The organism is Pseudomonas sp. NFPP24 (assembly GCF_900112095.1).
GTDB lineage: Bacteria > Pseudomonadota > Gammaproteobacteria > Pseudomonadales > Pseudomonadaceae > Aquipseudomonas > Aquipseudomonas extremorientalis.
Window position 1 is genome coordinate 165,626 of sequence record NZ_FOKD01000008.1, and the last position, 115,343, is coordinate 280,968.

A 115,343-nucleotide genomic window follows, 5' to 3' on the forward strand; every position below is an offset into this window, starting at 1 on the left:
AAAGTCTGCTTGCTCATCGTTGGCCGGCGGCGCCTGACGTGTCTGCGTACTCACCGAGGGTGCCTGTTCCATCTGGCCGGTCAGTTGGCCGAGGATCTGCAACGGGTCCTGGCCGGTCAACCAGCCGATGCCGACAATCAGCACGATGGCCGTGAGGCTCAGGCCCTTGCCGCCCCCAAAGCGCATACCGCCCCCACCACCGCCGCTGTCATCGCGGGCGTCGACCACGTTGTCGCTGCGTCGGCCTTTTTTCCATAGCATGGGGCAATCCTCTTGGTGAACGGTCCTACATTAATTGGGGAAGAGTATGGCCGTTAATCGCGGCAATAGCCTTCGCCGGTATCGACAATCAGGCAATCCTTTTTATCCGCCAACCATTTCAAACCGGTGGCTTCGCCGTCGCCGGCGCTCAATTGCTGGGGGCCGTCCGGGCGGGTAAAGGCGATGCCGTCTTCGTTGGCTTCACCTTTGAAGGTGCCGGAGTCGTCGTCATCAAGGCCATATTTCATGGTCAGAATGTAGTGACCACGGCCAATACTGTCGTCCTTGGCGATGGTGAGGTAGAGGCCTTCTACGCCGATCCACTTGCCGAGCCATTTGTCGGTGGGCGGCGTTGCCGGCACCAGGGTGGCCTGCACGGACGCCGGTGCCGGCTTGGGGGCTGGCTGCTCTTGCTGGTTGCACGCGGTGAGCAGGGCAAGGGCAGACAGGACAAAGAGGATTTTTTTCATAGCAGCAAGGCCTTGATTAAAAAGTGTGCAACACGGCGGTCAACGTGCAGCGTTGGACTCGAATCCCGTGATTTAGTGCGCTGTTCGCACGGTGTTTGGTTATGCTCTAGGGGCAGACGCAGGCCCGGCTGCTAGATTACCGGGTTGAGTGCCACGCGTTCAGCTCGCCACGCAAGAGAATTCCATGACTGTCAGCACCCCCCTTTCCGGCGTCAACCACCCCTTCAAAGGCATTTTGCTGATTGTACTGGCGACGTTCCTGTTCTCCAGCCATGACGCCTTGTCCAAATACCTGGCCGGGTTCTACCCGATCGTGATGGTGGTGTGGGCGCGTTACCTGGTGCACACCCTCTTGATGGCCGGCATCTTCCTGCCGCAATCGGGCTTGCGCGTGCTGCGCAGCAAGCGGCCGGGGATGCAGGTGGTGCGGGCGCTGTGCCTGTTGGGCACCAGCCTGTTTTTCACCTCGGCGCTGCACTTCATCCCCCTGGCGGAAGCCACGGCGGTGAACTTCCTTGCACCGATCCTGGTAACGGCGCTCTCGGTGCCGCTGCTCGGCGAACATGTGACGCGTGGCCAGTGGCTGGCGGTGATCTGCGGGTTTGTCGGGGTGCTGGTCATCATCCACCCGGGCGGCGAACTGTTCACCCCGGCGGTCTTGTTGCCCCTGTGTTCGGCGCTGTTCTTCTGCTTCTACCAACTGCTCACGCGCATTCTCAGCCAATACGACACGCCCACCACCAGCAACTTCTTCGCCGGTCTGTGCAATACCTTGGTGATGAGTGCGATGGTGCCGTTTTTCTGGCAAGTGCCGACGCTGTGGCACGGCGTGTTGATGCTGGCCCTGGGCACCTGCGGGATGACCGCGCATTTGATGCTGACCCAGGCGTTCCGCTTCGCGGCACCGGCCTTGCTGGCGCCGTTTGGCTATTGCCAGATCGTGTTCGCGGGGTTGTTGGGCTGGCTGGTGTTCAACCACACCCCGGACCTGACCACGGTGGTCGGTATCGGGGTGATCTGCATGAGCGGGCTGGCCGCTGCCTGGCAGCAGCGGCGCCGGTAGCTGAGACGGTAGATCAAACGTCCACGGTAGGGATCTTGCGCGGCGCCATGAAGTACATCCAGGTCAGCGCAATGAAGTACATCGCCGGGATCAGGGTGAACAACACCGTGTAGTTGTTGTTCGTGACCGTGAGGATATGGCCGACGATCTGGGTCATGAACATGCCGCCGATGGCCGCGCACATGCCACCAAAACCGAACACCGTGCTCATCATGTGCTTGGGTGTGTAGTCCATCACCAGGCTCCAGATGTTGGCGGTCCAGGCCTGGTGTGCGCCAATCGCCAGGGAGATGGCGAACACCGCGACCCACAGCTGGCTGGAACCGGCGGCCATGATCACGCCGACGATGCAGCAGGCAAACAGCAGCATCGACAGCAGCCGCGCCTTGATCGAGTTCATGCCTCGGCCGATCAGGAACGACGACAGAATCCCACCCCCCACGCTGCCGAAGTCGGCGGTCAGGTAGATGATGATCAGCGGGATACCCATCTGGGTCACGTTGATGCCCAGGTTGTATTGCTGGTTCAGGAACGGCGGCAGCCAGTACAGGTAGAACCAGAACACCGGCGCGGTCATCGAGTAGGCGAGGGCGAAGGCCCAGGTGCCACGCATGCGCAGGATGCGGCTGAAGGGCACGCGGGGTTGTTCCGGTTCGACTTCCTGTTGCACGTAGTCCAGTTCGGATTGTTTGACGGTGGGGTGGTCTTCCGGGTTGAAGTACTTCAAGCCCCAGAACAGCAGCCAGATCCCGCCGAGCGCCGACATGCACAGGAACGCCGCCTGCCAGCCCCACACGTGCAGGATCAACGGCAGCAGCATCGGCGTCATCATCGCACCCACGTTGGTGCCGGCGTTGAAGATACCGGTGGCCACTGCCCGTTCACCGGCCGGGAACCACAGGCGCGTGGTCTTGACGCAGGCCGGGTAGTTGGCGGCTTCGGTCAGCCCGAGAATGAAACGACAGACCATGAAGCCCACCGCCGAGGTGGCCAGGCCGTGGGCGCCGGTGGCCAGGCTCCACAACAGGACCGCGCAGAAGAACACGCGCTTCACGCCGACCCGGTCGATCAAGCGGCCCTGCAGCACAAAGCCGATGGCATAGCCGACCTGGAACCAGAAGTTGATGTTGGCGTAGTCCATCGCCGTCCAGCTCATCTCCTTGGCGAGGATAGGCTGCATCACGCCCAATGCGGCGCGGTCGATGTAGTTGAGGGTGGTGGCGAAGAACACCAGGGCCAACATGCCCCAGCGCGTTTTACCCACGGCCAGGGCGCCGCGGATCTTGTCGCCGATGCCGGCGTGCGGTGTGCCCGGGCGGTCGGCCAGGACGGAGTTTTGCAGAGGCATGAGGTCGTACCCGTTTTTTGAAATTTTTATGGTGTGTTCTGGGTCTTGTTACTGAATCGATGGTGCGCAGCGGCTAAAAAATCGTCAATTCGCCAAACGGCTTTGTGTTCGATAATCGCACCAAAAACTAACCGGTTCGTACATTTTAATTGCTGTGAACAGTTTAGCGGCCAATAATTTGCCGTAAATAAGACGCGCCTTAAATGCCGGGAGTCGCCCATGCAACGCTCTATTGCCACCGTTTCCTTGAGCGGAACCCTGCCGGAGAAACTCGAAGCCATCGCGGCCGCCGGGTTCGATGGCGTAGAAATCTTCGAAAACGATCTGTTGTATTACGATGGCAGCCCCCGTGAAGTGAGGCAAATGTGTGCCGACCTGGGCATTGCCATCACCTTGTTCCAGCCGTTTCGCGATTTTGAAGGCTGCCGTCGAGACCGCCTTGCACGTAACCTGGAGCGCGCCGAGCGCAAATTCGACTTGATGCAGGAACTGGGCACCGACCTGGTGCTGGTGTGCAGCAATGCCTCCGCCGATTGCGTGGGCGACGAGCGCATTCTGCTCGATGACCTCGGCCTGCTCGCCGAACACGCCGGCCGTCGTGGCTTGCGCATTGGCTATGAAGCGCTGGCCTGGGGCAAGCATGTAAATACCTGGCAACAGGTGTGGAACCTGGTGCGTCAGGTCGATCACCCGAGCCTTGGTGTATTGCTCGACAGCTTTCATACCCTGTCCCTCAAGGGCGACCCGAGCGCCATCGCCGAGATCCCCGGCGACAAGATCTTCTTCGTACAAATGGCCGACGCGCCGATCCTGGCCATGGACGTGCTGGAGTGGAGTCGGCACTTCCGTTGCTTCCCCGGCCAAGGCGAATTCGACCTGGCTGGGTTCCTCGGGCCGATCATCAAGAGCGGCTACACCGGGCCGCTGTCCCTGGAAATTTTCAACGACGGCTTCCGCGCCGCGCCCACCCGTGCGAATGCGGCGGATGGCCTGCGCTCCCTGCTGTACCTCGAAGAGAAAACCCGCGAACGCCTGAAGCAGGAAGCGCCGACGCAACCGGTCGAGATTCTGTTTGATACCCCGCCTGCCAGCGAATACGACGGCATCGAGTTCCTTGAATTTGCCGTGGACGAGAGCCTTGGCGCCAAGCTCACCCACTGGCTGGAACGCCTGGGGTTCGTCAAGGCCGGGCAGCATCGCTCCAAGAGCGTGAGCCTGTTGCGCCAGGGCGATATCAACCTGATCCTCAACTGCGAACCCTATTCGTTTGCCCACAACTTTTTCGAGGCCCACGGGCCGTCGCTGTGTGCCACCGCGATTCGGGTCAAGGACAGCGCCAAGGCCCTGGAGCGGGCGGTGGCGTACAAAGGCCAGCCGTATCGCGGCCTGGTCGGGCCGAATGAGCTGGAGCTGGCGGCGGTACGTGCGCCGGATGGCAGCCTGATTTACCTGGTGGATGAGAGTGAAGGCGGGCTGTACGACACCGACTTCAACCTGCAGCCCGGCGTGTCATCCAGCGGCGGCTTGCTGCGTATCGACCATATGGCCATGGCCCTGCCAGCCGACAGCCTCGACAGCTGGGTGCTGTTCTACAAGAGCCTGCTGGATTTCGAAGCCGATGACGAAGTGGTACTGCCCGACCCTTACGGCCTGGTGAAAAGCCGCGCGCTGCGCAGCCGTTGCAGCTCGATCCGTCTGCCGCTGAACATCTCCGAGAACCGCAACACGGCGATTTCCCACGCGCTGTCGAGCTATCGCGGCTCGGGTGTGCACCATATCGCCTTCGACTGCGCGGATATCTTTGCCGAAGTGCGCCGCGCCAAGGAGGCCGGTGTGCCGCTGCTGGATATCCCGCTCAACTACTACGACGACCTGGCGGCGCGTTTCGATTTCGACGATGAGTTCCTCAGTGAGCTGGCGTACTACAACGTGCTGTACGACCGCGATACCCAGGGCGGCGAGTTGTTTCACGTCTACACCGAACCCTTCGAAGGGCGGTTTTTCTTCGAGATCATCCAGCGCAAGAACGGTTATGCCGGCTACGGTGCGGCCAACGTGGCGGTGCGCCTGGCCGCCATGGCCAAATCGCGCAGCGGTGCGGTGCGCCAGGCACGTTTATAACGACGGTTGCGGTGCTTTCTTTCGGGGAGCGTCGCGGCCCATAATCACGGCCTGCATAACACTGGCCGTGAGCGCACCATGACCACCGAGGCACCTCGCAAGAGTCGTAAGAACAATCCGGAAAAGACCCGCGAAAACATACTCCAGGAAGCCATCGTCGAGTTTGTCCAGCAGGGCCTTTCCGGCGCTCGCGTGGACGCGATCGCCGAGCGTATCCACACCTCCAAGCGCATGATCTATTACTACTTCGGCAGCAAGGAGCAGTTGTACGTCGAGGTGCTGGAGAAACTCTACGGCGACATCCGCAACACCGAGACCCGCATGAACCTCACGGCCCTGGAGCCGCGTGAAGCGATCCGGCGGCTGGTGGAGTTCACCTTTGATCACCATGACCAGAATGTGGATTTTGTGCGCATTGTCAGCATCGAAAATATCCACAATGCCGAGTACGTGAAGCGCACAGACACCATCAAGGCGATGAACAGCAAGATCCTTGAAGGGTTGGGGGAGACCTTGCGCCGTGGCGCCGAGCTGGGCTTGTTCCGGGAAGGGCTGGAACCGTTGGACGTGCACCTGCTGATCAACTCGTTCAGCTTTTACCGGGTGTCCAACCGCCATACCTTCAGTGAGATTTTTCAGATCGACCTGTCGGATGAGGCGGTTAAACAGCGGCATCGGGACATGATTTGTGATTCGGTGATGCGTTACCTCCAGGCCTGAAGTCTCAGGTTGGAATGCATTCAAAATGTGGGAGGGGGCTTGCCCCCGATGACAGTGGGTCAGCTACAGATAAGCTGGCTGATCCACCGCTATCGGGGGCAAGCCCCCTCCCACATTTGGATTTTTATTCCAACTCAGTCAGGTATTCATGCTCTTGAAGTGCGCCAGCATGCGCTGCGCATCCGGCACTTCCCCACAGAACAGCTCAAACGCCTTCACCGCCTGAAACACCGCCATGTTGCCGCCATCCAGGGTGCGACAGCCCAATGCGCGGGCATCGCGCAGCAGTTCGGTTTCCAGCGGGAAATACACGATTTCCGCCACCCACAGGTCTGCCCTTAGCAAAGCGGCGGGCACCGGTGTGCCGGGCAGCTTGGCCATGCCCATCGGCGTGGTGTTCACCAGCCCATCGGCCTCGGCCACGGCGTTTTCTACGTGGTTGCCCACTTGGGCGCGCCCTGGGCCGAAACGTAGCGTGAGGTTCTCCACCAGGTCGCGGGCACGGGCGGGGTCCACATCGAAAATACTCAACTGTTGCACTCCCTCGGCCAGCAGCGCATGGGCCACTGCGGCACCTGCACCGCCGGCGCCCATCTGCACCACGCGTTGGCGGGCGACATCACTCAAGTTGCGCCGGAACCCTTCGGCAAATCCCAGGCAATCGGTGTTGTGGCCGATGCGCTTGCCGTCCTTGAACACCACTGTGTTGACCGCGCCAATGCCATGGGCCTCGTCGGAGAGTTCATCGAGCAGCGGTAGGATAGCCTGCTTGCACGGGTAGGTAATGTTCAGCCCGGTAAAGCCCATGAGCTCGGCGGCGCGCAGCAGATCGGGCAAGGCGTCGATGCCCAACTGCCGGGGCTCAAGGTCGATCAGGCGGTACAAGTAGCGCAAACCTTGGGCATCGCCTTCCTGTTCATGCAGCGCGGGCGTGCGGGAAGCCTGGATGCCAGCGCCGATCAGGCCGGCGAGGATGCGTGTTTTCATCGGGCCGATCCTTTGAGCAACTGGCTGAAGTGTTCCAGCGCCAAGTGGTAGCCGTGGCTGCCGAACCCTGCGAGCACGGCCTTCGCGATGGGTGACACAAAGGAGTGATGACGGAACGCTTCGCGGGCATGCACGTTGGAGAGATGCACTTCGATCACCGGCACTTCACTGGCCACCAGCGCATCACGGATCGCCACCGAGGTGTGGGTCCAGGCCGCCGGGTTGATCACGATCCCGGCGCAGCGGGCGCGGGCGCCGTGGATCCAGTCGAGCAGTTCGCCTTCATGATTGGTCTGGCGGAATTCGATTTTCAGGCCCAGCTGTTCAGCGCTGCGGCCGCACAAGGCCGCGACATCGGCCAGGGTTTCATGGCCGTAGGTAGCGGGCTCGCGGGTGCCGAGCAGGTTGAGATTGGGACCGTTGAGCACCAGCACGATAGGCGGCATGGGGTGTTCTCCACAATTCTTGTTAGTTGTGCAGATAAAATGTACTGAATGGTTAATTTGGTCAATTGATGGCGGCGTATGTGTTCGATTATCGAACCGTTAATCAGGCCGTTCATAAAGGCGGATCAGATTAGATATCAATTGAAAATCATTCTCGACAACGCTTAAGATGCCCGCCTGTTTCCTTAACATTCCAGGGAGTCGGTTTGTCGGACGTGGATCTCAAAGGCCTGTTTCTCAAGCATGCCGATGCCTTGCGCGGGTATCTGGCGCGCAAGGTACGGGACCCGCAGTTGGCCGCAGACCTGGTGCAGGAGAGCTTCCTGCGCCTGGCGGAAAAGCCGGCGGGCGAGCGCATCGACAACTCCCAGGGCTATCTCTATCGAACGGCAAGCAATCTGCTGATCGACCATATTCGCCAGGAAGCGCGGCGCAAGACTGACTCCGTGCCCCATGAGGCGCTGGCCGAGATTGAAGATGACGTGGCTGGGTTGGAGGTTCAGGCAATGGCGCAGCAACAGCGACAGGCATTGAAGCAGGCACTGGCGGAGTTGCCGGAGCGCACCCAGCAGATTTTCCGCCTCAACCGCATCGAAGGCATGACCCACGCCCAGGTCGCCCGGCACCTGGACATCTCTGACAGCTGCGTCCAAAAGCACCTGGCCAAAGCGTTGGCCTACGTGATGCAACGCTTGCAGGAAGGCGAGAGGGCACCATCCGACGAATGAATTACCGAAAAACGCCCGTTCACTCGTCACAGCGTTATATAACGAAAAATTCGAGATTCACACGTGAATAGCCAGGGTCCGCAGCAGCACAGCATTACCGAGGCGGCCGCCGAGTGGGCGGTGCGCCTGCACGCCGGTGCCCTGACCGAACAGGAGCAGGCCGAATTGCGGCATTGGATCGCCTGCGACAGCCGCCACGAAGCGGCATTGCGTTTTGCCGAACAGACCTGGGCGGCACTGGGCGAGGTGTACAAGGAACCGCCGGTGAACCGCCAGCGCCCGTCGACGGCGACGCAGCCTGCGCGCGGGACCAGGCGGCGCCGGCCATGGCAACGTGCGGCGGCCGTCGCGCTGGTCGTGGTGGTAGCCGGTGTCGGCTGGGTGCGTGGTCCGGACTTGTTGCTGCACATGCAGGCCGACTACATCACCGAGAAAGGCGAAGTGCGCACCGTGCACCTGGCCGATGGCAGCAAGGTCGAGCTGGATTCCGCCAGTGCCATCCGCCTGGATTACGACAGTGTGCAACGCCGCATCAGCCTGCTGCAGGGCTCGGCGATCTTTGATGTGGCACCGAAGGTGGGCGAGGAAACCCGACCGTTCGTGGTGCAGAGCGCCGGCGGGCAGACCCGGGCGCTGGGCACGAAGTTTGTGGTGGAGCGCGAGGGCGACAGCCAGGCGTGGACCGGGGTGTTGGAACACAGTGTCGAGGTCACGCTGCAAGCCATCCCGAAAAAAGGCCCGGCCGACAAAGTGGTCAAACAAGGCCAGGCCGTACGCTACAGCACTCAGGAAGGCATCGTGCCTTTGGATCAACTCGACGTCGCGCGCGCCACCAGTTGGCGACGCGGTGTGTTGATCTTTGATCGCCAGCCGTTGGCCAATGTCATCGAACAACTCAACCGCTACCGTCCCGGGCGCGTGGTGTTGACTGACTCGGCCCTCGGCGAGCGTGAAGTCAGCGGCGTGTTCCGCCTCGACATGCTCGACACCGCCCTTGCCACGCTGACCCAGGAACTGCAGGTGCAACGCCTGGACCTGGCTGGCCTCAGCCTGATCTATTGATGACCCGGTGGGAGCCTGCTCCCACCGCCTGAAATCCCCCTTCCTGAAAAACTTTCAAAAAACCTTACTGACTTCCTGCGCGTCGCACGTCTTGCTAGGTGAGAAGCATTCGCATAAACAAGAAAACGCTCAGCGCAGGGAACAACAGAAATGTCAGCACTCAACAAGGGGCGTATCACCGCAAGCCGGTTAGCCCTGGCCATCCACTTGGGCCTGTTCGCCGCTGTGGCTCCGGTATTCGCTGCTCAGTCTCAGGCGAATGCTGCACGCCCTGCGGTGCTGATGCTGGATATCCCCGCGCAGTCCCTGGGCAGTGCTGTGCTGGCATTCGCCGACCAGGCCGGCCTGCAAGTGCTGTTCGACAGCCAGCGCCTGGCCGGTTTGCAGAGCACGGCCGTGAGAGGGCAATACAGCGTGCAGGAAGGTTTGGCGCGTCTGTTGGGGAATGCGCCGGTGGAGTATCGCTTCAATGGCGAACGCCAAGTCACCCTGACCCGCGTCGAGCAGAGCGGCGCCGCGTTGGCACTGGCGACCACCACGATCACCGGCCTGCACCCCAACGACTGGGTGTATTCATCGCCACGGTCGGTGAGTGTGGTCGGGCGTGAGCAACTGGATCGCAACCCACCACGGCATGCCGCCGAGATGCTCGAAGAGGCGCCGGGCGTCTACTCGGCGGTCAGCCAGCAAGACCCCGGTTTGTCGGTGAATATTCGCGGCATCCAGGACTACGGCCGGGTCAACATGTCGGTGGACGGCATGCGCCAGAACTACCAGCAAAGTGGCCACCAGCAACGCAATGGCACGCTGTATGTCGACCCGGAATTGCTGTCGGAGGTGGTGATCGAAAAGGGCGCCACGTCCACGATGGGCGGCGCCGGGGTGATCGGTGGTGTGGCCAATTTTCGCACCGTGGAAGCCGCCGACCTGCTCAAGGGCGGCAAGGAAATCGGTGGGCGCATCCGCTTGACCACCGGGCTGGGTGGGCGCAGCAACGGCACGCATTTTATCGGCAGTTCGGCGTTTGCCGTGGGCACCGATGTGTGGGACATGTTGGTGGCTGCCAGTGAACGTCATCTCGGCGACTACAAACCCGGCACCCGGGGCAGCATCGGCGAGTTGCGCACCGGCAGTTCTTTCCTGCCGGCCAGTGGAGACCGGATCAAAAACTCCACCGTCGAGTACACCGGCTCGGTGATGCGTTCGCGCCTGCTCAAGCTGGGTCTGAACCTGCCGGTGGATCAGCGTCTGCAATTGAGCTACCTGACCACCGAGGTCGACTACGACGACGTCAACATGATGACCGCCGAAAAGGCCCAGCTCTGGGAGAAGCTCGGCAGCAGCAATGTCACGGCGCAGAACTTCGCACTGGACTACAGCTACACGCCGGACAACCCGCTGATCGATTTCAAGGCCAAGCTCTACTACGTCGACACCCGCAATGACCAGACCACACTGACCCGTGGCAGCAGCAAGGGCTACGACGTTACCTACCAGACCAACACCTATGGTTTGCAGGCGCAGAACATTTCGACCTTCGCCTTGAGCGAGCTGTCGGTAATCAAGGCCAACTACGGCCTGGAGTTTTTCTACGACAAGGTCCGGCCGGATTCCAATCAAATGGTGGCCGCCGATTCGGCGGTGACGGCCTCGGCGGCGGAAAGCATCACGCCCAGAGGTGACCGGGCGATGGGCAGCCTGTTCGCGCGCCTGGACTACGACTACGACAACTGGCTGAACCTCAATGCCGGGTTGCGTTACGACCGCTATCGGCTGCGCGGCGAAACCGGCCTGAACACCCGTACCTTCATCATCGGCACCACGCGACAAATCGGCTTGCCCATGACTTATGACGTGGATCGGGAAGAGGGGCACTTCTCGCCGACCTTCGGCCTGTCAGTCAAGCCCGGCGTGGATTGGCTGCAACTGTTCGCCACGTACGGCAAGGGCTGGCGCCCTCCGGCCGTCACCGAAACACTGGTCAGCGGCCGGCCCCACGGCGGCGGTTCGGAGTCGATTTTCCCCAACCCGTACTTGAAGCCCGAGACGTCCACGGCCTGGGAGGTCGGCTTCAACGTGCTCAAGGAAGACCTGCTGTTCGCCGAGGACCGCGTGGGCATGAAGGTGTCCTACTTCAACACCCGCGTGGATGACTTTTCCTATATGGCCCTGGGGGTGCAGCCGCCCGGTTATGGCATCGCCAATATCGGCAATGCGGCGTATGTGAACAACCTTGAAACCACCCGTTTTCGCGGCCTCGAGTACCAGCTGGATTACGACGCCGGGTTCGCCTACGGCCAGTTCAACTACACGCGGATGCTCGGCAGTAATACGTTCTGCAGCAAGACCGCGTGGCTGGGTGGTGTCACCAAGATCCAGAAGGGGCCGGGCAGCCGAGCGCCGGTAGACGCGATGGTGCCGGACGACGTGGCCAATGCGGGTCAGAGCTGCAGCGCGATCCTGGGTTCCTCCGAACACATGCCGATGGACCGCGGCACCGCGACGCTGGGCGCACGCTTGTTCGAGCGCAAGTTGGATGTGGGGGTTCGTGCGCGCTACAGCGGCGGTTACTACGTCAAAGGTGGCGCCGGCGTGACCACCTCGCAAACCGGCGTCTACCCGGCCGACTGGAAGCCCTACACCGTCTATGACCTCTACAGCAGCTACCGCGCCACCGAGCAGTTGACCCTGCGCCTGGCCATGGAAAACGTCACCGACCGCGCCTACCTGGTGCCGCTGGGCGACGTACTGGCCTTCACCCTCGGGCGTGGGCGCACCTTGCAGGGCACCGTTGAATATCAGTTCTGACCGATTTTGCCCAGTGACGGGCAAAACCACAGCAGGCACTGGCTTGCTGCGGAGATACCACCCCATGACTTGGAGTTTTGCATGAGCATTTCTATTTCATACAGCACCGCCTTCGCCGCGAACACCGTTGCCGAGTACCTGAGCGACTGGTCGGCTTACTTTGGTGACCTGAACCACCGTGAAGGGTCGGTCAAAGAGGGTTCGAACACCGGTGGTTTCAATCCTGGCCCGTTCGACGGCACCCAATATGGCGTGTCGAGCACCGTCAGCGATGCCGCGGTGGTGGCCAACGGCGACCTGCATTACACCTTGTTCAACCCGCCGTCGCACACCTTGTGGGGTTCGATCGACTCGCTGGACCTGGGCACCATTCTGACGGGCGGCGCTGCCGGCGGTAGCTACGCCCTCGCCGAGCAGGAAGTCAGCTTCGCCAACCTGGGCCTTTCGAGCCTGCAGTCCGAAGGCCGCGACGGCCAGGTGCACAAAATCGTCTACGGCCTGATGAGCGGCGACAGCTCGGCACTGGCGACGGCGATCGACTCCCTGCTCAAGGACATCGACCCAAGTCTGTCGATCAACTCGACGTTCGACCAACTGGCCGCTGCCGGTGTGGCGCATGTGGACTCGGCTGCTGTCGCCGCCTCCGACGTGGCGCTGGTGGGCGTACAAGACGTGCCTCAAGACTTCGCGCTGGCCGCTTAAGCAAAAAAGCGAATGGAAGATCGCTCTCCCATTCGCCGCATGACACACCGCCGTCGCCCAAGCCTTCTATCTCTTCAGCGACGGCGGTGCCGAATTCTGCGCAGCGTCGTACAGCCTGTCAACGCAACGGCGCTGCCCGCTCAACCCTTTGAGAATCCCCAGATGCGCCACGCCGGCAACGAAACCCTGGCTGCCCTCACGGCCTATAAAAGTGGCTTCTTCAACATCGGCCTGTTCTCGGCGGTGATCAACCTGCTGATGCTCGCCCCGGCGCTGTACATGCTGCAGGTGTACGACCGGGTGCTGGCTTCGGGCAACCAGATGACCCTGCTCATGCTGACGCTGATGATCCTTGGCCTGTTCGGCCTGATGGGCGCGTTGGAGTGGGTGCGCAGCCAGGTGGTGATCCGTCTCGGCACGCAGATGGACATGCGCTTGAACCAGCGGGTGTACGACGCCGCGTATGAAGCGCAACTCAAGGGCGGCACCCAGGCGGCCGGCCAGGCGTTGCATGACCTGACCACGCTGCGTCAGTTCGCCACCGGCCAGGCGTTGTTCGCGTTTTTCGATGCGCCGTGGTTTCCGGTGTACCTGTTGGTGATCTTTCTGTTCCACCCCTGGCTCGGGCTGTTGGCGCTGGTCGGCGCAGTGCTGTTGATCGTGCTGGCGTGGGTCAACCACCACGTCAGCCAGGCCCCGATGGCCCTGGCCAGCCAACTGTCGATCAGCGCCAGCCAGCAGGCCACGGCTAACCTGCGCAATGCCGACACCATCGAAGCCATGGGCATGCTCGCCACCTTGCGCGCGCGTTGGTTCGGCCAGCACCAGGCGTTCCTGGCGCAGCAGAACCTGGCCAGTGAAAAGACCGCGACGGTCACCGCCTGGTCCAAGGGCGTGCGCCTGGCATTGCAGTCGCTGGTGCTGGGCCTGGGCGCGTTGCTCGCGGTGCAGGGTGACATCACGCCGGGGATGATGATCGCCGGTTCGATCCTCATGGGCCGCGTGCTCAGCCCCATCGACCAGTTGATCGGCGTGTGGAAGCAGTGGGGCTCGGCGCGCCTGGCGTTTGATCGCCTGTCACAGATGCTGGAGGCCAACCCGGCCCGGCCCGAACGCATGAGCCTGCCGGTGCCCAAGGGCCAACTGAGCGTCGAGCAAATCAGCGCCTGCGCCCCCGGCAGCCGCCGACCGGCGCTGGCCAACCTGGGTTTCAGCCTGGCGGCGGGCGAGGTACTGGGGGTGATCGGGCCGTCAGGCTGCGGCAAATCCACCCTGGCCCGGATCCTGGTGGGCGCCTGGGCGCCCTTGGCCGGCAAGGTGCGGCTGGACGGTGCCGACCTGGCCCTGTGGGACAAGCAGCAACTGGGCCCGCACATTGGCTACCTGCCGCAGGACATCCAGCTGTTCGCTGGCAGCATCGCGCAAAACATCGCGCGGTTTGCCGAGGTCGACGCGGACAAGGTCCTCGCCGCCGCACAAATGGCCGGCGTGCATGAGCTGATCCTGCAACTGCCGCAAGGCTACGACACGCCGTTGGGCGAAGGCGGCGCCGGGCTGTCCGGTGGCCAGAAACAGCGGGTCGGCCTGGCGCGTGCGCTGTACGGCCTGCCTGCGCTGATCGTGCTGGACGAGCCCAACGCCAACCTCGACGAAGTGGGCGAACAGGCCCTGCTCCAGGCCATCGCCCAGCTCAAGCAACAGCGCCGCACGGTGATCCTGATCACCCACAAGCCCAACGTACTGACCCTGACGGACCAGTTGCTGATTCTCAAGGACGGCCAGTTGCAGGCCTTCGGGCCGACGGCCCGCGTGTTGGAGGCACGGCAGAAACCGGCAGCGAGCAAGCCAGTGTCGACCCTGAACATGAGTTACCGCCTTGGTGAAGGGAAACAGGCATGAGCCAGAGCAAACCCGTGTTGATCAGTGACGCGCCGAACAATGTGCTGGCGCTGGATGATAAAAAATATTCGCGCCTGGGTTGGCTGCTGGTGCTTGGCGGTTTTGCCGGGTTCCTTGGCTGGGCGGCGTTGGCGCCGTTGGACAAGGGTGTTGCGGTGCCGGGCAAGGTCATGGTCTCGGGCCATCGCAAGACGGTGCAGCACCCGGCCGGGGGGATCGTGGAGCGCATCGAGGTGCGCGACGGTGATGTGGTCAGCGCCGGCCAGGTCCTGCTGCGCTTGAAAGAAACGCCTTTGCGCGGGCAGATGCAGTCCCTGCGCAGCCAGTACCTGGCATCCCTGGCCAGTGAGGCGCGCTTGAGTGCCGAAAGCGAAGGGCTGGCGGCGATCCGCTTCGGCCCCGAGCTGCTCAACGATCCCGAGGCGACGGGCACGCTGAACCTGCAACGGCAACTGTTCCAGAGCCGGGCCCAGGCACTGGCCACCGAGCAACAAGGCCTGCGCGAAACCATCGCCGGCGCCGAGGCGCAGTTGCGTGGCACGCGGGATTCGCAAGCGAGCAAAGTCCGGCAGCGGGCGGCGTTGAATGAGCAACTGCAAGGCCTGCGCGAGTTGGCGCGTGACGGTTACATACCGCGCAACCGCCTGCTCGACAGCGAGCGGCTGTACTCACAGATTGACGGCGCCATCGCCGAAGACGACGGGCGCATCGGCCAATTGCAGCGCCAGGTGATGGAACTGCGCCTGCGCATCCGCCAGCTTGGCGAAGACTTCCAGAAAGACCTGCGCGGCCAGTTGGCCGAGACCCGCACCCGCAGCGACGACCTGCGCAATCGCCTGGCCTCGGCCGAGTTCGAACTGGCCAACAGCCTGGTGCGAGCGCCGGCGTCGGGCGTGGTGGTGGGGTTGGACGTGTACACCGAAGGTGGCGTGATCAAGCCCGGCCAGGCGTTGATGGACATCGTGCCCCAGGGCGAGCCCTTGCTGGTGGAGGCGCGGGTGCCGGTGCAGATGGTCGACAAAGTGCATCCGGGCTTGCCGGTGGAGTTGATGTTCTCGGCGTTCAACCAATCCACCACGCCACGGGTGGCCGGTGAGGTGACGCTGGTTTCGGCGGACCGCCAGGTCGATGAGCGCACCGACGAGCCGTATTACACGCTGCGTGCCCAGGTCAGCGCGGCGGGCATGCAGCAACTGGACGGCGTGCAGATCCGTCCGGGCATGCCGGTGGAAACCTTCGTCAAGACCGGGGAGCGCTCGATGCTCAACTACCTGTTCAAACCGTTGATGGATCGCACCCACATGGCGCTGGTGGAAGAATGAAGGCGCTGCTGTTTACCTTGTGTTTGGGGTGTACCTCGGCGCACGCCTTGGGTTTGCTGGATGCCTACGACCTGGCCCTGCGCAATGACCCGACCTTTCAGGCCGCGATCCAGGCGCGTGAAGCCGGTGAAGAAAACCGCGTGATCGGCCGCGCGGCGCTGTTGCCGAACCTATCGTGGAGCTACAACAACTCGCGCAACGAATCCGAAGTGACGGCGGGTGATGTCACCAGTGACCGTGACTACCGCAGTTACGCGTCGACCCTGACCTTGCAACAACCGCTGCTGGATTACGAGGCCTACGCGCGCTTTCGCCAGGGCACCGCCCAGGCGTTGATGGCCGATGAACGCTTTCGCGGCAAGAGCCAGGAGCTGGCGGTGCGGGTGTTCAACGCCTACAGCCAGGCTTTATTGGCCCAGGAGCGAATCGAGCTGAGCCGCGCACAGAAACGTGCGTATGCCGAGCGCCTGCAACTCAATGACCGCCTGCTCAAAGGTGGCGAAGGCACGCGTACCGATATGCTGGAAACCCAGGCGCGCCTGAGCCTGGCCCAGGCCGAAGAGATCGAATCCCAGGATGCCCAGGACAGCGCCCTGCGCGAGTTGGAAGCCATCGTCGGCCAACCGTTGCAGATCGAAGAACTGGCGCCACTGACGCGCCAATTCGAGATCCCGCCGCTGGAACCCAACCGTTTCGAAACCTGGCGCGAACTGGCCATGGCCAACAACCCGGAACTCCAATCCCAGCACCACGCCCTGGACGTGGCCGCCTATGAAGTGGAACGCAAACGCGCCGGGCACCTGCCCAAGGTCAGCCTGTACGCCACCAGCCGCCAGACCCGCTCCGACTCGGAGAGCAGCTACAACCAGAAGTACGACACCAACACGGTCGGCATCCAGGTCAGCCTGCCGCTGTTTGCCGGTGGCGGCGTATCGGCCTCCACGCGGCAGGCGGCGAACCAGCTGTCTCAAGCCCAGTACGAGCTGGACGCGCAAACCTCGGCCACGCTGGTGGAGTTGCGCAAACAGTTCAACCTCAACACCAGCGGCGCGGCCAAAGTGCGTGCTTATGAAATGGCCGTCAGCTCTGCGACGGCTTTAGTCGCTGCGACGAAAAAGAGTGTGGCCGGCGGTGAGCGGGTCAACCTCGACGTGCTCGACGCAGAACAACAACTCTTCACCGCCCGCCGCGATTTGGCGAATGCGCGACATGCCTATCTGCTGGCGAGGATTCAGCTGAAGTATTACGCGGGGTTGCTGAGCGAGCAGGACTTGCGGGCCTTGGCGGGGTATTTCCAGCCTTCGGCCTGACAACGATAGTTGCTCCGATGTGGGAGGGGGCAAGCCCCTCCCACCTTTGGATCTTCGGTGTCCTGCAGTATTACCGGCGGGTCAACAACACCCCGGATTCCATGTGGTGCGTCCACGGAAACTGGTCAAACATCGCGCATTTCGTAATCTTATGCGTGTCATGCAGTTGCGCGATGTTCGCCGCCAACGTCTCCGGGTTGCAGGAGATGTACAGGATGTTGTCGAAACGTCGGGTCAGTTCGCAGGTGTCCGGGTCCATGCCGGCGCGTGGTGGGTCGACGAACACGCTGCCGAATTCGTAGCTTTTCAGGTCGATGCCGTGCAGGCGGCGGAACGGGCGCACTTCGTTGAGGGCTTCGGTGAGTTCTTCGGCAGAGAGACGCACCAGCGTGACGTTACCCACCGCGTTTTCATCGAGGTTGCTCAGGGCCGCATTCACCGAGGTCTTGCTGATTTCGGTAGCCAGCACGTTGCGCACGCGCGTCGCCAGGGGCAGGGTGAAGTTGCCGTTGCCGCAGTACAACTCCAGCAGATCATCCGGGCGATCGCCCAGGGCGTCGTAGGCCCAGTTGAGCATCTTCTGGTTCACCGTGCCGTTGGGCTGGGTGAAGGCACCTTCGGGCTGGCGATAGCTGAAGGTGCGCCCGCCGACTTCGAGCTTTTCCACCACGTAGTCATGGCCGATCACATCGCGCTTGCCCTTGGAGCGGCCGATGATGCTGACATTCAAGTCGGCAGCCAGCTGGTTGGCGGCGGTGTGCCAGTGCTCGTCCAGCGGGCGGTGATAGCACAGGGTGATCATCGCGTCGCCGGCCAGGGTGGTGAGGAACTCCACCTGGAACAGCTTGTGGCTCAGGGCGGCACTGGCTTGCCAGGCGGCCTTGAGCTGCGGCATCAATTGGTTGATGCGCTGGCTGGCGATGGGGAACTCTTCGATCAGGATCGGCGTGCGCTTGTCGTCCTGGGAGAACATCGCGTAGTGGCGTTCACCGCCTTCGCGCCACAGGCGGAACTCCGCGCGCAGGCGGAAGTGCTGCAGCGGCGAGTCGAAGACCTGCGGCTCGGGCGCGTCGAACGGTGCCAACAGGTCACGCAAGCGCGTGACCTTGTCTTGCAGTTGAGCGGTGTAGCGTGCGGCGTCAAAAGTCATGCGTTGAACCAGCCCAGCTTGATCACGAACAGAATCGACAGAATCACCAGCGCCGGGTTCAGCTCACGGTAGCGGCCCGAAAGCAGCTTGATGGCGGTCCAGGCGATGAAACCGAAGGCGATGCCGTTGGCGATGGAGTAGGTGAAAGGCATTGCCAGGGCGGTGATCACCACCGGCGCTGCTACGGTAATGTCGTCCCAGTCGATTTCGGCCAGGCCCTGGGTCATCAGCACTGCCACGAACAGCAGGGCCGGCGCGGTGGCGAAGGCTGGGACGCTGGCGGCCAGTGGCGAGAAGAACAACGCCAGCAGGAACAGGATCGCGACCACGATGGCGGTCAAGCCGGTGCGGCCGCCGGCGCTCACGCCCGCCGCCGACTCGATGTAGCTGGTGGTGGTCGAGGTGCCGAGCAGGGAGCCGGCCATGGCGGCGGTGCTGTCGGCGATCAGCGCACGGCCCATTTTTGGCATGTGGCCATCCTTGCCCATCAGGCCGGCACGCTTGGCCACGCCGATCAGGGTGCCGGAGTTATCGAACAGGTCGACGAACAGGAAGGCGAAGATCACGCTGACCAGGCCGATATCCAGCGCGCCCTTGATATCCAGCTGCAGGAAGGTCGGGGCCAGGGACGGTGGCATCGACGTGACGCCGCCAAAAGGCGTGACGCCCAGCAGGATGGACACGAGGGTCACCGCCAGGATGCCGATCAGCACCGCGCCGCGCACGGCCAGGGCTTCCAGGGCCACGATCAGCACGAAACCGAGGGTGGCGAGAATTGGTGCCGGTTGTTTCAAGTCGCCCAGGCCCACCATGGTGGCCGGGTTGCTGACCACGATGCCGGCGTTGTGCAGGGCGATCAAAGCCAGGAACAGGCCGATACCGGCGGCAATCGCCGAGCGCAGGGGCAGGGGGATGGCGTTGATGATCCACTCACGGATACGGAAGATCGACAACAGGAAGAACAACACCGCCGAAATGAACACCGCACCCAGCGCCACCTGCCAGGTGTGGCCCATGTGCAGCACCACGGTGTAGGTAAAGAAGGCGTTGAGGCCCATGCCCGGCGCGAGGGCGATCGGGTAGTTGGCGATCAGGCCCATCACGGTCGAGCCGATGGCGGCCGCCAGGCAGGTCGCGACGAACACCGCGCCCTTGTCCATGCCGGTCTCGCCGAGAATGCTCGGGTTAACGAACAGGATGTAGGCCATGGCCAGGAATGTCGTGATGCCCGCGAGGATCTCGGTGCGCACGTTGGTGTTGTGTGCCTTGAGTTGAAACAGCTTTTCCAGCATGCCTGCTCCCTGTGACGCTCTGTGGCGTCGTGATTTGTTGACCTCTAAGTCAAAGCACAAACTGCGCCAAGCGCCTTTGGTTTCAGAGAGGATCGGAAAAAGCGGCGCATCATACCAGCAGCCGAGGCCTTGAGGCATACTGCGCCGACGTTTAAACCAAGGTCATCTGCAACATGAAAAACGCCAGCCCGTGGAGTCTAGCCCTGATCCCCTGTATCAGCCTGTTGCTCGACGCAGCACCGGCCTGGGGCGCGACTGCACCGCCGTTGAGCGAAGTGCGCGTGTTCAAGGTTGAATCGGCGGCGTGCACGGAAACCATCCCCGAGCGCGCACAAAGCACGCAGATGTGCACGCACCGTGGGCCCACCAAGGTGTCAGTCATGGAAGTCGGCCTGGGCAACAACCCCATGGGCCGCTTTGATGGCGCAGAGCTCAATGGGCAGCGCACGGCGGTCTGCCAGGTCGGCAACATCAGCGAGGCCTGCAACGGGGCCGGCACACTGATGGGCTACATCTATGTATTTGACCTGAACGTGCAGGCCCAGGGCTGGTTCCAATACAGCAATTCCTCGATCAACCCCCCGCAGAACACCCTGACGACGCTGCTCAATATCCGCTGATCAATCACCTTGAACGCTCATTACCCCGGGAAGTCGTACCCCTGAGACGGCGATTTCCCTGAACGCCGCGGATGTCCACCAACCCGTGAGGTGTTTATGAGCGCAACCCCCAATGGCGCGGCGGCCCAACCGTTCGTCAGCCACTCGATACGCCTGAGCCTCAACGGCCAGGACCGCCAACTGGATGTATTGCCGTGGACCACACTGCTCGACCTCCTGCGCGAGCAACTTGACCTTGTCGGTAGCAAAAAAGGCTGCGACCACGGCCAATGCGGCGCCTGCACGGTATTGCGCGACGGCAAGCGGATCAATGCCTGCCTGACCCTGGCGGTGATGTGCGACGGCGCCGAGCTGACCACTATCGAAGGCCTGGCCGACGGCGACCAACTGCACCCGATGCAGCAGGCGTTTATCAAGCACGACGCCTTCCAGTGCGGCTACTGCACCCCCGGCCAGATCTGTTCCGCCGTGGGCCTGGCCAATGAAGGCCGTGCCCACGACACCGCGCAGATCCAGGAGCTGATGAGCGGCAACCTGTGCCGCTGCGGCGCCTACAGCAATATCCGCGATGCCATCGAGGAAGTCCTGGAGGGCAAACCATGAACCCCTTCCATTACAGCAGGCCGACCGGCGTACAGGAGGCCGTGCACCTCAGCAGCGCCGCATCGCGCTTTATCGCCGGCGGCACCAACCTGCTGGACCTGATGAAAGAGAACATCAGCCGCCCCGAACACCTCATCGACATCACCGGCCTGCCGCTGCATGACATTCAGCAAACGTCCAGTGGCGGACTGTTGATCGGCGCCCTGGTGAGCAATGCCGACCTGGCCTGGCACCCGTTGATCGAACAGCGTTACCCGTTGCTCTCCCAAGCCATCCTCGCCGGTGCCTCGCCGCAGCTGCGCAATATGGCCAGTACCGGCGGCAACCTGTTGCAGCGCACCCGTTGCTACTACTTCTATGACGCCACGGTACCGTGCAACAAGCGCGAGCCCGGCAGTGGCTGCCCGGCGCGCACCGGCTTGAACCGCATCCATGCGATCCTCGGTGCCAGTGAGCAGTGTGTCGCTACCCATCCTTCGGACATGTGTGTCGCCCTGGCGGCATTGGCGGCGCGGGTGCATGTCGAGGGCCGTGGCGGTGCGCGGATCATCGAGTTCGCCGACTTCCACCGCCTGCCCGGTGATACGCCGCAACGGGACAACCTGCTGGCCGACGATGAACTGATCACCGCCATCGAACTGCCTGCCGACAACCTGGCAAGCCATAGCAACTACCTGAAGATTCGCGACCGCGCCTCTTACGCCTTCGCCTTGGTGTCTGTCGCTGCAGCCCTTGAGCTGGACGGCGACCGCATCATTGATGCGCGCCTGGCGCTCGGCGGCGTGGCCCACAAACCCTGGCGCGACCGCGCGGTGGAAGCCGGGCTGATCGGCCAGGTTGTCAGCCGCGAAACCTTCAGCCAAGCCGCCGACGCCCTGTTGCAAGACGCAGAACCCTTGGAACACAACGGCTTCAAGATCAAGTTGGCGCGCCGGGGCATCATTCGTGCCCTGAGTGACGCCGCTGTTGCAGGAGAACGCCCATGACTGCCATCGGCAAACCCTTGGACCGGGTCGACGGTCTGCTCAAGGTTACCGGCCAGGCGCGTTACGCCGGTGAGTTTCCCGAGGAGGGCCTGCTGCATGGCAGCGTGGTGTCCAGTACCGTCGCCAAGGGCCGCGTGCTGCGTATCGACGCTTCCAGGGCGTTGGCGCTGCCGGGGGTGGTGGCGGTAATTGATCACCTCAACCGGCCAAGAATCGCCAGCTACGACGACGCTTTCCAGGACGACGATGCGGCCGACGGCTCGCCGTTCCGCCCGCTGTACAACGACCGTGTGCTGTACAGCGGCCAACCCCTGGCCTTGGTGATCGCCGACAACCTCGAATTGGCGCGGCATGCCGGCTCCCTGGTGGAGATCGAGTACGCAACCGAAGCCTTCGAAACCGACCTGCTGGCCATGCAGGAACAGGCCTATGCCTCGCCGCAAACCCCGCCCAAGCCGCGCGGCAACTTCCAGGCCGAGTGGAGCGGCGCCGCCGTCAGCCTGGACCTGCACTACAGCACGCCCGTCGAACACCACAACCCCATGGAGCCCCACGCCAGCACCGTGCTGTATCAGCCGGACGGCACCCTGCATATCCATGACAAGACCCAGGGCCCGCAGAACTGCCAGGCCTATGTGCAAAAAGTCTTCGGCCTGGATAAAAACCAGGTGCGCATCTTTGCCGCGTTCGTCGGCGGCGCGTTTGGCTCAGGTTTGCGCCCGCAGTACCAATTGCCGCTGGCGGTGATGGCGTCCCTGGCGCTCAAACGCTCGGTGCGCGTTACCCTGACTCGCCAACAGATGTTCACCTTCGGCTACCGCCCGCGCACCTTGCAGCGTTTGCAGATGGGCGCGGCCGCCGACGGTCGTTTGCTCGCGCTGGGCCACACCGCTATCGGCCAGACCTCGCGCTTCGAGGATTTCAGCGAACATGTGGTGGAGTGGAGCGGCATGCTCTATCACTGCGACAACGTGCAACTGACCTACAACCTGGTGCCCCTGGACGTGTTCACGCCCCTGGACATGCGCGCACCTGGCGCAGCGCTCGGGGTGATCGGCCTGGAGTGCGCCATGGATGAACTGGCCTGCGCCTTGGGAATCGACCCGGTGCAACTGCGCCTGATCAACTACGCCGAGCGCAACCAGAACGAAGACAAACCCTGGTCAAGCAAGGCCCTGCGCGAATGCTACAGCGAAGGTGCCGAGCGTTTCGGCTGGAGCCAGCGCAATCCGGAACCGCGCAGCATGCGCGACGGTCGCCAGTTGATCGGCTGGGGCATGGCCGGCGGGGTGTGGGAAGCCATGCAGATGAAGGCCAGCGCCAAGGCGCGGATCGACGCGCAGGGCAAGCTGACGGTCAGCAGCGCCACCACCGATATCGGCACTGGCACTTACACGGTGATGACCCAGATTGCGGCGCAGGCCAGTGGCGTGGCGGTCGAGGACGTGGTCTTTGTGTTGGGCGATTCCTCATTGCCTACCGCACCGCTGCAGGGCGGCTCGTTTACCGTGTCTTCGGTGGGCACGGCGGTGCAGCAGGCCTGCGAAGCGTTGACCGGCAAACTGCTGGTCATTGCTCGGCAGACTTACCCGGTCTTCACGCAGGCCGAATCCGTACGCTTTGAAGACGGCCAGTTGCATACCGGTGACGTGAGTGTGTCGTTGGCGCAGTTGGTCAAGGACAGTGGCGAAGACGCGCTGGAGGTGCAGGTCGACAGCGAGCCCGACAAAAAACGCGAGGGCTATAGCACCGCGACCCATTCGGCGGTGTTTGTGGAAGTCCGGGTCGACGAAGACCTGGGCACCATCAAGGTCAGCCGCGTGGTCAGTGCGATTGCCGCCGGGCGCGTGGTCAACCCCAAGATGGCCCGCAGCCAGATTCTCGGCGGGGTGGTGTGGGGCATCGGCATGGCCCTGCATGAGGAAACCCAGACGGATCATCAGTTGGGGCGCTTCATGAATCACAGCCTGGCCGAGTACCACATCCCGGTGAACGCGGACATCGGCGAGATCGACGTGGTGTTTGTCGAGGAGCATGACGAGATCGTCAACGCCCTCGGGTCCAAGGGCGTGGGGGAGATCGGCATCGTCGGTGTTGCGGCGGCGGTGGCGAATGCGATTTATCACGCCACCGGCAAACGGGTGCGGGAATTTCCCATCACCCTCGATAAGGTGCTCTGACACGCTCTAGCCAGCACTGGTTATCAAGTGTGGGAGGGGGCTTGCCCCCGATGGGGGGGGTCAGTCAACGATGCTGTGACTGACATGGCGCTATCGGGGGCAAGCCCCCTCCCACATGGGTTATACGCTGGTTTTTTGAATAGGCTCTTCCACCGGCACGTGCATGCGGTCACGGTTGGCCAGGGTCGGGAACAGCTTGATCCACACGCCTGTTATCACCAGCGTACCGATCCCGCCCATGACCACGGCCGGCACGGTGCCGAACCAGTGGGCCGTGATCCCGGATTCGAATTCGCCCAACTGGTTCGACGCACCGATAAACAGGCCGTTGACCGCACTGACCCGACCGCGCATTTCATCCGGGGTTTCCAGCTGCACGAAGGACGCACGGATGACCATGCTGATCATGTCCGCCGCCCCCAGCACCACCAGCACCGCGAGGGAAAACCAGAAGGAGGTGGACAGGCCGAAGGCGATGGTCGCCACGCCGAACACACCGACAGCGGTGAACATCACGCGGCCCACATGGCGGTCCACCGAGAACCGCGCCAGCCACAGCGACATCAGCAACGCCCCCACCGCCGGCGCCGAGCGCAGCAGGCCCAGGCCCCAGGCGCCGGTCAGCAGGATGTCCTTGGCGAACACCGGCAACAGCGCGGTCGCACCGCCCAGCAGCACCGCGAACAGGTCGAGGGAAATGGCGCCGAGAATGTCCGGGCGGCTGCGGATAAACCGGATGCCGGCCAGCAGCGAATCCAGGGTGGCCTTGCCTTTATTCAATGGGGTCTGGCGGGCGGGCAGGTTGAGGGTCAGCACGCAGGCAATGAGGTACAGCACCACGGTAGGGCCATACACCCACACGCTGCCGAACGCGTAGAGCAAACCGCCGAGCGCCGGCGCGACAATGGTCGCCAGTTGCTGGGCCGACTGCGACGAGGCCACGGCGCGTGGGAACAGCGCGCTGGGCACGATGCTTGGCAGCAGTGCCTGGGTGGTGGGCATTTCGAACGAGCGCGCGGCACCCAGCAGGAAGGCGAGGATAAAGATCATCTCGCGGGTCACGTTGCCGGTCAGGCCGCCGATGGCCAGGCTCAGGGCAATCAGCGCCTGCACGGTCTGGCAGATGGCGGCCACCTTGCGTCGCTCATAGCGATCGGCCACATGCCCGGTGTGCAGCATGAACAGTACGCGCGGTACGAACTCCACCAGGCCGACCAGCCCCAGGTCCAGCACATTGCCGGTCAGTTGGTAGAGGTTCCAGCCGATGGCCACGGTGAGCATCTGGAAGCCGCTGGCGGTGAAGATGCGCGCCAGCCAGAACGCGATGAAAGGGCGGTGGTGACGCAACAGCAACGCGGGTTCACTAGGCATCGGGGAATTCAGATCAGAGCCAAAGGAAGCGCCGAGATTATCATTAAGTTGTAACAGATAGTTGCAACAACTGAGCTGAGGCAGTCTGTCACGCGGCAAAAGACCACACAGTTCATTCCTGAAAATGGGACTACTCTTTCAGCAATGCTTGATCCAGATCAATGCCCGCCCGGGCATCGGCCTGGTGGCCTGCGGGCCAGATTCCCTACGCGGTTGGCTAAAAAAAGAAACGAATCGAAATTCGCCAGACTCCATATCCGTGGGGGCAGTGGGTGCAGGCTCCCGCCAGCAGCCGGTATTACCTGACAGAGGAAGACTTATGTTCGGTTTGGAGGCGCTCGATCTCGCCCGAATTCAATTTGCGTTCACCATCTCGTTCCACATCCTGTTCCCGGCGATCACCATCGGCCTGGCCAGTTACCTCGCGGTGCTGGAAGGCTTGTGGCTCAAGACCCACAACGACACCTACCGCGATCTCTACCACTTCTGGTCGAAGATCTTTGCCGTCAACTTCGGCATGGGCGTGGTGTCCGGCCTGGTCATGGCCTACCAGTTCGGCACCAACTGGAGCCGCTTCTCGGACTTTGCCGGCGCCGTCACCGGCCCGCTGCTTACGTACGAAGTGCTCACGGCGTTCTTCCTCGAGGCCGGTTTCCTCGGCGTGATGCTGTTCGGCTGGAACAAGGTCGGGCGCAACCTGCACTTCTTCTCCACCGTGATGGTGGCCGTGGGGACGTTGATTTCCACGTTCTGGATCCTTTCGTCCAACAGCTGGATGCAGACGCCCCAGGGTTTTGAAATCATCGATGGCCGTGTGATCCCGACCGACTGGTTCGCCGTGGTCTTCAACCCGTCGTTCCCCTATCGCCTGGCGCACATGGCCACGGCGGCCTTTGTGGCCACCGCGTTCTTCGTCGGCTCCTCGGCAGCCTGGCACTTGCTGCGCGGCAAGGACAACCCGGCGATCCGCAAGATGCTCTCCATGGCGATGTGGATGGCCCTGATCGTTGCGCCCATCCAGGCGGTGATCGGTGATTTCCATGGCCTCAACACCCTGAAGCACCAACCGGCGAAAATCGCCGCGATTGAAGGCCACTGGGAAAACATCGGCAACGAACCGACTCCGCTGATCCTGTTTGGCTGGCCCGACATGAAGGCCGAGAAAACCAAGTACGCGGTGGAGATCCCGTACCTGGGCAGCCTGATCCTCACTCACTCCCTGGATAAGCAAGTGCCGGCCCTCAAGGAGTTTCCACCGGAAGACCGCCCCAACTCGACCATCGTGTTCTGGTCGTTCCGGGTCATGGTCGGCCTGGGCTTCCTGATGATCTTCACCGGCCTGTTCAGCCTCTGGCTACGCCGGGGCGACAAGATGTACACGTCCAAACCGTTCCTGTACCTGGCGTTGTGGATGGGGCCGTCCGGCCTGATCGCCATACTTGCGGGTTGGTTCACCACCGAGATCGGCCGCCAGCCGTGGGTGGTCTACGGGCTGATGCGCACGGCGGACGCGTCCTCCGGGCATAGCCTGGCGCAGATGACCATCACCCTGGTGTTGTTCGTGGTGGTGTACTTCGCGCTGTTCGGCGCAGGCCTGGGCTACATGATGCGCCTGGTGCGCAAAGGGCCTCAGACCCACGAAGGCAGCGAGCCCACCCATGGTGGCCCGGGCCAGAAACGTACACCGGCCCGTCCGTTGTCCGCCGCCGATGATGGCAGCGACGACGATCACGCGCACATCCAGCACAAGGGGCATTGAGATGGGTATTGATCTTCCGCTGATCTGGGCCGTGATCATTATCTTCGGCATCATGATGTACGTGGTCATGGACGGCTTCGACCTGGGTATCGGCATCCTGTTTCCGTTTATCCCGGGCAAGACCGACCGTGACGTGATGATGAACACCGTGGCCCCGGTGTGGGACGGTAACGAAACCTGGCTGGTACTGGGCGGCGCAGCGTTGTTCGGTGCGTTCCCGCTGGCCTATTCGGTGGTGTTGTCGGCGCTGTACCTGCCGCTGATCCTGATGCTGATCGGGCTGATCTTCCGCGGTGTGGCCTTCGAGTTCCGCTTCAAGGCCAAGGACCACAAGCGTCATCTATGGGACAAGGCCTTTATCGGCGGTTCACTGGCCGCCACGTTCTTCCAGGGCGTGGCGCTGGGCGCGTTCATCGATGGCATCCCTGTAGTGAACCGCCAGTTTGCCGGCGGTTCGCTGGACTGGCTCACGCCGTTCACGATGTTCTGCGGCGTGGCGCTGATCGTGGCCTACGCGTTGCTCGGCTGCACCTGGTTGATCATGAAGACCGAAGGCCCGCTTCAGGAAAAAATGCACAACCTGGCGCGACCGTTGGCCTTCGTTTTGCTGGCGGTGATCGGCATTGTGAGTATCTGGACGCCGCTGACGCACCCGGAAATCGCCTCGCGCTGGTTCACCCTGCCGAACCTGTTCTGGTTCCTGCCGGTGCCGATCCTGGTGCTGGTGACCCTGTACGGGTTGTTCCGTGCCGTGGCGCGTAATGCGCACTACACGCCGTTCCTGCTGACGCTGGTGCTGATCTTCCTGGGCTACAGCGGCTTGGGTATCAGCCTGTGGCCCAACATCATTCCGCCATCGGTGTCGATCTGGGACGCTGCCGCGCCGCCCCAGAGCCAGGGCTTCATGCTGGTGGGTACGCTATTCATTATCCCGTTCATCCTGGGCTATACCTTCTGGAGCTACTACGTGTTCCGCGGCAAGGTCACCCACGAAGACGGTTACCACTAGGAGGGGCGTTCCATGTCCGGCAAACCTTCGTTGCACGAGATTGAACAGGCCGAGAAGCAGCCGTTGTGGCGGCGCCTGGGGTGGCTGGCGATGATCTGGACGGGCAGTGTGCTGGCCCTGTTCGTCGTGGCCAGCCTGATGCGCATGTTTATGAGTGCGGCTGGCCTGACCACCCACTGACATCCCGATCCGGGCTTTGCGGCCCGGCTTTCCAGCCCTGCTTTTCGCCAGAGAAGCAGGGTTTTTTTATTTGCGCGCCTTGAGGATCACGAATTTTGGCGTGGTGGCGACTTGCTCGACACCCCGGAACAGGCGCGCCAGCTTGGTGTGATAACCGAGGTGGCGGTTGCCGACGATATAAAGGGCGCCGCCCACCACCAGGGCTTCCCGTGCCTGTTGGAACATGCGCCAGGCGAGGAAATCGCCGACCACCTGCTGCTGGTGGAACGGTGGATTGCACAGCACCACGTCCAGGGATTGCGGCTCTTGCCCCGCCAGGCCGTCGGCGGCACGCACGACCACATCGCGATCACCTAGGGCGGCTTGCCAGTTTTCGGCCGCCGATTGCACCGCCATGTAGGACTCGTCCACCAAGGTGTAGTGCGCTTCGGGGTTTTGCAGGGCGCTGGCAATCGCCAGTACGCCGTTGCCGCAACCCAGGTCTGCCACGCGGGCGCTGCCCAGGTTTTTCGGCAGGTGGGGCAGGAAGGCGCGAGTGCCGATGTCCAGGCCTTCGCGGCAGAACACGTTGGCGTGGTTCAGCAGTTCGATAGCCGGTGCGTCCAGGGTGTAGCGGGTGGGGTAGGGCGACACGGCAGCAGGGCGATCTTCAACGGTGGCGATCAGCAATCGCGCCTTTTTTACCGCGAGCGATGCGTGCATCGGGCCAATGTAACGCTCCAGCAACTCGCCCGCCGCCCGTGGCAAATGCTTGATCATCGCCCCGGCGATCACTTCGGCGCCTGGGGCCAGCTGGCCTTGCAAGCGAATCAGTTGTTCTTCCAGCAATGCCAGGGTTTTGGGTACGCGGATCAGCACCCGGTCGAACGGCCCGGTGGGGATATGGCTGGCCGGGATGAACGCAACGGCGTCAAACGCCTTGCCGTTGCGCACCAGGTTTTTTTCCAGGCCTTGCGCCGCCAGGAACGAATCGCCACTGGAGGTCAGTTGCACGTTGCCTTGAAGGCTGGCCGCAAGGGCGCCGAAGCTGTCATTGAGCACCAGCACCCGGGTTTGTGCGGTCGGCTGCTGTTCCGCCAAGTGGCTGAGCAGGTACTCGTCGGCGGCATCGAAGGCTTGCAGCGGATCGTTGTGTTGCTCTGGCTGGCGGATCAGATCGAGCTGGGCAAAGGGGCTTTCGAGCAGGGGCATGGCGGGGGAGACTCTGGGTAAACGATGGGTGTTCGACAGCGGTTGCCGAACCGTCTGAGTGAACCACGGGCGACACCCCGGAGGGGTCGCTCAGCACTCAGAGTGGGTGGTAAATGTTACGTTTTTTTCAGCGCGATTACATGCGGTGTTTCTTGGCCGGTTAAATAATCCCGGCCTGCGCGGCGCGAAGCACGGCGGCGATTTTGTTGTTGACGCCCAGTTTCTTGAGGATACTGCTGACATGAAAGCCTACCGTACGCTCGGACAAACAAAGTATGGCGGCGATATCTGCTGCGGTCTTGCCCATGCCAGACCACATAAGGACTTCCGTTTCCCTAGGGGTCAATTTGCTTGCAGGGTTGACGCTGGGTTTTTCGGCAAACTTCTGCGCCAGCACGGCATGCATGGCGTGGCAAAGCCATAGCGCCATTCCTGCTTTTTCATACAATTCTTCCGGGCTGATGTCACCTTTGCCACGGCTCAACGTCAGCATGCTGAAGACCCCCCGGAAATCATGCACGCTGATGGTCAACGCCTTGTGTACCTCCAAGGTAGCGGCCAAAGACCAAAGACTGGGCACGTCTTTGAATGTTTCCTCCTTCCAGACAAGGGGTAACACGCCCTCCCTACAATGTTTCACTACGGGGTCTACATCGAAGTAGTGCGCTTGGTGGTATAGATTTTTCCATTCAATTGGATAGTTCGTCAGTTCCACCGGTTTGTTTTCACCGTTGGTGAGTTGAGAACTCATCTTGAAGGAACAGTATTGGAAACCGAGTTCGTAGGCCTTGTTGATGGTCATTTCAAATACGCTGGTGACCTCGTCCTCACCTTCGAGCGAGTGGAGTCGTGTATTTCGCCAGTTAAGCATGGGTAAATCTCCATGGGGTCTCCGTGACTTGGGGTACGTCCTTTATCCCCAACGTTGCACGAAAATCAGTGTAGGACACGTACTACATGGCGAGAGGAAAATTTCGTTCTTGCGCTGTAAGGTTTAAGAATTTTTCCACAGGAAGGTAGTTAGCCAAGCAATTGGCAAGTTTGAAACTCGCGATTTATTAGGGGGTTGAAGCCCCTGTAACAACCCACTAACAGCGGCTATATGAGGCAGTTTTTAAAGCTAATAGCGAATTGATCGAAGGTGAAATTAATTTGCCATCATTGCGTACTGGTGTGATGCCACTCCCTATCGTAGGTGTTTCCGCGCACGACTTTGAGCGACACTAGGGCACCTGTAGAACGGAGCCCCCCATGACGGCCAGTGCTGAGAAATTTACCCGCCAGATCTTGCTCGACGTGCAATCGCTGACCCCCAGCCTGTTTACCCTGCGCACCACCCGCGATCCGGGCTTTCGTTTTACCGCGGGCCAGTTTGTACGTCTGGGTGTCACCAAGGCGGATGGCAGCACGGTATGGCGTGCGTATTCCTTGGTGTCCTCGCCGTTTGATGAGCACCTGGATTTCTTCTCGATTGTCGTCCCGGACGGTGAGTTCACCAGCGAGCTGAGCCGTCTGCGAGTCGGCGATACCTTGATGGTGGAGCGCCAGGCCACGGGGTTCCTGACCTTGAACCGCTTCGTCGACGGTCGGGATTTGTGGATGCTTGGCACCGGCACCGGGGTGGCGCCGTTTTTGTCGATCCTGCAAGACTTCGAGGTCTGGGAGAAATTCGAGCGCATCATCCTGGTGTACAGCGCACGGGAAGCCAGAGAGCTGGCTTACCAAGAGCTGATCAACGAGTTGGGCGAGCGCGAATACCTGACCGAATACGCGCACAAACTGACCTACATCCCCATTGTTACCCGCGAACAACACCCCGGCGCATTGAATGGGCGCATCACCACGCTGATCGAAAATGGCGAACTGGAGCGCGCGGCCGGCGTCGAACTGACCCCGGAGCATTCCCGCGTGCTGATTTGCGGCAACCCGCAGATGGTCGATGACACGCGCCAACTGCTCAAGCTGCGCGATATGAACCTCAGCTTGAGCCGGCGACCTGGCCAGGTGGCGGTGGAGAACTACTGGTAATAAAAAAGGCGCCTCAAACAGGCGCCTTTTCGTGCCGGCTCGATTAGAGCGGCTTGTCGTTCTGTGCCTTGAGCAGATCGCGGATCTCACCCAGCAGCACTTCTTCCTTGGTCGGCGTCGGCGGCAGGCTTGGCGCCACGGCCTCTTCACGTTTGAGGCGATTGATCGCCTTCACGCCCATGAAGATCGCAAACGCGATGATCACAAAGTCGATGACGCTCTGGATGAACTTGCCGTATGCCAGGACCACCGCAGGCACATCGCCTTGGGCAGCCTTTAGCGTTATCGCCAGGTCACCGAAGTCCACGCCACCGATCAACAGACCAATGGGCGGCATCACCACGTCGCCTACAAACGAGGAAACAATTTTGCCGAAGGCTGCGCCGATGATAATACCGACCGCCATGTCGACCACATTACCTTTGACCGCGAAGGCCTTGAACTCACTGATCACGCCCATAGGTTATTCCTTGTTACAGATGAGAAGGGTGGTACCCAGTGTAAGTCAGTCGTAGAGGGCTTGCCTGAAACAACCGCTCACACTGTTAGCTTTTATCGACACATTAAAACGCAATTAGTTTGCAAAGTGCCATCAATCGCGCGCGAAATACCCGCCAAATCAGCGACTTACCAGATTATTTTATCAATCGGGTTGTTATGGCTTTTCTATTTATCTTCTGACTCGCGGGTCACTAGCCTCTGGCAAGCACAACTGAATGTGCACTAAAAAAACCAGAGGAAACCTCGATGAAGAATCCAATGAGCCGCGGGCCTGTTACCGCGCGATCCGCGCTGGTACTGGTGACCGCCAGCCTGCTTTCCCTGTCTGTACACGCCGCCAACCTGACCCGCGACAACGGTGCCGCCGTCGGTGACAACCAGAACTCGCAAACCGCCGGCGCCAATGGCCCGGTGCTACTCCAGGACGTGCAGCTTATTCAGAAATTGCAGCGCTTCGACCGCGAACGTATCCCCGAGCGCGTTGTACACGCCCGTGGTACCGGTGCCCACGGCACCTTTACCGTCACTGATAGCCTCAGCGACCTGACCAAGGCCAAGGTGTTTGCCGCCGGCGAGGCCACCCCGGTGTTCGTGCGCTTCTCCGCCGTGGTCCACGGCAACCACTCCCCGGAAACCCTGCGTGACCCACGCGGTTTCGCCACCAAGTTCTATACCGCCGAAGGCAATTGGGATTTGGTGGGCAACAACTTCCCGACGTTCTTCATCCGTGATGCCATCAAGTTCCCTGACATGGTCCACGCGTTCAAGCCAGACCCACGTACCAACCTGGATGACGATTCGCGGCGCTTCGACTTCTTCTCCCACGTGCCCGAAGCCACCCGTACGCTGACCGAGTTGTACTCCGACTCCGGCACCCCGGCCAGTTATCGGGAGATGGACGGCAACGGTGTGCACGCCTACAAGCTGATCAACGCCAAGGGTGAAGTGCACTACGTCAAGTTCCACTGGAAAAGCCTGCAAGGCATCAAGAACCTCGATCCCAAGCAGGTCACCGAAGTGCAGGGCCGCGACTACAGCCACATGACCAATGACCTGGTCACCCACATCAACAAGGGCGACTTCCCCAAGTGGGACCTGTACGTGCAGGTGCTCAAGCCTGAAGACCTGGCCAAGTTCGATTTCGACCCGCTGGACGCCACCAAGATCTGGCCGAACGTGCCTGAGCGCAAAGTCGGGCAAATGGTGTTGAACCGCAACCCGGCCAACGTGTTCCAGGAAACCGAGCAGGTAGCCATGGCCCCGGCCAACCTGGTGCCGGGCATCGAGCCGTCGGAAGATCGCCTGCTGCAAGGCCGGGTGTTCTCCTACGCCGACACCCAGATGTACCGCCTGGGCGCCAATGCCCTGCAACTGCCGATCAACGCGCCACGGGTGACCGTCAACAACGGCAACCAGGACGGCGCGATGAACTTCGGCAAGACCACCACCGGTGTGAACTACCAGCCAAGTCGCCTGTTGCCACGGGAAGAACCGCAAACCGCGCGCTACAGCCAGTCGGCGCTGTCAGGCAGCACCCAGCAGGCGAAGATCCAGCGTGAGCAGAACTTCAAGCAGGCGGGTGACTTGTACCGCTCCTACAGCAAGAAAGAGCGTCAGGACTTGATCGAAAACTTCGGCGGCTCGCTGGCCACCACCGATGACGAGAGCAAACACATCATCCTGTCGTTCCTCTACAAAGCCGACCCGGAGTACGGCACCGGTGTAGCCAAGGTGGCCAAAGGTGACCTGGCGCGCGTGAAGGCGCTGGCGGAAAAACTGACTGACTGATCCGTTGGTTACGGTCGACGCCCCGATACGGGCGTCGACCCCTGGCAGGAGAACAACCATGCGAATTTCTATCGGCTTGCTGATGGCCATGCTGGCCTTTGTCGCCCAGGCCGAGACTCCCGACCCGGTGGCGCTCAAGGCCCAATTGCAGGACTACTATTTCGACGCCGCCCGCCGTGGCGACCTCGACATGCTCAATACCTTTATCGACTCCGGCTACAGCCTCAACACCCAGGACGACAAGGGCTACACCGCGCTGATCCTCGCTGCCTACCACGGCCAGGGGCCTTTCGTGGAGCGCCTGCTCAACGCCGGTGCCGACGCCTGCGTGCAGGACAAACGCGGCAACACCGCGCTGATGGGCGCGATCTTCAAGGGCGAGTTGAAAATCGCCCAGCGCCTGCTGGCCACCGACTGCAACCCCGACCAGCGCAACGGTGCCGGACAGACCGCGGCCATGTACGCCGGGCTGTTCAAGCGTGTCGAGCTGCTGGATGAACTCAAGGCCAAGGGGGCCGATCTCAATGCCGAAGACCCGGTCGGTAACACCGCTTCACGCTTGGCCAGTGGTGAAATCCGGACCCCGGCGTCGCGCTGAGCTATCATCGCGGTTTTTCGGTTGGAGGTTCTCAAATGGCAAAGGCCAAGCGCATGTACGGCTGCACGGAGTGCGGCGCGACCTTTCCCAAGTGGGCCGGCCAGTGCTCCGAGTGCGGTGCGTGGAACACCCTGACTGAAACCATGATTGAGAGTGGCGGTGCGGCGGCCCCCACCGGCCGGGCCGGCTGGACCGGGCAGCAGGCGCAGATCAAGACCCTGGCTGAAGTCAGCGTCGAAGAGATCCCGCGTTTTTCCACGGCATCCGGCGAATTGGACCGCGTGCTGGGCGGCGGCCTGGTGGACGGCTCGGTGGTGCTGATCGGCGGCGACCCGGGCATCGGCAAGTCGACGATTTTGCTGCAAACCCTGTGCAGCATCGCCAGCCGCATGCCGGCGCTGTACGTCACCGGCGAAGAATCCCAGCAACAAGTGGCCATGCGCGCCCGCCGCCTGGGGTTGCCCCAGGATCAGCTGCGGGTCATGACCGAGACCTGCATCGAAAGCATCATTGCCACGGCCCGTATCGAAAAGCCCAAGGTCATGGTGATCGACTCGATCCAGACCATTTTCACCGAGCAGTTGCAATCGGCGCCGGGTGGCGTGTCCCAGGTGCGCGAGAGTGCGGCGCTGCTGGTGCGGTATGCCAAGCAGAGCGGCACGGCGATCTTCCTGGTCGGCCACGTCACCAAGGAAGGCGCGCTGGCCGGGCCTCGGGTGCTCGAGCATATGGTCGACACGGTGCTGTATTTCGAGGGCGAGTCCGATGGTCGCCTGCGCTTGCTGCGGGCGGTGAAGAACCGTTTCGGGGCGGTGAACGAGTTGGGTGTATTCGCCATGACCGACCGGGGGCTGAAAGAAGTCTCCAACCCATCAGCGATTTTCCTGACGCGTGCCCAGGAAGAAGTCCCTGGCAGTGTGGTGATGGCAACGTGGGAAGGCACCCGGCCGATGCTGGTGGAAGTGCAGGCGTTGGTGGATGACAGCCACCTGGCCAACCCGCGCCGCGTGACCCTGGGCCTGGACCAGAACCGCCTGGCGATGCTGTTGGCGGTCCTGCACCGCCACGGTGGCATCCCGACCCATGACCAGGACGTGTTCCTCAACGTGGTCGGCGGGGTCAAGGTGCTGGAGACCGCCTCCGACCTGGCGTTGATGGCGGCAGTCATGTCCAGCCTGCGTAACCGGCCATTGCCCCATGACTTGCTGGTGTTTGGTGAAGTCGGTTTGTCCGGTGAAGTTCGCCCGGTGCCCAGCGGCCAGGAGCGCTTGAAGGAAGCGGCCAAGCATGGCTTCAAGCGTGCCATCGTGCCCAAGGGCAACGCGCCGAAGGAATCGCCGCCCGGGATACAGATTATTGGGGTGACCCGCCTGGAGCAGGCACTGGATGCACTTTTCGAGTAAACAGGGAGGGGCGCAATGCAACGAACGAATCGCTGGGGCGTGCTCGCCCTGTTCATGACCTTGGCCGGTCTGCCTGTCCTGGCGTGGGCCGACTTGCCGGCGGGATATCGCCTGGCGCAAAAGCTGGTCACGGAAGAAGGCAGCGTGCTGCAGGTGCTGGAAGACCAGCGCATCAGCGCTCAATTGCACAAGGACAGTTGGGGCAACGGGTTGGACGAAGACTCGTTCGACGAGCCCGGTGACCTGGTTGAAAACCCGTTGCTCGACGCCCAGCTGCGTCTGGTATCGGCCGCCGGCGAGGTGATCGCGCGCAAGAACCTCGGCTACCCGCTGGCCAAGGTCAAGAAAGCCCCGCTCAAGGGACAGCCCGCGCCTGTGTATTTTTTGATCGTTGATCAGACCGCGCCCATGGGCAGCTACAGTGGCCCGGCCACGCAACTGTTACTGCCTGCCAAGCAGGAACTGGAACCGGTGAGCTACCAGGACACCGACGGCAAACTCAAACCACTGACCCTGGCCAGCACCGGCAAGGCGGCCTGGAAGGTTTCGACGCCCGTCGACGGTAGTGCGGATGAGCTGTTGCAAATCTCGTGCTTTATGGACGGCGACGGTGACGATGATTTTGCCACGCGTTACCAGACCTACCGTTGGGTGGATGGCCAGTGGCAGGCGGCATCGACGCAGAAAGCCGGTTACTGGGACACGGAAAGCGACTTCCCGGCGCGTACGGCATTTCCCTGAGCCGTCATACTTCCAGCAAGGCGGCCAACTCCCGGTGCAGCTCGTCCTCGTCACCCAGGTTCAACTCGATCAGCCGCCGCAAGTGGCTGATCGAATCCAGGTCGATGTGCTGACACACAAACCCCAGTTGCCCAGGATCCTCATGGGTCAGTCGCACTTGCATCTTTATATGCGCCTTCGGATCGAGGCGTATATCGACGTCGAACGGCAGCGCCTTGTTGCCCTTCCAGTCTTCCGGCCGTTGCACCAGCAGGCCTTTTAGCGACAGGTCCACCAATTGCACTGGCCATTCGCGGCCGTTTTGCCGAATTTCGGTCTTGGCATCAAAGGCGATGCGGCGGAAACGACGGCGGTCAGACGGTTGCTCGGTCATGGTGAAGCCCTCCGGGGATAGGGGGATTGTAGCCGTGCGCCACTATTGGCTCGGTTTTTCTGCTTTTTTTGTCCGCAGAAGGCTCTAGACCAACGTAGGGGGGTGGCCTTTAAGTCCAGTAGCGCTAAACTCCGGATGGCTGTCCTTTCTGTCCACCCTGGCTGGAATATAAAAATGAAAAATAATAATAGCCTGCTACGCCACCTACCCTGGCTGGTGCTGGCAATCGTAGGAGCGTGCGCCCTGGGCGTAGTGGCCTTGCGCCGCGGCGAGGCGATCAACGCCTTGTGGATTGTGGTCGCTGCTGTGGCCATCTACCTGGTTGCGTACCGTTACTACAGTCTGTTCATCGCTAACAATGTGATGCAACTCGACCCACGGCGGGCCACCCCCGCAGTGCTCAACAACGACGGTCTGGACTATGTGCCGACCAACAAACACATCCTTTTTGGTCACCACTTTGCGGCCATTGCCGGTGCAGGCCCGCTGGTCGGCCCGGTATTGGCGGCGCAAATGGGTTACCTGCCCGGCACGCTCTGGCTGATTGCCGGCGTGGTGCTGGCCGGTGCGGTGCAGGACTTCATGGTCCTGTTCCTGTCCACCCGTCGCAACGGCCGTTCCCTGGGCGATATGGTTCGCGAAGAGATGGGCCGCATCCCGGGGACCATCGCGCTGTTCGGTTGCTTCCTGATCATGATCATCATCCTCGCGGTGCTGGCGCTGATCGTGGTCAAGGCGCTGGCCGAGAGCCCATGGGGCATTTTCACGGTGATGGCGACCATCCCGATCGCGATGTTCATGGGCATCTACATGCGCTACATCCGCCCGGGCCGCATCGGTGAAATCTCGATCATCGGCGTGCTGTTGCTGCTGGGTTCGATCTGGCTGGGCGGGCAGATTGCCGCTGATCCGGTCTGGGCCAAGGCGTTCACCTTCACCGGTATCCAGATCACCTGGATGCTGATCGGCTACGGTTTCGTCGCCGCCGTTCTGCCGGTGTGGCTGATCCTGGCACCGCGTGACTACCTCTCCACCTTCCTCAAGATCGGCACCATCATCGCCCTGGCGATCGGCATCCTGGTCACCATGCCAGAGCTGAAAATGCCGGCCTTGACCCAGTTCATCGACGGTACCGGCCCGGTGTGGAAGGGCGGCCTGTTTCCGTTCCTGTTCATCACCATCGCCTGTGGCGCGGTCTCGGGTTTCCACGCGCTGATCTCCTCGGGCACCACGCCCAAGCTCCTGGATAACGAAACCAACGCCCGCTACATCGGTTACGGCGGCATGCTGATGGAGTCGTTCGTGGCCATCATGGCGATGGTCGCCGCTTCGGTGATCGAACCTGGCGTGTACTTCGCCATGAACAGCCCGGCCGCTGTGGTCGGTGGTGATGTGGTGGCCGTGGCGCAAACCGTCAGCAGTTGGGGCTTTGCGATCACGCCTGAGGCGCTGCAAGCCGTGGCCCATGATATCGGCGAAACCACCATTCTGGCCCGTGCCGGTGGCGCGCCGACATTGGCGGTGGGTATCGCACAGATCCTGCACAGCGTACTGCCGGGTGAAAACACCATGGCATTCTGGTACCACTTTGCGATCCTGTTCGAAGCCCTGTTCATCCTCACGGCGGTGGATGCGGGCACCCGTGCCGGCCGCTTCATGCTGCAGGACCTGCTGGGTTCCTTCGTGCCGGCGCTGAAACGCACCGAGTCGTGGACCGCCAACCTCATTGCAACCGCCGGTTGCGTGGCGATGTGGGGTTACCTGCTGTACCAGGGCGTGATCGACCCACTGGGCGGTATCAACACCTTGTGGCCACTGTTCGGTATCTCCAACCAGATGCTGGCAGGTATCGCGCTGATGCTGGCAACCGTTGTGCTGATCAAAATGAAACGCCAACGCTACATCTGGGTGACCATGCTGCCGGCCGTCTGGCTGCTGATCTGCACCACCACGGCGGGCTTCATCAAGCTGTTCGACGCGAACCCGGCGATTGGCTTCCTGTCGCTGGCCAAGAAGTACAGCGATGCATTGGCCAACGGCCAGATCCTCGCCCCGGCCAAGAGCATCGACCAGATGCAGCACGTGATCTACAACGCCTACACCAATGCAACGCTGACGGCGCTGTTCCTGTTCGTGGTGTTCAGCATCCTGTTCTATGCGCTCAAGGTCGGCGTCGCCGCCTGGGGCAACAAAGAACGTACGGATAAAGAAGCCCCGTTCCAGGCTGTACCGGACGCGTAATCGAGGGTTGCAACCATGTTCAATGACATCAGTCGCCTCGGTAAATACCTCGGTCAGGCCGCGCGCCTGATGGTCGGCATGCCCGACTACGACACCTACGTCGAGCATATGCAAACCAAACACCCGGACAAGCCGGTGATGGACTACAAGGCGTTCTTCCGGGAACGCCAGGAAGCCCGTTACGGCGGCAAGGGTGGGCCCAAGTGCTGTTGAGTTAACGCAATATCCCTGTGGGAGGGGGCTTGCCCCCGATAGCGGTGTGTCAGTGACAGGTAAGTGCCTGACACGCTGCTATCGGGGGCGAGCCCCCTCCCACATTTGTTTCTGTGTTCCTTCAAGGAGAATTTCTTTTGTCCTCTCCCATTCCAGTCACGGTCCTCAGCGGCTTCCTGGGTGCCGGCAAGACCACCTTGCTGCGCCACCTGCTCAAAGCCGAGCACGGCCTGAAAATCGCCGTGATCGAAAACGAATTCAGTGACGCCGGTATCGACACCCAGCTGTTGGGCGCAGAACCGGTGCAAGTCATGACCCTGTCCAACGGCTGCGTGTGCTGCACCATCCACACCGACCTGACCAAGGCCCTGTACCTGCTGCTCGAGCGCCTGGACAGCGGCGAGATCGCCTTCGACCGCCTGGTGATCGAGTGCACCGGCCTGGCCGACCCGGCACCTGTGGCCCAGACCTTTTTCATCGACGAAGAACTGCGCGAGCGCTACATCCTCGACGGCATCATCACCCTGGTGGACGCGGCTCACGCCGAGCACCACCTGACCCAGACCATTGCCCAGGCCCAGATCGGCTTTGCCGACCGCCTGTTGGTGAGCAAACGCGACCTGGTGGATGACGCCACCTTCGATGCGCTCAGTGAACGCCTGACCCGCATCAATCGTCGTGCGCCGATCCGGGTGGTGGATCATGGCAAGATCGACCTGGCCGAGTTGCTCGATGTGCGCGGCTTCAACCTCAATGCCGGCATGAGCTTGCGTCCGGTGAGCAAGGCGCCGTCCATCGATCGTATCTCCAGCCTGGTATTGCGCACCGACCAGCCGCTGGATATCGACCGACTCAGTGAGTTCATGAACGAACTGCTGGAAGACCACGGCAAGCAACTGCTGCGCTACAAAGGCGTGCTGAACATTGCCGGGGAAGACCGGCGCATGGTGTTCCAGGGCGTGCTCAAGCTCTACGGTTTCGATTGGGATACCGAATGGGCCGAAGGCGAGGTGCGAGAGAGTGTGATCGTGTTCATTGCCGATGAGTTGCCCGAAGACAAGATTCGCGAAGGCTTTGCCAAGGTCTACCAACCCTGACTTGAAACACAATCCAATGTGGGAGGGGGCTTGCCCCCGATGAGGGTGTGTCAGTAGATAACTCTGTGACTGACACACTGCTATCGGGGGCAAGCCCCCTCCCACAATTAACTGTATTTCAAATTGGAATTTGGAATAAAAAAGCCCGGCTCAAGAGCCGGGCTTTTTAGTCAAGCAACTGCAATCAAGCGCCGTACACCGGCAGCTTCTTGCAGATGGCCTTGACCTTCTCACGTACCGCGTCGATCACGGCTTCGTTGTTCAGGTCGGCCAGGATGTCGCAGATCCAGCCGGCCAGTTCCTTGCACTCTGCTTCCTTGAAGCCGCGAGTGGTCACAGCCGGGGTGCCGAAGCGCAGGCCGGAGGTGACGAACGGCGAACGTGGGTCGTTCGGCACGGAGTTCTTGTTCACGGTGATGAAGGCTTTGCCCAGGGCCGCGTCAGCATCCTTACCGGAGATGTCCTGCTTGATCAGCGACAGCAGGAACAGGTGGTTTTCAGTACCGCCAGACACTACGTCAAAGCCGCGCTCGATGAACACGCTGGCCATGGCCTGGGCGTTCTTTACCACTTGTTGCTGGTAGGTCTTGAACTCAGGCTGCAGCGCTTCCTTGAAGCAGATCGCTTTAGCGGCGATCACGTGCTCCAGCGGGCCACCCTGGGCGCCTGGGAATACGGCGGAGTTCAGCTTCTTCTCGATGTCGGCGTTGGCGCGAGCCAGGATCAGGCCGCCACGTGGACCGCGCAGGGTCTTGTGGGTAGTGGTGGTCACGACGTCAGCGAAAGGTACCGGGTTCGGGTAGACGCCAGCGGCGACCAGACCGGCCACGTGGGCCATGTCGACGAACAGGTACGCACCGACCTTGTCAGCGATGGCGCGGAAGCGTGGGAAGTCCAGGATCTGCGAGTAGGCAGAGAAACCGGCCACGATCATTTTTGGCTTGTGTTCAACCGCCAGGCGCTCGACTTCGTCGTAGTCGATCAGGCCGTTGGCATCGATACCGTATTGAACGGCGTTGTACAGCTTGCCGGAGGAGGAAACGCTGGCGCCGTGGGTCAGGTGACCGCCGTGGGCCAGGCTCATGCCCAGGATGGTGTCGCCGCCTTGCAGCAGGGCCAGGTACACGGCGCTGTTGGCTTGGGAACCGGCGTGCGGCTGGACGTTGGCGTAGTCGGCGCCGAACAGTTCCTTGGCACGGTCAATAGCCAGTTGCTCAACCACGTCGACGTACTCGCAACCACCGTAGTAGCGCTTGCCCGGGTAGCCTTCGGCGTACTTGTTGGTCAGAACCGAACCTTGAGCCTCCATCACCGCAGGGCTGGTGTAGTTTTCCGAAGCGATCAGCTCAATGTGCTCTTCCTGGCGCACGGCTTCTTGCTCCATGGCGGCGAAGAGATCGGCGTCGTACTTGGCAATAGTCAAATCACGGCTGAACATGGCGGTCCTCAAGGATCGGGGGCAGAAAAGGAGGGCATTCTAACCCAATGGGTTTTAGATGGCATATGAAAGGACATCATGTCGCGGACAAGTGGGGCTCATCTGGGGATAGGCGGTGGCTGTGAGTGCCTTATCGGGGGCAAGCCCCTCCCACAGTTGAATGTGTTCGCAGATCAGAATGTGGGAGGGGGCTTGCCCCCGATGAGGCCAGTGGCCTCACCGCAGAATTTCAGTCGAACATGAACAGCGCATCATTGCTGAACTGCGCTTCGAACCGATTCGCCGGCATCGGCCGCCCGAACAGGTAGCCCTGCACCTCATCGCAGCCATGCTCACGCAGGAAATCCAGCTGTTCATGGGTTTCCACCCCCTCGGCGATCACCGCCAGGTTCAGGCTGTGGGCCATCGCGATAATGGCGCGGGCGATCTGGGCGTCCTGTTCGCCGGAGGGCAGGCCGTCGACGAAGGTGCGGTCGATCTTCAACACGTCGATGGGGAACTGCTTGAGGTAGTTGAGCGACGAGTAACCGGTGCCAAAGTCGTCGACCGCAATGCTCAGGCCCAGGTTCTTCAGGCTGTCGAGGATCTGCATGGCCTCGTTGACCTCACGCATCAGGATGCTTTCGGTCAGCTCCAGCTCCAGGCACGCCGGCGGCAGGCCGGTGTCCTTGAGGATGGTGGCGATGCGCGTACCCAACTGGCCGTCGGAGAATTGTCGCGCCGAGATATTCACCGAGACTTTCGGCACCCGCACCTTGTTCTGGTGCCAGGTCTTGAGCTGGCGACAGGCTTCGCTGATCACCCAGTCGCCCACGTCCACCACCAGGCCCAACTCTTCCAGCACCGGGATGAAGTCTCCCGGCGGCACCAGCCCGCGTCGAGGGTGGCGCCAGCGCAGCAGGGCTTCGGCGCCGGTCAGGCGTTTGCCGTCGCCGCTGAACTGCGGCTGGTAATAGAGCACGAATTCGTTCTGGTCCAGGGCGTGGCGCAGGTCGCTTTCCAGCTCCAGGCGTTCCAGGGCGCTGGCGTTCATGTCGGCCTGGTAGAACTGGAAGTTGTTCTTGCCGCGTTCCTTGGCGTGATACATCGCCGTGTCGGCGTTTTTCATCAACTGGCTCAGTTCGTTACCGTCCTGCGGGCTCAGGGCGATACCGATACTGGCGGTCACGAAGAACTCACGACCTTCCAGTACGAAAGGTTTCACCAGGCTGGCGAGGATCTGCTCGGCCACATGAATCGCACGGTTGAGTGCCATGTCACGGTTGACCCGTGGCTGCAGGAGCAAGGTGAACTCATCACCGCCCATGCGCGCCACAGTGTCGTCTTCGGCGACGCAGCCCAGCAGGCGGGTGGCCATTTCCTTGAGCATGCGGTCGCCGGCGGCGTGGCCCAGGGAGTCGTTGATCGGCTTGAAGCGGTCGAGGTCGAGGAACATCAGCACCACCCACGACTTCTGCCGTTCGGCGGACTGCAGCGCGGTGTGCAGGCGGTCCTGGAACAGTGTGCGGTTGGGCAGGTGGGTCAGGGCGTCGTAATAGGCCAGGCGGTGGATGCGCTGCTCGCTGGCCTTGCGCTCGCTGATATCACTGAAGAAGCATACATAGCTGGCCAGGTCGCCTTCGTCGTCGAACACCGCAGTAATGCCGACCCACGCCGGGTAATGCTCGCCATTGCGGCGCTTGAGCCACACTTCGCCTTCCCAGGTACTGTGCTGGTGCAATTGCTTGAGCACATAGCGCAGGTGGGCTTCCTGCTGTTCATCGACGGTGAGCATGTTCGGCAACTGGTCGAGTACATCGCTGACCGCATAGCCGCTGACCCGGCTGAACGCCTCGTTGGCCTGCACGATATAGCCGGCGGGGTCAGTGATCAGGATCGCCGAAGTGGAGTGCTCGAATACCGTGGCCGCCATGCGCAGGTCTTTCTCGGCGCGGCGTTGCTGGCTGATGTCGCGGCCCACCCCAAGGATGCCCTCGAAAGCGCCGTGTTCGTCCCACACCAGCACCAGGCGCAGTTCGATCGGCACCTTGCGACCGTCGGCGCGCAGGCAGTCGAACAGGAACAGCTGGGTCTGGATCTCATCACGCAGCCTGTTCAGCGCATCAGGATCGCCCAGCGCACGGCTGACCTGTTCCATCAGGCTGTAAATGCCGGTCAGTTGCTGCGGGTTGGCGATGATCGACTGCCAGCCGTTCTTGAACACCCAGTCCACGTCATAGCCGAGCACGGCGTTGACCGACGGGCTGACGTAGTTGAGGGCCAACTGACTGTCGGTGGAACAGATCACGTCGCTGATACTTTCGGCCAGCATGCGGTAGCGTTGTTCGCTGTCACGCAGGGATTCGCTGGCTTCGATCTGGTCGGTGATGTCCTTGGCCACGCCGATGATGCGGGTGATCTGCGCGGTCTTGTCCCGCGCCAGGGCTTGTTCGCGGATATCGAAGCGCCGCCATTCATTATTGCGGTGACGGAAGCGCAACTGGCATTGCAGTTGGGTGGTGTAGCCGACCTGGCGCTGTTGCTGGCGCAAGTCGTGGTAATGCTCGGCGTCTTCGGGGTGCAGCAGGATTTCCCAGAAGTACTCGCCCATCTGCTGCAATTCGGCCTTGTTATAGCCGAGGGTGTGGCCCAGATGGTGGTTGCTGAAAATCATGCGCTGGCTGATTACGTCCTGCACATACAGGTGGTCGGGCACGGTGCGCACCACGTCCGACCAGAAACTCTCGCGTTCCACCAGCGACAGTTCGATCAACTTGCGGCTGGTGATATCGCTGATGCTGAGGATCACCGCCTTGAAATCGTCCTGCTGCTCGGGCAGGCGCATCACCAGCCACAGGTATTGCTCGTTGCCGGCCACGTCCTTGAGCTGGATTTCCAGCTCCAACTGGCTTTGTCGGGTCAGCACGGCTTCGAGTATCTGGTAACCAATGGACGTGGCGTTGCGTGGGCAGTCATCGATCAGGCGTTCCCAGGCCTGCTCGCAGGAACCTACGTTCAACAGGCTGACCGCCACCTGGTTGACCTCGGTGACGCGCAGCTCCTTGAGCAGTTGCTGGCGCTCGCTGGGGTTGTGCTGCAGCCAGGCGTGCAGCTGCTCGCGGGTCTCCAGCCGAGTCTTGTCGAAGAACGCGTTCAGCCCCGACAGGTCCAGCACGCACAGGGCCACGCCGGTGCCTTCGAAAATATCCTGGTAGCGCCGCCGCCCCTCATGCACCTGGCGCTGACGGCGGCGCATGTTCAGCAGCACGATCACCGGGATCAACGAGAACGCCAGGCCCAGCAGGCATTTGCCGATGAAGGCCGGCAGCAGTTGCTCCAGCACCGCGCTGCGGTCGAACAGCCCGCGCAGTTGCCAGTCGCTTTTGCTCAACGGTGTGATCAGTACGCTTTTATTCAGTTCGTCGGGGGTCAATGCAGACGCCCACTGCGCCGGCATGCCGCTGTCGCGGCTGACCACGCGATGGTTGAGGCGGTTCTCGATGGCCCACATCGGGCGCTGGCCCTGGCCGTCCTGGCGGGTGAGGTTGGTCAGGTAGTTGGGGGCCAGGCGCAGCGCCCAATACATCCGTGAGCCGCCACTGGGCTGATGCAACAGTAGATAGATGAGGGTGCCGTCGTTGCTGTTGCTCAGGTAATAAGACTGGCCGTGGCTGCGTTGCACCAGTTCTTCGAGCCAGGCGCTGTCCTGGCTGTCGCTGGCACTGTCGCTGATCATCGCGCCGCTGGGGGCAAGCAGGGCGATGCTGCGCAATTCCGGCAGCGAACGTTGCAAGGTCCGCATCAAGGCCTGTTGCTGTTCGCTGTCACGCGGTGGCTCGACCATCGGCAGCAGGTTCAGGGCGATCTTTGCGCTGAGGGCCATGTTCAGGCTGATCTGTTCAGCCAGGTCGGCGCTGTAGTCGATGGTGTATTGCTGCTGGTTCTTCTGGTTTTGCTGCAACTGGTCCAGCAGTTGCCAGAACAATAACGCGAGCAGCATAAGGACAAGCGTCGCCAATGCGCCTTTGAGGGTGCCGTGCAGGGGCGCTCCCGGCGCTATATGAGCGGCGCGCAGGGGAGTTGGCGGCGTGACTTTGGACAAGCTGTGATCCTGCGGTTTGGCTGGACTGGCGCGCGACGTGCACTATAAGCCGGACGCCCGGAGGGCGGCTAGCATGCCTTGACTTGTGGCAAAGTGCCAGCCCTTGCCTGGCTGGACTGACCAAGCGCATTCAGGTAGCTTTGCCGGTTACGCGGGGGCGTTCCAGCCCCAGATATTCAGGCTTTATACCGCACGCTGGCATTGATGATAGTCAACGGCCCGCGCCGCGCATGGCCTGGCACGGGCTTCGCCCGCTTAATTCATCAGTCACTGACGCTAGGTTCACCATGGCTCAATACGTCTTCACCATGCATCGGCTGGGCAAAGTTGTCCCCCCGAAGCGGGAAATCCTGAAAAACATTTCGCTGTCCTTTTTCCCTGGCGCCAAGATCGGCGTACTCGGCCTCAACGGTTCGGGTAAATCCACGCTGCTGAAAATCATGGCCGGCGTCGACACCGAGTTCGAAGGCGAAGCCCGCCCGATGCCAGACCTGAACATCGGCTACCTGCCGCAAGAGCCGATCCTGGATCCGACCAAGACCGTGCGTGAAGTGGTCGAAGAAGCCGTCAGCGTGATCAAGGACGCCCAGGCGCGCCTGGACGAGGTCTACGCTGCCTACGCCGAACCGGACGCCGACTTCGACAAGCTCGCCGCCGAACAGGCCAAGCTCGAAGCCATCCTGCAGGCCGGCGACGGTCATAACCTGGAGCGCCAGCTGGAAGTCGCCGCCGACGCGCTGCGCCTGCCGGCATGGGACGCCAAGGTCGAACACCTGTCCGGTGGCGAGAAGCGCCGCGTGGCCCTGTGCCGCCTGCTGCTGTCGGCCCCCGACATGCTGCTGCTCGACGAACCGACCAACCACCTGGACGCCGATTCCGTCGCCTGGCTGGAACACTTCCTCCACGATTTCCCAGGCACCGTGGTTGCGATCACGCACGACCGCTACTTCCTGGACAACGTCGCCGGCTGGATCCTCGAGCTCGACCGTGGCGCCGGTATCCCTTACGAGGGCAACTACTCCGGTTGGCTGGAAGCCAAGTCCGACCGCCTGGCCGCCGAATCCAAGCAGCAATCGGCCCATGAAAAAGCCATGAAGGAAGAACTGGAGTGGGTGCGCAAAGGCGCCAAGGCCCGCCAGTCCAAGTCCAAGGCGCGTCTGCAACGCTTTGAAGAAATGCAATCGCAGGAATTCCAGAAGCGCTCGGAAACCAACGAGATCTACATCCCGGCCGGTCCGCGCCTGGGTGACAAGGTCATCGAGTTCAAGAACGTTACCAAAGGCTATGGCGACCGCGTACTGATCGACAACCTGTCGTTCTCCATGCCAAAAGGCGCGATCGTCGGCGTAATCGGCGGTAACGGTGCGGGTAAATCCACGCTGTTCCGCATGCTGATGGGCAAGGAAACCCCGGACTCGGGCACCATCGAAGTCGGCGAAACCGTGCAACTGGCCTGCGTGGACCAGAGCCGTGAAGACCTCGACGGCAGCAAGACCGTGTTCCAGCAGATTTCCGACGGCTCCGACCAGATCCGCATCGGCAACTATGAAATCCCGTCGCGTACCTATGTAGGCCGTTTCAACTTCAAGGGCGGCGACCAACAGAAGTTCGTCAAGGACCTGTCCGGTGGTGAGCGCGGTCGCTTGCACCTGGCCCTGACCCTGAAGGAGGGCGGCAACGTCCTGCTGCTCGACGAACCGTCCAACGACCTCGACGTTGAAACCCTGCGTTCCCTGGAAGAAGCCCTGCTGGACTTCCCGGGTGCTGCCATTGTGATCTCTCACGATCGGTGGTTCCTTGACCGCGTCGCGACGCACATCCTGGCGTACGAAGACGACTCGCAAGCGGTGTTCTTCGAAGGTAACTACACCGAGTACGAAGCGGACCGTAAAAAACGCTTGGGCGAAGCTGCTGCCCAGCCGCACCGTGTGCGTCACAAAAAACTGGCCTGATCCGGGCTGGTGATTTGAAAGAGCGGAGCCTTCGGGCTCCGTTTTTTTGCCTGGAATTTGATGGTGCGTGCGGTTTGATTTGAATCCCTGAAAGGGTGCATAAAAGCCCCTGAAACTGGATACATTTATATAAAACGCACCATTTAAATTCACAAAGGCGACATTTTGCCCTGTTGCAGTGCGGAATGAATTGATAAAGTCCGGCTCAATCTCCGTTAACAACTAAAAATTTGCCGAGACTTTTCATGATCGAATCCGTCGAATCCTTCCTTGCCCGCCTCAAGAAACGCGACCCTGACCAACCGGAATTCCACCAGGCCGTAGAAGAAGTCCTACGCAGCCTGTGGCCGTTTCTTGAAGCCAACCCCCACTACCTGACCTCAGGCATCCTGGAGCGCATCTGCGAGCCGGAACGCGCGATTACCTTCCGGGTGTCGTGGGTGGATGATCATGGCAAGGTCCAGGTCAATCGCGGTTTCCGTATCCAGATGAACAGCGCCATCGGCCCTTACAAAGGCGGCTTGCGCTTCCACCCGTCGGTCAACCTGGGCGTGCTGAAATTCCTCGCCTTCGAGCAGACCTTCAAGAATTCCCTGACGTCGCTGCCCATGGGCGGCGGCAAAGGCGGCTCGGACTTTGATCCAAAAGGTAAGAGCGACGCCGAAGTCATGCGCTTCTGCCAGGCCTTCATGAGCGAGTTGTATCGCCATATCGGCGCGGATGTGGACGTGCCGGCCGGTGACATCGGCGTAGGTGCCCGTGAGATCGGCTTCCTGTTCGGCCAGTACAAGCGCCTGAGCAACCAGTTCACCTCGGTGCTGACCGGCAAGGGCATGACCTACGGCGGCAGCCTGATTCGCCCGGAAGCCACCGGTTTTGGCTGCGTGTACTTCGCCGAAGAAATGCTCAAGCGCAACAACCAGCGGGTTGAAGGCAAGCGCGTGGCGGTGTCCGGTTCCGGCAACGTGGCGCAATACGCGGCGCGCAAGGTCATGGACCTGGGTGGCAAAGTGATTTCCCTGTCCGACTCCGAAGGCACCCTGTACGCGGAAAGCGGTTTGACCGAGGAGCAATGGTCGGCCCTGCTGGAGCTGAAAAACGTGCAGCGCGGGCGCATCAGCGAACTGGCTTCGCGTTATGGCTTGGAATTCCGCGCCGGTAAAACCCCTTGGGAACTGGCCTGCGATATTGCACTGCCCTGCGCTACGCAGAACGAACTCGACGCCGAGGCCGCCCGCACTCTACTGCGCAACGGCTGCATCTGCGTGGCCGAAGGCGCCAACATGCCGACCACCCTGGAGGCTGTGGATATCTTTATCGAGGCCGGCATTCTGTTCGCCCCGGGCAAGGCGTCCAATGCCGGTGGCGTGGCGGTGAGTGGCCTGGAAATGTCACAGAACGCCATGCGCCTGCTGTGGACCGCCGGTGAGGTGGACAGCAAGCTGCACAACATCATGCAGTCGATCCACCATGCCTGCGTGCACTACGGCGAAGAAAACGGCCGCATCAACTACGTCAAAGGCGCGAACATCGCAGGTTTTGTCAAAGTTGCCGACGCGATGCTGGCCCAAGGCATCGTCTAGGCCTCGGGCTCGACCCGCAGCACTTCGATCAACTGATCGCCGACGGGGCGTTGCCACAACACCTCGTCGCCGACCTGGGCGCCCAGCAAGGCGCGGCCCAGGGGCGAGCCCCAGTTGATCAAGCCTGCGCCGGCATCGGCCTGGTCTTCACCGACCAACTGAATGCGTTGCTGTTCGTCCAGCTCATTGGCGAAGGTCACCCAACTGCCGATCTGCACCTTGTCGGTGGACGTCGCCGGTGCCACCACTTGGGCGCTTTGCACCCGTTGGTTGAAGTAACGCAAATCCCGCTCAAGATCCGCCTGGCGCTGTTTATCGCCTTTGGCGGATTCCAGGCCATATTCGTGCTGCAACTGCGCAACCTTGGCCTGCAACTGCGCCAGCCCTTGCGCGGTGAGGCGGTTGGGTTGCTCGCTGACCTGGCGCTCCACCGGCTGGTCGGCCTGGGCAGCGGCGTTGTCCTCGTTTACAAAAGCTCGGCTCATCACGTTCTCCCTCAATGGAGTTTGGGCCATGATCGCCGCGCATTAGTTTCGATGGATGTCTGAAAGCGACCTACTGCGAACGATAGGCCCGGGCGGCGTCGCGGTCCTTCTCGTGCTGCCAAACGCGTTCGCGGTCATCCCAGTGATTGTCCTTGTAGTCGCGCAGCTCTTCGTTCTCGCGCATGGCCTTGCACTGGCGAAAGCCATCTTCCCAGCCCTCGGCGTATTCACGGACCTTGAGATAACGCGGCACGTTCTTGCGGAACTCCCCGCTGATCACCCCGGCCGCCTGGCGACCGCTGCTGCAACCGTCATCAAAACCATCGGCAAACGCCGGTGGGTAACCCTTGGCCAACAACTCTTGATGGGTCGACTGGCAACCCGCCAACACCACCAATGCACACAGCATTACCGCACACCGCCACATGGCGTACTCCCTGGCCGTTTCACGGCTGATAGGGGAAGTCTAGTCAGGGGTTTGTTGGGGCGGTGTGAAAGGATGGTGAGAAAGGTGTTGGGCTAAAGGGCCATCGCCGTAACCCTCGGCGAAAACGAAAAATTGCTTCTGTGGCGAGCGGGCTTGCCCCGCGTTGGGCTGCGCAGCAGCCCCAATAAAGAGCTGCGCGGTATGCCCGGTACTCCTTAGTTGACTGTTTGGGGGCTGCTGCGCAGCCCAACGCGGGGCAAGCCCGCTCGCCACAAAGTGATCTCGGTGCGACCTTTTAGTCGTGATAAACCACTGTTTTTTTCAGTTGAATGGACTCAGTGACATCAGGGCAGAGCAGTGTATTTGAGTCTATGAGAAACAAATGTGGGAGGAGGCAAGCCCCCTCCCACATATTGATCTCGGCCAGGCTTTAGTCAGTAGTGATACCACTTCACTTCAAGCATCACTTCATTCACTGGGGTCGATAGGTGGCTGTACTCGCGCTGGGCGCTCAAACGCAGGCCGAGGTTGCGCGACAATTCCCACTGTTGATTCAGGCTGATACTGCGGCGCACTTCGCCATTGGTGAAAAAGTCACCCTTGGCTTCCAGGCTCAGGTTGCCCAGTGGGTTCTTCCACAGCACGCCGGTGTTGAACCCGGCCGCCGGGGAGATGGCTTCGCTGAAGTCGTTGTTGTGCTCCACGCGCACGGTGCCGAGGGCGAAGCCGAGCATGTCGTCACTCAACTGCCAGGTGCCGCCGGCGCCGCCGTTGACGTGGGCGACCAGGGTTTCGTCGTCGTGTTTGCCGGGCACGCGTTCAAGACCGCCAGTGACTTGCCAGGACCACGGCTGCAACAGGGCGTTGCGTGGGGTCAGGGAGCGGATGGTGGCCAGGTCCAGTTGCTGCAGCTGCCAGTGGTTGCCTTCGTACTGGCGCAGTTTCATTTGCAGGATTTCGATCTGTGCGCCGAGGGGGAAACCTTCAGCGTTGTCGTTGAGGTCGTGGTAGGCCATGCGCAGGCCGTATTCGCCGAAGGCCTTGTCGCCCCGGGTGCCGATGCCGGCTTGCCAGGTGCGCGATTCGTGGCCGTTTTCCGGCAGGCCGGGCGGTGTGATCTTGAGGTCGGGCGCCGGGTTCTGGTTGATCGCGCGCAGCAGTTCGAAGCTGCGTTGGGAGCGGACGGTGTCGCGTTCCAGGCCGTTGGCGCGGTAGCGGCCGAGGCGGTAGGCGGCGTCGATGATCAGGGCCTGGCGGTCGCGGGGCAGGGCTTTGAAGGCCGGTTCCTGCAATTGCTGCTGGTCATCGCTGACCTTCAACACCCATTGCTGTTCGTCGCTGTCCAGCGGCTTGGCGCGTTCCAACAGCTCGCGCTCACGGGACGGGCGGTAGTCGATCCTTTCCACCAGGCCCGCATCTTTCACGGCCTTGACCGTATCGGTCGGGATGGCGGTCAGTGGAAACTGTTCGGTCAGGCGCAGGCCGGGGCGGGCCACTTGCAGCAGTTCGAGCAGGCGATAGGAGCAGTTTTCGTCGAAAAAGAAGTAATCGAACTGGATCTGCTTGAGCTCCCACACGTGCTCGACCATGCGCTCGGTCTCGACCTGGGTGAGGTTGAGGCGGTATTCCCACAGGTCGCGGTTCTCAAGGCTACGGTATTCGGAGAGTTTTTCCTGGTAGGGCACCAGGGCGAACAGGCCGGGATAACCACCCATCAGGCCTTTCCAGGCATAGAGGATGCTGTTGTCGGAGCCTTCGATATAGGCACCGAAGTTGATCGCGTAGCTGAGCAGGGCGGTGTTGTTGCTTTGCACGTCGGCCTGGTCGATGCGCAGCAGGGTGTGGCCGAACATCGACGACGGGCTGTTGAGGTAAGCCGCCGGGAAGATCATCACCGCGCTGTGAGGGGCGACGTCCTTGAACCATTGCTTGAATTCCGTGCAGTCCACGGCGGGCAGGTCAGTGAGGTGCAACTGATCCTTGAGCCAGCGGGTACGTGCGGGGTAAACGCATTGGGCGTGTTTTTCACCCAGGCTGGCCGGCGCGTAGAGCGCGTCAACGGTGGCCTTGAGTTCGGCGTCCGGGTGGTGGGCGCCATCGGCTGCGAGGAAGAATTTCTTGTCGCTGACATAACTGCGCCAGCCACTGATTTTGCCGGCTTCATAATGGCCGAGGGACAGCCAGAACGGATCGTTGGCCAATTGCTGCAAACGTTGATCATCAAGATGCGGTGCCGCGTACAGCGGGGCGCAGGCGAAGAGTGCCGTCCAGGCAAAGCGTTTGAGCATAGGGGCAACTTAAGTCGGAATTAAGAGAGACCCAAAGGGGAGGCGGGCCCAAAAATAAAACCCGCGCCTTAAGCAGGCGCGGGCTGGACGAGCTTAAGCCTGGGTAGCGTATTTCGCCAGACGGGCATCGCTTTTCAGTACAGCAATGGTGTTGTTGTGCACGTCGTCAGCGGTCACGTCAGCCTTGCTGAAGATCTGCTGGAAGTGCTCGTGGGTCACGGCCGCGAAGTGTTCGCGATCTTCCGGGGCCACGCCCAGTACCACGGCGTAGGTGGTCAGCGCTTCGCCATTACCCTTGGCCATGTCTTCGGACAGCTCGTTCATCATGCCATTCATGGCAATCCACGATTTGCCGCCGTAAGTCAGGGCGCTGTTGGTGCTGCAACCGTTGGTGCCCGAGGTCATGCCGAACGTGGCGTTACCCGAAGTACCGTTAGTGGTGGAAGCCAGGAAGTGAGCTGGAGTGCCGCGCTGGCCTTCGAACAACATGTTGCCCCAACCGCAGTTCGGGCCACCTGGTGCTTCTGCCATTGCATTGAGGGAGACGACGGTGAAGAGAGTACCGAGAAGGATCCGTTTCATAGCTTTGTTCTCTTTGTGTGCAAACCAATGGACAAGGGTTCAGGCGCATCGCGGCGCCCTAGGGGCCAGTTATTAGTCCAACCCGCGCAGTTTGGAGTTTAGGCACGTTCCAAGGGTTCCGTGCATTTTTCTAAAACATTCGATGATGACCCGATATTTTTACAGGGCGCGTCCCGTGTCTATGCTTTCCCACAGGCGCGCCTTGCCAGAGCGCGTAACCGGGAGCCAGAATGCCGTCATCTGCCCCGCCTGATGTAAGGAAGCCCGATGCCTGATCCTGTTGCTGCCAGCTTGCGTCTAGCGCCCGAAGCGCTGACTCGCCCTTTCTCCGCTGAACAGTTCAGCTTCTCGACCACCAATGATTTGGAGCCCTTTCGCGGTGTGCTTGGCCAGGAACGTGCGGTTGAAGCGTTGCAGTTCGGTGTGGCCATGCCACGCCCCGGTTACAACGTGTTTGTCATGGGCGAGCCCGGGACCGGTCGCTTTTCGTTCGTCAAACGCTACCTTAAGGCCGAAGGCAAGCGCCTGCAGACCCCGTCGGACTGGGTCTATGTGAATAATTTCGATGAGCCTCGCGAGCCGCGTGCCCTTGAATTACCGGGCGGCGGTGCGGCGGCGTTCATCAACGACATCAACGGTCTGGTCGACAACCTTGTCGCCACCTTCCCGGCAGTCTTCGAGCACCCGACTTATCAACAGCGCAAGAGCGCGATCGACCGCGCCTTCAACCAGCGCTACGACAAGGCCCTGGACGTGATCGAACGCCTGGCCCTGGAAAAGGACGTGGCGTTGTACCGCGACAGCTCCAACATTGCCTTCACGCCGATGCTCGACGGCAAGGCGCTGGACGAGGCCGAGTTCTCGCAGCTGCCGGAAGCTGATCGCGAGCGCTTCCACACGGATATTTCCGAGCTGGAAGAGCGCCTCAACGAAGAGCTGGCCAGCCTGCCGCAGTGGAAGCGTGAGTCGAACAACCAACTGCGCCAGTTCAACGAAGAAACCATCACCCTGGCCCTGCAGCCTCTGCTTGCGCCATTGTCGGAAAAGTACGCGGAAAACGCAGGCGTCTGCGGCTACCTGCAAGCCATGCAGGTGTACTTGCTCAAGACCGTGGTCGAGCAATTGGTGGACGATGCCAAGACCGACGCCCAGGCGCGCAAGCTGCTCGAAGAGCAGTACTGCCCAAGCCTGGTGGTGGGCCATCCGGTCAACGGTGGCGCGCCGGTGGTGTTTGAGCCGCACCCGACCTACGACAACCTGTTCGGCCGCATCGAGTACAGCACCGACCAGGGCGCGCTCTACACCACCTATCGCCAGCTGCGCCCGGGCGCCTTGCACCGTGCCAACGGCGGCTTCCTGATTCTCGAAGCCGAAAAAATGCTCGGCGAGCCGTTCGTCTGGGACGCCCTCAAGCGCTCCCTGCAATCGCGCAAGCTGAAGATGGAATCGCCGCTGGGCGAACTGGGCCGCCTGGCCACCGTGACCCTCAACCCGCAGATGATCCCGTTGCAGGTCAAGGTGATCATCATTGGTTCGCGCCAGTTGTACTACGCGTTGCAGGACGCCGATCCGGACTTCCAGGAGATGTTCCGCGTACTGGTGGACTTCGACGAAGACATCCCGATGGTCGACGAAAGCCTGGAGCAGTTCGCCCAATTGCTGAAAACCCGCACGTCGGAAGAAGGCATGGCACCGCTGACCTCGGATGCGGTGGCGCGGTTGGCCACCTACAGCGCCAGGCTGGCGGAGCACCAGGGGCGCTTGTCGGCGCGTATCGGGGATTTGTTCCAGCTGGTCAGCGAGGCGGATTTCATTCGCCATCTGGCAGGCGACGAGATGACCGATGCCGGGCATATCGAACGCGCACTCAAGGCCAAGGCCACGCGTACCGGGCGGGTGTCCGCGCGGATTCTCGACGACATGCTCGCCGGGGTGATCCTGATCGACACCGCCGGTGCGGCGGTGGGCAAGTGCAACGGGCTGACGGTGCTGGAGGTGGGCGATTCGGCATTCGGTGTGCCGGCGCGGATTTCCGCCACGGTGTACCCGGGCGGCAGCGGTATTGTCGACATCGAGCGTGAGGTCAACCTCGGCCAGCCGATCCACTCCAAGGGCGTGATGATCCTCACCGGTTACCTGGGCAGCCGTTACGCTCAGGAATTCCCGCTGGCGATCTCGGCGAGTATCGCGCTGGAGCAGTCCTACGGTTATGTGGACGGCGACAGTGCCTCCCTGGGTGAGGCGTGCACCTTGATCTCGGCCTTGTCGAAAACCCCGCTCAAGCAGTGCTTCGCCATCACCGGCTCCATCAACCAGTTTGGTGAAGTGCAGGCGGTGGGCGGGGTCAACGAGAAGATCGAAGGGTTCTTCCGCCTCTGCGAAGCGCGTGGCCTGACCGGTGAACAGGGCGCGATCATTCCCCAGGCCAACGTCGCTACGCTGATGCTGGATGAGAAGGTGCTGCAGGCCGTGCGTGCCGGGCAGTTCCATATCTATGCGGTGCGCCAGGCGGACGAGGCGTTGAGCCTGTTGGTGGGCGAGGATGCCGGTGAGCCGGATGCCGAAGGGCAGTTTCCGGAAGGCACGGTGAATGCGCGTGTGGTAGAGCGGTTGCGCGCGATTGCCGAGATGATCAGCGAGGAAGACCTGAAGGAAGCGGAGAAGGAGTTGGCGCAGGAAGCGTTGGCGGAAGCCAAGCCCATCTGATGGCGACGTGAATTGTGGCGAGCGGGCTCGCCACAACTAGCACCATAGCCACAACAATCCCCTCACCACATGACGGGTAAAACCGTCATGAATTTGGCGCGACTGTAGGACCAACGCCCGTTGGTCCCTACAACCTTGGTTTGTCGTGGTTTTCTTCTATTCTGTGCTCAAGGGATATCCACAGGAGTCGCGGGATAGAAACAGCCTCGCGCCCAGGCGCAGGTTGAACACCGATCTACCGAGGGTCGCCGCCATGCCGCGCAACCTTTGCCTTACCCGCCAGTGCTTTGGCCTGGTCACCCGTATCGAATGTTCCATTCGCCCTCTTGCGGGGGATAACGGGATGTGGACCTTGTTGTTTGCCGCCGGAATGACCGGTGAACAGCCGTCCACCATCAAGTCTCAAGGCCCGTTCCCCGGGCCCTTCGTCGCGGAAAACATGCTTGAGTCCATCGTCGACAGCCTGACCCAGCACGGCTACGAGAAGGCGGGTGACCCGCAGATCTGGTGCCTGCACATGCAGGCCCATCTGCGACAGCTCAATGGTGACACCCAGCACTGACCGCTATTTGCTCTCGGGTTTGTCCAACTTGACCTCGAAGCCATATTGCACGGTGCTCAGGTCGGTGCGCTGGTAGCTTTCCAGGGTGGTCGGCCGGCCGTAGAAGTAATGCACGTCAAACAGTGCCGTGCCGTACTCCTCGGCGCGGTGGCTGACGCCGAGGATTTCCTTGAGGTAGTTGCCGCTGGCGTCCTTGGCGTAGAAGCGCCAGCTGTCGGCGGGGAAGGCCTTCTGGTCGACGATCAGCGCGTTGTCCTTGAGCGACAGCCCCTTGGGCAGCTTGGCCACGTCGATCTCGGCTTTGTCGATGGTCGCCAGGAACAGCGGAATCGAGCCCACCACATACGCCGGGTTTTCCGGGAACAGGTTCAGGTCGTAGGTGAGGGTGCCGCGTGCCGGGTTCAGTTCAAACGCCTCGGCCGGCAGTTCGATCGGCTCGCCACGTTCGCCTTTTTCGTCGGCGGTGAAGAAGGTCACCGGTGATTCGCTGCTGTTGCGCTCGCTGCCCACCAGGTCGTCATTGAAGGTGAACGGGTGGTCGAACACGATGTGCGCGGCGCTGGCGTCTTCAACCGACTGGCTGATGGTGACGCTGTTTTTCAGCTGGTCCTCGGTCATGCCCGCGTCTTTGAGCCAGCTGGCGGCGCCGTCGTCATACACGGTGACCGGCATCGGCAGGGCCTGGACGGTGTTCTGCAGGCTGTTCTTGTCGAAGCGCATCACGGGCAGGTCGAGGTCTTTGCGCGTGCGCGTGGCGGTGGAAAAATCCAGTACGTTGACCTGCAGGTTGTCGATCACGCCATTGAAATACACCTTGGCGTAATGGCTGCTCTGTTTGTGTTCGAAAGCTTTTTGTTCCTCGGTGAGCTGTTTTTCGAACGCCTCCGACCAGGCTTTCTGCTTTTGCATCTCGGCCAGTTGTTTTTCGTAGAACGCCACCTGGGCGCTGCTTTCGTTGATCGAGCCCGACCGGGTGAGGAACTGCCCGGTGCTGTCCCGCGCCTGCACCAGCAGCGGGTTGGGCGATTCGTCACCGACTTCAGGCGCCAGCGGTTGGCTGTTGGTCAGCTCGATCTCGGCGTAGTTTTTTTCCAGGAGCAACAGGTTGAGGGTGATGTTGCCCTCGGTGCGCTTGTGGCCTACATCTTTTTTCGACAGATCAAAGGTCAACACCTTGCCCGGCGCGACCACTTCCACTGTGCCCTTGAGGCTGACGGGCTGTGGCTGGCTCTTGTTTTCCGTCTCGATGCCGTCGATGAACGGGTAGGTCACCGTCAGGTCGTCGGGGTTGGTCAGGTTGGAGCTGCTGGGGCTCAGCTGGATGCCCGGATCGGTTTCCGACCATTCCGGCTGGAAGGGGATGACCTTGTTGTTGCTCAGGGTCACCGACTGCCATTCCAGGCCGTGGGGGAAGGGGAACTGGTCAGGCATGTTGAAGTTGAACGGGAACACCGGCTGCAAGTCGGTCAGGTAGTCGGAATGGGAGCTCTTGCGCAGCACAAACAGGCCATTGATGTAGGTGTTCACCAACGCCTGGGGCGTGGGGTAGTGCTTGAGCAGGGCCAGGGAGTCCTCGCCGTACTCGGCTTCGATGGGCTTGCTGGCGAGTTTGACCCGCGCCCGCTCCAGTAACAGCAGCGAACCGCCCAGGTCGGCGACGGCGTCACGCAGCTTGGGGTCCTGGATGCTGTCCAGGGAGTGTTCGAACTTTGCGGTTTTCTCTTCGAGGGTGGTCTGCTTCTGCTCGTCACTGGGGGAGCAGCCGCCAGCCAGCAGCAATGCCGCGCACAGGCCGATACTGGCCAAAGGGGATCGCACATCCATCATCTGAGTTTTTCCTGTCCGACGTCATCGAGCCGAGTTGTTATTGGGCTCGACACTAGCAGAAAAATTCTCTTACAGATGCCGCACAGGTCAGTTTTCTCGTGGTTACAGCTGTCTTGTAGCGGCTGGTATACTCGCCGCCATTTCTAGCCAAGCTGTGTGAGATCCAATGGAACGCTTTATCGAAAATACTATGTACGCCTCACGCTGGCTGCTGGCGCCTATCTATCTGGGGCTTTCCCTGGGCCTGCTGATCCTGGCGCTGAAGTTCTTCCAGGAAATCATCCACGTCCTGCCCAATGTGTTTTCCATGCTGGAAGCTGATGTGATCCTGCTGCTGCTGTCGTTGATCGACATGGCCCTGGTCGGCGGCTTGCTGGTGATGGTGATGATTTCCGGCTACGAGAACTTCGTCTCGCAGCTGGATATCGATGACAACAAAGAGAAACTCAACTGGCTGGGCACCATGGACTCTTCGTCGCTGAAGATGAAAGTGGCGGCGTCCATCGTGGCGATTTCGTCCATCCACTTGCTGCGCATCTTCATGGACGCCAAGAACGTCGATCCGCAGCACCTGATGTGGTACGTGATCATCCACATGACCTTCGTGGTCTCGGCGTTTGCCATGGGTTACCTGGACAAGGTCACCAAACACTGATGCCCCGCGCCGGCCTTACTGCTCCACGAAGTAGTAAGGCTGGCGGTTGATCGACATCTGCTTGATCACCTTCACCGGGGTGGCCAGGTCGTTGGTATGGTCCAGCAACGCAATGTTGCCGGGCTTGGCGCCGAGGTAGTTGTGCAGCTCGGCCTCGGTCTTCAGGATCGGCAAGTAGGCCTGCAGATAGAACACGCTGGCCCCGGCGATGCGTTCGTTGGGCTGGAACAGCACCACCTCCCTGCTTTCATCTTTAAACGCCTGAACCTGGCTGATCACCGGGACGAACGACTGGCGCACATCGGCCTTGGGCGCAAACCAGAACGCTGCAATCAGATAGCAGCCCACGGCCAGGGTGAACACGCCGCCCACGAGGGTTCTGTGATGTGTGTAGAGCGCAGGTTTGCGGGTTTTCAGCCACGCCAGCAGCACCCGTGCATATTCCGCGGCCAGTACGGCGGCGGCCGGGGCCAGTGCCATCAGGTACACCGTGCGTTTGCTCGAGGCCAGGGTCAACAGGGTGAACTGCGCTACCAGCCAGACGCTGAAGAACAGGTGGTAGCGGTTGCGCACCAGGCTTTTGCGGAAATGCCACAGGCCCAGGTACACCAGGATATTCCACGGCAGGAACGCCTCGGGCAGCTTGGCGATGTAGTAGTAGAACGGCTCGTAATGGCCTGCCTCGACAAACGAACCGCTGAAACGGCCGACGCTGTTGGTCAGCAGCACTTCGGCCACCGCTTGCATGCCGCCACGCTGGAACAGGAAGCCCAGCCAGATCACCAATGGCACCAGCGCCAGCAAGGTGAACAGCGCGGGCTTGAGCCAGTCGCCAAGGCGCAGGCGCTTGTCCATGAGGCTGGTGCTGACCAGATATACAAAAATCACAATGCCCGGCATCGCCAGGCCCAGCACGCCTTTGCTGAGGGTGGCAATCACCATCCCTGCGGTAAACAGTGCCCATGCGCCTGTGCTTGACCCTTCACGATCGGGCCGCACGGCCTGGTAAAACCCCAGCAGTGCGGCGGTCACGCCGAGGGTGAGCAGCGAATCCTCACCCACACCGCGCGCATTGCTCCAGTAACTGGCCATGGTCGCCAGGATCAGCGCGGCGCTGAAGGCCAGCGTCTGCGGCCGGCCGAACTTGCGCAGCATGGTGTAAAGCAGCATTACGCTGAACAACCCAGCAAACGCCGAAGCCAGGCGCACTGCCCAGGTGGTGCCGCCAAACAGGCGAATCGCCCCGGCATCGATCCACAGGCTCAAGGGTGGTTTTTCCAGGAACGGTTCACGAAACAACTGGGGCACCACCCAGTTATTGTCCAGGTGCATCGCCATGGCGATCCCGGCCACGCGGGCTTCGGTGGAGCCTTGAAGCTCGTGGTTACCCAGGGCAAAGAAGAACAACAGACCAGCAAGCAGGAACAGCAGGGGAGCGGGACGCGTCATGGAGTGTGGCTACCAGGGCAGGAGGACCGTCCGGGGGAACGGTCATTGCAATGGGCTAGTATCCGTCGGCGTTTCTGAATATTTCGTGAACGAATGTGGGTTTTTTGTAAGGTCGGTCACGGCGCCATCAGGCTGGGCAGTGCGGCTCTACCTGCCGGGCTCAGCACCGGCTCCAGTTGCTCCCAGGTAAAACTCAGTTCGTTATCACAGCCATCACCCTGGGCGGGCGTCGACAGTTGCAGGCCCTGGGTGTTGAAGCTCAAGTCGAACGAGGAATAACTGGTCACGGCCGGGCAGCCTTCGTCGGTGGTGGTCTGCTTGGCCAGCCAACTGCTGAAAGCGGCCGGCAACTTGACCTGGCCCGAGTAGGGCGTGTCCCATTGCTCATGGCCGCCCAACCACGTCCAGGGGTCGATCTTTTCACCGGTTTGCAGGTTCCAACTGTGCAGGCCCCAACTGATGCCCCCGCGTCCGTAGCCCGCCGACCAGCGATAGAACCGCACGGTGATCCAGTGCGATGACCAGTAGAACGGTTCCACCGCGATCTCACTGGTGGTGGTACCGCCGCTTTGGTCCAGTGAGTTGCGCCGCTCCCTGTAGAAATCGGCCTGCCCGTCCGGGTTGATGGCCATGCGCGCGAGCTCTCGGTTGATCTTGTCGATGGCCGCACCGTCGCCTTCAAGTTTCAGGATGACCTGGCCTCCTTGGGTCTTCACTTGATAGGCGTGTTCGGCGAAGGTTTTCCGTTCGACCTTTACCGCGGGTGGCACGGCTTCAAGCGCATTGTTATAGGCATCGCTGGCGCAACCGTCCGTGTCCCTGCGTTTCAGCACCAACGCCAGGCTTTTACCCTCGAGGGATTTGCTCCAGGTACCCGTCAACGTATCGCCTTGGGGATCATCCAACTGCCAGAACCCGGTTTGCCCTTCTTCAACCCACGGCTCACTGGCGTTGACCTGAGTGAGCTGAATGGGCGTCAGGATGCGTTGGTAGTAGTAACTGCCATTGGCGCCGTGGGCACCGTTGAAACACACGGTGATCGCGGATTTACCCAAGGTGCCTGTCCAGACACCGGCCAGGTCGGCGGCGGTGGCAAGCAGAGGAGCGCAGGCAAGGATGAGAACGGCGAGAGGCTTGAACACGGGTATCGGACTTCCGGATGTCTGATAGAGGAGAGCAGGGTAATCGCAAGTGTGGCGGGATTCCAGACGCACAACAAAAGGCCGAGTCGCTGAACGCGTCTCGGCCTTTTGGTTACTGGAATGTTTGTGTGTCTTGGGTGAGCACCAGCACGCGCTCGACCAACAACTCGCCCAGCACGATCAGTTGCTGGGTGGCCAGCAGCTTGTGACGGTGGACGCCTTCGAGTTCGAAAGCCAGGTCGGTGGTCATGGCGTTGAGAGAGGCGAGGGTTTCGCTGGCTTGGATCAGCAGGGTTTCGGGGGAGATGTCTGGGGCGAGGGTGAAGAGGGTTGTGGAGGGGGGATTGGGGGTGATCTTTTTCATGGCTGAAACTCCTTGATTGATGGAGTCGCCAGACATCGCTGCTAAACGAAACGGGTGGCGACTGTGCGCGGGTTAGCAGACCAGGAATCAAGGAACCCGGCGCACCCGAAAGTGCCCCACGCACAGCCGCCATAATACGCACCAGCGGATGCTGACAGCATCGCTGGAACGGATGGTGGCTTTGCAGGCCTTGATAGTAAACGAGCTGCTAAACCCGGTCGCTGATTTTGCAGCGACTGGGGGAGGCTATCTGCGTGGTAGGCGTTGCACCAGTTCATCAATGGCTCGATATCTTGAAGGAAAATTCTGAGGGTTCATTTTGTCGAGCTTTCCAAACCCCAGAAACGACAAAACCCGCACTGGGCGGGTTCGGTTGATTCTGACGTGGTGGGCCGGGGTAATCTGAACTGGTTTCTCAACTTATTGAATTATAAAGAAATTTACGATTTGATTTTTCTCTTGGAATACTAATTGGAATACCGATTTAAGAAAATTGGCGAAATGCGAGGATCTCCGTTTTCCTCAGTGGTTATGAAAACGACGGATTTTCGATTTTGGCCAGACACTTCCCTGCTTCCGCTTCTGCTGTGATTAAAAGTTCTAGTATTTGTGCTCGTTTCAGACCGTGCTTTTCTGTTAGCTGGTCCAGCTGTAGGATGACTTTTTTCGACAGCATGACATTGCACTGCTTCTTGTCCGCTGCACGCTCATCGAACTGCTTGCGATTCCATCGGTTCTTGATTTTCTGAACGATGACTTTCCGTTCATTGCGACCATGAGCAGCTTTATCGAAGTATATGAGCAGTTCATTATAGTTGCCGATAGCTAGACGTCCCCTGAAAATAGACTTGTCGTTCTTTTCTAGCCATTCCCAGGCACACCTGCATCGCTTGGTGCCATCTTTCCTATCCTCAAACCACTCAAAGTCACGGTCTTGCGCCCGGTGTTCTAACCAATCAACGCGTAGGTGATCGATTTCGTCCACTTTCCTCGCGATATCGATATCCCATAGGTCAAGCATGGCGGTAAGAAGATTTTTTCCGGTGAGGTGGACTAGGCCCCGAGGCAATCCGTGAGGAGGCCTTAAATCGGTGATGGCTTCAATGCGGTTAAGGAGCCATAGAAATTGTCTCTCTTGCCCGTCAATCCATTGGAGATATTGGTTTGGAACCAAGAATCTGTCTTTCTCCGAGTTGATCCTTTGTAAAAGGGTGGTTCTTCTTCGCAGAAAACGGGCGAGCGTTTCTCTCATCGTACTGCCGTTGCAAGTGGCGGTATCGAACTCGGCTTCGTTGTATTGATACAGCCAGAGCCATAGCCAAATGTCGCTGCGGTGGTCGCGGCGAGGGTCTTGGAGCAGACGACTCAGTTCGTCGACCTCGTCGTCTTCAACGCGGATAGCCATTCGTTATCTCCTTTAAAGTGAAGAAACTCCTAAATTCATCGCCATCACGGCTCGATGACCAATCTCATTCTAATCTGGATCTATGGAAATTCTATAAGTTTTCTATTTGAATTCTATGAAAATTCTATATCGATTCTAGGAATTATAATTCTTAAAAAAGCCAGATATATAGGCATTTTTAGGCGTTTTTTTGCATTTCAGAACCTAAATTTACGCCGTTTTTCTTGGTTTCTGCAGCTTACTGAGGTTTTAGGGTTCGGTGGTGCAAGACTGCATGCGTCTGTGGCGTATGGAGGCGATCAGCCGGCTAGATCGATCGTGGCATGGAATCTTTCGTTTTTTGCGCCTGCTTGATAGGTGAAGGCGAGCGTCTACGTCTGGAAAAACGGAGGTCTATCACTTCAGATGGGTAAGGATGAAAGTTCGGAGTGACGGCCACCTATTAGGTATTCGCGCTAACACCCGTATGTGAGTGACCAAGATTCAAGCAACACTGATGGTCCGCAGGCACGGTGCGTTTTTTATTACTGATCCTGCCAATCCTCTGAACGAACAGAGGAGCCCCGTTCATGAAGATCATTCGCCTGAAAGACGTCATCGACTCAACCGGTCTGGGTCGCTCTACCATCTATAAGTACATCGCCGAAGAAGCCTTCCCAAAGCCGGTTTCACTGGGAGAACGCAGCGTTGGTTGGGTTGAGGGTGAGATACAAGATTGGATTCTGGCCAGGGTTGAGGCGCGCGACCTGGCCGAATGAGTTGCGTGAAAGTGTTGCACTACTGACATAAACGCCATGACTGGCAGTGAGCCAGTCATGGCGTTTATGCCGGATGGTGAGCAGGCGGTTCTCAGCTAACTCCCCCATGGGGCTGCTTGGTCGATCTCCTGCCTAGCTTGGCAATAGTTTTCTGATTGGTCCGTCTGGAGCGGGAACGTTCACCAGTGACAGAGCTGTATCTAGTTATATAGCTTCTAGGTATTCAAAAAGTAGTCATCAGGGCATCAGCAATCAGTAAGCAATCAACCATTGATCCCTTCATCATGACTTACCTAGAAGTAGGTCATCAGTTAAAAAATGCACAGACGGTATCTGGTATAGGAATAACCACCAGGTACACGGCCATGACCATCAGCAACGCCTATACACGCCTATCTCAATCCGATATCGCTATCCAAATTGAGCGACTCGTTAAGGCAGTCGAAGAACACGATATTCCAGCATTTCGATTCAAAGGCACACGCTCAGGTCACGAGCAAATAATGCCGACCAGGCTTTCCCGGTATTTCGATGGCGTCCAGCAAATGATCGACTTGTTTGATGATCGCTGCCAACACCGTTACAGCGAGCACCTGCAAGCGTTCTGGAAAGCCTGTCAGCATGTTGGACTGGAGCGCAGCGCTGCCGGGCCTGTCTGCCTGAATGTAGAGAGAGCGGACTATCTAGATCATCATCGCAGCATGAACCTGCTGGTCATGAAGATCCGTCAGTTGACTCGGGAGCAATGGTATCGGCGTAAGAGTAGTGACCGTCGCTATCAGTCCAGGGATCAAGAAAGTAGGGTCACTGAATACACGGACTCCGTGCTGGACCGTTACGCTCGCACTGTCGTAGTCAGGGTAAATCTGTATTACCACAAGCTTTCTCAAGTTAGGCAGCGTGTTGAGCAGGTATTCGATGATCTGGACCGGTTCGTCGCCGAGCGTGAACGCAATCCGATCTTTGACTATGAGACCGGCTACATCTGCGCGGTGGAGCAGGGAGAGGATCGTGGCTATCACATCCATGCAGCGTTCTTCTTCAACGGTGCTCAGGTGTGGAAGGATATCTACAAGGCTCAGCAGATTGGTAAATTGTGGGAGTGTGTCACGCAGGGACAGGGCTATTTCGACAGCTGTAATCAGGACAAAAGCAGGTACGGGGAAGGGCTGGGAATCGGCGTTATCCATCGCAACGACCGGGAGATCCGTTCACATGTCCACTACGCGATGCATTACTTGGTCAAGGATGATCAACAACTGCGCCTTAGGCCCATAGGCGCTCGGTGCTTGCGGTTGGGCCAGCAGAGACGTCTTAGCCGACGCTGATAGGCAATGCGTTGGCGTAGTATGTTTTACGCTGACTTGTAGGCGGCGTTATTTTTGAGAATTGGCACTATTTTGTTGGGTTTTTTGGTTGGTGGTAATTCTGCCTCCTCATTTGTCCCCCCATATTGCGAAGGCGTGGCGTCTTTCGACAAAAAACTAGTCACTTGCAATCGGCTACTTCGGTTGTAGTGATTGAGAAAGATATTGCAGATATTTACTCTGCAGCAAGGCCACACCTTCGGCGTTTGAAAAAATCCCAGCTCGTGGGTTAGATTCAGGGCACTTTCGAGCACATACTTAAATACGCACAACGGTCGCAGTGAGCTCCAGGGATGGCAGAACGATCACCATTGGCGAAGCGCTCTGCCGCTTTATAGCTACTTGTTGCACTCGCCATTTTGCTTGGTTCGACTTCTGATGACTTGTCTGTCAGCAAGGAGTATACGGTCAGAATTGGCCGCCTCGCCCCATTGATACTCAGTAGCATCGGGCGAGCGGAGTTGGCGGTGTACGAAGCGCCACTTCCGGCACGAATCCAGTGAAGCTTTGCATTGGCTCCGAAGCCTTCCTCAAGCATCCATGGGAGTTCAATCCTGATTCCCTGTAATTCTGAAACCAATCCCTCGACGTAGGTGCCAGTTGATTGTTTGCCCAGGAGCAGCCCCCTCTTGCATGCGATAATTGCATCGCGCTGTAGGGCTGGGTCATCATTCTTGTCTGGTAGCTTGTGAGCAGCCCAAGCTTCCTTAAATGCCTCACCCGGTATTGCTCCATCTTTGAAGACGGCTCGGAGCGTGTCCATCACTGCCCCACGTGCACGAATTGAAATATCGATGTCTTGTTCAGCCGTGAGGCTTAACTCATGCCGATAGTGATATTGAAGAGGGCAACGTGCGTAGGACTCAAACCCTTGGTGAGTAATCACGGGCATGGTAGTGCCGGGGCGCGAAAAGGCTGTCCTCCCAGATGAGACCGCCGATGGTTGTGGGATGCCGGTAAGCTTTAGAAACCTAGCCGAGGCATGCTGCAAAGGCGGCGGCCGATCACGTGAATCTTTGTGTTCGTACAGGTATAGCCGATCACGTGCCCGGGACAGCGCAACATAAAAAAGGTTATTACGCTCAACAGCCTCTTCAAAGGCATGCTCTGCAGCTGTGCTACCGAGCACCTCTGGAGGTATTAGCTCCTGGACGCGTGGATCGTGATTGAAAGGAGGGTTTGGCCCAAAGGACTCTTTGTCCACGTAACCCAGGTGCACAGCCGGAAATTCGAGCCCTTTGCTTGCGTGTACCGTAATGACCCGCACAGCATCCATCACTGACGCTTCTGGTGGTAAGTCACGCTCACGCCCCGTCTCTCCAATTCGCCGACGAAGTTCTTCTCGTAGAAGGTACTTCGACAGTCGGGCTTGGGTGACATCGCCATCCCCGTTACGCACTGCATAAACAAACTGCCAAAGTGCTAGGCGGGCAGTCTGAGCCTTGATTGAGTTGTCCGAGAGCGGGGGGATTCCATAGCGGCGGTCAAACAGCAAGTCGCACACTAGATCCCAGGGATTTGAATGCCGACTGTGGTTTCTTAGGAGCCCTTTAAGATTGGCGTTGACGGTATCGCCTGCCGGGGACAATCCTGGAATGGATCGTCCTAACCAACGACCTCTTTGCAGCGCAACACCCTGATGAGTTATCTGATTCAGGAGCTCGAGATCTTGTTTTGGCATGGTGAGGAATGGATCGCCGGTCAAACCAATCAGTGCCCGTGGATGTCGATGGCAAAGAACCTGCATCAAGCAGATAAGGGTTTTGATTTCTGGTCGTTGATAAATATCTCCAATGTACAAAATCGGCACACCATTCTTCGCGAGATCATCCGCAAGGCGCGCGAGCTCAGATTTTCGTCTGCAGATAACAGCTTGATCTCGGTACGGCACTCCAAGGCCGTTCAGTTGATGAATTTGGTGTGCAACAGAAAGGTTGAGGGTGTGGGGGGTGGAGCAGGAAACAAGGATCGGGAGCTGTGCGCTAGATCCACGGGAAGCCGTCATCGCATCCAGTGGTAGGCTGGGCTGCAGTTGGTGAATTCGGCCTGACACGCTGAAGAGATCCAGGATTTCTTTTTTGCTGCGCCGGTTTATGTCCAGGGTGTATTTCCCGACAGTAGCGCCTGCGTTCTCTCCCCGAAAAGCCTGGTCAAATTTGATCAGACTTTTCACTGAGGCTCCTCGCCAGTGGTGTATGGCCTGCCGGATGTCACCAACTACCCAGAGTGATTTTGCTTTCCCCGCAAGCTGGCGAATTAGTTCGACCATTGCTTCCGTCACGTCCTGATATTCATCGACCAAGATATGCTCGTAATGATCAATAACCAGGGAAACCGACGCTCTGTCCGATTTGGCACGTAACGCGGGCTTGGCGATCAAATCGACGTAATCAACCATTTTCGCTGCTTCCAAGGCCTGCTCATGGGCCTCGTACAGCGCCGCGATATCGGCTTGTTGCAATGCGATGTCATTAGCTGGAGCGGGTAGAGCGCAGAGTCTTCTCCTGTAGAGGTCAGGTGTAACAAGCTCTTCTTTCAGTCTTTTTATATGGCTGATGACACTTGGTAGCCAATCATAAGGGTCTTGAAGACGCAGGTAATATTGAAGATTCACGCTTGGAAGGCGTCGAATCATCAGTTGCACCTCTTGAAGCAGATCGGCGACCCTTACGTCTGAGTCGAGTCCGAATGCATGGTGGTATTTACGCAAAAACTCCAGCCCAAAGGCATGGAAAGTGCCTGCCCAAATATCTGCCGAGCCTTGGACGCCCGAAGCCCTCAGTCGCTCAACCAGTTCATGGGCAGCTTTGTTGGTAAAAGTGAGCACCAGAATTTTGCTCGGCTCAACCCCCGAGTCGATCAGGTGTTTAACTCTGTGGACAAGGGTGGTTGTCTTGCCGGTGCCAGGACCTGCTACGACGTTCACAAATCGTTCTTGGGCTTTCGCAGCCGTCACTTGATCGGGGCTAGGCGCAAAAATCGGTTGTGGAGCGAGTGGCACCGTTTCGGGAAGTAATAGAGCATCGGCCAGCTGCAACCGGACAAGCTCAAGCGGAATAACTAATAGCTGGGCGATTTGGCGCGCCGTGTTGCCGTTTAGCCAGAGTTGCTTGGCCAGCAGACGGGGAAGCAGGAACTCCCGTGCAAAAACGTTTGCTTGTAGCTCCTGGCGTTCTCGGGTGCCATAGGCCTCTACTACCAGGCTCGCAGGTGTGCCTTGGGACGCCGTTAGTGACGACAGGTGTGTGATGCTGGTGGACGGTTTTTCGGCGTCCAGAAACCAATGCCCTAATTCGTGAGCCACGAGATAGGCATGTTCTTTTGCGTCCACGTCATTCCTGACATAGATGAATTGCTCATCGCGGTACAAGGCGGCGCTGCCATTACCCAAAATGGTATTGTCTGGGGGGACTTGTTCAATACACAGTGCGAGCACAGTTTCGAACTGCGTTAGCAGTTCAGTGCTTGTGGGTAGACCTGAGCCGCATACTGCAACCAACTGATATCGTGCCTGATGGGCTTGCAAGCGTGCTCGGTCAAAAGGGTTCAAGAGTCTTTAGTCCTTTAAGCTCAACAGTTGCGCTTCCTCAGTTGATGGTAGCGCGAGTTCTTTCACTGCAGCTTCCCACTGCATCGGCGTGGATTCAATCTGTGGTTTGCCATTCTCTGCTTTAAATGCAGGAATCGATCTGTTGCTGAAATTATCACGCATTGCCCCCTGCAGGGCCGACCTCGAATGACCCAGGGCGGTTGCTAGCCTATCTAGGATGATTCCAGGCGCTTCAACGCCACCTGAGAGTATTCGGCTGAGCAAAGAGCGTTGTTTCCCCAGTCCTACCTTCGCTGCGAGCGGGGTCACTTGAGGCCCTTTAATCAAAGCTAGCGTAGCCAATGCGGCAGTGAGTTCTGCAGCTGCCGAATGGGGCACCATCGCGTAATGGGGTACTAGCGCATTCGATAAACAAGCAGCCACCACCTGAGATGCCGACTTTTCATATTCTTTGGCGGTCAACTTGAGCTTAATGGCAAGCTTCTTGTCGATCCGTACCATCCATTGTTCGGTGGCATCACCGTCATAATCACGCGCCTTCTTTTCGTAGGTTTCCAAAAGCTTGGTAGGACTTATCGTCAACATCTCCTTTTCAAGAGACCGGAAACCTTCGAGCACAAGCTCGCGGGCGACCACGGCAACGGACTCGTTTCGCTGGACCGCAAGGTTGATTACGGTGGCATGAAGCGATTTTTTGCTCGTGACTCCAATGGTTTCTTGGCGGCTTTTTGTCAGCGAGCTCTTATGCAATGTCTCTTCCTGATGACGCATAATTTCCTCTGCTCCGTGCTTGCTGGGGGGCGATGTTCGCGTGGGCACTGCTGATTTTTGGTCAATGGTATCGGCGACTGGAGGAGCTCCCATTTTTCCAGGAAGCTCGATGATCAGATTTTTTATCGCTTCAAAAGCGTCTGGGCCATCTACCGCAAACTGATCTCCTGTCGGCAGTTGCACGGTGCATTGAATCCCGTCTGACGTAACCGCAAAGATGGCTGACGAGGAAAGCGATTCAAGATATGCCGCCCAATCTCTAAGATAATTTGCAGCGGATTTAGCATCTTGCTTGTTCAGGGCCTTGGTGCGCATGTCAGATTATGTGTATGGTTGGTTGCACGGTGCGTGTATATCAACTTTATATCACTGAGCTGGTAGGGACACAATTGATCGACGCTCATTTTTCTTATGCTGTTCGCAGCGCCGTAGCACAGTGGCGGCAAGGAATAACGCTGCTGGAGGCAGTACAGGAGCTTTCTCAGCCATATGAGCTCGGGCTACGCCTGCTCCCTGCCATAGATAAGGCTTTAGCCGAGCGAAATCTTACGCGCGCTGACTTGGTGGAGAGGGTGTGGACGACTGCTTTCATTCACTTGAAAGAAGTCTTTGATCCTGTTGAGTTACCCGAGACGCCCTTAGGCTTTTTTCCTGTGCCGATGGCCGAAGGAACCTTGATGGCTCGTACGACGGCTGTGGGTTGTTTGACAGCCATTGGTTTGCAGGCGGTTTCGTATGGCTCAGAGGAGAATGGCGAGCTTTTCGTCAACCTGGTGGTTATGCCTGGCGAAGGGCTGTTTGCCGAGAAGTCGCGTAAAGGAATGAAAGGACATACGGATGCTGTCAGTTTTCCTATTCGTGGGCAGGCCGATCCTGAAAATCCGAGAATTTCCCCCTCACCAGATTTCGTGTGTCTTTCTGGGCTTCGAAATCCTAGCGATGTTCATACCACAGTGATGCCTTTGGCGAGCGTTTTGGGCAAGCTTGATCCAGGCGTAATCGCGGCGTTGAAAGCTCCTCAGTTCCATGTTCGTTCGCAGAAAACGTTCAGGGCAGGTATGGAGGAAATCCTGGGAGATGAGTTGGTGCTGGAGTACGCAAGCCTGCTATTCGATGTGGGAGATCAGCACTGGATCAGATACAGCCACAACTGCATCCTAACGGACGATGAGGCTGGCGCTGCGAAGGAGGCGCTTGTTGCTTTTGAGGCCGCATGCGGTGCGAGTATCTCGGGCGCCGTGATCCGCCCGGGTGATATTCTTCTGGTCAATAACCGTATCGGCCTGCATGGGCGGTCAAGCGTCGGAGGCGAGCCAGGCGGCTGCTCGAGGTGGCTACTGCGTACTTACGGCCTTCAAACAGACGGGCTTCTAGAGAGTCAGCGGTATTCAGACGTTACCTATCGGTTGTATCCCTGATGAGAGCCTTATCGAATAAATCTAATTACACACTGCTCGTCTAAATCCAGCATGTGTCGTGATAGCCGCGCCGATTACGTCGTTGCGGCGTATGGTCATTAAATCTCTAGCCATCGCCTTAGCGTTGGCTCAGGAGGATTGCCCCAGACGGCGCTCGGGCAGCTCCATCCTCTACTTGCCTTGCCGTAACTCATGGTGTCAAATCACCGGCTGCCTTTGAAGGGCGGCTTTGTGAACATCAGGACAGGGCAAGCACCATGCCAACACTGCATTGGGTGGGGAAGGATCAAGTCCGAAACCATCATCGGGACGTACCCTACCGCGTGCTGCGCGACAATTACAAATTTGAAGCATCTCAACCTGCTCCGAAGAATAGCCACGAAAATCGCATTATCCAAGGCGACAATCTTGAGGCTCTGAAAAGTTTATTGCCCGAATTTGAGGGTAGGGTGAAATGTGTCTATATCGATCCCCCCTACAACACCGGGAATGAAGGCTGGGTCTATAACGACAATGTCAACGACCCCCGTATAAAGCGGTGGCTGGGGAAGGTTGTCGGAAAAGAAAATGAGGATATGAGCCGTCAAGATAAATGGCTCTGCATGATGTACCCCAGACTCAAATTGTTGCATCGCTTGCTTTCGGAGGACGGCTCAATTTGGGTTTCGATTGACGACAATGCCGTTGGAATACTCCGCCCCATACTCGATGAGATTTTCGGCGTAGGAAATTTTGTTACCTGTGTGATTTGGGAAAAAGCTGATTCACCACGGAACTCGGCTAACCAATTTTCAACAGACCATGACTACATTCTTGTTTATTCCAAACGCCCGAATTGGACTCCTGCTCGCCTAGCTCGAACCGCTGAGTCCGATTCAATTTATACAAACGATGATGACGATCCAAACGGTCCTTGGATTCCCGGCGATCCATTTGCGAACAAACCATATTCGAAGGGCTTATTTACGATCACTGGTCCCACTGGGCGTGAGTTCAGTCCTCCTCCCGGCAGATACTGGCGGGTTTCCGAAGAGCGCCTACGGGCTCTAGATGCGGAAGGGCGCGTCTGGTGGGGACCGAAAGGTGAAGCCCGACCGAGTATCAAGCGTTATTTGAATGAAGTTGGCGACCTCGTGCCTCGCACACTATGGAAGAAGGATGTAGGTAGTAACCGCACCTCCAAAAATGAGATGCGGGCGATTTTCTCGGATACATCCTCCTTTGATACGCCTAAGCCCAGTACGCTTATTGGACGAATTTTGGACATTGCGGCTGATGAAGACTCCATTGTTCTCGACTCTTTTGCAGGGTCGGGCACTACAGGGCATGCAGTGCTAAAAGCGAACGCCCAGGACGGAGGGGCTCGTCGTTTCGTCCTGATTGAGTTGATGGATTATGCCGAGTCGTTAACTGCAGAACGGATGAGGCGCGTTATTTCTGGTTACGGTGACGGAACAAAACAAGTGACTGGTCTAGGAGGCGGGTTCACCTTTCAGACTCTTGCCGAACCTCTTTTCGTGGAATACGGAAATTTAAACCCAGAAGCTGGCCTGGCTGCAATTCGAGACTATGTGGCCTGGCAGGAAGGGATTTATCAGAAGTTTCGTGCGGATTCTGAAGAGGCTAAGCACCGTTATTGGCTTGGGGAAGCAAACGGGTTGCGTGTCTTTTTCGCGTATGAAGCCGATTCCGTCACTACCCTTGACCTAGATCTGCTAGCAGAGCTCGTGCAAACCGTTGGTCCAGTGCTTGTTTATGCGGACCAATTGGCGCTAGGTGAAGATTTTATGAGACGGCATAGCATTGGTTTTAAGAAGATACCCCGTGATATCGCCAGACTCTGAGGATTTGAAATGCAGTTGAACACCTACCAGAGTCAGGTCATCGAGGATCTAGAGCTTTACCTCCGTCGATGGACTGCCTGTGACGACGCTCAGTTAGCGTATCGTGCCCATTGGGACGCTCAAGGCGCTACCAAAATGCCGGGATACCAAGATGCCCCGCATGGTGCCCCTCAGGTGTGTGCCAAAGTGCCTACGGCTGGTGGAAAGACCTATATTGGTCTTCACGCCGTATCTAGCATTTTCAAGGCCCTTCAGCGTCGTCAAGGTGACGCACGCCTCTGTTTATGGCTGGTGCCTTCACTATCAATTCTTGATCAAGTCCTTAGGGCTCTGCGCAATTCTGATCACCCCTATAGGCAGAGTCTCAATCGGCTGTTTGAAGGTAGGGTCAGCATTATGGATAAGCGCGACCTCCTATCAGGGCATCTTTCAAGGGATGAGGTTGAGGACGGTCTTGTGCTGGCCGTGCTTACCTATGACAGTTTGAAAGCACGCAATAAAGATGACCGAAAGCTGTACCAAGAAAACAGCTCGCTGGACGATCTGTCTTCCACGGCCGTTGCGGTAGGTGAGGGGGTTGATCCGTATTCCCTTGTTGCTTCAATGGCTGGGCTTGAACCCGTCGTCATCGTCGATGAAAGCCACAACGTAACCAGTAGCTTGTCTCTGGACATGCTGCGCAATCTCAACCCGAGCTTCGTTTTTGAGTTGACTGCTACCCCAAGAGCCGGAGCAAATATCATTAGCTTCGTCGATGCGATGGTTATGCGCGATCAGCACATGGTCAAGCTTCCCGTCATCGTCCGAAACCTTCCGAGCAGAAGCTCGGTCATTGCTCATGCTATTGACCTGCGTGCGCGACTCGAAGCAGAGGCTCAGGCTGAGCAAGCTCGTGGTGGTTCTTACATTCGACCTATCGTGCTAATCCAAGCGGAGAGTAAAGTCAAAGCTGACGCGAAGACGTTCGAGCATGCCAGGGCGGAATTGCTTGAGCATGGGGTGCCAGAAGACTGGATTAAGATCAAGACCGCAGAAAAGGACGAATTGAGCGGATTGGATCTTATGTCTACTCAATGCCCGGTAAGGTTTGTAATTACCGTCAATGCTTTGAAAGAGGGGTGGGATTGCCCATTTGCCTATGTGCTTGCCACGCTGGCTGACCGATCTTCGCCGGTAGATGTAGAGCAAATTCTCGGTCGAATTCTGAGACAACCATATGTTCGCGCTCATGGCCATGAACCGTTGAACATGAGCTACGTATTAACTGCTTCTAGTGTGTTCAGTAGCACATTGGAGAAAATTGTTGCCGGTCTCAACCGAGCCGGATTTAGTCGCAACGACTTCAGAACTCCTGACTTGATAGAGGCTGAGGCCAAGCTCGCTTCACAACCTACTGTGCCGTCTGGTCAGAAACCGGAAGGAATTGCTCCACTACCTCTTTTTGATCTAATCGGTAGCTCCGATAATCACTCTGAAAACACTGCTGTGTTTTCGGGAGAGAAGCCAGATCACGAAGAGAATTTTCTAGAGGCAACGCTGAAAGCCGTTCATGAGGCTCATGCTGAATTGGTGGCTTCGAAGGCTGATCCGTCCATTTCGCATGTTCCTGTCGAGGTTAGAGGTGCAATGGATTTGTATCCGGTTCGCCCAGAGTTCATTGAAGAAATCCGGCAGTTGAGATTACCTCAATTCTATCGGGAAGCGCCTCCAGGCCTCATTTTTGCAGATGCAGATGGGGGCGTTCTTCTTGATAAATCACAATTGCTCGACCATGAGTTTCATCTGGCTGACTGTGACGTGAACGATTTCGTCGTGGCGCCGACTGCTGGTGATTTGGTTAAGCTCGATCTTTTGAAGGTCGGTGGTTCTCATGGGGATTACGAACCCACGCGTGTGCGTCTAAAGGATAATGAAGTCAGGAAATGGAAGGACTACCTTTCAAGTCTTGATCCGGAAGCCAAAAGGCGTCAATTGACCGGCCTGGTTGGTAATTGGCTGGGAAAAATGCCCCCTCTAGCTGAAAGTGACCTGCAAGCTTACATTCGCAAAATCCTTGGTCGACTCAGTGCTGGTCAGTTGGATGAAGTTGTAGAGCAACAACACGCATACGTGGAAAGCCTACGACAGCGTGTCCGCAACGAGATGTTGGTGTTCTCGCGTCGCCGTTTTAAGCAGTGGATTGACCTTCAAAAGATCGATACGCGGCCATCCTTTGCGCTTCCAATTGAGATTTCACCGCGCCAAAAAACGCCGGTTGGGGCTGAAAACTCCCTGTACGTCCGAGAAGAGAAAGGCAATGGTTTAGAAGAGCGCATGTCTGAATTTCTTTCAGATTGTGAAAATGTGCGGTGGTGGCATCGTAACCAAAGTGGTCGAGGATTCTACTTAAATGGACCGATAAATCACTTTCCTGACTTTGTACTACGTCTTCAGTCTGGCTTGATAATTTTGCTTGAAACCAAGGGTGGGGATCGCGATAACTCCGACTCTGATGCCAAAATCGAGCTGGGACAGATTTGGGAAAAATGCGCGGGTCGTGGTTATCGTTATTTAATGGTGTTCGAAACGAGCCCGCCATCGGGGGCCTATTCTTGGGCTTCCGCCTGCGAACTCCTAAGAAATCTTTGAAACAAGGGGGGCATTTCAAAAATGAAATGACCCCCTATTTAAATCAATGTATAGACAGGTCGGGGTCAGCCGTCAGTATCTGATTCAAGAGCCTTGGTTTCTGCATCCTCCGGCAGCGTATCGATGACGGTTACGCTCGCGCATGCTTTTAATAAACGCTCCACATCTTTCGCGCTGTATCCATTGGCTTCAATGACAACCGAGCCATCTTTCACTTGGACCATTACGCGTCGGCTTTTCCGAGCCTCGACCCAAGAGATGATCACTTTAGCAATGCCGTTCCAAGGCATGGCATCGCTCAGCGCTGAGATCATCTCGGTAAAACCCGAAGCCTGCGGCTGTCCTGAAAACTGCATCACGCTGGAATGGCGAATGGAGGCATCGTCCAGTGCCGCAAGAAAAGAATCCCTGCTGTGCTTGAAGAGGGTGAAGCGTATCGCGATTACAGCCTGATCACTCATTGGTACCGCCCCTTCAGACAAAATTTTAAAAAGCTGCGTTCCGTGTCCATCGCAATGGTACTCGGGCGTTGAATCTCGAACAGTACTCAATCGCTTCGATAGGCTCAATCTGGGTTTAGGCCATGGCATTGGGTATCTATCATCGGCAGCAGCGGCATTTACTGAAAATTTCAGCCGATTGGTGCCTGGCTTCGGTTCCACGAAAATCCCGGCCAATTCACCAACTAAGCTACGCTTTATCGCTATATTGGTTTCGCAAGACAGGGATCGTCAAAACATGAAGCGACTACTTCTCCTTAGTGGCCCGATGGCCAGTGGCAAGACGTCGGTTTCTGCCGCCCTCCAAGAAGTCCATGGATTTGTTCCGATCAGCAGCGGCTCCTTTCTGCGTGCGCACCTGGCTACCCGGAGTGAGCCACTCAATCGTCATACCCTCCAGGAACTCGGCGACTCTCTTGACAAGGCCACCGACTTCTCTTGGCTCATAGATTCTGTAGCAAACCCAGCCATCCAAGCTCGGCCAGAAGTCGAAAACTGGCTCCTGGATGCCGTCCGCAAGCCCCGGCAGGTTGAATTGTTCAGACTCCGTTTCGGCAAGGCGGTGAGGCACGCGCACATCATTGCGCCCGAGCCTGTCCTGCAACAGAGGTACGCTGCACGAAGCGCGACCGATCTCGACGAATATAACGCCAGCGTGTTGCATCCCAACGAGCAGAGCGCCCGTTCGCTCTCAGGTTTTGCGGACAAAGTTTTCGATACACACAAGTACACCCCATTTCAAATTGCGGATCAAATATTAGGAATCTGGGAGATGTAGCTCATGGAAACTCGTCAGATCGTAGTGATCAGTGGCAAGACCTGTAGCGGCAAGAGTGGTTTGGCCAGTTTGTTGGAGAAGGAATTTGGCTTCGCCGTAGTTTACGATCGTCGAGCCATTGATGATTCCGAGTGGCGCCTTCGCATGGGGCACCCCGACATACCTGATCGTCGTCACGAAGCGAAAGACGCTGACCAGTGGATGCTTAGGGAAACTCAGGCAGTGTGCGAGGCGGAGAAGGATGACCGACCGTTAGTTGTGGATCACCTGAATACTCTTGCGCAGGTGCTGCAGTTTCGACAGGTCTTCGGTGCAAACTTGGTGCATGTACACCTCTATGCAAGCGACCCTACGCTCCATGGACGTTATGCAAAGCGAATAGAGGGTCAACCCAGTCCTTTGTCTTATGACGAGGTCAATCAGCTCAAGGATCAGACAGAGATCCAGGCGCTCAAGGATGATGCCGACGTCCGTGTTTACACTGAACGCTCGGACTCAAATGACACGCTCGTGAGGGTTGCCGCCCGTTTGCATCTGTACACACCGCCTGAAATCAGATGCGTGGATGTGTTGATTGGCGGGCAGTATGGCAGCGAGGGAAAGGGCAACATCGTCGCTTACCTCGCGCGCGAGTACGACGTGATGATTCGCGTTGGTGGGCCCAATGCCGGACATACTGTAGCCAGTTCTGCCGGCCCTTACACTTACCACCATTTGCCTTCTGGGTCGCGGGACGTGACGGCACGACTGCTTCTCGGCCCTGGCATGACGATTCATTTGCCAGGGCTTTTGAAAGAAATCGAGGAGTGCGGTATCGGCAAAGATCGACTTTTCATTGATCCCCAGGCCACCATCATTGAGGAGGAAGATATCGGGACAGAGAGGGGAGGGCATCTGGTCTCAACTATTGCATCAACAGGGAGCGGTAGTGGAGCAGCTGCTGCTCGGCGTATTTTGAGCAGGGGTAAAGAGATCCGGCTCGCACGAGATGTTGATGAGCTTCGTCTGTACGTCGGCACTCCTGGGAACTATCACGGCTCCACGTCAGACCGTTTGGAGGAGGCCTACCGCAGCGGCCATTCCATTTTGCTGGAGGGAACGCAGGGCAGCGGGCTGAGTATTTTCCACGGAGATTATCCTCACGTGACGTCCAGGGACACGAATGTCGCGGGATGCTTGGCCGAGGCTGGGATATCGCCCAGCAGGATCCGCAAAATCCTGATGGTCATTCGCCCCATGCCTATTCGTGTAGGCGACCCCGATGGCGAGGATGGCCATACCTCCGGGACGCTCAAACATTCGACGACCTTTGATGACATCGCAGCGTTTGCGGGCCTTGAAGCCCAGGCGTTGAACACCGCAGAGAAAACCTCCACCACCAAACGCAACAGGCGAGTCGGATGGTTCGAATGGGATCAATTCCGAAAAGCATGCGCCCTGAACGCTCCGACGGATATCGTTCTGACGTTTGCCGATTACTTGAAGTCATCCAATAGCAAGGCGCGCAGGTTCGAGCAGCTCGATCCGGACACGATCAAATTCGTCGAGGAGCTCGAGCGCGTTTCTCAGGCACCTGTCTCGCTCATCAACACCCGATTTTCCAGAGACCCCCACGCGAGCGATTTACGCTCTCTGATTGATCGGCGGAATTGGACTGCACGTTCTGATAGGAGATAATAAATGGATCTGGACAAGCTGATCGAACTTTACCCTCGGGTTTATCACATGGCCGAACGTGGCGCTTGGGACAGTATTCGCAAACGCGGATTGATGAGTGCCACTGCAGTTCTGGATCACCTCGCAGTGGGAGAAGGTGAGCGCGCCCGATATGAGAGTGAGCATCGTGGACAGAAGATGGATGTGAAGGCAGGCGACCCCTCCAACATTGTTCTTCGTGATCAGAAACCCATGCCTGAAGACCGGTTGGTTAGAGCGCTTACGGGTGGAACAACACCACGCCAGTGGTATGAGTTGATAAACGGCAAAGTTTTCTTCTGGGCCGAGGAAAAGCGCCTCCACGGTTTGCTCGGAGCTCGCGATTATCGAAAGCTGGAACATGATGTCTTGACGCTCGACTCGTCGACCTTCATCCCGGCATATGCCGAAACCATCTGGCTGTGCCACATGAACTCCGGCAATACCTGGCCCATGCCCCATCGTCGCGGCACGGACGTCTTCTGCAAAATTGCGGATTATCCGGTGAAGCGTTCTGGCAAGCCCGTGAAGGATGTTGTCGAGCTAGTTGTCGATTATGCCGTTCCCAACATCGCTGATTATGTGATGGAAGTTCGTAGGATGCAGGGCAGCGAAGTATTGGGCGTCATTGGTTAGTTGTCATCCACGGAGCGGAGAAATATGCCGCGAAAGCGTTTAGCCGCTCGTTTATTGGTGATCAGCCCAAGAAATCGACTGCTGCTTTTTAAGATTCAGTATCAGGCTGGTGTTTTGGCGGGCATGAGCTATTGGGCGACGCCCGGCGGAAAGCTCAAGGATGAAGAGTCGTTTGAAGCGGCGGCGGTACGTGAACTCTACGAGGAGACTGGCATTGAGGTACCCTTCGTAGGTCGCCGCATCGCACACAGGGAGTTTCTGTGGCAGATGCCTGATGGCGAGCATGTGCTTGCGGTCGAAAATTACTTTACGGTGCACACAGGTACCGAGCAGTGCTCTTGCGCCCAATGGAGTGACCGGGAGCGCGAAGCGGTATGTGAGGTTAGGTGGTGGTCGTTAGGGGAGCTTGCGGCTTGCCATGAAGAGGTTTTTCCGTCGGATCTGAGCAACCTGTTTGGCAGGGCCTTGGTCATAGCGCCGGGTGAGTCCTAGCAGACAGCTGCCCGATGAGCCTTATCGTGAGGCAGATGTTGTCAATCCGTAAGCGCCCGGCAAGTTACCTTATCAACAATTTTCTGGTTGGAGCTGCAGGGTTCATAGCCCTTGTTCACTCGCCCAACCTTGCATCGCATCTGTGCACAGGTGGTCTGGGCGAATCTAAATGAAAATCTCGGACAACTTAACTCTTGTTAATACAGCGATCATCCCCGGATTGTCTGCATCTCTCATACTTCTCAAGCTTTACCTTTCACGCCCACCCAGCACATATAACGCGAAATTATGCCCTGGGAGGTCGTGTGTTTTTAAAACTGATCTACTTAAAGTATTTCTTGTTTAGTCCCAGAAGTTTCATGCGTTTATCGTAGCACAACGGGATGCTTTGGCAGCTTCCGCCAGCCTTTTCGATGTCTCGCTCTTCTACTATCGGAAGGTATTTAGGTAAATCTTCATCATCTATTTCTTTTTCATTAATTGAGCAGTTAAAGCTGGCAGTCGGCATGCAAACCACATCGGGAAGAGTTTTTGACGATCTAGTATCTTTAGAATCTTCAGCGGCTGCGAATTGTTTTCCGCCAAATCCCGGCCCTGTTCCACTTTTATACGACACTGGATTACCTTGAGTATCCGTTCCCAAATACCAGCCGAAGGTGTAGTGATAACTTCCTGCTGGCGCATTTCCCGCAAAATTTCCCGAATTTGAACAAACTCCCTGATCATCACACATAGCATTTTGCTGGCTGCTGATGCTCTCTACACGCTTCTGACCCTCCTTGTCCGTGTAGATGTTGCTAATTCGGACCGGGGTGTTTGGAACGCGGCAATCCCATTCTTTCAACCCATAGTACTGATCTATCCGAATTAGAGAGCACGCTGCTACATCGTCTTGAGCGTGTACCGCGCTGCCAAGAATCATCAAAAAAGGGAATAGGACAAGCGTTAAGCGTTTCATGAGGGCCTTCCTTGCAAAGCTAAAAATGAGTGAAGTCTTGATGCACATCCGAGGGTTTTTCCTCGTCTCAGGGACTCGCTGGGGGCGAGGCTCATCCCGATACTACCAAAACGGTAGTATCGGGCGAAAGACAAGCAATCACGATGCCGTTTTATTAAATGGGTTGTGTGCATGTCAGTCTTGGGAAAGCGCATAAAGCAGGCCCGCGTGCAGGCAGGCTTATCGCAGGAGCGGTTAGGTTTGGATGCTGGTTTGGATGAGATGTCTGCGAGTACTCGCATGAATCGCTATGAGCTGGGAAAGCGGGTTCCAGCTCCTGACTTTGTCGAGCGTTTGAGCAAGGTGCTCAACGTACCGGCAGCATTTTTTTATGCCGTTGAGGATGATGAGGCAGAGTTGCTGGTCAAGTTTCATAAGCTTCATGAGTTGGGACGTGTGGAGCTAATGAGTCGGCTGGATGAGTTGCTTGTCGCTAAGCCCTCAGACTAATTTTGCAGGTGCCAGGTCTCCGGCCTTTCTGGCTATAACTTCAAATATTACGCATGAGACCACCACCGCGATCAGCAGGGGCCAAAAGCGCGCCAGGATGAACACAAGCAAAACTGCCAAGACACAGCTTGCCAGTATTCCGAAAAACACAAAAAGTAGACCTATAAAACGTATTACATTCATCGCGATTTCCTACAGGTATAGAGCTGCTTGAGCGGAAAGAGCTCAAGCAGCGGTGGTGGAGAGCAGCGTTAAGCAACCAATCGAAGAGCTGAGTCGAGGGCGCGCTGTTTGATGACCGCACCCTGGCCAAACCATGCGGTGTCCATGCGGTACTCACTGCTGCGTGCCCTGCGCTCGTGATCGACATACTCGGTGACTGAGTTGAGCAAACCCCAGGCGGTGCCCTTGGCCGCTTCCAACTCGGCGCCTCGGCCATGTCCTTCATACAGGCTCAGTACTTTGTTTAAGGTGCGTTCATTCGAGAGACCTTTGTGCTCAGGCTTAACGGTCTGTACTTCACATAACACACTGCGCAGATACGCCTTGGCCTCATGGTCTTTTACGGGGCGGGCGGCGAGTGTGCGCATGCGGTACATGAAGTCGTCCCATTGCGAAACGGTGATACCCAGTTGCTGTTTGACGGCACGAGGATTGAAGCGTGTGCTGTGTGGCACCTTGATCGCCTGACTGGCGCCATTGATGGCAATCGTCAGAGTGTTGTTGCAGACCACGCGAATGGTGGTCGGCGTTGCGGTGGTGGCGAGTGTTCCGTCGCAGGAGGTGGCCAGCAGCAAGTAGCCATTCACTACGTCATTTCCTTTGAGCGCGGTCGATTGCCCTGTGCGTGCAAGCGCCCAGAGTTTGCGACCGCCTTTCAATACTCCAGCGGTTTCCAGTTCATAACCAGAACGTTCGGTCAGATCTCGGTAAAATTCCAAGACCTCACGCGGTTGGACCACTTGGTAGCGCTGAGACACAACAGACAGCGGGGCTTTGTTGTCAGAACGAAACAGCACCTTCTGTTCTGGGAAGGAGTGAATGCTGCCCAAATGACCGATAGCGTCCGCTTTGAAATGCACCGAGCTTTCCTGAATCTGCCAGTCCATCCCGGCCTCACGTTGCCAGACTTCCAGTGGTTGTTTTTCGGTCAGGCGACTGCCCAGGCCATGCCAAGGAGTCGCGCCGATGTAAGCCATGTGTTCGATTTGGTGAGCCATGTTGACGATTCCTTAGAGTGCAAGCCGGCATAAATGCTGCGCATCGCGCAGCACTCTCCGGATGTGATAAATGAGTGAGGTGAAATGGTTTAGGCCGGTAGGTTGAAGCGGTGGTCACAGAGCAAGCAGAGGTTGTGGGCGAGTACGTGACGATCTAGCGAGTCACCCAGTTGAGCGCCGAGCGCACAGCCGCTGACACTGCCGGCCAGGCCACCGAGGATTGCGCCTGATACCGAGCCGAGGGTGATGCCGATAGGCCCAGCGACAGCGCCGACTAGTGCCCCTGCCTGATAGCCAGCAAGTGCGGCGCTGGCGCCACGAGCAGCGCCACCTAGGGTGCCAATGGCTGCGCCGATTTTCATTGCGTGATGGAAAGATGAGACTTTGAGGGAATGACAGCGAGGGCACTGCAATGACATGGTTCGAAGCTCCATGGTGGGATGTCAAAGCGGTGATGTGTGGTTGAGATTTTTTCGAATCGAATACGCGCTTGTGATGAATAATTTGGTCATTTACGGCAGTAAAGACTCAGCGCAACCATCGGCGGCCGGCAGAAGTCGGCCCTGACTATTAAAAAAGCAGCGCTATTTTGAAGCCCGCGCCTCTACGTTAAATCTTTGAGCGTTCGGTTAGTCCCAAACCTGGACTTTGTGCAGGAGGACGATAGTTAATCCGTTTTTGAGCGCTGTATCTGCCGGAAAGACTTTTATACAGCCTTGGCCAAAAGCGGTCGTTCGCCTAATCTTTTGGTGCAAGACTCGCTAGTGATGTCTAGCCGGCAGAAGGTAGCGGACGGATTACAACAGACTCGCAAAGTCCGGAGCTCTCGAAGCCGCAAATGTGATTAGACTGGGTCACCACAATCTAGGAGCTATACCCATGAAAACCTGTACCGTCTTTGGGGATATGCAGTCCGACAGTGCCGCTGAACAATACCCCACCGTGACCCTATGTAATGAATGTGTCGAGCAGGACGTCCTGGCCAAGGAGGATACTCAAATTGTCAGCCAGGGAGCCTACGACGAGTCCTTCGGTGACAGCTGTGAGTGGTGCGGAACCACGGCCGAGGAAGAGGGGGCAGCGCAGTAAAGGATAGGGGCCTCGAACCGAGGCCTGTCTCGCAGAGCCCCGCCTAAACAAGCCGCCACATGGGGCGGCTGTTCTGTCTAAGCTGGCTCAGTTTCCGTTGTCGGGATGCATTTCGAACGGGGTGATGCGGATCACTGCTTGGCTGAGCCATTCATTGATCTGCAGCAGTCTGGCCTGCTTTGGCTCAATCTCATCTATAGCTAATGCCTGAGTTGCGTCACGCCCGGACGCTCCCCTCCCTGCGTTCTGCGACACCACGCCTATCAATGGCGGCGGTAAGCGCAGCGTGGTCACTCGTTATAGCATCCAGTTCGAAGTACCTATTCCCTGAACTGAGTTCAACCCTGGTTACACAAAAATCGGCACTCCTAGGTCAGAACGCGGAAAACTGATCGAGAAGGCCCGCGTTGGTTGTGTATCGATGGCCCTCGGCGATATCTCCGGCTGGATCCTGTTTTAGCTTGATCTTCACCTTGACGCGCTGCAATAGGAAGCTGCTGCGGTATTTTTTGTTCACGCCGATCGCCCCCGCAATGGACTCATTAATGAGAGCAATAGCTTCCTCGAACTTACCCAGCTCGAGTTTCACCTGTGACAGATTATGAGCCAACCAGATCCGGCCGCTCCTGTCTTTGATCGTCTCGAGGATAGTCTCTGCCTCCGCGTATCGACCAAGTTTATAAAGCGTCTCGCCCCATTTGCGCTTCTGATAGGGAGCCGGCGCTTTCAGCGTTTCAAAAGCTTCTAGAGCACGGTTCAGGTAAACAGGTTTGTCGTCGACGCCCGCTGCGAGCAGCATGATCTCCGCATAGGAACCGCGGCTCTGGTCATCGTCCAGCATCAACGGTGTTGGTTCGGGCAGGCGTGCCAGTACGCTTTCGACCCGCTCCGGTGCGTGCCAGACCATCGCACGGACGAAGCTCGCGACAGAGTGATAGCCTTGCGGTATACCGATGGCGGCACTGTATAGCGCTTCCGACAGAAACAGCTCCTCATGCTGTTCGATGAGGTCGCCCGCCCAGGATTGACGCGCACCATTGAGCGCATCACCTAGTGCCATCAGCAGTGAAGGAGACACGCTGCCGGTGTCCAGCTTCTCAGCGATGATCTCTGACGCATATCGCTTAGCCGTCTCATAGCTTTGATCCCTGAAACCGGCAAACCTTACCAGTTGAAGTTTGGCGTCATTCAGTGAATGGCTGGCAACCACCTCCTCGAACAAGCGTTCGGCTTCAGCATGTTTCCCCAAGCCGCGTAGAGTCTTTGCATGGTGGTGCTTGATTTCAGCGGCTTGACGGGCACCAAGGTCTGCCATGGCTGCAAGCTCGCCATAGGCTTGCACGACCGTTCCTAACCATTTGACGGCAGCCGCGTTCCCTGCCGTTTGCCGCAGATGGCGTTCCTTTGCTTCGATCGACTCGAGGACCACCAGGATGGCCACGTCGTTGTTGGCCGCGCCCAACGACTTGAGCCGCTGTGCTTCTTCCAGTGGGTTGGGCAGCAAATGGATCTTAATGGCGCTACCCATCCAGACCATCGACAAGGCGTATAGGAAGGCCGGACGTCGATCACCATTCTCGACATTGCTGGCGATCTTGCCCTTCAACTGCGATGCGATCAGTTGTAGGCCGTGTCCGTCCTCGCGGATCTGCTGGAGAATGAACGCCTCGAGCTTAGCGTCAATTTGTCGCGCCTTCTCGTCGGTTAGCCAATTCAATGAGTTCAGGGCCGTAAAGACGATATCGTGGATGCGGATCGACGCTTCGCTCTCGGGCGCCGTCAGTCCATGACGTTCGAATGCTCTCAAGCGCAACGTTCCGACAACGTACTTGAAGAACGCGCGATCGCAGTGGCTCTGGCCTGCCCACTGGAACAGGCACAGCTCCTCCCCTAGTGTCGGTTTCAGCCGTCCGAGAATACGGTCAGCGAGTCGTGCGCCGTCAATTGGAAGATTAGCGACATTAGCGCAGTCCTCGGCGAGTTCGTTCCACGACACGCCCCCGTGCGCAGCGGCATTAAGCATCACCAAGCTCAAAGGATGACCGCCGACTGCGCGCCAGATCGTCTGGAACTCCTCCATAGACGGCTGGGTATCAAGCCCCTTACCAAGCAATTCGCGAGCCTGTAACTCATTCATAGTAGGCATAGCGAACGCTCCAGGTGACGGGTTTTGCCGTGTGATAAGAATCCGAGAGTCCGGTCCACATAATGCGGCTAACTGTTCGACCACGAGGCTCGGGTTTGCATCGTCTACGACTAGGAATGTGCGGCTCCTGAACAGCAGGGCACTGACGTTACGCTCGGCACCGCCGCGCTGGACCGGAACCGACGAGAGTCGTTCGACACTGTCGATGTCGCGACCGCTGACCCAGAACCTGTATTCGAAACGGCGTTCGCTTCGCAACAGACAGGCGGCTGCGGCTTGTGACTTGCCAATGCCGCCAATGCCGCCGATCTCGACACAGGGCGCTGTTTCTAGGAGCCGGTCCAGTTTTGCGTCAATCGCCTCATTCTTAACATAAAGCGCGCTCAGCGGCGGAGCTTTCAATGACGCGGGGTGGTCATCGCGGATCTCGGCCAGGACGGGTAGATGATGGGCCAGGTCGTCGATCGCGTCGTCACGTAGCATAAGCGTGTCAACGATGGCCTCGGCGATAGCGCGGCTGTCCATCAGGTGGAGGCGTCGCCCGACCATGCGCTCCTGCTGGAGGGCCGCATTTACCATCGCTTCGATTACGCCAGTTTCTGCGCGCTGCGAACTCAACAGATAGATGTCTTCGGCCAATGGCGCCAGCGCGAGAGTGTGATCGAGATCGCTCCAAGGCTTTTTCATTGCGCCCGAAAAATAACCCTTCACGATCGACGCCTCGACGACGATCCTGCCATCTTCGGACACGGCATCCAGCGCTCCCCCGACGGGGCTGCCACTTACTGAGGAGCCGCGCTGCACCAATCTGATATCGTTCATTTGCTCAATCAGGATGACCCCAAAACGCTCGAAAATAGAGCCAGGTGCCAAGATGCCAAGCGAGTCAATCACGCGCTGGATGAGCAGATTGCGGGTTTGCGGATTCATGAAGTGTTCCGGGTATTAGTAGATCTGAGGCGACGTGCCACGACCGCTTAGTGCTTTGCCGGAGAGTCAAGCAGCAGAGGTTCGACCAATTGCCAGATATCGCGCGCAACCGCACTTGGCGACTGGTCCGCGTCGATGAGATGACAGCGTCTCGGGTTTTCAAGTGCCACCGTTAGTAGCGCGTCTCGGATGGCCGCGAAATCCCGCGTCGCTTCCGCCGGGTCGGCAACGCCGTCGTGACGCTGGCCCCGCCGATTCCTTGCGACCTCGATCGGAAGGTCGAGGATGATCGTCAGATCGGGGAGTGTGGATCCCACGACGATGTCGCGGGTCGACCGGAACAACTGGTGCAGGTCGACATCGGATACCGAAACCTGAAACGCGTAAGTCGAATCGATGAAGCGATCGGAGATGACCCACTGGCCATTCGCTAATGCTGGCCGGATAATACTCTGTACGTGATCAAATCGAGCAGCGCTCACCAGCAAGAGCTGCTCTACGGGATCGAGTCGGCGGTCGGGTCGTGTCAGGATCGCCCGCACTTCCGCACCCAATTGTCCACCATCCGGTTCCTTTGTCTGTAGCACCGATTGACCGGCGTTTCTCAGATGCTCAACAAGTAGCTTAACCTGCTCGGTCTTCCCGCTGCCGTCGATGCCCTCGATACTTATAAATGGCATATGCGTCCTTTCTGCTCAAACACAAGGAAGTGGTAATTAATGAAGCGTTCGAATACGGTTGCATTCGTATCTGCTGGTATGCTGTCGCCGAAGAAGCGCGATCATATGCTTGCGCGCCGGCAGCTATATCTCAACTACGGTGCATTATCGCTGGCAACGATCCTGGATGCCATGGGGACCGAGACCCTGCTGTTGCATGGCGAGCACAGCGAACCCGCCGAGGTGCTTGGCGTACTGCTCGACAACGGCGTATTTCCGTCTCGGTTGCCAATAATGCTATCCATCCCCAGCTTCTATGCTCTTCCGTGGGCGCAGACTTTTTGCCGGCTAGTGCGTAGCGTTGATCCAGACGCCAGAATCATTGTTGGGGGACGTTGGGTAGTTGGGCCGGATCCTGACTGGTTGCATGCGAAACTGCCCGAGGCGAACCTGCTCGTCCCAGGGCTGGCAGAACCGCTTATAGCAAGCCTCCTCACCAGCTCGCCGGACTTGCGCCGCCTGCCTGCGCCAACACCAGATTTCGTCCTTAAGCATCCCTTGATATCAGGTTTCGAGCGCTATCAACCGAGTATCGAGGCGTCGCGCGGGTGCGGAATGGGCTGCGCCTTCTGCGAGGAGCGAGATATCCGGCTTGAGAAACTACGTGCGCCGGAGCAGATTGTCAGTGCATTTGCAGCGGTCGCTACCCAGTATGGTGACAGCAAGATCCGACCCTATTTCCAGTCATCGATGTTCGCGCCTAATGAGAAATGGGGAACAGGCCTAGCGAATGCCTTTCGGGCAGCGGGCCTCAATGTCCAGTGGCGGACGGAAAGCCGCGTCGATGCGCTCACGCCTGAAACGATCGCCTGTCTCGCTGAGGCAGGTATGAAGGTACTCGATCTCGGGCTTGAAACAGCATCGCCGACGCAAATCCTGAACATGCGCAAATCGCCCAATCCGGATCGCTACTTAGAGCGAGCGTCTATTTTGCTCAAGGCATGTAGCGATCACGGCATCGCCGCCAAGGTCAATGTCTTGCTTTATGCCGGGGAAACGACCAAGACTTTAGAAGAAACGCGTTCGTTTCTCGATGATCACAAGGATTCGATTACCGGCGTCTCGGTTGGCCCGGTCGTGGCCTATGGCCCACCGAAAACTGCGGACATTCTTTTACGTGAATGGTCGAGGAGCGGTGCCGCGCCGGTCGACCCAAGTAGCGCGAACGACAGCGGAATATCAATGATTCATCTCAGCCATGATTTCGACGCAAAGTCGGCTGAGGCCGCAAGCTTGGAACTGTCTAAGCGCTACATGGATGCGGACGCATATTTCTACCTGAAAAGCTTCTCTTATTACCCACGTGATTATACGCGTGCGGACTTTGATCGTGATGTTGCGGCAAGCGATGCATCGCAGTTGCCTTTTCGCGCCTTCCCACGTCTCCCGGCCTGACTGGAAGAAAATATCGAGGGGCACGTATTTGTATCGCTGAGCGTGACCAAAACTGAACCTGTCTCGATTTCACGTACGGTAAGAAGCTGGGAGCTTCAGATGCATGGGGCGTCGATGCGATAGATAGCAATTGCACCCAAGCGGCAATACACGGACGTGTTGACGGCCAAGCCCAAATCGTTTCAAAAGAAGCTCAGCCTGAATGATCACTTCTGGCCAATTGGGTAAAGACTATCTAAGAAGTGCAAAGGCACTCCTAGTGGACACGTTGGATTGGCCCGTAAATAGTGAATCCAGACCCACCCAAGGCAGGAGGCTGAGCCGCCGTCTGAGCAACTATATACGCTGGAGGGCAGTCAGGTAACTTGAAGCGGTGGGCTGGGATATCCGCGAAACGTCACCACACATCTAGGTCGTCTCACAGTACCCGGCATTGCTGCACCGGGGGCTACTTTCGGGGGATGGTGATAGCTGGCAGTCTGATGCTAGTGTGGGGCCGGAGATGCATTCCAGAAACCGCCATCACCCGCAGGGAACGCCATGCGATCACTTGGAATCCGCGCAGAACCCAAAAAGGCAACGTTTGTCATCTACGACGATGAAGCCAAGCAAATTTTGAACGTCGAATCCTTGATCATTCCACAGATCTTGAACAAGCCAGAGCAGCTCAAATTCGCTCGCCACAACCTTCTCGATATCCTCCGGGAGTACCAAGTCGACGCGGCGGGCATTCGGGTCGCAGAGGGCAATGCGCAGAACCAAGACGCTGACCGGTTTTACCTGGAGGCCGTGTTCATGGAGTCGTTTGCGAGCAGCAATATCAAAAACTATTTCGTGGGTCGAAAGACAAGTATCAGCGCACGGCTGGGTATCACCTCTGATCAGTTTAACTCGATCGTGAAATGCGAGACTGAGCTTGAGGGCGTGGAAGGCTGGCCGGAAGGGAAAGCACAGGCTGTTCGAGAGGCCATTCTCGTAGCCATAGGAGCCGCCAAATGATCATTCCATACCAGGCGGCCCAAGTTTCTTTCCAGAGGAAGCAGCGTATTGGCGAGAATGGTGAGAATTCCGAGGTGTACGTAGTCCATGACGAGCACCTGAATGCTGAGCTCGTGATAAAGCAGGTCAAGACTGACGGATTCAATGAAGAGCGGTACCTGCTTGAAGCTCAATTGCTCTACAAAAGCACGCATCCGTATGTGGTGCAGGTACTCTACGCCTGCAAGGACGCGCAGCACATCTACATGGCCATGCCCTACTACCGGAAAGGATCGCTGCACCAAGTCGCTGAAGCACAGGGGCTTACCTGCAGGCAACTCATCCGCTACTCGATGCATTTCCTCAGCGGGCTGAACAACATCCATTCCAAAGGGTTGCTCCACTTCGATATCAAGCCTGACAACATCTTAATCTCCGACAGTGATGAGGCCTTACTTTCTGACTTCGGCTTCGCCAAGATCATGGACGAGGATGGATTCGCTACGCCTGAGGCGACCTACCGCTACCATCTGCCGCCTGAGAGTGCTCACACGCGTGACTTCAATAATAGTGCAGATATCTACCAGGTCGGCTTGACCCTGTACCGTTTGCTGGCTGGCTTGGACTCTCTTGAGAATCAACGACGTGCATTCGGAAATGGTGCTGAATTGGCGGGTGCTCTGCGCCGCGAAACCTACCCAGATTTGTCGCAGCTGCCTCGGCATATTCCGAAAAAGCTCAAGTCCATCATCAAGAAATGCTTGAAATTTGATCCCAATACACGCTATCAATCAGTAATAGATTTACTGAATGGTCTGTCGTCCATCGAAGATTTAGGCTTGGATTGGCGCTTTTCTACAGTCGGTAGTATTCAGCGCTGGGAAAGCATTTCGTCGGACGGAACGACCCTCTTGGTAGAGGTGTCCGATAATGGCCAGTGTACAGCCCGAAAGAAAACGGCTGGCGGAGCGTTTCGCAGGAAAGCCAATCTCTGCGACGCCAACCCAACCCCGGAGCGAATCCATGAAATCCTCATGTCATCAGACTGGTAAGCCGACAGGCAAAAAGGGTGGTGACGGGTATCTGACCAGATCCCAGATCTCCACAGGACGTAGCCAGACCAGCTCTGGTCGCGTTCGTTCGTCCGTTCCACTGGTGAGCGTGGACGACCTCATGGGTGATTCGAAAATCATCTACCATCGTCGCTGAGCCTTCTAGAGCCCTTCGCAAGCGCGGTGTGGAGGGCTTATCAGTTAATTCCTCTGCATGTTCGCCTTAAGCACTCAGCTTTGAGCTTCGCGAAGGCTTTGAAACCCCTCCAAGTTGCCTGACGCAAATCGTCTTTTTGGACGATGCTCTTGTGCAGTCATATAGCTTTGCACACGAGCTACAGTTCGGCCGATACCTTCAATATCGGTGATCTCTAGCCGCTTGATTCGAGCGCCAGCTATGGGGCAAGAGCTGCCCTTGGATCATCGAATCGAAACGACTTTTTTATCTCTATTTTCTCGGATAGCTGACACAGAAAGGTTGCCGGTAGCGGCTTCCTGGATATGGTCGCTCCACCAGGCCATCATCGGGCGTCTGCGGTCGATGTACTCTGCTCGGTTATAAGCACTACGCACCTCATCTTTATCGACGTGGGCAAGTGCTACCTCGATCAACTCCGGGTCCCAGCCATGCTCGTTGAGGATGGTACTAGCCATTGATCGCATGCCATGACTTACCAGGCGCCCTTCGAAGCCCATTCGCTTTAGAGCCATGTTGGCAGTCTGGCTGTTGCAGTGGGTGCGAGGGTCTCGGTCTGCCGGGAACACGTACTCTCGATACCCACTGTAGGGTTTCATAACTTCTAGAATCGCCAAAGCCTGCTCTGTGAGCGGAATAATGTGTATTCGACGTTTCTTCATGCGCTCAGCCGGTATCGTCCAGATCTTCTTCTCGAAGTCGATATCATCCCAGCGCGATGTGGCCGCCTCGGCTGGCCGAGTCATGGTGTGAAGTTGCCACTCAATCAGGCAGCGCGTAGTTCTTTTGATGCTGGCGTTGGCAATTGTAACCATGAGCTCCTTCAGCTCATCGGGCGCAAGGGCCGCCATGTTTGTCTTTTTGGGTTTTTTGAAGACAGAACGGATTCCGGTCAGCGGGTTCGCGTGAATCAATCCCGAGTTGACACCGTAGGTCATGATTTCATTGAGTCGCTGGGTTAAGCGTTTAACAGTTTCGAGACTGCCCTTCGCTTCAAGGGGGCGAAGCAAAGTGATGACCTTAGGAGCGCTGATAGCTGATATTGGGGTCGTGCCCAGGTTAGGGAAAACGTGCAGCGTGAGGGAGCGCCAAATATCCTCGGCATAAGCTGGAGTGACTGAATCCTTTTTGAGCTTGAACCACTCTGTCGAGATATTTTCGAAGGTGTGTTCCGTTGCTGCTTTTTTTGCGTGCCGCTCGGCGTCGCGTTTCTCTTTAGGGTCCAGCCCTTGGGCAACGAGCTCTCTCGCTTCCACCGTTCTCTTGCGTGCTTGAGCCAGGCTGATCTCAGGAAAGGTACCCAATCCCATATTTATCCGCTTTTTCGTCTCGGGATGGATGTAGTTGAAATTCCATAGCTTAGAGCCATTAATTCTCACTCGCATCTGAAGGCCGTTGCCATCCGTGAGGATATAGTCCTTTTCCTTGGTTTTTGCGGCTTTCACTTTTACGTCTGAAAGGCGCGTGGCTTGGGCCCCCATGGTGTATTCCAGTGCTATTTATGTATTCCAAAAAATAGCAGGTGAGAGCCTGGAATACCACTTGGAATACACGAAATCGTAGATGGTCTCGGACGTTGACGGATGCTCTAGGACGCTAAGCCCTTGTATTCACTGAATTTCAGGCACAAAAAAAGACGTCCGTGAACGTCTTTAGATGTTGAGTTGGTGGAGCCGGGGGGATTTGAACCCCCGTCCGCCAGTACTCCGCTGTCGGTACTACATGCGTAGCCGTTTCTATTAAGTTAACCCTCAGCGACCCGAAGGGCAGGGTGCTTTGGGCGAGTTGTGTAAGTTTTAGCCGCTTCGTCCACAACGTACTGCACGGCGATTCTGTTCTATATGACAATCACTTTGGGTTTACAGACATCCCCTGGTGATTGCTGGACCCGAAGGTACCAGAAGCTCAGGGCTAAGGCTGCTTACGCAGCGAGAGCGAATTCCTGGCCGTAGTTTTCGTCATTGGCAACTATAAGAAGTTGCAACAGTGGATTTACGAGTTCTGTTACCAACTCGGCATGCACCTAAAGTTTCGCGACCGGCGTCGAATCCTAAACGGCCCCGTGCTTGTAACTCGTTGTTTCTTAGTGAGTGACAAGCCTATGCAGTGTACGCCAAACACTCGCGGAAGGCCAACCCGAAGGTTGGTCTTCCGCTATGGCGCTGCCTATTGGCCGCCTTTTTCGCTGTTCTGCAGGTCTTGCAGCGCCTTCGAGGTGATCTCGATGCACTTTTTGTCATCACCCGCGGCGTGGGCCGCCTTGGCCTGGGAGACGGCGGTGTCTATCTCGCCGCTTTTACCACTGGTGTCGGTGGTGAGCAGCGCTTTACCGTTGTTGATTTTGTCCAGATTGATTTTGCACAGATCGGGCTCGCCCGCCGCGAACACGGGGGAGGCCAGCATCGCAGCGGTAATGAACAAGCCAGCAAGAGCGGAACGCTTCATAGGGTATCTCCTTGCGCAAAAGGGCTCGACGCTGCTGGCGTTCAACCGCTGCCAGCGACATCACTGATAAACCTCGCTTGGCGAGGCCTATGCAGATGACTACGCCGGCGCGCAGGGGTTCTGTTTTTTTTGCAGGCTCAGTGAGCGCGGGCCTGGGTGACGCGGTCCACCAGGTAGACCAAGCCGTGATAGTCGATGCCGCCATGCTGGCTCAGGCCGATCTCACAGGTGCGGCTGGTGGAGATGCCTTCGCTGCAATATTGCACCGCATCCTTGAGGGTGCGCAGTGAGTGGGCGTTGAGTTCCGGTGTGGTGAAGCCCTTGTCGCCGGCGAACCCGCAGCAATGAATGCCTTCCGGGATCACCACGGTGTTGGAGCAGCGGCGAGCGAGGTCGATCAGGGCCTGGCTCTCGCCCAGGTGCTGGGTGCTGCAGGTGACATGCACCGCGATGGGGGCTTCCTGGGGGGTGAAGTCGAGGCGGTCCATCAGGTGCGTGCGGATAAATCGTACGGGGTCGTAAAGATCCAGGCGCGTTTCGCCCAGGTCCTGTACCAGGCGCAGGGTGCAGGGGCTGGTGTCGCAGTAGATCGGGTCGAGCCCGCCACGGCTGGCGTGGAGCAGTGCGCCGATCAGTTCCTGGCGCTTGTGTTCGGCCTGTTCGGCGTAGCCTTTGGAGGCGAACGGCTGGCCGCAGCACAAGCTGTCCTGATTGTCGGGGAACACGACTTGGTAACCGGCTTTTTCCAACAGGTTGCGGGTTTTGTCGTACAGCGACATCTGCTCTTTATCGCCCGCCGCCGGGCCCATGGCGAGTGAGACGCAGGCCGCCAGGTAGACCACCCGGGGTCGCTCGTCCGTCACCGCCGGGCTGAAGCGAATGGCTTTCTCCGGCTGCGGCATGGCGTTGGTCCACTGCGGAATCTGCCCCTTGGACAGCCTGGTCACGCCGGCCGATAGCCTCGCCAGGCGCGGGGCGCCCAGCAGCATGCGTGCGCCGTTGGCCACATGCAGTGTAAAACGCGCGCCTTGCAGCGCGGTGGCGAAATGCGTGGCGAGCCATTCGGCGGTTTTCGTACGGTCAGCATCGCGGCTGCGCAGCTTTTTCACCAGGTCGCCGGTATTGATTCCTACAGGGCAGCGCTGGGCGCAAAGCCCGGTGGCGGCGCAGGTGTCGATGCCCTGGTACTGATAGGCGGCTTCCAGCTCAGCGGTGTCGATACCAGCGCGTTTTTTCGCCTGGATATCGCGCCAGATCACGATGCGCTGGCGCGGGCTCAGAGTCAGGCCTTTCGACGGGCACACCGGCTCGCAGAAACCGCACTCGATGCACTTATCCACAAGCTCGTCGGCGGCGGGCAGCGGCTTGAGGTGCTTGAGGTGGATTTGCGGGTCTTCGCTGAGCACCACGTCCGGGTTGAGAATGCCGTTGGGGTCGAGCAGGCGCTTGAGTTGCCACATCAGTTGATAGGCATCGCTGCCCCATTCCAGTTCGACGAACGGGGCCATATTGCGGCCGGTGCCGTGTTCGGCTTTCAGCGAACCACCGAATTCCACCGCTACCAGTTGTGCCACGTCGTCCATGAACGCTTGGTAGCGTGTGACTTCTTCCGCGCTGTTGAATCCTTGGGTGAACACGAAGTGCAGATTGCCTTCCAGCGCGTGTCCGAAAAGTATCGCTTCGTCGTAGTGATGTTTGTCGAACAGCTCGATCAAGCGATTCACGCCGATTGCCAGTTGTTCGACCGGGAAGGTCACGTCCTCGATGATTACCGTGGTGCCGGTTTTGCGCACGGCGCCGACGGCGGGAAAGGTGTCTTTGCGGATCGCCCACAGGCGGGCGTTTTCCACGGGGTCTTCGGTGAAATCGACCTGCTTCTCGACCGGAAACTGGGCCAGGGAAGCCATGATCAGCGCCAGTTGCTCGTGCAGTAACGACGAGGACGCTGCACGCGACTCGATCAATAGGGCGCAGGCATTTTCCGATAGGTGCTGTACGAAAGCGGGCATGCCCGGCTTGTTCTGTACCGAGCGCATGCTGCGACGGTCCAGCAGCTCAACGGCCGAAACGGGTTGGGTCTTGAGGACGGTGACTGCATTGCAGCAGGTTTCGACGTCCGGAAACACAATCAACGCCGAGGCTTTGTTGGGGTGATCGATCACGGTGTCGTAGGTGACCGCGCTGATAAACCCGAGGGTCCCCTCGGAGCCCACCAGCAGATGGCTGAGGATATCGAGGGGGTCGTCGAAATCCACCAAGGCATTGAGTGACAGCCCGGTGGTATTTTTCAGACGGTATTTGTGGCGGATCTTTGCCGCCAGTTCAGTATTTGCGCGGGTCTCGCGCCCCAGTGTCGCTAGACGCTCAAGCAGCGCGCCGTGCTGTTCGCGAAACGCCGCCACGCTGGCTGCGTCTTCGGTATCCAGGCGGCTGCCGTCAGCCAATACCAGGCGTATCCCGGCCAGGGTGTGGTAGGTGTTCTGCGCCGTGCCGCAGCACATGCCGCTGGCGTTGTTGGCGACGATGCCGCCGATTTTGCAGGCGTTGATCGACGCTGGGTCCGGCCCGATCTTGCGCCCGAACGGCGCCAGCCACGCGTTGGCCTGGGCGCCGATCACGCCGGGCTGCAGGCGGATTTGTGTGCCTTGGCCGCGAATTTCGCGGCCATTCCAGTTGTCCCCCAGTACGATCAGCACCGAGTCGCTGATGGCTTGCCCGGACAGGCTGGTGCCAGCGGCACGGAAGGTGACTGGAACGTGGTCGCGTTGAGCCAGTTGCAGCAGCGCGACGACTTCGTCTTCCGACTCCACGCGGATTACCAGCTGTGGGATCAGTCGGTAAAAACTGGCGTCGGTGCCGAAGGCGAGGGTGGAAAGCGGGTCGTCGAAGCGTCGATCTTTCGGGATCAGTTGTGCGGCGTCGCGCAGGAAAGCAGCAGGCAGGCTCATCGGTCCTCCAGAAATAGCAGACGCCGGAACCGTTGTCCGGCGTCGATTCTTACCCTATTGCATGCAGGTCTCAATGCACCAGCATACCGGTGAACCAGTAGGCCTGGGCCAGGGTGATCAGCCCGACGATGGTGGCAAAGAACAAGCTGTGCTTGAGGGTGAAGCGGAACAGGTCGGATTCCTTGCCCACCAGGCCGGTGGCGGCGCAGGCCACGGCGATGGATTGTGGCGAGATCATTTTGCCGGTGACGCCGCCGCTGGTGTTCGCGGCAACCAGCAGGGTGTCGTTCACACCGATCTGATGCGCAGTGGTGGCTTGCAGCGAGCTGAACAGGGCGTTGGACGACGTGTCGGAGCCTGTCAGGAAAACCCCCAGCCAGCCGAGGAAAGGCGAGAAGAACGGAAAGGCTGCGCCGGTGCCGGCCAGTACCAGCGCCATGGTCGATGACATGCCGGAGTAGTTGGTGACGAAGGCAAAGGCCAGCACCATGCCGATGGACAGGATCGGCCAGCGCAGTTCGTAGAAGGTCTCTTTTAAAGTGGTAAGACCAATCTTGATGTCCATCTTCAGTACCAGCATCGAGATCAGCGCGGAGAAGAAAATCGCGGTGCCGGTCGCGGAAATCGGGTCCAGCTTGAACACGGCCGGAATCGCAGTGGGGTTGGTCACGATCGGTGCGACCTTGATCACCAGTTGATCCAGGTGCGGGATCGCAAAGTTGAACACCCAGCTGTACATCGAGCCACCGGCGGCGAACATCGCCTTGAACGGCTTGAGGGTCCAGATGGTGACCAGCACGGTGAGAATCAGGAACGGCGACCAGGCCTTGAAAATCTGCACCAGGCTGTAGGGCGAGACAGTCGTGTTGCGCGGCAGGCCGAAACCGCCCGCACTCGCGGTGACCGCAGCGCTGGATGTGGCGCCGGCTATCTGTGCGCCCGCAGTGCGCTTGGGCTGCCAGACTTTCAGGAACAGCGTCAGGGAAATCAGGCTGGCCAGGGCCGAGGTGATGTCCGGCAGTTCCGGGCCGATGAAGTTGGAGGTGAAGTACTGGGTGATGGCAAAGCTCAAACCTGCCACCAGAGCGGCCGGCCAGGTTTCACGCACGCCGCGCAAGCCGTCCATCATGAACACCAGCCAGAAAGGCACGAACAGCGACAGCAGCGGCAATTGGCGGCCGGTCATGGCGCCGATCTTGAACGCGTCGATGCCGGTGACTTGCCCGGCCACGATGATCGGGATGCCCAAGGCGCCGAATGCGACAGGCGCGGTGTTGGCGATCAGGCACAGGCCGGCGGCGTACAGCGGGTTGAAGCCCAGGCCGACCAACAACGCTGCGGTGATGGCCACGGGGGCGCCAAAACCGGCCGCACCTTCCAGGAAGGCGCCGAAGCAGAAGCCGATCAGCAGCACTTGCAGGCGTTGGTCATCGGTAATCGACAGGACCGAACTGCGGATGATCTCGAATTGGCCGCTTTTGACCGTGAGTTTGTAGAGGAACACGGCCGCGACGATGATCCACGCGATAGGCCATAGGCCGTAGGCAAAGCCGTAACCGGCGGCGGCCAGCGCCATGTCCACCGGCATCTGGAAGGCGAAGATCGCCACCAGGATCGACAGCGCCAGGGTGATGCTGCCGGCCACATGCCCTTTGAGGCGAAACACGGCCAGGGCCAGGAAGAAGAATACGATCGGGATGACGGCCGCCAGTGCGGACAGGCCGAGGCTGCCGAGCGGGCTGTAGAGCTGTTGCCAGGTTTGCATATGGGGTGGCCCCTGATTGTTGTTGTTTGGTCAGCTTGGATAATTGGTAATACCAATTTACAATCGCTGTTGGCTAGAGTAAAAGCCTTGCCAGGGGCGTGTCAATTTGCCGCTTGCGAAACTTTGGTCGTAGGTCGGTGTGCAGGGGGCTGATCGGTTGAAAGGAAGGCGTTCTGATAGGTGCCGCAAGCGCTGCGATAGGCCAGAATAGAGCCCCGGCGAGTGGTCGGGATGGTGGAGAGTGAGTGATGGGGTTTGATCAGGTGCGTCAGCGCCGTTTGTCTGACGATATTGTCGAGCAGCTTGAGGGCATGATCCTCGAGGGCACGCTGAAGTCGGGCGAGCGCTTGCCGGCCGAGCGCGCTTTGGCTGAGCAGTTCGGGGTGTCGCGGCCTTCCTTGCGCGAGGCGATCCAGAAGTTGGCGGCCAAGGGTTTGCTCGTCAGCCGTCAAGGCGGTGGCAATTATGTGGCTGAGTCCCTGGGCTCCACGTTCAGTGATCCGTTGCTGCACCTGCTGGAGAACAATCCCGAGGCCCAGCGTGATCTGCTGGAGTTTCGTCAGACCCTCGAAGCGTCTTGCGCCTATTACGCCGCGCTGCGCGCCACGGAGGTTGATCGCGAGCGGCTGACGGCGGCGTTCGAGGTGCTACAGGATTGCTACACCCGCTGCGATGAAGTGAGTCGAGCGGAAGAGGGCGCGGCCGATGCACGGTTTCACTTGGCGATCGCCGAAGCCAGTCATAACGCCGTGTTGCTGCACACCATTCGCGGTCTGTTCGACCTGCTGAAACGAAATGTGGTGACCAACATTGGTGGCATGTACCAGCAGCGTACGGAAACCCGCGACATGCTGATCAATCAGCATCGGGATTTGTACCTGGCGATTATCGAAGGTCGCGCCGAGCAGGCGCGCGAGGTTTCAACACGTCACCTGCTGTATGTGCAGGAAGTGCTGGAGGAAGTACGTCAGGAAGTTCAGCGCGTGGCGCGTGCGGAGCGGCGCAAGGGGATGTAGCCGAGGGGGGGCGCCCACGGCTGCATCGCAGCAAGGATTATTCTTCCTTGCCCTTGTTGCGCACGGCGCGATGCAGTTCGCGGTTGGAATCACGTTCGCGCTCGGAATCACGCTTGTCGTATTCCTTCTTGCCCTTGCCCAGTGCAATTTCGCACTTGACCAGGTGCTTGCTCCAATACCAGGACAGGCAGACGCAGGCATAGCCCTTCTGCTGTACAGCGGCTGCGAGCTTTTCCAGTTCGCGGGCATTGAGCAGCAGCTTGCGCGTACGCACCGGGTCGGCGATCACGTGGGTGCTCGCGGTGGTCAGCGGGGTGATATGACTGCCGAGCAGCCATGCCTCGCCATCCTTGAGCAGCACATAACTGTCGACCAGTTGCAGCTTGCTGGCACGCAGACTCTTTACTTCCCAGCCGGCCAGGACCAGACCAGCCTCGAACCGATGTTCGATGAAGTAATCGTGTCGCGCCTTTTTGTTTTGCGCGATGGTCCCTGTGGGGTGTTTCTTTTGTTTAGCCATAGGGGCGGCATTATAGGGAGTTGCGAGCGTGTCGGCTACGGTCAACCTGCGTGCTTGAGCGTGTTGGATGAATCCCGGACAATGCAGGCAGTTCTCTGGATTTTTTCTTTCGCGGATCGGGCTGTTTTTTCGCGATGTTTGCCTCAGCTGTGGAAATAACGCACACATGACGACGCATATTCAACGTTCAGCGCTGTTGCCCTATCCGGCACAGGCGCTCTATGACCTGGTCAACGACGTGGCGCGTTACCCGGAATTCCTGCCGTGGTGCTCAACGGCCGAGGTGCTGGAAGGTAGTGATGACCACATGGTCGCAAGTGTCGGGGTCGCGAAGGGTGGCCTTAGTCAGCATTTTGTTACGCGTAATGTGCTGGTGCCCGGTAAGTCCATCGAAATGAATTTGCAGGAAGGGCCCTTTACCCAACTGCATGGCGTATGGGTGTTCAAGGCGCTGACGGATAAGGCCTGCAAAATCAGCCTGGATCTTTCTTTTGACTATGCCGGGCCTATTGTGCGGGCGACGTTGGGGCCGTTGTTCAACCAGGCCGCCAATACCCTGGTGGATGCATTTTGTCAGCGAGCCAAGCAACTGCATGGTTGAGATCGAAGTTGTGTATGCCGCCGAGGATCGCCAGGTGTTGCTGGCGGTGTCGGTGCCGGTGGGCACCCATCTGCGTGCTGCAGTGCAGGCGTCCGTTATTGCAGCGCGATTTCCCGAGCTGGATCTAGCGAATTGCCCTTTGGGGATATTCGGCAAGGTGGTTGCGGATGCCGACGTGCGCGCAGTGCAGGCCGGTGACCGTATTGAGATTTACCGTCCGTTATTGGTGGATCCGAAAGAGGTGCGCCGGCTCCGCGCGGCCAAGGCGGCCCTGGCCAAGCAGCAGCACCCATAGGCCAGCCAAATGGCAGGCAACAAAAAGCCCGGCATGCCGGGCTTTTTGTTGAGCGCCGCACACTTACTGCGGGCTGGTGTCCAGAGGCTGCGGCGTCGGGACGGGTACTGTCTCCACCCCGTCGACGTCTTTCTGGATCTTGTCAAGCAAGGAGCCAGGCTTGGCCGGTACTTCGGACTTCGGCTTCTCGCCTTCCTGCGCAGGCGCAGTCACGTTGTTACCGTTATCCTTGCCAAGCAGGGCTTCATCACGGCTTACGCCGGGCATGAAGTCGCCGGACAGGCTGACAAGCTGGTCATTGCCATTGAAGATGACACTGACGCGCTCCTGCTGGCGTTCACCGCCACCTGGTTGCAGGCTGTAGAGATAATCCCAGCGATCGGCATGGAAAGTGTCGGTCAGCAGGGGATTACCCATGATAAACCGTACTTGCCGTCGGGTCATTCCGGGGCGTAACTGGTCTATCATGTCCTGCGTGACGACATTGCCCTGCTGGATGTCGATTTTGTAAACCCCGGGGAATGAACAACCGGCGAGTGCGAGCAGTCCCACAAAGGTGAAACTGGTTAGCAAGAGCTTGGTGTTTTGCATCGGTGGGCGACTTCCACTATCTTGGCTGGGACAACGTAAACGCCGATCATACCCGTATTAAGAGAAGCTGCGAAGCAGCATCCGCGAGAAAGCTAACCATGGTTGAAAATAGCGAACTACGCAAAGCCGGTCTCAAAGTGACTCTGCCACGAGTCAAGATTCTACAAATGCTCGATTCTGCTGAGCAGCGCCACATGAGTGCCGAGGATGTCTACAAGGCGCTGATGGAGTCTAATGAGGACGTTGGTCTGGCCACGGTTTACCGTGTGCTGACCCAGTTTGAAGCCGCTGGGCTGGTGGTTCGTCATAATTTCGACGGCGGTCATGCAGTGTTCGAATTGGCTGACGGTGGTCATCACGACCACATGGTTGACCTGGATACCAACGAGGTTATCGAGTTCACCAGCCCGGAAATCGAAGCGTTGCAGCATAAGATTGCTGAAGAGCATGGCTTCGATCTGGTTGACCATAATCTGGTCCTGTACATCCGTAAGAAAAAGTAACAAGCGCTGCAGATTTACGCTGCAAAACGATCGAAGGCGACCTCAGGGTCGCCTTCGTGCTTTCTATAAAGAAGGAATGTTGTTCGCTCAGGCCTTTGCTGCCACGACCATTTTCTTCGCGTGCGCCAACGACTCCTTGGTCAAATCAATACCGCCGAGCATGCGCGCCACTTCTTCCACACGTTCGGATTTGTTCAGCTTGGACACGGCCGTGTGCGTCGCATCACTGCCGCGTACCTTGTGCACAAACAAGTGTTGATGACCTTGGGCTGCCACTTGCGGTAAGTGGGTGACCGTCAGTACCTGGCCTCGATCCCCCAGGCGTCGCAACAGTTGGCCAACAATTTCTGCTGTCGGCCCGCCAATGCCCACGTCAACTTCGTCGAATACCAGTGTCGGTACCCGGGAGGTTTGCGCGGTAATCACCTGGATCGCCAGGCTGATCCGCGAGAGCTCGCCGCCGGATGCCACTTTTGCCAACGCCTTGAGCGGCTGCCCAGGGTTGGCGCTTACCAGTAGTTCAACCTGCTCCAGTCCGTGGGGTTGCAGCTCGTTGCTGGTGTTGGCGTGCAGTTCGATGGTGAAGCGTCCGCCCGGCATGCCCAAGCGTTGGATCTCCAGCTCTACTGCGCTGGCCAGGCCGGTCGCGGCTTGTTGGCGCAGGTCGCTCAGTTCGCGCGCTTTCTCCTGGTAATGACGAGCGAACGAGGCGAGTTCTTCGCCCAGTCGTTCGATGGACTCGTCATTCGCATTCAGGGTCTCGATTTCATCCAGCAGCTTTTGCTGCATTGTCGCCACTTCGGTGGGCTGGATTCGGTGCTTGCGCGCCAGGGTGTAGATGGTGTCCAGGCGTTCTTCTATTTCCTGCAGGCGTGCCGGGTCGGCATCGAAGTGATCCAGGAAGCGATTCAGTTCGCCGACCGCTTCCTCCACCTGAATCTGTGCACTGGTGAGCAGCGTCGTAGCTTCGCTCAGCGAGCCGGAGGCATTGTTCACGCTCGACAAGCGATTGAGGCTGGCAGTCAGTGCATTGAGCACGTTGCCCGAGTCGCTTTCACTGCATTGCTCAACCACCTGGCGACAAATACCCAGCAGGGTTTCTGCGTTGGTGAGGTTCTTGTGTTCCTGCTCGAGCTGCTCCAGTTCGTTCTCGCCCAGGCCCAGGCTCTCCAGTTCTTCGAGTTGATAGCTGAGCAATTGATGGCGAGCACGTTGTTCATCGCCGGAGTTGGAGAGTCGCTCCAGTTCCTGGCGAGTCTGGCGCCAGCGCTGGGCGGCCAGTTGCACCTGGCGGGCAAGGTCTGTGGCGCCGGCGTATTCATCTAGCAGGCGGCGATGGGTGTCGGTCTTCAGGAGCGACTGGTGCTCATGCTGGCTGTGGATATCGATAAGCAGCTCGCCCAGGGCTTTCAGGTCGCCCAGTGGGCAGGGCGTACCGTTGATATAGCCGCGAGAGCGACCCTCCGCCGTGATAACCCGTCGCAGGATGCACGGGCCTTCATTATCAAGGTCGCGTTCGGCCAGCCAGGTTTCGGCCTCGGGAATATCGGCCAGGTCGAAGGTGGCCAGGATATCAGCCTTGTCTGCGCCGGGGCGCACCACGCCGCTGTCGGCGCGATCACCCAGGGTGAGGCCCAGGGCATCGAGCATGATCGACTTGCCGGCGCCGGTTTCGCCTGTGATTACGCTCATCCCTCGGTCCAGTTCGAGATCCAGGTGTTCAACGATGGCGTAGTTATGTACGGACAGGTGCACGAGCATGACGGCCGCTCCCAGGCTTTAGGTCTGGTTATTTATACAGTGTTTTGTTCGGGGCTGACAATCCTGGCGTTTAGCTCGATTTGCTTGAATAGATGTGTTTTTTAGCGCGCTGAGGAATGAAAGAGCAGGAATTGATCCCGGTCATGGGAAAGACTTTTGGTAACGCCTACGCCCTTGAACCTGGAAATTGTGGCCCCATATACCGGAACAGAAGCGCGAGTTGAGTTCGCGCATGATTTTGAAAGGAGAAAACTATGGCTGACGAACAGACGCAGGATACGCAAACTCCAGACGCCAATTCGGCTGTCGGCGACGAGCTGGCAACTCGCGTGCAAGTGCTCGAAGAGCAATTGGCGGCTGCGCGGGATCAGTCTTTGCGTGTTGCCGCCGATCTGCAGAACGTCCGCCGCCGTGCCGAGCAGGATGTAGAGAAGGCTCACAAGTTCGCACTGGAAAAATTCGCCGGTGACTTGCTGCCGATCATCGACAGCCTGGAGCGTGGTCTCGAGTTGTCCAATCCGGATGACGAAAACATCCGCCCAATGCGCGAAGGGATCGAGCTGACCCTGAAAATGTTCCAGGACACCCTGAAGCGTTATCAACTGGAAGCCATCGATCCAACCGGCGGCGAACCGTTCAACGCTGAACATCACCAGGCCATGTCCATGCAGGAAAGCCATGACCTGGAGCCTAACAGCGTGCTGAAAGTGTACCAGAAGGGCTATCAGCTCAACGGTCGCCTGCTGCGCCCGGCGATGGTTGAGGTGAGCAAGGAGCCTGCAGCGGTTGCGCCTTCTATTGATGAGCAGGCTTGAAATACGCTGTAAAGCCCCCATCTATAAGTCAAGCGTTTAAGTGCTACCGCAGTTAGCCACCACTGCTGCGGCAACCAAATTCAAGTTTCGGGAGAGTAAATCATGGGCAAAATTATCGGTATCGACCTGGGGACCACCAACTCGTGTGTGTCCGTCATGGAAAATGGCAAGGCCAAAGTCATCGAGAACGCGGAAGGCGCGCGTACCACACCGTCGATCATTGCTTACGCAAATGATGGCGAGATCCTGGTCGGTCAGTCGGCCAAGCGCCAGGCTGTCACCAACCCGCACAACACTCTGTACGCAGTAAAGCGTCTGATCGGTCGTAAGTTCGACGAAGAAGTCGTACAGAAAGACATCAAGATGGTGCCTTACAAAATCGCCAAGGCTGACAACGGTGACGCCTGGGTTGAAGTAAATGGCGCCAAGATGTCTGCACCGCAGATTTCGGCTGAAGTCTTGAAAAAGATGAAGAAGACGGCCGAAGACTACCTGGGTGAAACAGTGACCGAGGCGGTGATCACCGTTCCGGCCTACTTCAACGACAGTCAGCGTCAGGCCACTAAAGACGCCGGCCGCATCGCGGGCCTGGACGTAAAACGCATCATCAACGAACCAACCGCAGCTGCGCTGGCTTACGGTATGGACAAGGCCAAAGGCGACCACACCGTGATCGTTTATGACCTGGGTGGTGGTACGTTCGACGTGTCTGTCATCGAGATCGCTGAAGTTGACGGCGAGCACCAGTTCGAAGTGTTGGCCACCAACGGTGACACCTTCCTGGGTGGTGAAGACTTTGACATTCGTCTGATCGACTACCTCGTTGACGAATTCAAGAAAGAAAGCGGCATCAACCTCAAAGGTGATCCGCTGGCGATGCAGCGTCTGAAAGAAGCTGCTGAAAAAGCCAAGATCGAACTGTCTTCGAGCAATTCGACCGACGTGAACCTGCCGTACATCACTGCAGATGCCACCGGTCCTAAGCACTTGAACGTGAAGATTTCTCGCGCCAAGTTGGAAGCACTGGTTGAAGACCTGGTTCAGCGCACCATCGAACCTTGCCGCATCGCGCTGAAAGACGCCGGTATCGACGTTGGCTCCATCAACGACGTGATCCTGGTCGGCGGTCAGACCCGTATGCCATTGGTTCAACAGAAAGTTACCGAGTTCTTCGGCAAGGAAGCACGTAAAGACGTGAACCCGGACGAAGCGGTTGCCATGGGTGCTGCCATCCAGGGTGCGGTACTGGCCGGCGACGTGAAAGACGTGCTGCTGCTGGACGTCAGCCCGCTGACCCTGGGTATCGAAACCATGGGCGGCGTGATGACTGCGCTGATCGAGAAAAACACCACGATTCCTACCAAGAAATCCCAGGTGTTCTCGACTGCCGACGACAACCAGGGCGCGGTGACCATTCACGTGCTGCAAGGTGAGCGTAAGCAGGCTGCTCAGAACAAGTCCCTGGGCAAGTTCGACCTGGCCGAGATTCCACCAGCTCCACGTGGCGTGCCACAAATTGAAGTGACCTTCGACATCGATGCCAACGGCATCCTGCACGTTGGCGCGAAAGACAAGGCGACTGGCAAAGAGCAGAAGATCACCATCAAGGCCAACTCCGGTCTGTCTGATGAAGAAATTCAACAGATGATTCGTGATGCTGAAGCGAACGCTGATGCGGATGCCAAGTTTGCCGAGCTGGCTGGCGCCCGTAACCAGGGTGATGCGCTGGTTCACTCGACGCGCAAAATGGTCGCTGATGCTGGCGATAAAGTGACTGCCGAAGAGAAGGCTGCCATCGAAGCTGCTGTCGTTGCCCTGGAAACCGCCGTGAAAGGCGATGACAAGGCAGCTATCGAAGCCAAGATCGAAGAACTGTCGAAAGTGTCTGCGCCAGTTGCTCAGAAAATGTACGCCGAACAAGGTCAGCCAGCTGACGGTGCTGCGCAACAGGCAGAGCCTGAAGCCAAGCACGACGACGTTGTCGATGCCGAGTTCGAAGAAGTCAAAGACCAGAAGTAAGTTGGTCGCCCGGTTGACCGCTATCAAGCGGTGACTGGTAGGATGTCGCCGCGCGGGAGCTTGCTCCCGCGTTGGCGTGTCTGGGGTATGCGAATTTTTACAGCATGCGACAGTCTTCGGATGCTGGCGGTGTGATCGGGAATGCTCCTGCTTTCCGAGCAGTAAATACCGCATTTTTGGCCGGGTCCCTGGCTAAAAGTAGTAATGACCAGGATCGTTGAATTGACGTGAGTTGGGTCCGGGCCTGTATTGGGGCTCAACGAGTTTGGCAAGGCTCAGGAGGGTCTGGCCGAACGTCCTTAAGAGTGCAAAGACTTATGGCAAAGCGTGACTATTACGAAGTATTGGGTGTGGAGCGCGGCTCCAGCGAGACGGACCTGAAGAAGGCCTACCGTCGCCTGGCGATGAAGCATCACCCGGACCGTAATCCGGATAGCAAAGAATCCGAGGAAATGTTCAAAGAGGCCAACGAGGCCTACGAATGCCTGTCTGATCCCAACAAGCGGGCAGCGTACGACCAGTATGGCCACGCCGGTGTCGACCCGAGCATGGGCGGCGGCGGTGCCGGTTTTGGTGGTCAGAACTTCTCCGATATCTTCGGCGATGTATTCAGCGACTTCTTCGGTGGTGGCCGGGGTGGTCAGCGTGGCGGCGCCCAGCGTGGCAGCGACTTGCGCTACACCCTGGAGTTGAACCTGGAAGAAGCCGTACGCGGCACCAGCGTCAATATCCGTGTGCCGACGCTGGTCAATTGCAAGCCGTGCGACGGTTCGGGGGCCAAGAAAGGCTCTTCGCCGATCACCTGCCCAACGTGCGGCGGTATTGGTCAGGTCCGTATGCAGCAGGGCTTCTTCTCTGTGCAGCAGACCTGCCCGCGCTGCCATGGCCAGGGCAAGATCATTTCCGACCCGTGCGACTCCTGCCACGGCGAAGGTCGTGTCGAAGAGTACAAAACCCTTTCGGTGAAAGTGCCGGCGGGTGTGGATACCGGTGATCGCATTCGTCTGTCGGGTGAGGGCGAGGCGGGTACGCAGGGTGGCCCTACGGGGGACTTGTACGTGGTGATCAATGTGCGCGAGCACTCGATCTTCCAGCGTGACGGTAAGCACTTGTTCTGCGAAGTGCCGATCAGCTTTGTTGATGCGGCGCTGGGTGGCGAGCTTGAGATTCCAACGCTCGACGGTCGGGTCAAGCTCAAGATCCCTGAGGGCACTCAGACTGGCAAGCAATTCCGTATCCGTGGCAAGGGCGTTGCGCCGGTGCGTGGCGGCGGTGCTGGCGACCTGATGTGCCGTGTGGCGGTAGAGACTCCGGTCAACCTGAATCGTCGTCAGCGCGAACTGCTTGAGGAGTTCCGCAGCTCGATGGAGGGTGATGACTCTCACTCGCCGAAAACCGCGGGCTTTTTCGACGGTGTGAAGCGCTTCTTCGGCGACCTGTAAGGAATTGAATATGCGACGTATAGCCGTAATGGGCGCTGCTGGGCGCATGGGCAAGACGCTGGTCGAGGCGGTGCAGCAACGCTCGCCGGCCTCCGGGCTGACGGCGGCGATCGTCCGCCCGGGCAGCACGTTGATCGGAGCGGATGCCGGTGAGCTGGCTTCGCTGGGGCGCATCGGTGTTTCGTTGTCGGGCAACCTGGAGCAGGTGGCTGACGAGTTCGACGTACTGATCGACTTCACCCTGCCGGAAGTGATGCTGAAAAACCTGGCGTTCTGCCGCAAGGCGGGCAAGGCGATGGTGATCGGTACCACCGGTTTGACGGTTGAGCAGAAGCAGTTGCTGGTGGAGGCGGGCAAGGATATTCCTATCGTCTTCGCGGCCAACTTCAGCGTGGGCGTGAACCTGTCGCTCAAGTTGCTTGATCTGGCAGCGCGCGTGCTGGGGGACGAGGCGGATATCGAAATCATCGAGACCCATCATCGCCACAAGATCGATGCGCCGTCGGGCACCGCGCTGCGCATGGGCGAGGCGATCGCTGATGCGCTGGGTCGCGACCTGTCGAAAGTGGCGGTATACGGCCGCGAAGGCCATACCGGCGCGCGTGCGCGTGACACCATCGGCTTTGCAACGGTGCGCGGGGGGGATGTGGTGGGTGATCACACCGTGTTGTTCGCCACTGAGGGCGAGCGCCTGGAAATCACGCACAAAGCGTCCAGTCGCATGACGTTTGCCAAGGGTGCGGTGCGTGCAGCACTCTGGTTGGAAGGTCGCGAAGCGGGTCTTTACGACATGCGCGATGTGCTGGATCTGCACTAAGCAGTAGCTAAAGCGGGGCCTCAAGCTTATGCTTAGGCCCCGTTTTTACCCGCTGAGCGACGCCCTGTCGCATTCCCCTGCCTTTAAGGCTCATTAGCGGTGGACCAAAAAAGCCTTTTTCTGTAAGCTACAGCTTTAGTGTGTCCACTAAAAGCGCGCAGAATAATTCAGTGAAGAAGCGGGGTGACGTGTCCATACGTCACTCCGCTTTTTTACAACCTGCGATCGCCCTTTCAGGCTTTATTTACGGGAGGTCTTCTTGACTAAGCCAGCCATACTCGCCCTTGCTGATGGCAGCATTTTTCGCGGCGAAGCCATTGGAGCCGACGGTCAGACCGTTGGAGAGGTAGTGTTTAACACTGCCATGACCGGCTATCAGGAAATCCTTACCGATCCTTCCTACGCCCAACAGATCGTTACCTTGACCTATCCGCACATCGGCAACACCGGTACTACACCGGAAGACGTCGAGTCTGATCGTGTCTGGTCGGCCGGTCTGGTGATTCGTGACCTGCCTCTGGTTGCGAGCAACTGGCGTAACACGATGTCGCTGTCCGATTACCTGAAGGCCAACAATGTTGTGGCGATCGCGGGTATCGACACACGCCGCCTCACGCGCATCCTGCGTGAGAAGGGGTCGCAGAACGGCTGCATCATGGTCGGTGACAATATTTCCGAAGAGGCGGCGATTGCCGCAGCCCAAGGTTTCCCTGGCCTGAAGGGCATGGACCTGGCGAAAGTCGTCAGCGTCAAAGAGAAGTACGAATGGCGCTCCACGGTCTGGGACTTGAAGACCGACAGCCACGCGACCATCGAAGCCGCGGACCTGCCTTACCACGTAGTGGCCTACGACTACGGCGTGAAGTACAACATCCTGCGCATGCTGGTCGAGCGCGGTTGCCGCGTGACCGTGGTGCCGGCGCAAACCCCGGCCAGCGACGTGCTCGCCCTGCAACCGGACGGCGTGTTCCTGTCCAATGGCCCGGGTGACCCTGAGCCATGCGACTACGCCATCCAGGCGATCAAGGAAGTGCTGGAAACCGAGATTCCGGTGTTCGGTATCTGCCTCGGTCACCAATTGCTCGCCCTGGCCTCCGGCGCCAAGACCCTGAAAATGGGTCATGGCCACCACGGCGCCAACCACCCGGTACAAGACCTGGATACCGGCGTTGTGATGATCACCAGCCAGAACCACGGTTTTGCGGTAGATGAAGCCACCCTGCCGAGCAACGTGCGCGCCATTCACAAGTCGCTGTTCGACGGTTCCCTGCAGGGTATCGAGCGCACCGACAAGAGCGCGTTCAGCTTCCAGGGCCACCCTGAAGCCAGCCCGGGCCCGAACGACGTAGCACCGCTGTTCGACCGTTTCATCAATGAGATGGCCAAGCGACGCTGACTGAGCGGCCTGCGGGCGGCCCCGGATGTCGGTGGCCCCCGCAGGCTCTTCAAAGATTGTTCAAGACGGCTTGCCGACTGACCTGCGGATTTGAGTGACAAACCCATGCCAAAACGTACAGACATAAAAAGCATCCTGATTCTCGGCGCTGGCCCGATCGTGATCGGCCAGGCCTGTGAATTCGACTACTCCGGCGCCCAGGCCTGTAAGGCCCTGCGCGAGGAGGGCTACCGCGTCATCCTGGTGAACTCCAACCCGGCCACCATCATGACCGACCCGGCCATGGCCGACGCCACCTACATCGAGCCGATCAAGTGGCAGACCGTTGCCAAGATCATCGAGAAAGAGCGTCCGGACGCGCTGCTGCCGACCATGGGTGGCCAGACCGCACTGAACTGCGCCCTGGACCTGGAGCGCGAAGGCGTCCTGGAAAAGTTCGGCGTAGAGATGATCGGCGCCAATGCCGACACCATCGACAAGGCTGAGGACCGTTCGCGCTTCGACAAGGCCATGAAGTCCATCGGCCTGGCCTGCCCGCGTTCCGGTATCGCCCACAGCATGGAAGAAGCCAATGCGGTCCTCGAGACCCTGGGCTTCCCGTGCATCATTCGTCCGTCGTTCACCATGGGCGGCACCGGTGGCGGTATTGCTTACAACCGTGAAGAGTTCGAAGAAATCTGCGCCCGCGGCCTGGACCTGTCGCCGACCAAAGAGCTGCTGATCGACGAATCCCTGATCGGCTGGAAAGAATACGAGATGGAGGTTGTCCGCGATAAAAAGGACAACTGCATCATCGTCTGCTCCATCGAAAACTTCGACCCGATGGGCGTGCACACCGGTGACTCGATCACCGTGGCTCCGGCACAGACCCTGACCGACAAGGAATACCAGATCCTGCGTAACGCCTCCCTGGCGGTATTGCGCGAGATCGGCGTGGAAACCGGCGGCTCCAACGTTCAGTTCGGTATCTGCCCGAACACTGGCCGCATGGTCGTGATCGAGATGAACCCGCGCGTATCCCGTTCGTCGGCCCTGGCTTCAAAAGCCACCGGCTTCCCGATCGCCAAGGTCGCGGCCAAGCTGGCCGTGGGTTACACCCTGGACGAGCTGTCGAACGACATCACTGGCGGCAAGACCCCGGCGTCCTTCGAGCCTTCCATCGACTACGTCGTCACCAAGCTGCCGCGTTTTGCCTTCGAAAAATTCGCCAAGGCTGATGCGCGCCTGACCACCCAGATGAAGTCTGTCGGTGAGGTCATGGCCATCGGCCGTACCTTCCAGGAATCCCTGCAGAAAGCCCTGCGCGGCCTGGAAGTGGGCGTTTGCGGCCTGGACGAGAAACTCGACCTGAGCAACCCGGAAAGCATGAGCGTGCTCAAGCGTGAGCTGACCGTGCCGGGCGCCGAGCGTATCTGGTACGTGGCGGACGCCTTCCGCGCCGGCATGACCGTCGAAGACATCTTCGGCATGAACATGATCGACCCGTGGTTCCTGGTGCAGATCGAAGATCTGATCAAGGAAGAAGAGAAGGTCAAGACCCTGGGGCTGGCCAGCATCGACCGCGACATGATGTTCCGCCTCAAGCGCAAAGGTTTCTCTGATCAGCGTCTGGCCAAACTGCTGGGTGTGACCGAGAAGAACCTGCGTACCCATCGCCACAAGCTGGAGATCTTCCCGGTCTACAAGCGTGTTGACACCTGCGCGGCCGAGTTCTCCACCGACACCGCGTACCTGTACTCCACCTATGAGGAAGAGTGCGAAGCCGCGCCGTCGGGTCGCGACAAGATCATGATCCTGGGCGGCGGTCCGAACCGCATAGGCCAGGGTATCGAGTTCGACTACTGCTGCGTCCACGCTGCCCTCGCCCTGCGCGAAGATGGCTACGAGACCATCATGGTCAACTGCAACCCGGAAACCGTTTCCACTGACTACGACACCTCCGATCGTCTGTACTTCGAGCCAGTGACCCTGGAAGACGTGCTGGAAATCGTGCGCGTCGAGAAGCCAAAAGGCGTGATCGTCCAGTACGGCGGGCAAACTCCGCTGAAACTGGCGCGTGCCCTGGAAGCGGCCGGCGTGCCGATCATCGGTACCAGCCCGGACGCCATCGACCGTGCAGAAGACCGCGAGCGCTTCCAGCAAATGGTTGAGCGCCTGAACCTGCGTCAGCCGCCAAACGCCACTGTGCGCAGCGAAGACGAAGCCATCCGTGCCGCCAGCAAGATCGGCTACCCGCTGGTGGTGCGTCCGTCCTACGTGCTGGGCGGTCGTGCGATGGAAATCGTCTACGAAGAAGAAGAGCTCAAGCGTTACCTGCGTGACGCGGTGAAAGTGTCCAACGACAGCCCGGTGCTGCTGGACCACTTCCTCAACTGTGCCATCGAGATGGACGTGGACGCGGTGTGCGACGGTACCGACGTGGTGATCGGTGCGATCATGCAGCACATCGAACAGGCGGGCGTTCACTCCGGTGACTCCGCTTGCTCGCTGCCGCCGTACTCGCTGCCGGCGCACATCCAGGACGAAATGCGCGAACAGGTCAAGAAAATGGCCCTGGAGCTGGGTGTTGTCGGCCTGATGAACGTGCAGCTGGCGTTGCAAGGCGAAGACATCTACGTGATCGAGGTCAACCCGCGTGCTTCGCGTACCGTGCCGTTTGTTTCCAAGTGCATCGGTGTGTCCCTGGCCATGATCGCTGCCCGCGTGATGGCCGGTAAGACCCTGAAGGAAATCGGCTTTACCAAGGAAATCATTCCGAACTTCTACAGTGTGAAAGAGGCGGTGTTCCCATTCGCCAAATTCCCTGGCGTGGACCCGATCCTGGGCCCAGAGATGAAGTCCACCGGTGAAGTGATGGGCGTTGGCGATACCTTTGGTGAGGCGTTTGCCAAGGCCCAGATGGGCGCCAGCGAAGTGCTGCCGACCGGCGGTACTGCGTTTATCAGTGTGCGTGATGACGACAAGCCACTGGTTGCAGGCGTGGCCCGCGATCTGATCAACTTGGGCTTCGAAGTCGTGGCCACTGCCGGGACCGCCAAGCTGATCGAAGCTGCCGGCCTGAAAGTGCGTCGCGTGAACAAGGTGACGGAAGGCCGTCCGCACGTGGTTGACATGATCAAGAATGACGAAGTCACCCTGATCATCAACACCACCGAAGGTCGCCAGTCGATCGCGGATTCCTACTCTATTCGTCGTAACGCCTTGCAGCACAAGATCTACTGCACCACCACCATTGCTGCTGGCGAAGCCATCTGTGAAGCGCTCAAGTTCGGTCCGGAAAAGACCGTGCGTCGCTTGCAGGATCTACACGCAGGATTGAAGGCATGACCAAATACCCAATGACCGTCCAGGGCTTCAAGGCCCTGGAAGAGGAGCACGCCCACCTGACCAAGGTCGTCCGTCCGAAGCTTAGCCAGGACATCGGGACGGCCCGCGAACTGGGTGACCTGAAGGAAAACGCCGAATACCACGCTGCCCGCGAGCAGCAAGGTATGGTCGAAGCGCGGATCCGTGACATCGAAGGCCGTCTGCAGAACTCGGTGGTCATTGATGTGACCACCATTCCTCATACAGGCAAGGTGATCTTCGGTACGACCGTCGAAATCGCCAATGTCGAGACCGATGAAAGCGTGACCTACCACATCGTGGGAGAGGACGAGGCCGACATCAAGCAAGGCAAGATCTCTGTGGGGTCTCCGATTGCCCGCGCCTTGATCGCCAAGGAAGAGGGTGATGTGGTCGCTGTGAAAACGCCGAGCGGTGTGATCGAGTACGAGATTGTTGAAGTTAGTCACATCTGAAAGACGGCGCCCGCTTCGTGCGGGCGCCATGCTTTGGCAGCTCTCCCAGATGCTTTGGGTGGGCGGCCTGTGGTTGTTGCATATCGGTGTGTTGCCAGCGCTGGGCCTGATTGGCCTGGCACCGCTGCTGATCGACGAGATCGATGGACTACTCAGTGCGCTGCTGGTGGGTTTTGCGGCGGCGTGCGTGACGCTCCAGGTATTGGTGCTGGTCAAGGCCGAGGGCTTGGGGAGTTTGTGGCGGGATATTCGCGGGCAACTGCTGTTGATGGCGCTGTATGCATGCGCAATGTTTTGCGTGGTGCATGTCTGGTTGCCGGAAGCGTTGCGCTGGCAGCTATTCAGCTATCTTGTGCTAGGGTTCTCCGGCCTGGTGCTGGTTTTACAGCCTGCACCGGGATGGAGTGGCGGGGCGCGCGAAGCACGCCCGTGACCCTTTTTATTACTTGAAGCGGTGTACGTTCGACAGTTGCTTGTTGACGCTGAAGTTCTTGCGATACAGCAGCGCCATCTTGCCGATGACCTGGACCAGGTCCGCTTTGCCTGCCTTGCACAGTTCTGCAATAGCAGCCAGGCGAGCTTCGCGATCAAGGATGTTGACCTTGATCTTGATCAGTTCATGATCGTTCAGCGCACGTTCGAATTCGGCTAACACACCTTCAGTCAAACCGTTATCTGCCACAATCAGAACTGGTTTCAGATGGTGGCCAATGGATTTGTACTGTTTCTTCTGCTCTTGAGTGAGCGGCATAATCTGACCCCTGCGTCTGATCTTGTAAAAAGCGGCGGCCAGTTTACCCGAGCGAGTCCGGGACCGCCCAGTTAATCACGACCCGTTTTATTTTTCGAGGTGGCCCGTGGCCCGTTCCAAAACCAGCCTTAAGTGGCTACAAGAACATTTCAACGATCCTTACGTCAAAAAGGCGCAAAAGGACGGTTACCGGTCCCGGGCCAGCTACAAATTGCTGGAACTCCAGGACAAGGACAAATTGTTCCGCCCAGGCATGAGCGTGATCGACCTGGGTGCCGCCCCGGGGGGCTGGTCCCAGGTGGCCAGTCGTCTGATTGGTGGGCAAGGCCGGTTGATCGCTTCCGACATCCTGGAGATGGACAGCATCCCGGATGTGACGTTCGTGCACGGGGACTTTACCCAGGACGCGGTCCTGGCCGAAATCCTGGAAGCCGTCGGAAATTCGCAGGTGGACCTTGTGATTTCCGACATGGCCCCCAATATGAGTGGATTACCGGCTGTTGATATGCCGCGAGCCATGTTCCTGTGCGAGTTGGCGCTGGATCTGGCGGGTCGGGTATTGCGTCCGGGTGGTGATTTCCTGGTCAAGGTCTTCCAGGGTGAAGGCTTCGACGAGTACCACAAGAACATTCGCAAGCTGTTCGACAAGGTGCAGATGCGTAAGCCGGACTCCTCGCGTGACCGGTCTCGCGAGCAGTATCTGCTGGCGCGGGGGTTCCGTGGCATCGAAGG

The 115,343-nt window shown here is 58.7% G+C and carries 97 protein-coding genes and 1 other RNA gene (2 of these 98 running past the window's edge); 57 read left to right on the forward strand and 41 right to left on the reverse strand.

Going from position 1 to position 115,343, the window contains the following annotated elements; genetic code table 11:
• On the reverse strand, positions 1–261 hold the 5' end (the start) of the coding sequence (locus tag BM026_RS18810; RefSeq protein WP_092248227.1) for a KPN_02809 family neutral zinc metallopeptidase. It extends 627 nt beyond the left edge of the window; the window shows 261 of its 888 coding nt (coding positions 1–261); it begins with the start codon at positions 259–261; its stop codon lies off the left edge, out of view.
• Positions 262–314: 53 nt separating this feature from the next.
• The gene (locus tag BM026_RS18815) at positions 315–731 is read right to left on the reverse strand and encodes a membrane lipoprotein lipid attachment site-containing protein (protein ID WP_071489932.1); all 417 of its coding nucleotides are present in this window, start codon (positions 729–731) and stop codon (positions 315–317) included.
• A 184-nt stretch (positions 732–915) separates the two neighbouring features.
• Between BM026_RS18815 and BM026_RS18820 the strand changes: the two genes are divergently transcribed.
• On the forward strand, positions 916–1,794 hold the full coding sequence (locus BM026_RS18820; RefSeq protein ID WP_071489933.1) for a DMT family transporter: 879 nt from the start codon (positions 916–918) through the stop codon (positions 1,792–1,794).
• Between the two features lie 13 nt (positions 1,795–1,807).
• On the opposite strand, the gene BM026_RS18825 is transcribed toward BM026_RS18820, so the two are convergent.
• The gene (locus BM026_RS18825; protein WP_092248230.1) at positions 1,808–3,142 is read right to left on the reverse strand and encodes an MFS transporter; all 1,335 of its coding nucleotides are present in this window, start codon (positions 3,140–3,142) and stop codon (positions 1,808–1,810) included.
• A 219-nt stretch (positions 3,143–3,361) separates the two neighbouring features.
• On the opposite strand from BM026_RS18825, the gene quiC reads away from it, so the two are divergent.
• Together quiC and BM026_RS18835 are read left to right on the forward strand one after the other, a co-directional pair.
• Positions 3,362–5,263, forward strand: a complete 1,902-nt coding sequence (gene quiC, locus BM026_RS18830; RefSeq protein ID WP_093514359.1) for a 3-dehydroshikimate dehydratase QuiC — start codon at positions 3,362–3,364, stop codon at positions 5,261–5,263.
• A gap of 78 nt (positions 5,264–5,341) precedes the next feature.
• Positions 5,342–5,983, forward strand: coding sequence for a TetR/AcrR family transcriptional regulator (locus BM026_RS18835; RefSeq protein ID WP_033897904.1), 642 nt, complete (start codon positions 5,342–5,344; stop codon positions 5,981–5,983).
• 138 nt (positions 5,984–6,121) lie between these two features.
• On the opposite strand, the gene BM026_RS18840 is transcribed toward BM026_RS18835, so the two are convergent.
• Positions 6,122–6,970 (reverse strand): shikimate dehydrogenase, encoded by an 849-nt coding sequence (locus BM026_RS18840; protein WP_092248235.1) that lies wholly within the window; start codon positions 6,968–6,970, stop codon positions 6,122–6,124.
• Positions 6,967–7,416: a type II 3-dehydroquinate dehydratase gene (gene aroQ, locus BM026_RS18845; RefSeq protein WP_010206717.1), complete on the reverse strand. Its 450-nt coding sequence runs from the start codon at positions 7,414–7,416 to the stop codon at positions 6,967–6,969. The genes BM026_RS18840 and aroQ overlap by 4 nt, the downstream gene beginning before the upstream one ends.
• 206 nt (positions 7,417–7,622) lie before the next feature.
• Between aroQ and BM026_RS18850 the strand changes: the two genes are divergently transcribed.
• The 7 genes from BM026_RS18850 to BM026_RS18880 all read left to right on the forward strand — a co-directional run bounded on the left by BM026_RS18850 (position 7,623) and on the right by BM026_RS18880 (position 17,247).
• Entirely contained in the window at positions 7,623–8,144 is a 522-nt protein-coding gene (locus BM026_RS18850) for an RNA polymerase sigma factor (protein WP_092248238.1), read from the forward strand.
• 63 nt (positions 8,145–8,207) lie between these two features.
• Complete coding sequence (locus tag BM026_RS18855) at positions 8,208–9,206, forward strand: FecR family protein (protein ID WP_093529671.1); 999 nt, start codon at positions 8,208–8,210, stop codon at positions 9,204–9,206.
• Between the two features lie 150 nt (positions 9,207–9,356).
• Entirely contained in the window at positions 9,357–12,014 is a 2,658-nt protein-coding gene (locus tag BM026_RS18860; RefSeq protein WP_093529673.1) for a TonB-dependent receptor, read from the forward strand.
• Positions 12,015–12,095: 81 nt separating this feature from the next.
• Positions 12,096–12,716, forward strand: a complete 621-nt coding sequence (locus BM026_RS18865; RefSeq protein ID WP_093529675.1) for a heme acquisition protein HasA — start codon at positions 12,096–12,098, stop codon at positions 12,714–12,716.
• Between the two features lie 162 nt (positions 12,717–12,878).
• Positions 12,879–14,615: a type I secretion system permease/ATPase gene (locus BM026_RS18870; RefSeq protein ID WP_093529677.1), complete on the forward strand. Its 1,737-nt coding sequence runs from the start codon at positions 12,879–12,881 to the stop codon at positions 14,613–14,615.
• Positions 14,612–15,937: an HlyD family type I secretion periplasmic adaptor subunit gene (locus BM026_RS18875; protein ID WP_093529679.1), complete on the forward strand. Its 1,326-nt coding sequence runs from the start codon at positions 14,612–14,614 to the stop codon at positions 15,935–15,937. The genes BM026_RS18870 and BM026_RS18875 overlap by 4 nt, the downstream gene beginning before the upstream one ends.
• Positions 15,934–17,247 (forward strand): TolC family outer membrane protein, encoded by a 1,314-nt coding sequence (locus tag BM026_RS18880; RefSeq protein ID WP_093529681.1) that lies wholly within the window; start codon positions 15,934–15,936, stop codon positions 17,245–17,247. The genes BM026_RS18875 and BM026_RS18880 overlap by 4 nt, the downstream gene beginning before the upstream one ends.
• Before the next feature lie 70 nt (positions 17,248–17,317).
• Here BM026_RS18880 and trmA read toward each other — a convergent pair whose 3' ends face one another.
• Positions 17,318–18,397: a tRNA (uridine(54)-C5)-methyltransferase TrmA gene (gene trmA, locus BM026_RS18885; protein ID WP_093529683.1), complete on the reverse strand. Its 1,080-nt coding sequence runs from the start codon at positions 18,395–18,397 to the stop codon at positions 17,318–17,320.
• Entirely contained in the window at positions 18,394–19,689 is a 1,296-nt protein-coding gene (locus BM026_RS18890) for an NCS2 family permease (RefSeq protein ID WP_058427718.1), read from the reverse strand. Before BM026_RS18890 ends, trmA begins: the two co-directional genes overlap by 4 nt.
• A 173-nt stretch (positions 19,690–19,862) precedes the next feature.
• Here BM026_RS18890 and BM026_RS18895 point away from each other — a divergent pair, with 173 nt between their 5' ends.
• The 4 genes from BM026_RS18895 (at position 19,863) to BM026_RS18910 (ending at position 24,078) form a co-directional block, all read left to right on the forward strand.
• The gene (locus BM026_RS18895) at positions 19,863–20,309 is read left to right on the forward strand and encodes a DUF4879 domain-containing protein (protein WP_093529685.1); all 447 of its coding nucleotides are present in this window, start codon (positions 19,863–19,865) and stop codon (positions 20,307–20,309) included.
• 96 nt (positions 20,310–20,405) lie between these two features.
• On the forward strand, positions 20,406–20,912 hold the full coding sequence (locus BM026_RS18900; protein WP_071493627.1) for a (2Fe-2S)-binding protein: 507 nt from the start codon (positions 20,406–20,408) through the stop codon (positions 20,910–20,912).
• Positions 20,909–21,898 (forward strand): FAD binding domain-containing protein, encoded by a 990-nt coding sequence (locus tag BM026_RS18905; protein WP_092248269.1) that lies wholly within the window; start codon positions 20,909–20,911, stop codon positions 21,896–21,898. Before BM026_RS18900 ends, BM026_RS18905 begins: the two co-directional genes overlap by 4 nt.
• Complete coding sequence (locus BM026_RS18910) at positions 21,895–24,078, forward strand: xanthine dehydrogenase family protein molybdopterin-binding subunit (protein WP_093529687.1); 2,184 nt, start codon at positions 21,895–21,897, stop codon at positions 24,076–24,078. Before BM026_RS18905 ends, BM026_RS18910 begins: the two co-directional genes overlap by 4 nt.
• 120 nt (positions 24,079–24,198) lie before the next feature.
• On the opposite strand, the gene BM026_RS18915 is transcribed toward BM026_RS18910, so the two are convergent.
• Positions 24,199–25,449 (reverse strand): MFS transporter, encoded by a 1,251-nt coding sequence (locus BM026_RS18915; RefSeq protein ID WP_093125849.1) that lies wholly within the window; start codon positions 25,447–25,449, stop codon positions 24,199–24,201.
• 319 nt (positions 25,450–25,768) lie between these two features.
• Between BM026_RS18915 and BM026_RS18920 the strand changes: the two genes are divergently transcribed.
• From BM026_RS18920 to BM026_RS18930, 3 genes are read left to right on the forward strand one after another with little or no spacing between them, the layout of a single operon-like run.
• Positions 25,769–27,208: a cytochrome ubiquinol oxidase subunit I gene (locus tag BM026_RS18920; protein ID WP_071489952.1), complete on the forward strand. Its 1,440-nt coding sequence runs from the start codon at positions 25,769–25,771 to the stop codon at positions 27,206–27,208.
• A gap of 1 nt (position 27,209) precedes the next feature.
• Complete coding sequence (cydB, locus tag BM026_RS18925; RefSeq protein ID WP_092248277.1) at positions 27,210–28,217, forward strand: cytochrome d ubiquinol oxidase subunit II; 1,008 nt, start codon at positions 27,210–27,212, stop codon at positions 28,215–28,217.
• Between the two features lie 12 nt (positions 28,218–28,229).
• On the forward strand, positions 28,230–28,397 hold the full coding sequence (locus tag BM026_RS18930; RefSeq protein WP_071489954.1) for a DUF2474 domain-containing protein: 168 nt from the start codon (positions 28,230–28,232) through the stop codon (positions 28,395–28,397).
• Positions 28,398–28,463: 66 nt separating this feature from the next.
• Here the strand turns inward: BM026_RS18930 and BM026_RS18935 are convergent, their stop codons facing one another.
• On the reverse strand, positions 28,464–29,588 hold the full coding sequence (locus BM026_RS18935; RefSeq protein ID WP_093529689.1) for a methyltransferase: 1,125 nt from the start codon (positions 29,586–29,588) through the stop codon (positions 28,464–28,466).
• A gap of 160 nt (positions 29,589–29,748) precedes the next feature.
• Complete coding sequence (locus tag BM026_RS18940) at positions 29,749–30,459, reverse strand: helix-turn-helix transcriptional regulator (protein WP_092248284.1); 711 nt, start codon at positions 30,457–30,459, stop codon at positions 29,749–29,751.
• A 380-nt stretch (positions 30,460–30,839) separates the two neighbouring features.
• Here BM026_RS18940 and BM026_RS18945 point away from each other — a divergent pair, with 380 nt between their 5' ends.
• Positions 30,840–31,616, forward strand: a complete 777-nt coding sequence (locus tag BM026_RS18945; RefSeq protein WP_093125859.1) for a ferredoxin--NADP reductase — start codon at positions 30,840–30,842, stop codon at positions 31,614–31,616.
• Positions 31,617–31,659: 43 nt separating this feature from the next.
• Here BM026_RS18945 and mscL read toward each other — a convergent pair whose 3' ends face one another.
• Complete coding sequence (gene mscL, locus BM026_RS18950; protein WP_071489958.1) at positions 31,660–32,076, reverse strand: large-conductance mechanosensitive channel protein MscL; 417 nt, start codon at positions 32,074–32,076, stop codon at positions 31,660–31,662.
• A 287-nt stretch (positions 32,077–32,363) separates the two neighbouring features.
• Between mscL and katB the strand changes: the two genes are divergently transcribed.
• Genes katB through BM026_RS18970 form a run of 4 tightly spaced genes read left to right on the forward strand, consistent with a single transcriptional unit; the run spans position 32,364 to position 36,647 of the window.
• The gene (gene katB, locus BM026_RS18955) at positions 32,364–33,905 is read left to right on the forward strand and encodes a catalase KatB (protein ID WP_093529691.1); all 1,542 of its coding nucleotides are present in this window, start codon (positions 32,364–32,366) and stop codon (positions 33,903–33,905) included.
• A 58-nt stretch (positions 33,906–33,963) separates the two neighbouring features.
• Positions 33,964–34,503 (forward strand): ankyrin repeat domain-containing protein, encoded by a 540-nt coding sequence (locus tag BM026_RS18960; protein WP_092248290.1) that lies wholly within the window; start codon positions 33,964–33,966, stop codon positions 34,501–34,503.
• A 35-nt stretch (positions 34,504–34,538) separates the two neighbouring features.
• A complete protein-coding gene (gene radA / locus BM026_RS18965; protein ID WP_049711449.1) occupies positions 34,539–35,906 on the forward strand; it encodes a DNA repair protein RadA in 1,368 nt (455 codons plus the stop codon).
• A 15-nt stretch (positions 35,907–35,921) separates the two neighbouring features.
• Positions 35,922–36,647 carry a hypothetical protein gene (locus BM026_RS18970; protein WP_093514370.1) on the forward strand — a complete coding sequence of 242 codons (726 nt, stop codon included), beginning with the start codon at positions 35,922–35,924 and terminating at the stop codon, positions 36,645–36,647.
• Between the two features lie 4 nt (positions 36,648–36,651).
• Here the strand turns inward: BM026_RS18970 and BM026_RS18975 are convergent, their stop codons facing one another.
• A complete protein-coding gene (locus tag BM026_RS18975; RefSeq protein WP_058427704.1) occupies positions 36,652–37,020 on the reverse strand; it encodes a PilZ domain-containing protein in 369 nt (122 codons plus the stop codon).
• Between the two features lie 174 nt (positions 37,021–37,194).
• Between BM026_RS18975 and BM026_RS18980 the strand changes: the two genes are divergently transcribed.
• The 3 genes from BM026_RS18980 (at position 37,195) to yjiA (ending at position 40,571) form a co-directional block, all read left to right on the forward strand.
• Positions 37,195–39,261, forward strand: coding sequence for a carbon starvation CstA family protein (locus BM026_RS18980; protein ID WP_058427703.1), 2,067 nt, complete (start codon positions 37,195–37,197; stop codon positions 39,259–39,261).
• 15 nt (positions 39,262–39,276) lie between these two features.
• Positions 39,277–39,474, forward strand: a complete 198-nt coding sequence (locus BM026_RS18985) for a YbdD/YjiX family protein (protein WP_003194308.1) — start codon at positions 39,277–39,279, stop codon at positions 39,472–39,474.
• 137 nt (positions 39,475–39,611) lie between these two features.
• Entirely contained in the window at positions 39,612–40,571 is a 960-nt protein-coding gene (yjiA, locus tag BM026_RS18990; RefSeq protein ID WP_093125864.1) for a GTPase, read from the forward strand.
• 184 nt (positions 40,572–40,755) lie between these two features.
• Here yjiA and glyA read toward each other — a convergent pair whose 3' ends face one another.
• Both glyA and BM026_RS19000 read right to left on the reverse strand, forming a co-directional pair.
• On the reverse strand, positions 40,756–42,009 hold the full coding sequence (gene glyA, locus BM026_RS18995) for a serine hydroxymethyltransferase (RefSeq protein ID WP_058427701.1): 1,254 nt from the start codon (positions 42,007–42,009) through the stop codon (positions 40,756–40,758).
• A 229-nt stretch (positions 42,010–42,238) separates the two neighbouring features.
• Complete coding sequence (locus BM026_RS19000) at positions 42,239–46,090, reverse strand: sensor domain-containing protein (RefSeq protein WP_093514372.1); 3,852 nt, start codon at positions 46,088–46,090, stop codon at positions 42,239–42,241.
• Between the two features lie 287 nt (positions 46,091–46,377).
• On the opposite strand from BM026_RS19000, the gene ettA reads away from it, so the two are divergent.
• Positions 46,378–48,042: an energy-dependent translational throttle protein EttA gene (gene ettA / locus BM026_RS19005; protein ID WP_071489964.1), complete on the forward strand. Its 1,665-nt coding sequence runs from the start codon at positions 46,378–46,380 to the stop codon at positions 48,040–48,042.
• 245 nt (positions 48,043–48,287) lie between these two features.
• Positions 48,288–49,625, forward strand: coding sequence for an NADP-specific glutamate dehydrogenase (gene gdhA / locus BM026_RS19010; RefSeq protein ID WP_093125875.1), 1,338 nt, complete (start codon positions 48,288–48,290; stop codon positions 49,623–49,625).
• On the opposite strand, the gene BM026_RS19015 is transcribed toward gdhA, so the two are convergent.
• From BM026_RS19015 to BM026_RS19030, 4 genes are all read right to left on the reverse strand, one after another.
• Positions 49,622–50,110 carry a GreA/GreB family elongation factor gene (locus BM026_RS19015; RefSeq protein WP_093514373.1) on the reverse strand — a complete coding sequence of 163 codons (489 nt, stop codon included), beginning with the start codon at positions 50,108–50,110 and terminating at the stop codon, positions 49,622–49,624. The genes gdhA and BM026_RS19015 overlap by 4 nt on opposite strands.
• A 70-nt stretch (positions 50,111–50,180) precedes the next feature.
• Entirely contained in the window at positions 50,181–50,537 is a 357-nt protein-coding gene (locus tag BM026_RS19020; protein WP_093529693.1) for a hypothetical protein, read from the reverse strand.
• A gap of 434 nt (positions 50,538–50,971) precedes the next feature.
• On the reverse strand, positions 50,972–52,825 hold the full coding sequence (locus BM026_RS19025; protein WP_093514375.1) for an Lnb N-terminal periplasmic domain-containing protein: 1,854 nt from the start codon (positions 52,823–52,825) through the stop codon (positions 50,972–50,974).
• Positions 52,826–52,918: 93 nt separating this feature from the next.
• Positions 52,919–53,407: a DUF3015 domain-containing protein gene (locus tag BM026_RS19030; RefSeq protein WP_015885974.1), complete on the reverse strand. Its 489-nt coding sequence runs from the start codon at positions 53,405–53,407 to the stop codon at positions 52,919–52,921.
• 267 nt (positions 53,408–53,674) lie between these two features.
• Here BM026_RS19030 and BM026_RS19035 point away from each other — a divergent pair, with 267 nt between their 5' ends.
• Both BM026_RS19035 and BM026_RS19040 read left to right on the forward strand, forming a co-directional pair.
• Positions 53,675–56,113 (forward strand): Lon protease family protein, encoded by a 2,439-nt coding sequence (locus tag BM026_RS19035; protein ID WP_092248319.1) that lies wholly within the window; start codon positions 53,675–53,677, stop codon positions 56,111–56,113.
• 253 nt (positions 56,114–56,366) lie between these two features.
• Positions 56,367–56,675 carry a PA4575 family protein gene (locus tag BM026_RS19040; protein WP_058427690.1) on the forward strand — a complete coding sequence of 103 codons (309 nt, stop codon included), beginning with the start codon at positions 56,367–56,369 and terminating at the stop codon, positions 56,673–56,675.
• Positions 56,676–56,678: 3 nt separating this feature from the next.
• On the opposite strand, the gene BM026_RS19045 is transcribed toward BM026_RS19040, so the two are convergent.
• Positions 56,679–58,502: a hypothetical protein gene (locus tag BM026_RS19045; protein WP_093514376.1), complete on the reverse strand. Its 1,824-nt coding sequence runs from the start codon at positions 58,500–58,502 to the stop codon at positions 56,679–56,681.
• Between the two features lie 166 nt (positions 58,503–58,668).
• Between BM026_RS19045 and BM026_RS19050 the strand changes: the two genes are divergently transcribed.
• Positions 58,669–59,157 (forward strand): TIGR00645 family protein, encoded by a 489-nt coding sequence (locus BM026_RS19050; protein ID WP_093514377.1) that lies wholly within the window; start codon positions 58,669–58,671, stop codon positions 59,155–59,157.
• Between the two features lie 15 nt (positions 59,158–59,172).
• Here BM026_RS19050 and BM026_RS19055 read toward each other — a convergent pair whose 3' ends face one another.
• The 4 genes from BM026_RS19055 to BM026_RS19070 form a co-directional block, all read right to left on the reverse strand.
• Positions 59,173–60,606, reverse strand: coding sequence for an ArnT family glycosyltransferase (locus BM026_RS19055; RefSeq protein ID WP_093529695.1), 1,434 nt, complete (start codon positions 60,604–60,606; stop codon positions 59,173–59,175).
• Positions 60,607–60,722: 116 nt separating this feature from the next.
• A complete protein-coding gene (locus tag BM026_RS19060; RefSeq protein ID WP_093529697.1) occupies positions 60,723–61,748 on the reverse strand; it encodes a hypothetical protein in 1,026 nt (341 codons plus the stop codon).
• Between the two features lie 112 nt (positions 61,749–61,860).
• A complete protein-coding gene (locus tag BM026_RS19065; RefSeq protein WP_093125900.1) occupies positions 61,861–62,112 on the reverse strand; it encodes a DUF6124 family protein in 252 nt (83 codons plus the stop codon).
• 529 nt (positions 62,113–62,641) lie between these two features.
• Complete coding sequence (locus tag BM026_RS19070) at positions 62,642–63,517, reverse strand: hypothetical protein (protein ID WP_093529699.1); 876 nt, start codon at positions 63,515–63,517, stop codon at positions 62,642–62,644.
• 569 nt (positions 63,518–64,086) lie between these two features.
• On the opposite strand from BM026_RS19070, the gene BM026_RS19075 reads away from it, so the two are divergent.
• Both BM026_RS19075 and BM026_RS19080 read left to right on the forward strand, forming a co-directional pair.
• Positions 64,087–64,275: an AlpA family transcriptional regulator gene (locus BM026_RS19075; protein WP_093529701.1), complete on the forward strand. Its 189-nt coding sequence runs from the start codon at positions 64,087–64,089 to the stop codon at positions 64,273–64,275.
• Between the two features lie 365 nt (positions 64,276–64,640).
• Positions 64,641–65,603 carry a YagK/YfjJ domain-containing protein gene (locus BM026_RS19080; protein WP_093529703.1) on the forward strand — a complete coding sequence of 321 codons (963 nt, stop codon included), beginning with the start codon at positions 64,641–64,643 and terminating at the stop codon, positions 65,601–65,603.
• Positions 65,604–65,877: 274 nt separating this feature from the next.
• Here BM026_RS19080 and BM026_RS19085 read toward each other — a convergent pair whose 3' ends face one another.
• Positions 65,878–69,192 (reverse strand): ATP-dependent helicase, encoded by a 3,315-nt coding sequence (locus BM026_RS19085; RefSeq protein WP_093529705.1) that lies wholly within the window; start codon positions 69,190–69,192, stop codon positions 65,878–65,880.
• Between the two features lie 6 nt (positions 69,193–69,198).
• Positions 69,199–70,278, reverse strand: coding sequence for a hypothetical protein (locus BM026_RS19090; protein ID WP_139217561.1), 1,080 nt, complete (start codon positions 70,276–70,278; stop codon positions 69,199–69,201).
• 74 nt (positions 70,279–70,352) lie between these two features.
• Between BM026_RS19090 and BM026_RS19095 the strand changes: the two genes are divergently transcribed.
• From BM026_RS19095 to BM026_RS19105, 3 genes are all read left to right on the forward strand, one after another.
• Positions 70,353–71,381: a Fe(II)-2OG oxygenase family protein gene (locus tag BM026_RS19095; RefSeq protein WP_093529769.1), complete on the forward strand. Its 1,029-nt coding sequence runs from the start codon at positions 70,353–70,355 to the stop codon at positions 71,379–71,381.
• A 257-nt stretch (positions 71,382–71,638) separates the two neighbouring features.
• Positions 71,639–73,225: a site-specific DNA-methyltransferase gene (locus BM026_RS19100; RefSeq protein ID WP_093529709.1), complete on the forward strand. Its 1,587-nt coding sequence runs from the start codon at positions 71,639–71,641 to the stop codon at positions 73,223–73,225.
• A 9-nt stretch (positions 73,226–73,234) separates the two neighbouring features.
• Positions 73,235–75,853: a DEAD/DEAH box helicase gene (locus tag BM026_RS19105; protein ID WP_093529711.1), complete on the forward strand. Its 2,619-nt coding sequence runs from the start codon at positions 73,235–73,237 to the stop codon at positions 75,851–75,853.
• Between the two features lie 65 nt (positions 75,854–75,918).
• Here BM026_RS19105 and BM026_RS19110 read toward each other — a convergent pair whose 3' ends face one another.
• A complete protein-coding gene (locus BM026_RS19110) occupies positions 75,919–76,314 on the reverse strand; it encodes a hypothetical protein (RefSeq protein WP_093529713.1) in 396 nt (131 codons plus the stop codon).
• Between the two features lie 277 nt (positions 76,315–76,591).
• Here BM026_RS19110 and BM026_RS19115 point away from each other — a divergent pair, with 277 nt between their 5' ends.
• The 4 genes from BM026_RS19115 to BM026_RS19130 are packed head-to-tail and all read left to right on the forward strand — an operon-like array spanning position 76,592 to position 79,954.
• On the forward strand, positions 76,592–77,131 hold the full coding sequence (locus BM026_RS19115; protein ID WP_093529715.1) for a nucleoside/nucleotide kinase family protein: 540 nt from the start codon (positions 76,592–76,594) through the stop codon (positions 77,129–77,131).
• A 3-nt stretch (positions 77,132–77,134) separates the two neighbouring features.
• Positions 77,135–78,808 carry an adenylosuccinate synthetase gene (locus BM026_RS19120; protein WP_093529717.1) on the forward strand — a complete coding sequence of 558 codons (1,674 nt, stop codon included), beginning with the start codon at positions 77,135–77,137 and terminating at the stop codon, positions 78,806–78,808.
• A 3-nt stretch (positions 78,809–78,811) separates the two neighbouring features.
• A complete protein-coding gene (locus tag BM026_RS19125; protein WP_093529719.1) occupies positions 78,812–79,462 on the forward strand; it encodes a DUF7002 family protein in 651 nt (216 codons plus the stop codon).
• A gap of 24 nt (positions 79,463–79,486) precedes the next feature.
• Positions 79,487–79,954, forward strand: coding sequence for an NUDIX hydrolase (locus tag BM026_RS19130; RefSeq protein WP_093529721.1), 468 nt, complete (start codon positions 79,487–79,489; stop codon positions 79,952–79,954).
• A 322-nt stretch (positions 79,955–80,276) separates the two neighbouring features.
• Here BM026_RS19130 and BM026_RS28975 read toward each other — a convergent pair whose 3' ends face one another.
• On the reverse strand, positions 80,277–80,912 hold the full coding sequence (locus BM026_RS28975; protein WP_139217562.1) for a hypothetical protein: 636 nt from the start codon (positions 80,910–80,912) through the stop codon (positions 80,277–80,279).
• Between the two features lie 171 nt (positions 80,913–81,083).
• Here BM026_RS28975 and BM026_RS19140 point away from each other — a divergent pair, with 171 nt between their 5' ends.
• A complete protein-coding gene (locus tag BM026_RS19140) occupies positions 81,084–81,401 on the forward strand; it encodes a helix-turn-helix domain-containing protein (protein ID WP_093529725.1) in 318 nt (105 codons plus the stop codon).
• Positions 81,402–81,652: 251 nt separating this feature from the next.
• Here the strand turns inward: BM026_RS19140 and BM026_RS19150 are convergent, their stop codons facing one another.
• Both BM026_RS19150 and BM026_RS19155 read right to left on the reverse strand, forming a co-directional pair.
• Positions 81,653–82,621 (reverse strand): DUF932 domain-containing protein, encoded by a 969-nt coding sequence (locus tag BM026_RS19150; RefSeq protein WP_093529729.1) that lies wholly within the window; start codon positions 82,619–82,621, stop codon positions 81,653–81,655.
• Between the two features lie 89 nt (positions 82,622–82,710).
• Positions 82,711–83,040: a hypothetical protein gene (locus tag BM026_RS19155; protein ID WP_093529731.1), complete on the reverse strand. Its 330-nt coding sequence runs from the start codon at positions 83,038–83,040 to the stop codon at positions 82,711–82,713.
• A gap of 460 nt (positions 83,041–83,500) precedes the next feature.
• Here BM026_RS19155 and BM026_RS19160 point away from each other — a divergent pair, with 460 nt between their 5' ends.
• Positions 83,501–83,710, forward strand: a complete 210-nt coding sequence (locus BM026_RS19160) for a hypothetical protein (RefSeq protein ID WP_093529733.1) — start codon at positions 83,501–83,503, stop codon at positions 83,708–83,710.
• A gap of 87 nt (positions 83,711–83,797) precedes the next feature.
• Here the strand turns inward: BM026_RS19160 and BM026_RS19165 are convergent, their stop codons facing one another.
• The 3 genes from BM026_RS19165 to tmk form a co-directional block, all read right to left on the reverse strand.
• Entirely contained in the window at positions 83,798–84,004 is a 207-nt protein-coding gene (locus BM026_RS19165) for a portal protein (RefSeq protein WP_256575530.1), read from the reverse strand.
• Positions 84,005–84,083: 79 nt separating this feature from the next.
• Positions 84,084–86,786: a tetratricopeptide repeat protein gene (locus BM026_RS19170; protein ID WP_093529735.1), complete on the reverse strand. Its 2,703-nt coding sequence runs from the start codon at positions 86,784–86,786 to the stop codon at positions 84,084–84,086.
• 47 nt (positions 86,787–86,833) lie between these two features.
• Positions 86,834–87,466, reverse strand: coding sequence for a dTMP kinase (tmk, locus tag BM026_RS19175; protein WP_093529737.1), 633 nt, complete (start codon positions 87,464–87,466; stop codon positions 86,834–86,836).
• Between the two features lie 39 nt (positions 87,467–87,505).
• Between tmk and BM026_RS19180 the strand changes: the two genes are divergently transcribed.
• The 3 genes from BM026_RS19180 to BM026_RS19190 all read left to right on the forward strand — a co-directional run bounded on the left by BM026_RS19180 (position 87,506) and on the right by BM026_RS19190 (position 90,930).
• Positions 87,506–88,900 (forward strand): B12-binding domain-containing radical SAM protein, encoded by a 1,395-nt coding sequence (locus tag BM026_RS19180; RefSeq protein WP_093529739.1) that lies wholly within the window; start codon positions 87,506–87,508, stop codon positions 88,898–88,900.
• Positions 88,901–89,440: 540 nt separating this feature from the next.
• On the forward strand, positions 89,441–89,899 hold the full coding sequence (locus BM026_RS19185; RefSeq protein WP_093529741.1) for a hypothetical protein: 459 nt from the start codon (positions 89,441–89,443) through the stop codon (positions 89,897–89,899).
• Entirely contained in the window at positions 89,896–90,930 is a 1,035-nt protein-coding gene (locus BM026_RS19190; protein ID WP_093529743.1) for a serine/threonine-protein kinase, read from the forward strand. Before BM026_RS19185 ends, BM026_RS19190 begins: the two co-directional genes overlap by 4 nt.
• A 420-nt stretch (positions 90,931–91,350) precedes the next feature.
• On the opposite strand, the gene BM026_RS19195 is transcribed toward BM026_RS19190, so the two are convergent.
• The 5 genes from BM026_RS19195 to BM026_RS19215 form a co-directional block, all read right to left on the reverse strand.
• Complete coding sequence (locus BM026_RS19195; protein WP_093529745.1) at positions 91,351–92,607, reverse strand: integrase domain-containing protein; 1,257 nt, start codon at positions 92,605–92,607, stop codon at positions 91,351–91,353.
• 184 nt (positions 92,608–92,791) lie between these two features.
• Positions 92,792–93,188, reverse strand: a transfer-messenger RNA (tmRNA) gene (gene ssrA, locus BM026_RS19200).
• A 104-nt stretch (positions 93,189–93,292) separates the two neighbouring features.
• A complete protein-coding gene (locus BM026_RS19205; RefSeq protein ID WP_093529747.1) occupies positions 93,293–93,571 on the reverse strand; it encodes a hypothetical protein in 279 nt (92 codons plus the stop codon).
• Positions 93,572–93,708: 137 nt separating this feature from the next.
• Positions 93,709–96,519 (reverse strand): FAD-binding and (Fe-S)-binding domain-containing protein, encoded by a 2,811-nt coding sequence (locus tag BM026_RS19210; protein ID WP_093529749.1) that lies wholly within the window; start codon positions 96,517–96,519, stop codon positions 93,709–93,711.
• Between the two features lie 70 nt (positions 96,520–96,589).
• Positions 96,590–98,284 carry a lactate permease LctP family transporter gene (locus BM026_RS19215; protein ID WP_093529751.1) on the reverse strand — a complete coding sequence of 565 codons (1,695 nt, stop codon included), beginning with the start codon at positions 98,282–98,284 and terminating at the stop codon, positions 96,590–96,592.
• A gap of 248 nt (positions 98,285–98,532) precedes the next feature.
• On the opposite strand from BM026_RS19215, the gene BM026_RS19220 reads away from it, so the two are divergent.
• Positions 98,533–99,300, forward strand: a complete 768-nt coding sequence (locus BM026_RS19220; protein ID WP_093529753.1) for a GntR family transcriptional regulator — start codon at positions 98,533–98,535, stop codon at positions 99,298–99,300.
• Between the two features lie 37 nt (positions 99,301–99,337).
• On the opposite strand, the gene smpB is transcribed toward BM026_RS19220, so the two are convergent.
• Positions 99,338–99,820 (reverse strand): SsrA-binding protein SmpB, encoded by a 483-nt coding sequence (gene smpB / locus BM026_RS19225; RefSeq protein WP_058427663.1) that lies wholly within the window; start codon positions 99,818–99,820, stop codon positions 99,338–99,340.
• Positions 99,821–99,986: 166 nt separating this feature from the next.
• On the opposite strand from smpB, the gene BM026_RS19230 reads away from it, so the two are divergent.
• Positions 99,987–100,421: a type II toxin-antitoxin system RatA family toxin gene (locus BM026_RS19230; RefSeq protein ID WP_093125917.1), complete on the forward strand. Its 435-nt coding sequence runs from the start codon at positions 99,987–99,989 to the stop codon at positions 100,419–100,421.
• Positions 100,414–100,716 (forward strand): RnfH family protein, encoded by a 303-nt coding sequence (locus tag BM026_RS19235; protein ID WP_093529755.1) that lies wholly within the window; start codon positions 100,414–100,416, stop codon positions 100,714–100,716. Before BM026_RS19230 ends, BM026_RS19235 begins: the two co-directional genes overlap by 8 nt.
• 63 nt (positions 100,717–100,779) lie before the next feature.
• On the opposite strand, the gene BM026_RS19240 is transcribed toward BM026_RS19235, so the two are convergent.
• Positions 100,780–101,307, reverse strand: a complete 528-nt coding sequence (locus BM026_RS19240; RefSeq protein ID WP_071489987.1) for an outer membrane protein assembly factor BamE — start codon at positions 101,305–101,307, stop codon at positions 100,780–100,782.
• 98 nt (positions 101,308–101,405) lie between these two features.
• On the opposite strand from BM026_RS19240, the gene fur reads away from it, so the two are divergent.
• Positions 101,406–101,810: a ferric iron uptake transcriptional regulator gene (fur, locus tag BM026_RS19245; RefSeq protein WP_003194220.1), complete on the forward strand. Its 405-nt coding sequence runs from the start codon at positions 101,406–101,408 to the stop codon at positions 101,808–101,810.
• An 87-nt stretch (positions 101,811–101,897) separates the two neighbouring features.
• Here fur and recN read toward each other — a convergent pair whose 3' ends face one another.
• Complete coding sequence (gene recN, locus BM026_RS19250; RefSeq protein ID WP_071489988.1) at positions 101,898–103,571, reverse strand: DNA repair protein RecN; 1,674 nt, start codon at positions 103,569–103,571, stop codon at positions 101,898–101,900.
• A gap of 254 nt (positions 103,572–103,825) precedes the next feature.
• Between recN and grpE the strand changes: the two genes are divergently transcribed.
• The 8 genes from grpE (at position 103,826) to BM026_RS19290 (ending at position 114,293) form a co-directional block, all read left to right on the forward strand.
• Complete coding sequence (gene grpE / locus BM026_RS19255) at positions 103,826–104,386, forward strand: nucleotide exchange factor GrpE (RefSeq protein WP_092248360.1); 561 nt, start codon at positions 103,826–103,828, stop codon at positions 104,384–104,386.
• 102 nt (positions 104,387–104,488) lie between these two features.
• Positions 104,489–106,405: a molecular chaperone DnaK gene (gene dnaK, locus BM026_RS19260; protein ID WP_092248363.1), complete on the forward strand. Its 1,917-nt coding sequence runs from the start codon at positions 104,489–104,491 to the stop codon at positions 106,403–106,405.
• Between the two features lie 317 nt (positions 106,406–106,722).
• Positions 106,723–107,847 (forward strand): molecular chaperone DnaJ, encoded by a 1,125-nt coding sequence (gene dnaJ / locus BM026_RS19265; protein ID WP_071489991.1) that lies wholly within the window; start codon positions 106,723–106,725, stop codon positions 107,845–107,847.
• Positions 107,848–107,857: 10 nt separating this feature from the next.
• On the forward strand, positions 107,858–108,664 hold the full coding sequence (dapB, locus tag BM026_RS19270; protein ID WP_092248366.1) for a 4-hydroxy-tetrahydrodipicolinate reductase: 807 nt from the start codon (positions 107,858–107,860) through the stop codon (positions 108,662–108,664).
• A 259-nt stretch (positions 108,665–108,923) separates the two neighbouring features.
• Positions 108,924–110,060 (forward strand): glutamine-hydrolyzing carbamoyl-phosphate synthase small subunit, encoded by a 1,137-nt coding sequence (carA, locus tag BM026_RS19275; RefSeq protein WP_071489993.1) that lies wholly within the window; start codon positions 108,924–108,926, stop codon positions 110,058–110,060.
• Between the two features lie 105 nt (positions 110,061–110,165).
• Positions 110,166–113,387 (forward strand): carbamoyl-phosphate synthase large subunit, encoded by a 3,222-nt coding sequence (gene carB / locus BM026_RS19280; protein WP_010206612.1) that lies wholly within the window; start codon positions 110,166–110,168, stop codon positions 113,385–113,387.
• On the forward strand, positions 113,384–113,860 hold the full coding sequence (greA, locus tag BM026_RS19285) for a transcription elongation factor GreA (protein WP_093529757.1): 477 nt from the start codon (positions 113,384–113,386) through the stop codon (positions 113,858–113,860). Before carB ends, greA begins: the two co-directional genes overlap by 4 nt.
• A 28-nt stretch (positions 113,861–113,888) precedes the next feature.
• A complete protein-coding gene (locus tag BM026_RS19290) occupies positions 113,889–114,293 on the forward strand; it encodes an MFS transporter (RefSeq protein ID WP_071489994.1) in 405 nt (134 codons plus the stop codon).
• Positions 114,294–114,302: 9 nt separating this feature from the next.
• On the opposite strand, the gene yhbY is transcribed toward BM026_RS19290, so the two are convergent.
• Positions 114,303–114,611 carry a ribosome assembly RNA-binding protein YhbY gene (yhbY, locus tag BM026_RS19295; protein WP_028617972.1) on the reverse strand — a complete coding sequence of 103 codons (309 nt, stop codon included), beginning with the start codon at positions 114,609–114,611 and terminating at the stop codon, positions 114,303–114,305.
• Between the two features lie 106 nt (positions 114,612–114,717).
• Here yhbY and rlmE point away from each other — a divergent pair, with 106 nt between their 5' ends.
• A protein-coding gene (gene rlmE / locus BM026_RS19300; RefSeq protein WP_010206606.1) for a 23S rRNA (uridine(2552)-2'-O)-methyltransferase RlmE crosses the window boundary here: on the forward strand, positions 114,718–115,343 show its 5' portion. The gene runs 25 nt beyond the window's last position; the window shows 626 of its 651 coding nt (coding positions 1–626); the start codon lies at positions 114,718–114,720; its stop codon lies off the right edge, out of view.

Excerpts from the sequence above, each read along its gene's own strand:
- BM026_RS18815 (WP_071489932.1), bottom strand. The coding sequence starts at position 731 with ATGAAAAAAATCCTCTTTGTCCTGTCTGCCCTTGCCCTGCTCACCGCG.
- BM026_RS18820 (WP_071489933.1), top strand. The coding sequence starts at position 916 with ATGACTGTCAGCACCCCCCTTTCCGGCGTCAACCACCCCTTCAAAGGC.
- BM026_RS18825 (WP_092248230.1), bottom strand. The coding sequence starts at position 3,142 with ATGCCTCTGCAAAACTCCGTCCTGGCCGACCGCCCGGGCACACCGCAC.
- quiC (WP_093514359.1), top strand. The coding sequence starts at position 3,362 with ATGCAACGCTCTATTGCCACCGTTTCCTTGAGCGGAACCCTGCCGGAG.
- BM026_RS18835 (WP_033897904.1), top strand. The coding sequence starts at position 5,342 with ATGACCACCGAGGCACCTCGCAAGAGTCGTAAGAACAATCCGGAAAAG.
- BM026_RS18840 (WP_092248235.1), bottom strand. The coding sequence starts at position 6,970 with ATGAAAACACGCATCCTCGCCGGCCTGATCGGCGCTGGCATCCAGGCT.
- aroQ (WP_010206717.1), bottom strand. The coding sequence starts at position 7,416 with ATGCCGCCTATCGTGCTGGTGCTCAACGGTCCCAATCTCAACCTGCTC.
- BM026_RS18860 (WP_093529673.1), top strand. The coding sequence starts at position 9,357 with ATGTCAGCACTCAACAAGGGGCGTATCACCGCAAGCCGGTTAGCCCTG.
- BM026_RS18865 (WP_093529675.1), top strand. The coding sequence starts at position 12,096 with ATGAGCATTTCTATTTCATACAGCACCGCCTTCGCCGCGAACACCGTT.
- BM026_RS18870 (WP_093529677.1), top strand. The coding sequence starts at position 12,879 with ATGCGCCACGCCGGCAACGAAACCCTGGCTGCCCTCACGGCCTATAAA.
- BM026_RS18875 (WP_093529679.1), top strand. The coding sequence starts at position 14,612 with ATGAGCCAGAGCAAACCCGTGTTGATCAGTGACGCGCCGAACAATGTG.
- BM026_RS18880 (WP_093529681.1), top strand. The coding sequence starts at position 15,934 with ATGAAGGCGCTGCTGTTTACCTTGTGTTTGGGGTGTACCTCGGCGCAC.
- trmA (WP_093529683.1), bottom strand. The coding sequence starts at position 18,397 with ATGACTTTTGACGCCGCACGCTACACCGCTCAACTGCAAGACAAGGTC.
- BM026_RS18890 (WP_058427718.1), bottom strand. The coding sequence starts at position 19,689 with ATGCTGGAAAAGCTGTTTCAACTCAAGGCACACAACACCAACGTGCGC.
- BM026_RS18895 (WP_093529685.1), top strand. The coding sequence starts at position 19,863 with ATGAAAAACGCCAGCCCGTGGAGTCTAGCCCTGATCCCCTGTATCAGC.
- BM026_RS18900 (WP_071493627.1), top strand. The coding sequence starts at position 20,406 with ATGAGCGCAACCCCCAATGGCGCGGCGGCCCAACCGTTCGTCAGCCAC.
- BM026_RS18905 (WP_092248269.1), top strand. The coding sequence starts at position 20,909 with ATGAACCCCTTCCATTACAGCAGGCCGACCGGCGTACAGGAGGCCGTG.
- BM026_RS18910 (WP_093529687.1), top strand. The coding sequence starts at position 21,895 with ATGACTGCCATCGGCAAACCCTTGGACCGGGTCGACGGTCTGCTCAAG.
- BM026_RS18915 (WP_093125849.1), bottom strand. The coding sequence starts at position 25,449 with ATGCCTAGTGAACCCGCGTTGCTGTTGCGTCACCACCGCCCTTTCATC.
- BM026_RS18920 (WP_071489952.1), top strand. The coding sequence starts at position 25,769 with ATGTTCGGTTTGGAGGCGCTCGATCTCGCCCGAATTCAATTTGCGTTC.
- cydB (WP_092248277.1), top strand. The coding sequence starts at position 27,210 with ATGGGTATTGATCTTCCGCTGATCTGGGCCGTGATCATTATCTTCGGC.
- BM026_RS18930 (WP_071489954.1), top strand. The coding sequence starts at position 28,230 with ATGTCCGGCAAACCTTCGTTGCACGAGATTGAACAGGCCGAGAAGCAG.
- BM026_RS18935 (WP_093529689.1), bottom strand. The coding sequence starts at position 29,588 with ATGCCCCTGCTCGAAAGCCCCTTTGCCCAGCTCGATCTGATCCGCCAG.
- BM026_RS18940 (WP_092248284.1), bottom strand. The coding sequence starts at position 30,459 with ATGCTTAACTGGCGAAATACACGACTCCACTCGCTCGAAGGTGAGGAC.
- BM026_RS18945 (WP_093125859.1), top strand. The coding sequence starts at position 30,840 with ATGACGGCCAGTGCTGAGAAATTTACCCGCCAGATCTTGCTCGACGTG.
- mscL (WP_071489958.1), bottom strand. The coding sequence starts at position 32,076 with ATGGGCGTGATCAGTGAGTTCAAGGCCTTCGCGGTCAAAGGTAATGTG.
- katB (WP_093529691.1), top strand. The coding sequence starts at position 32,364 with ATGAAGAATCCAATGAGCCGCGGGCCTGTTACCGCGCGATCCGCGCTG.
- BM026_RS18960 (WP_092248290.1), top strand. The coding sequence starts at position 33,964 with ATGCGAATTTCTATCGGCTTGCTGATGGCCATGCTGGCCTTTGTCGCC.
- radA (WP_049711449.1), top strand. The coding sequence starts at position 34,539 with ATGGCAAAGGCCAAGCGCATGTACGGCTGCACGGAGTGCGGCGCGACC.
- BM026_RS18970 (WP_093514370.1), top strand. The coding sequence starts at position 35,922 with ATGCAACGAACGAATCGCTGGGGCGTGCTCGCCCTGTTCATGACCTTG.
- BM026_RS18975 (WP_058427704.1), bottom strand. The coding sequence starts at position 37,020 with ATGACCGAGCAACCGTCTGACCGCCGTCGTTTCCGCCGCATCGCCTTT.
- BM026_RS18980 (WP_058427703.1), top strand. The coding sequence starts at position 37,195 with ATGAAAAATAATAATAGCCTGCTACGCCACCTACCCTGGCTGGTGCTG.
- BM026_RS18985 (WP_003194308.1), top strand. The coding sequence starts at position 39,277 with ATGTTCAATGACATCAGTCGCCTCGGTAAATACCTCGGTCAGGCCGCG.
- glyA (WP_058427701.1), bottom strand. The coding sequence starts at position 42,009 with ATGTTCAGCCGTGATTTGACTATTGCCAAGTACGACGCCGATCTCTTC.
- ettA (WP_071489964.1), top strand. The coding sequence starts at position 46,378 with ATGGCTCAATACGTCTTCACCATGCATCGGCTGGGCAAAGTTGTCCCC.
- gdhA (WP_093125875.1), top strand. The coding sequence starts at position 48,288 with ATGATCGAATCCGTCGAATCCTTCCTTGCCCGCCTCAAGAAACGCGAC.
- BM026_RS19015 (WP_093514373.1), bottom strand. The coding sequence starts at position 50,110 with ATGAGCCGAGCTTTTGTAAACGAGGACAACGCCGCTGCCCAGGCCGAC.
- BM026_RS19020 (WP_093529693.1), bottom strand. The coding sequence starts at position 50,537 with ATGTGGCGGTGTGCGGTAATGCTGTGTGCATTGGTGGTGTTGGCGGGT.
- BM026_RS19025 (WP_093514375.1), bottom strand. The coding sequence starts at position 52,825 with ATGCTCAAACGCTTTGCCTGGACGGCACTCTTCGCCTGCGCCCCGCTG.
- BM026_RS19030 (WP_015885974.1), bottom strand. The coding sequence starts at position 53,407 with ATGAAACGGATCCTTCTCGGTACTCTCTTCACCGTCGTCTCCCTCAAT.
- BM026_RS19035 (WP_092248319.1), top strand. The coding sequence starts at position 53,675 with ATGCCTGATCCTGTTGCTGCCAGCTTGCGTCTAGCGCCCGAAGCGCTG.
- BM026_RS19040 (WP_058427690.1), top strand. The coding sequence starts at position 56,367 with ATGCCGCGCAACCTTTGCCTTACCCGCCAGTGCTTTGGCCTGGTCACC.
- BM026_RS19045 (WP_093514376.1), bottom strand. The coding sequence starts at position 58,502 with ATGATGGATGTGCGATCCCCTTTGGCCAGTATCGGCCTGTGCGCGGCA.
- BM026_RS19050 (WP_093514377.1), top strand. The coding sequence starts at position 58,669 with ATGGAACGCTTTATCGAAAATACTATGTACGCCTCACGCTGGCTGCTG.
- BM026_RS19055 (WP_093529695.1), bottom strand. The coding sequence starts at position 60,606 with ATGACGCGTCCCGCTCCCCTGCTGTTCCTGCTTGCTGGTCTGTTGTTC.
- BM026_RS19065 (WP_093125900.1), bottom strand. The coding sequence starts at position 62,112 with ATGAAAAAGATCACCCCCAATCCCCCCTCCACAACCCTCTTCACCCTC.
- BM026_RS19070 (WP_093529699.1), bottom strand. The coding sequence starts at position 63,517 with ATGGCTATCCGCGTTGAAGACGACGAGGTCGACGAACTGAGTCGTCTG.
- BM026_RS19075 (WP_093529701.1), top strand. The coding sequence starts at position 64,087 with ATGAAGATCATTCGCCTGAAAGACGTCATCGACTCAACCGGTCTGGGT.
- BM026_RS19080 (WP_093529703.1), top strand. The coding sequence starts at position 64,641 with ATGACCATCAGCAACGCCTATACACGCCTATCTCAATCCGATATCGCT.
- BM026_RS19090 (WP_139217561.1), bottom strand. The coding sequence starts at position 70,278 with ATGCGCACCAAGGCCCTGAACAAGCAAGATGCTAAATCCGCTGCAAAT.
- BM026_RS19100 (WP_093529709.1), top strand. The coding sequence starts at position 71,639 with ATGCCAACACTGCATTGGGTGGGGAAGGATCAAGTCCGAAACCATCAT.
- BM026_RS19105 (WP_093529711.1), top strand. The coding sequence starts at position 73,235 with ATGCAGTTGAACACCTACCAGAGTCAGGTCATCGAGGATCTAGAGCTT.
- BM026_RS19110 (WP_093529713.1), bottom strand. The coding sequence starts at position 76,314 with ATGAGTGATCAGGCTGTAATCGCGATACGCTTCACCCTCTTCAAGCAC.
- BM026_RS19115 (WP_093529715.1), top strand. The coding sequence starts at position 76,592 with ATGAAGCGACTACTTCTCCTTAGTGGCCCGATGGCCAGTGGCAAGACG.
- BM026_RS19120 (WP_093529717.1), top strand. The coding sequence starts at position 77,135 with ATGGAAACTCGTCAGATCGTAGTGATCAGTGGCAAGACCTGTAGCGGC.
- BM026_RS19125 (WP_093529719.1), top strand. The coding sequence starts at position 78,812 with ATGGATCTGGACAAGCTGATCGAACTTTACCCTCGGGTTTATCACATG.
- BM026_RS19130 (WP_093529721.1), top strand. The coding sequence starts at position 79,487 with ATGCCGCGAAAGCGTTTAGCCGCTCGTTTATTGGTGATCAGCCCAAGA.
- BM026_RS28975 (WP_139217562.1), bottom strand. The coding sequence starts at position 80,912 with ATGAAACGCTTAACGCTTGTCCTATTCCCTTTTTTGATGATTCTTGGC.
- BM026_RS19140 (WP_093529725.1), top strand. The coding sequence starts at position 81,084 with ATGTCAGTCTTGGGAAAGCGCATAAAGCAGGCCCGCGTGCAGGCAGGC.
- BM026_RS19150 (WP_093529729.1), bottom strand. The coding sequence starts at position 82,621 with ATGGCTCACCAAATCGAACACATGGCTTACATCGGCGCGACTCCTTGG.
- BM026_RS19155 (WP_093529731.1), bottom strand. The coding sequence starts at position 83,040 with ATGTCATTGCAGTGCCCTCGCTGTCATTCCCTCAAAGTCTCATCTTTC.
- BM026_RS19160 (WP_093529733.1), top strand. The coding sequence starts at position 83,501 with ATGAAAACCTGTACCGTCTTTGGGGATATGCAGTCCGACAGTGCCGCT.
- BM026_RS19170 (WP_093529735.1), bottom strand. The coding sequence starts at position 86,786 with ATGAATCCGCAAACCCGCAATCTGCTCATCCAGCGCGTGATTGACTCG.
- tmk (WP_093529737.1), bottom strand. The coding sequence starts at position 87,466 with ATGCCATTTATAAGTATCGAGGGCATCGACGGCAGCGGGAAGACCGAG.
- BM026_RS19180 (WP_093529739.1), top strand. The coding sequence starts at position 87,506 with ATGAAGCGTTCGAATACGGTTGCATTCGTATCTGCTGGTATGCTGTCG.
- BM026_RS19185 (WP_093529741.1), top strand. The coding sequence starts at position 89,441 with ATGCGATCACTTGGAATCCGCGCAGAACCCAAAAAGGCAACGTTTGTC.
- BM026_RS19190 (WP_093529743.1), top strand. The coding sequence starts at position 89,896 with ATGATCATTCCATACCAGGCGGCCCAAGTTTCTTTCCAGAGGAAGCAG.
- BM026_RS19195 (WP_093529745.1), bottom strand. The coding sequence starts at position 92,607 with ATGGGGGCCCAAGCCACGCGCCTTTCAGACGTAAAAGTGAAAGCCGCA.
- BM026_RS19205 (WP_093529747.1), bottom strand. The coding sequence starts at position 93,571 with ATGAAGCGTTCCGCTCTTGCTGGCTTGTTCATTACCGCTGCGATGCTG.
- BM026_RS19210 (WP_093529749.1), bottom strand. The coding sequence starts at position 96,519 with ATGAGCCTGCCTGCTGCTTTCCTGCGCGACGCCGCACAACTGATCCCG.
- BM026_RS19215 (WP_093529751.1), bottom strand. The coding sequence starts at position 98,284 with ATGCAAACCTGGCAACAGCTCTACAGCCCGCTCGGCAGCCTCGGCCTG.
- BM026_RS19220 (WP_093529753.1), top strand. The coding sequence starts at position 98,533 with ATGGGGTTTGATCAGGTGCGTCAGCGCCGTTTGTCTGACGATATTGTC.
- smpB (WP_058427663.1), bottom strand. The coding sequence starts at position 99,820 with ATGGCTAAACAAAAGAAACACCCCACAGGGACCATCGCGCAAAACAAA.
- BM026_RS19230 (WP_093125917.1), top strand. The coding sequence starts at position 99,987 with ATGACGACGCATATTCAACGTTCAGCGCTGTTGCCCTATCCGGCACAG.
- BM026_RS19235 (WP_093529755.1), top strand. The coding sequence starts at position 100,414 with ATGGTTGAGATCGAAGTTGTGTATGCCGCCGAGGATCGCCAGGTGTTG.
- BM026_RS19240 (WP_071489987.1), bottom strand. The coding sequence starts at position 101,307 with ATGCAAAACACCAAGCTCTTGCTAACCAGTTTCACCTTTGTGGGACTG.
- fur (WP_003194220.1), top strand. The coding sequence starts at position 101,406 with ATGGTTGAAAATAGCGAACTACGCAAAGCCGGTCTCAAAGTGACTCTG.
- recN (WP_071489988.1), bottom strand. The coding sequence starts at position 103,571 with ATGCTCGTGCACCTGTCCGTACATAACTACGCCATCGTTGAACACCTG.
- grpE (WP_092248360.1), top strand. The coding sequence starts at position 103,826 with ATGGCTGACGAACAGACGCAGGATACGCAAACTCCAGACGCCAATTCG.
- dnaK (WP_092248363.1), top strand. The coding sequence starts at position 104,489 with ATGGGCAAAATTATCGGTATCGACCTGGGGACCACCAACTCGTGTGTG.
- dnaJ (WP_071489991.1), top strand. The coding sequence starts at position 106,723 with ATGGCAAAGCGTGACTATTACGAAGTATTGGGTGTGGAGCGCGGCTCC.
- dapB (WP_092248366.1), top strand. The coding sequence starts at position 107,858 with ATGCGACGTATAGCCGTAATGGGCGCTGCTGGGCGCATGGGCAAGACG.
- carB (WP_010206612.1), top strand. The coding sequence starts at position 110,166 with ATGCCAAAACGTACAGACATAAAAAGCATCCTGATTCTCGGCGCTGGC.
- greA (WP_093529757.1), top strand. The coding sequence starts at position 113,384 with ATGACCAAATACCCAATGACCGTCCAGGGCTTCAAGGCCCTGGAAGAG.
- BM026_RS19290 (WP_071489994.1), top strand. The coding sequence starts at position 113,889 with ATGCTTTGGCAGCTCTCCCAGATGCTTTGGGTGGGCGGCCTGTGGTTG.
- yhbY (WP_028617972.1), bottom strand. The coding sequence starts at position 114,611 with ATGCCGCTCACTCAAGAGCAGAAGAAACAGTACAAATCCATTGGCCAC.